Origin of the sequence: Borreliella garinii (genome assembly GCF_001922545.1) — a bacterium.
GTDB lineage: Bacteria > Spirochaetota > Spirochaetia > Borreliales > Borreliaceae > Borreliella > Borreliella garinii.
Genome location: NZ_CP018744.1, coordinates 749730 through 865072, shown reverse-complemented (window position 1 = coordinate 865072; position 115343 = coordinate 749730). Strand labels below are relative to the sequence as shown.

Below are 115343 nucleotides of genomic sequence, written 5' to 3'. Positions count from 1 at the left end.
TTGACCTAATATTTTGCAGAAATGTCATGATATATTTTGATGAAAAAACTAGAAACAACCTTGCCAATAAATTAAACTCCTATCTTAAAGATGATTCTTATCTTTTAATTGGACATTCAGAAACAATAAGAGGAAACAAAAATCTTGAATACATAATGCCTGCTACTTACAAAAAGAATTAATGATCATGATCATTAATTCTTTTTGTAAAAACTTTCCATTATATAAAATTTATTTGGCTTTAAAAATTTTAAAATAATGCCGCTAGGTTAAGTTTACTTTCTCACCTATTTTAATAAAATAGAGCAATTCACCAATTGTTGCTACATGATCGCCTACTCTTTCTAAAAAACTATTCAAAAATAATATATTTAAAAGATAATCTAAATTTTCAGGATTTTTTTTCATTGCATCAATAACAATGCTTTTTTGCTTTGAAAATAATTTATCTATTATATTATCATACTTAACTATCTTTAATATTTTAGTAAAATCTCCATCAAAATATGCGTCAAAAATATCAGACAACATCTCTTTAGCTGTATCAGCCATTTCTCTTAAAGGTTTAAAATAAAGATTAAGAAAATCAAAATCATCCAAATCTGATTCTAGAAGAAGAACAACTCTTACAATCTTGGTAGCATGGTCTGCAATCCTTTCAAGAGAACTTATTATTTTAATAATTGCTAAAATTTCTCTAAGTTCTGTAGCAACAGGATGCTCAGTCGCAATTATCCTTCCACACAAATCCTCAATATCATATTGATAATCATCTATTATTTTTTCATCTTCATTGATTATTTTTTTAGCTAAACTTTTATCCTTAGATTCTAAGGCTATTAAAGAGTCATCTATAATTTTAAGCACACATTCCTTCATATCCCAAAGATAATCTTTTATTATTTCAAGTTGTTTAGTAAGCCTTCTCCTTATCATATAATATCTCCTAAAAAAATCGCTTTAAAAACAAATATCTTACCTTGGCTCTCTCATAATAATCACTAAAGGGGTAATTATTAATAACTAATTTATAGTAATGCAAAGCCTTTAAAAAATCTTTATGTTTACTCTCAGACTCATAAAGTTTCCCCAACACATAGCTATATTTATCTAAAAAGCTCGAATTAACATACTTGGGAAAGTAAAGAGAACTAAAATTTAAAGCAAACTCATATTCTCCCTTTATTACTAAAAATTCAAAAATCTCAAGATAAATACTCTCAGAAAAATCAATATTATTTTCAACTAAATATCTAGCGTTCTCTAAGACCTCTTCTTTAATATCAAGCTCTATGCCAAGCTTAATTAGATCAAAAATAATGCTTTTAAAGCATCTACTCTTCAATTTCAAATAATTTTCATAAGATTTCAAATAATCCCTGTTTTTATGATAAATTTGCGCCTTCAATAAAATATATTTATCATCATTAAAATTATACCTATTAAGCAAATCTATTGCTCCTTTGTAATCATTTATGTAAGATAAATTCAAAGCCCCGGCAATAACTTCTTCAGGAGTTATATTAATACTACCCCTTCCAAGTTCAAGGCTATTATTACTTTTAATATCCTTATTTTCATCAGAAACGCCACCACTAGATGGAATTTTAATTTCAAACTTATTTGTAATTTTCAAGATAATCATTTTATTAAATTCAATTGAATTGTTAACATTTTGGTAGCTAAAAAGCAACTTAATCTTGCCTTCTTTTTTAAAAGTTTGAAAAGAAAAAACAGCACCATTCTCGTAAGATTCTCCAATCAACTTAATAAAAGCTCTATTTTCGTTGTTTTTGATATAAATCCAAGACTCATCTTTAAAAGAAAGATTAAACTTTGAATTGGTATTTACATTAATATCTACTTCTCTACTGCTAAAATCAAGCTCATATGAATCACTCTGACTTATAAAAGCTGGCTCAGGACAAACTTCAAAAACAACAAATAGCAAACTTATATAAATCAAATATTTTTTAATCATTTGGAAATTTCTAAAATCTTATCTATTAATTTTTCATTCTCCTTCTCAATATCAATGTTAAATAAATTTTCCTTTTTAATCCAAAGATCCTTAAAAAAATTCTCATCAAGAAATTTATTTTTAATTAATCCATCAATAACTAAATTTTTATTTAAATTTTCATTTAAAAAATCAGGCCTAGGAATAAAAAAATCATCCATATTTAGAGATTTATTTAAATCAAAATAAAAATCTTCCATGTCAACTAATTTAATCTTAGCATCTAAATTATCTTCAACAGACCTTTGAGATTTCTCTAACATTTGTGTTGAATAGAAATAAGTAATACCTGAAACAATAAAAATTAAAAATATTAAAATTAAAAAATATTTTCTAAAGCTAAACTTTCCATCTTGCATGTTAATTTCCTTAAATCTAATTTAATTATATATTAAACACCTTACTTTCACCATTATCAAGTGTAATGCCTATCAAATTTTCACCACCCTCAGAAACATATGCATTATGGGTTATTACCAAGAGTTGAATTTTTTTCCCCAATTCTTTTAATAGTAAAGAAAGTTTTTTGCTATTCTCAAAATCAAGAGCTGCATCTACTTCATCAAGCATGCAAAAACAAGCAGGAGAATAATAATAAAGTGCAAACAAAAAAGCCATGCTAACCAAAGTACTCTCGCCTCCTGAAAGCATATTATTGTTTTTGACAAATTTATTTGAAAAATTTATTCTAATCTCAACATTATCGGTATTTTCATTATAAAAAAGAATGGCGGTTCCTTTAAAAATTTTTTTAAAAAAGTAAGAAAAGTTTTTATTAATCTCATCAAATGATTCTCTAAATTTTTTATAAATTTCACTCTTTATTTTTTTTTGAAGCTTTTGTAATGAATATTTAGAAAGCTTTAAATCTTCTACTTGTAAACTTACTTTTTCAAAACGATCCTTGGTTTCATCAAACTCTTTATCAATATTGAAAAATACATAATCGCCTAGATTGATTGCATTGATCTCTTTTTGTAATAGATCTCTGGTTAGAATGTCCTCTTCCAATTTAAATTTATCAGACATTTTATTAGAAATATTAAAATTTTCTATTTCATTCTTAATGCTTAAATTAGAGTTCAAAAGAAATTCATACTCTGTCTGTTTTTTTATATATTCATAATAATTAGTTTTTTTAAAATTATTTAAAAAAACTGAAGAGCTTAAATCTTTCTCCTTAAAAGACTCATTATTGGATTTTGAAGCAACGAGATTGTTTAATTTAAGCTGAATATCACTCTTTTCTAAATTTAAATTGTCAAGCTTTAAATACAAATCTTTAATCTCTTCATCAAGACTATTCTTAGATTCAGATAAAAATTCTAAATTACCATCTATAAGTTTGATTTCGTCTAAATTTTTAAATTTAGAAAGCTCTATATACTCAAGCTCTCCCAACGCATCATTTAATTTAAGCGTCTTTTCTTCGATTAATCTCTCGATATTTGTTATCTCTTTAGCAAGATTTGATTTTAAAGAATTTTTTTCAAGCAAAAATTTTTTTAAATCAACATTTTGATCGAAAATAGGCTCAATTTTATCCTTCAATAAAGCCAAAAGATTCTCATCTTTGCTTATATATTTGATTAAATTTACTCTAATCTCTTTAATATATTTTATACTCAACGATTCTTCAAAAAGTTTAAGAGAGTCTAATATATTTTCTTTTAATAAAACAAGCTCTTCTGATTTAGCACTCTTTAATACAGATAAAATTAAATCAACAAGTTCAAAAAAACTTTTAGTATATCTATTAATTTCATCACTTAAAGAAAAAAATTCATTTTTCTTTTCTTTAAGCAAACTATTTAATTGATGTAAATCGTTATTTATAGATTTTCTTTTCTCCTCAAAATTAAATTTACTCTTAATAAGCTTATCTTCCAAATTCATCTTTACAGTCTTTTCTTGCTCTAATTTTTGAATCTTAATCTCTAGTCCAAGAATTTTAGATTTTGCAAGCTCAAGGTCCTTTTCTAATGCCTGAATATTACTAACAACATTTTTTTCTCTAAATGAATAAAATTCTAACTTTTCCTTAAAACTAGAAGACAAAAATTTACTCAAACCGTCTAAATTTAATTCGTTTTTTAAGACATTAATATCAAAATTAATATTGAAAAGCTTTTTTAATATTATTGTTTTTTCTAAAGCTTCTAATTTTTGACTTAAATCTTGATGTTTTTTTCTCAAAAGGTAAACATTTTTTATGTTATCGTACTTTTGCTTTAAATTTTCTTGTAAGGTTAATAAAGACGATAAATTTTGATTAGATTGCTTAAAATTTTTAAGGGCCTCTTCTTCTTCTATTTTTAAAACATCTATTCCGCTTGCCTGTTCAATTAAAGATTTAAGATTTACATTTCTTCCCAAAGAAATGTCTTCCACCCTGCCTTGGGTTATAAACATATAAGGCGATTTTTTAAACTGAAACCTATTCAAAAGTCTATTATAATCCTGAAAATTTAAAATCTTATTATTAAAATAATACTCACTTGAACCGTCCTTATAAAGACGCCTACGAATATAAAAATTCTCCCCAAATTCCCTTAAAGTCGATTTTTCACCATCAATGTTACTAAAAAAAAGAGTTATTTCTGAAAAATTTGATTTTCCTGATTTTGAAACAGAAATTAAATCAGAAATATCTTCAACCCTTAAAAATTTTAAATTATCTTCTCCCATACAAAAACGAACAGCATCAATAAGATTGCTCTTTCCGCATCCATTAGGACCCACAATAAAGCTCAAATTTCTACCTATTTCAAACTCTTGCCTATTTAAAAAAGATTTAAACCCCAAGAGTACTATTTTTTTTAAAACCAAACTAACTCCCAATTAAAATTAAAAAACAATTACTGATAAATCTACAATTTCATATTATAATAAATAAAAATATTTTTATAAAAAGGTTAATTATGATTTGCGGAATAGATGAAGTTGGAAGAGGCTGTATTTTTGGACCTGTTCTAAGTGCTGCTGTAGTTTTCAAAAAAAAGCCTAACTTTATAAAAGAATTGGATGATTCTAAAAAACTAAAAAAAGAAAAAAGAGAGTACCTATCTTCATTAATACTTGAAAACTCATATTATGCATTCGCTGAAATTTCAAATATAATAATAGAAAAAATAAATATTCATAACGCAACTCTTCTTGCAATGCAAACTGCATACGAAAACCTAAAATTAAATTGCAGTTTAGTATTTGTAGATGGTAAATTTGTCCCAAAAATAACAGCAAAAACTGTTAAAGCAATAATTAAAGGAGATTCAATAATAGATGAAATAAAAGCTGCTTCAATTATTGCTAAAGTTAAAAGAGATAAACTGATAGATGAATACGATAAAATTTATCCATTATATTTGCTCAGAAAAAATAAAGGATACCCCACAAAAGAACATAAAAATGCAATAAAGAAATATGGGGTTTTAAGCCTTCATAGAAAAAATTTTAAACTAATTTAAAAAAATAATAAAAATTAATAATCCTTCTTTTTAAATCGTCCGCCCGATAAATGAGATTTATTCTGAAATCTAGAATCATCTAATTTAGATTTCTCTCCATATTCATCATACCTCCCCCTATCATGCCTCATAGAAGAATCAACAGATCCTGTAGACACTTTTTTCTTAATAACAGCTATTGCCTTAAGCAAATTGGATTCAAACTCACTTATATTTTCTTCATATACAAAAATAGAATGTCTTTCAAAATCTCCACTTGGACTTCTTTTGCTCTCTACAATATTTAAAAAATAATCCCCTTTTCTATTTTCCTTGACATTAAAAAAATAAGTTCTCTCAGACTCTGTAAATAGCTTCTCAGAGTATACTTCCCCTCTCTCTCCCATCAATTTCCTCCACACAAGTTTTTATACTTGACTACATTTAAGTTAAATTAATTGTACTTATTTAAAAAAAAAATTGCTAGCCAAAAATAACATTACAATAAATCTTATTGACATAAATTGATTTTTTTTATATAAGTAAATTATTGTCTTGCGTCCTTCGTATAATGGCTATTACCTTAGCCTTCCAAGCTAATGATGTCGGTTCGATTCCGATAGGACGCTTTAAATAATAATTAAAAACCTTCTAAATTTAGCAATGCTTTTTAAGGCTTATGTTTAAAGGATAAATAAAAGAATGAAATAAATGGAGATGGCGGGAATTGAACCCGCGTCCTAAAAACAATATTATAAGCTTCTACAAGCTTATCTAGCATTTTACTTAAGCAATATGGTTTGGAAATACTAGCAAACCGCCAAATTGCTCTCAAGTACAAAAGTCCCTAAAAACTAACTTGAAAACATTTTTAAGCAAGCTTCGATATCGAAAAGAGTATAAGTGAACCTCAAAGCCAAATTCAACGAAACTCTCTGCTAACTTAAGCAGCCATTACAAGGTTTGAGCTTGTAAAGTTATTATTTTTTGCATTTATTTTAGAAGTTTTAAGAGATTCCCTCTGCCTGCAACTTACAATACTGGCATTTTCAGTCAAATCCAAAACATCCCCTTGTAAATGTCATTTTAGCATAGTCTAAAGAAAACAACAATACTACCTTATTTGCAAAAATTAAACTAAAATTTTATAATAATAAGTCCAATATACTAAAAGAGAATTTTATGTTTAATGAGTTTTTATGGTTTGCTATGCTAATTACTACTTATTCATTTTTAATTATTATAGCCGTTTTTTTTAAAAAAAATGGATTATTCGCTTGGGTTGCAGTAGCGATTATTATAGCAAACATTCAAGTTTTAAAACAAATTACAATATTTGGAATTAATGCTACACTAGGCAATATTATTTATGCATCGTCATACATTGCAACAGATATTATCTCAGAATTTTATGGAAAAAAAACTTCAAAAAAAGCCGTTTATATTGGGTTTATCAGCTTCATTGTCTTTGCAGTATTAACAAATACCCAAATTCACTTTATGTCAAATAGAACTCAAGAAAATTTTAAAAGCTTAGAAAACATTTTCTCCTCAATACCAGCTTTACTATTAGCCTCTCTTGTCGCATACCTAGTATCCCAGTTAAACGATGTATACCTATATCAATTTATTAAAAAAAAATTTCCTAGGTTTTTATTTTTCAGAACCAATGGATCAACATTGATAAGTGGCTTAATAGATACACTAATTTTTGTAAGTATAGCAACCTATTTTAAAGTATTCCCAAAGCAAGCTTTCCTGGATATAGTAATTTCCACATACCTAATTAAAGGTTTTGCGGGAATTTTGGGAACACCTTTTATATATTTTGCAAAATATATAAAACTTCAAAAATAAAAAAGTTAATTTTAATAAATAAAAAACTTTATCTAAGATAATTAATCTGGTAAAATTAAATCCTATGAGTAAAGATATGTTTGATTTAAGCTTGTGGATAGGAGTTCTTCTCTTTACATATACAACATTAGGTATTCTTTACCGATTTTTCGGAAAATCTGGCCTTTTTTGTTTCAATGCGATTATTTCAACAATATCAAATATTCTAATACTAAGAAATGTAAAAACATTTGGAATGTCCTTAAATTTATCAGGCATTACTTTTTTATCGGCATTATTCTCCCTAAACTTAATGGTAGAAAAATATAATAAAAAAGAAGCAACAAATTCCGTAATATTGGGTCTTTTGTTAAACATAACTTTTACAATTATGATTAATTTTATGATAGTATTCAATCATAACAAATTAGACACCTCAGATATTCATTTTAAAATTTTATTCAACAACTTTACATACATTTTAACAATATTAATTGGAACTTATGTGTTTTTTCTATCGCAATATATAAACATCTTGCTATATGATTACTTTAAACAAATAAAAATAAAATCTTTATGGATCATTCATCCTCTATCAAGGCTAATTTCTGGATATCTAGCTAATTTACTAGTTTCAATATCTATAACTACAATACTTAAATTCTACCCTGAAGTAAGGGGTATCGAACTTATAGAAGGTTCTCTAATTTTTACATTAATAATAATTGCAATCGATACAATTTTTTATCTATTTTTAAATTCTTGGAAAAAAATAAGAGAAGTTTAAGAATTAATAAGATTTTCAATAAATTGATAATTTTTAACAACTTGTCTATAGTATTTTAATCTCAAATTTGATTTCTCAACTTCATCTAACAAATAATTAATGCTACTTTTTCTTAAACGAATCGATAAAGAATACATAACTATTGCAACAGCTACAGAAATATTATAGCTTTGAGTAAATCCATGCATAGGTATTTTTAAATATAAATCGGCAGCTTCAAAAGCTTCTGCGCTAAGCCCTGTTAACTCTGTCCCAAAAAATACTGCCATTTTATTGCTAATTGGAAAATCTTCAAGATTTATTGATTGTTCATCCAAAGATGTGGCTACTATGCTATATCCATCAGACTTTAACCTATCAAGTGCAAACTTAGTATTGTTATACCTATTTAAATTTATCCACTGAGAAGATCCTAAAGTAACATCTGGATTTAAAGTACACTTATTCCTTTTACTAATAATATGAACATCACTAAGTCCTAAAATTTCACCTGTTCTAATAGTAGCACTTGCATTTTGGGGCTGAAAAATATCTTCAAGCACAAATGTTAAATAATTAGTGCGACAACTTAATACTTCCTCAATTCTAGCTTTTTTTTTATCTGTAATAAATTCAGACAAAACTTCTATTCTTTTTAATACATCATTATCCATAATAAAAATCAAATTTCAAAATAGTAAAGTCGTCCCTTCAATATATTTCAAATTACAAACTATTTCTTATATAATACAAAAATGAAAGTAAAAATTGAAGAATCTTGGAAAGAAGTTTTAAACAATGAATTCAATAAAGAATACTTTAAAAAGCTTGTGAAGTTCATAAAACATGAATATAAAACAAAAAAAGGTAAAATATTTCCTCCTCCAAAACTTATATTCAATGCTTTTGATTCTTTACCATTTAAAGACATAAAGGTGGTAATAATTGGACAAGATCCATATCATGGAAAAAACCAAGCAAATGGACTTGCTTTTTCTGTAGATTCAGAAATCAAAATTCCACCGTCTTTGCAAAACATATTTAAAGAAATAGAAAAAAGTTTAAAAATAAAAACCCTCCCAAACGGAGATTTAAAAAGATGGGCAATTCAAGGTGTATTTTTAATAAATACAATCTTAACGGTCGAAGAAGGCAAACCTTCTTCTCATAAAGCTATTGGGTGGGAAATTTTTACAGATGAAGTAATAAAAATAATCTCTAAAAATTTGAAAAATATTGTATTTATGCTTTGGGGCAATTTAGCAAGGAGCAAAAAAAAGATCATAGACCCAGCAAAGCATCTAATTCTTGAAACAAGCCACCCATCTCCATATTCAGCAAACAATGGATTTTTAGGATCAAATCATTTTATCGATGCTTTAAATTATTTAAAAAAACACAATAAAAATAAAATAAACTTTCAATAAAATTGATAATAGTTATGATTTAAAATTCTTTTACGTAATGAGTTGACTCTTTACGTAAAAGAGTGCTATAACATAGCACAGCAGTAATCAATTTAAATTATTTTTCTTTCAAATCTTCTTCTTTAATTTCATTAATATTAGTATCTGATTCATTATTCTCATTATCCCAGAAAGTTGAACTATTTTTATTTTCCGTCTTTATATCATCTAGAAAGCTATTGTCTGCTCTTTTAGTATTCATAAAAGATAACAAAATTACAAAGATAAAAAAGAATGCTATAAAAAATCCAGTAACTTTTACAGCAACGCTTGAAGACTTTGCCCCAAATATAGAAGAACTACCGCCCCCAAAAACACCGCCTATTCCATCACCCTGTTCATCTTGAATTAGAATTAAAAGGATAATAAAAATTGAAACAATAACAAAAATTACAAAAATACAAAATCTAATTAAATCCAAAACAAACCTCTTTAACTAAAGAACGTTATTAATTATAGATAAAAAAGATTCGGCCTTCAAAGATGCTCCGCCTATTAAAGCACCATCAATATTGGGCTCATTCATAAGCTCTTTTACATTGCTTGAATTAACAGAGCCTCCATACTGAATTATAACATTATCCGAAACCGACTTTGAATAAAGCTTCATAATCTCAAGCCTAATTGCCTTATGAACTTCTTCTGCTTCCTCTTTAGTTGCAGTTTTGCCCGTTCCAATTGCCCAAACAGGTTCATAAGCTAAAATTATTCTTTTAATATCTGATTCAGAAACACCATCTAACCCTTTTTTAACCTGATTTAAAACAACATCTAAAGTTTTTCCAGAATCTCTCTCATTAAGAGTTTCTCCAACGCAAAGAATTAAGTACTTAAAAGGATGCTTAAGCCCCGTAAGAATTTTTTTATTTATTATTTCATCTGTTTCTCCCAAATACAATCTACATTCAGAATGACCAAGTATAACATACTCTACTCCAAATTCTAAAAGCATTGAAGGTGAAATTTCACTAGTCCTTGCTCCACTTTCCATATAAGACATATTTTGAGCACCAAGAAGAACATTGCTACCCTTAATACATTCTGAAACCTTAGACAAAGCCGTAAATGGGGGAGTTATCATTATTACACAATCATCCTTTAAAGCTTTAACTTCAGTTGCGATTTTTTTTGCAACAATAGAAGCTTCTGTGCTTGTATAATGCATTTTCCAATTTCCCGCTAAAAACGTTTTTCTCACTTTACTTCTCCAAAGCCTTAATACCTGGTAAAATCTTTCCTTCAAGATATTCAAGTGATGCACCGCCACCTGTTGAAACATGAGTGATCTTATCAGATAAATTAAATTTATTAACAGCTGCAACAGAATCTCCACCACCAACAATGGTCAAACCTGAGCAAGATGCTACCATTTCGGCAACCATTGCAGTTCCTTTTGAAAATGAATCAAATTCAAATACACCAAGAGGGCCATTCCAAATTATAGTATTAGCAGTTTTTATAACCTTTTCGATTTCTTTTAAAGTATTGCCTCCAACATCCATGCCAATCTTATTCTCAGGAATATCAAAGGAATCAATATACTCAGGAGTAGAATTTTTATTAAAATCGTCTGCTACAATGTGATCAAGCGGTAAAATTACTTTAACATCCAACTCTTTTGCTTTCTTTAAAAAAGAAGAAGCTACATCAATATATTCGCTCTCTAAAAGAGATTTGCCTATAGAATATCCTTTGGAATGTAAAAAAGTATAGGCCATTCCACCACCAATCACAACTACATTTGACTTTGATAAAAGTGATTCCAGTACTGCAATCTTTGAAGAAACCTTAGACCCACCAATAATCGAAATAAATGGCCTTTCGGGATTTTTTAATACTTCTCCAAGAAATTTGTCTTCTTTCTCCATTAAAAATCCACCAACAGATGGTAAATAATCAGAAACCCCTACCGTTGAAGCATGAGCTCTATGAGCTGCGCCAAAGGCATCATTTACAAAAACATCTCCATTCTCAGAAAGTTTTTTTGCAAAATTTTTATCGTTTTTCTCTTCTTCTGCATAAAACCTTACATTTTCAAGCAATACAACATCGCCATCTTTCATTTGTAAAGTATTATTTACAATTTCGCTTCCAATGCAATCAGAAAGCATCTTGACATCCTGGCCTAAAAGCTCTGACAATTTATTGGCAACAGGTTTAAGAGAATATTTAAGATTTTTTTTGCCCTCTGGTCTACCCAAATGACTTATAAGTACAATTCTAGCCCCTTTTTCTTTCAGGTATTCTATTGTGGGCAACGCAGCCTTAATTCTAGTATCATCGCTAATGTTCCCCTCTTTTAGGGGAACATTAAAATCACATCTTACTAAAGCTCGCTTACCTGCAAAGCTATTAAAGTCTTTTACTGTTTTTATTGACATTTTATTACCTTACAAATATTTCTACTTATTTCACCAATTTTTGAGCAAGATCAACCACTCTTGTAGAATATCCAAATTCATTGTCATACCATGACAACACCTTTGCAAACCCATTTTCAAGAACCATTGTCTCAAGACCATCAACAATAGAAGAGTGAGAATTTCCCTTTATATCTGAAGATACAATTGGATCTTCTGTATACCCTAAAATACCTTTAAGCTCAGGCGTTTCTGATGCCTTCTTGAGAGCAAGATTAATCTCTTCTTTGGTAACATCTTTTTTCTTGAGCTGAACCGTAAGATCAACAATTGAACCTGTTGGCACAGGCACCCTCATTGAAGTCCCATTCAACTTTCCCTTAAGTTCAGGCAAAACAAGTCCAACTGCTTTTGCAGCACCAGTTGAAGTTGGAATAATAGAAAGTGCAGCAGCCCTTGCTCGTCTAAGATCAGAATGGGGAAGATCCAAAATTCTTTGATCATTAGTATAAGCATGAACAGTTGTCATAAGTCCATGTTCAATTCCAAATGATTCATGAAGTACTTTTGCAAGAGGAGCCAAACAATTAGTTGTGCATGAAGCATTTGATACAGCCTTTAAATCAGAATTAATATCCTGATCATTTACACCAAGAACTATTGTTTTAATCTCGTCCTTAGCAGGAACTGTTAAAATAACTTTCTTAGCCCCAGCATGATTAACATGATCAAGATATCCCCCCCTATCACCAGTTGCTGATGAAAAAACACCTGTTGATTCAATTACAACATCGATTCCAAGCTTTGCCCAAGGAAGATTTTTTGGATCTCTCTCTGCAATAATTTTTATTTCTCTTCCATCCACAACAATAGCGCCATCTCTTGACTCAACTTTTTTATTATATACTCCAAAAGTCGAATCATACTTTAAAAGATGTGCAAGGGTTTTAGGATCTGTTAAATCATTTATTGCCACAACATCAATTCCTCTTTCAAAAGCAATCTTAAAAACATTTCTACCAATACGACCAAAACCATTAATAGCCAATTTCATACAAAATCCTCCAATTTTTTTTGATTTTATTCTTACTAGATTTATTAAATCATAAATTAATAACGAGTGTCAAACTATCTTTTTACAAGCACAGTGGCTCCCTCTTGAATATAATCCTTTAAAAAGGTAGAAGATTTTATAGTACCTCTGGAAATATAATCACTTGTATCCTCAATTAAAATCTCCCCCAAAATATCTGACCTTTTATAAACAATAAAATTAGAATCTCTAGTTTCACCATTTAAAGCACCTTCTTTAAGAATCAAAAAAATATCACCTTTTAAAACACCGTTTACTTGACCAAGATTAACAAGAGCATCGTCATTTTTAATTTGAAGGATCTTTCCCTTTTTGGGCAAATAATCATGAAAATCTTTAGAAAAGGAATTTAAAGCATTGCTTAAATAATTAACACCTCCCACATCATAAGAAAAAGAACCAACCTTAATTCCTGTTTTCCCCGAAAAAACATTAACTAAAAAAGTAGCTGTATTTTTCAAAATATCTGCCTTAAAATCAAAAATTAAAAATAAATCCAAATTATTATTTCTTGAATAAGAAAATCCTTCGGAAAAATTATTAATCAAATAGTCTCTATTTTTATTGTAATCAAAATTATAGTTAACTATTTCTATATTCAAATTACGCTCAAGCACCCTTTCAGCGTATCTTAATATTAAATCGTTTGCCCCAAAAAATTTATTTTCACTTTGAGTAAAAATAGCCATTCTATAAACCATTCTGTCATCGTAAAGTTTATTAAAATCAGCAATGCTTTTATATCCATATTTATAAAATAAAGACTTTCTAACATCAAAAGACACAACATCATAAAAATCCAAAATTCTAGAATCAGTAGAATTTCTCTGTTTAACTAAATAAAAAAGCTGCTCATAAGCCATAATATCTAAATTCATAAGCTTGTAAATTTTTGAAAGCAAAAACCTGGCGCTGTCATTATCAGGCCAGATATCAATAGCATTTTTTGCATTAAACAATGCTTTGTTTAAATCCAAAGATTTAAAAGCTTTAAATCCTTCATTTTCATAATGCTTAGAAATTTTAGCATTGGAATTGTTTTTCAAAAAATTTCTAAAATTCGACGCAAAAAAACTCTCCTCAAGAGCAATATTATAAAATTCTAAATCTTTTTTAAGATTTTTAGCTCGTTCTAAATTTAAAATAGCCTTTTCAATATCCCCAAATTTTAAGTAAGAATATCCCAATAAATAATAAAGTTCATCAGAGTCTTTATTAACCAAAATAGCTTTCTGCAATGATTCTATTGCATCCTCATATTTAAATTCATGAAGATAAACAAGCGCAAGTAATCGATATGCACCAACAACTCCAAAATCTTTATAAGAACTTTCAATTAAAGCTAAATAATTTAAAGCATACTTTTCGGCAAGCCCTAAATTATTAATGCTAATATAAAATTCAGCTACTCTTTTATGAAAATCTGGAAAAGATAAAAAATTTACTCTGACTTTATTTATCAAATGTCTAATCTTGTCATGCATTCCTAGTCTTTGATAAATATCAATAAGATGTTCAAACGCACTATAATTATTTTGACTATAATCAAGAATAGATAAATAATAATTAGCGGCAGCTATGAATAAGCCATTTTGTTCAAAAATCGAAGCAAGGCCAACTAAAGCATCAATATTATTTCTCTGTTTAACTAAAACCTCAGAATAGATTTTTTTTGCTTGATCAATTTTATTATTTTTTAATAATATATTTGCATAAAGAATTTTATACTCAATGTCTTCGTTAGACATTTTATAAGCTTTTTCTATAAAAAATTGTGCTTGAGTATATATCTTAAGAGAATAATAAATTGATGCAATAAATTTATAAGCTTCATAATAATTGGGATTAATTTTTATAGCCTCAACAAGCTCATCAATAGCATCATAATACCTTTTAGACAAATAATATTCATGAGCCTTTTGATAATGTCCTAATGCTGTGGTGTCACTGCCCAATAGAACACTAAAGTTAAAAAGGAATAACATTAAAAATCGATTAAAATTCATAAGCCTTCCTTCTCGGAAATCTTTATCACCTTAATATTTCTTTGATGCATGTTTTTAATCGAAAAAACTAAATTATTGTATTCAACCTTTTCATTTTTCAAAGGAATCCTCCCAAAAAGATCATAAACGAAACCGCCAAGAGTATCAAAGTCTCCATTTGGTAAATTTAAATTAAGCTTCTCATTTAAATCCTCTATCAAAATTCTCGCATCACAAAGATAAGATCCATCATCAAGACGAACTATTTCATCAAGCTCATTGTCAAATTCATCCTGAATGTCGCCCACTATCTCTTCTAGAATATCTTCAAGAGTTACAAGCCCTGAAACACCACCATACTCATCAACTACAATTGCAATATGAACGTGATTTTCTTGAAATTCTTTTAAAAGAGAGTCTGTTTTTTTGCTTTCAGGGACAAACATAACCTTTCGCATAATATCTTTTAAATCTATTTCATAGAAATCTTTTTTACACATATGCAATAGTACATCTCTTGTATGAATTATCCCAACAATATTGTCAATAGTAGCATGATAAACAGGAAATCTCGAATGACTGCTAGATGTCACAACCTTTAAAAGCTCGTCCTTACTCTTAGCATAATCAACAAATATAACCCCTATCCTAGGAACCATAATCTCTTTTACAATAGTCTCTTTAAGAGCATTAAAATTTTTTATCAAAGAAGTTTCAATATTCGACTTATCTTCAAGATCATTTTTTGGGCTTCCTTTTTTCTTCTTTTTGTTTTTAAAATTAAAAAATCCCAACATCTAAAATATCCTTTTATTTTTTCTTAAGACATTTTCTTGAAGAATCAACATACCTTCCTTTTGAAAATCATTAGTTTCATGATTATGTCCCATTAAATGTAAAATCCCATGAATAGTGACACGTTGAAGTTCTTCATAAATTTCAACATTAAACTCTTGAGCACTAAATTTTAAATATTCAAAAGATATTATAATATCTCCTTGTATTTTATAATTTATACCATCAACCAAATCTTCGTTAGGTTCATTATAATTAAAAGAAAGAACATCGGTTGGCTCGTTCTTGTTTCTAAATTTATTGTTCAATTTTTGTATATAAACATTATCACAAAGAATCACCGAAAGTTCAAAATCAACAATAGAAAGAGTATTTAAAACAGATAAAATAAAATCATGAAAAACACTAAGATGTTCAAATTTAATATTTTCTACCAATAAATTCAAATCAGATTTCGACAAATTAACTATACCCTAGAATAATCCATATATAACTTACAAAAACAAATTAATAGTTATAGCAATTAATTAATTAATTAATTAATTTATTTTATTTTGCAAACTAAAAACCAAAAAAATCCTTAATTATATTTTCAAAAGCATCTTCTTGTAAAAAGCCAACAGAAACCTTTGGTTTGCCATCAACAGGAATAAAAAGAATAGTTGGAAGACTTTTAATTCCAAACACAGAAGCAACATCTTGCTCTTTATCTGTATCTACTTTGTAAAAATCAATTCTATTCTCATACTTTTTTGAAAGTTTTTCAAAAATCGGAGAAAGCATTTTACATGGACCACACCAATCAGCATAAAAATCAATTATTGCAGGCCTCTTGCCTCTAAAACTCCACTCTTTATTATTCTTATAATCAAAAACTTTAGCAACAAAATCTTCTTTGGTTAAAGAAATAGCCATATATTATACATGCCCCCCTATCGACTAAAATTATATCACAAATACAATATTAATAATAAGGAATTATAAGAAATGAATCTAATGTTAATAACTTTTAATGAATTTAAAACAGGAATTTCACTAAATGACACCAGAGCAGAACATCTTGTTAAAATCTTAAAATTAAAAGATAACGACAAATTCAAATTTGGCATTCTTGGAGAAAAAAACATTTACCATTGCATTTACAAAAAAGATAAAAAACTATTTTTCAAGAAAATCTTTAAAATAGGAGAATCTAATAAACTCAAAAAATTAAATGTACTAATTGGAATGATAAGACCAATTGTTGCCAGAAGAATCATAAAAGAACTTGCTAGTATTGGAATATACGAAATAATTTTTTTTAACACCGAGCTTACTGAAAAATCATATTTAAATTCTAAAATATTTAAAAATAATGATTACGAAAAACATTTAATAGCCGGAGCAATGCAAGGGGGAGTGACATATTTGCCAAAAATAAAAATTATGAAAAATTTAAAGGAAAGCCTTAAATATATTAAACAAGAAAATTTTGAAATAAAAATATTGCTTGAAAAAGATAGTAAAAAAAAATTAATTGACATAGAGCAAGTAAACAATGCAACCATTATTGTGGGACCCGAGAGAGGGTTTACAGAAAAAGAGAAACAATTAATAACGCAATATAATTTTTCCTCTTGCAACATATCATCAAACATCCTAAGAACAGAAACAGCCATAATTGCTGCATCTATTATTACTGCATCAAAACTAATTAATGTGTGATTTTATGTTAGAAGTTTTTTTATTACTTTAAGTCAATCCATTTAAACACAATCAATTTATAACTGTTTGATTTATAAGCTTATCATATATATAAAGTTCAATAATAGAGCCTTTGTAGACCTCATAAGGCAATTTAATCAGACCTCCTTTTGACTTAAAAGAATAAATCAAAGAATTTTCACCATCCAAGCCTTTTAATCTAACAGATATATCAACATAAGATGGATGCTGTCTTAATTTATAAGTTAAAATTCCAAAAACAATTTTATTGTCAACCTTGGGCTTTGCAATAGTAATTAAAATTTTATCTGATTCATTTATTTTGGTTCCAGATGGAATAGACTGAAAAACAACATTTCCAAAATCGCCCGTATTTGCCAAATCAAGGTCAAAGCTAATGCCATCATTCAGAAGAGACGCAATCGCATCTTTATAATAAATTCCAATATAATTTTTAATATGTTTGTCTAAATGATCTTTACCCTTACTAATTAAAAATTGAAGATCTGTTAAACTTGATATTTGACTCCCCGGTGATGGATTCTGACGAATTATTATTCCTTTTGGCAATTCACTCTCAACCTCAAGAGGTTTAACAATGTGGTAAAGTAATTTAGAATTATCAAAAGAATTGGCCTTTAAATTGATAATAACATCATCAATGTTTTTGCCAATAAAGCTATCAACTCTGTTTATTATAGCTCCTTTGCTAATGAAAATTATAACCTTATTATTATGTCTTAAAACAGTTCCTGGTTTTGGACCCTGCTCTATCACTTTTCCTTTGTCAAGAGCACTTGAAGAAAATTTAAATTCAATATGCGGAATTAACTCTTTTCTCTGCAATTCAATAATAGCATCTTCAAGAGTAAGAGAATAAAGATTTGGAACAACTGCAATCTCTTTATTTTCCAAAACCATAAAAAAAATTGCAAAAGAAACAATTAAAGATCCAAAAATAACTAAAAGCAATGCCCTGGTTGTAGCTTTAGGCAAAATTAATACTTCATTATTGCAATTTTCGCCACTCTGAGGGGAATATATTTTATCTTTAAACAATTCCTCTCCATTGGAAAATTTATTTTCTAAATTGTCATTATTATTAAAACTAATATATCCCTCCTACTGAAGAAAACACTTGTCCTATTAGTTGCCTACTTCCATTATAAAAAGACTTAAAATCTAAAACTCTTCTTCCAGGCCTTTGAACTTCTAAGAGCAAAAGAATTCCTTTACCAGTATTAACAAATAATCCTCTTTCGGGATCAAAATCAACAATTTCTCCTACTTTTCTCTCTTTATATAAATCTATTTCCCAAAAATCAGCACGATGAAAAATAATGTCACTACAATCAAGCTTAGCTCTTACAAGTGGCCAAGGATTACATGCATTAATTCTGTTTTTAATCTCAAATGCACTTAAATTAAAGTCTATAAAGCCCAATTCTTTTTTTAAAAAAAAACAAAAGGTAGCTTCGCTCGATTTTTGAGGAATTCCTAAAAACCCATTACTAATTTTTTCCAAAGCTTCTAAAACAAGGCTTGGACTAAGGCTTGATACAAGCTTTGAAATATCATAACTTGTATCATAAGATCTTATTTTAAAATTTTTTTGCACTAAAATATTGCCACTATCCATTTCTAAAGCCATACTCTGAATAGTAATACCGCTAACACAATCACCATTTAAAATTGCAGATTGAATAGGAGAAACACCTCTATATTTAGGCAAAAGAGAAGGATGAACATTAATACATCCCATTGGGAAGATATCTAAAAATTCTTTTTTAAATATCTTGCCATAAGAAAAAACCAACATTAAATCCGGATTCAAATCTCTAATTGAATTTAATGTATTGTTATCAAGAATCAAGGGATCAAAAACCTTGATATCTTTAGCAATAGCCTCCACCTTTATTACATTTTGACTTAACTTTTGTCCTCTGCCTTTAGGTTTATCGGGCAGGGTTAAAACCCCCACCACTTCATAATGCCTTAAAATCTCCTTAAAAACTTCTAAAGCAATAGAAGAAGAGCTTACAAAAAATATTTTCATTTTGTATTAAGACCCCTTTCTTTCATATAAGGCTTTAACAATTTATTTTTGATCCTTTCTTCGTAATAATCAATAAAAAGAATTCCATTCAAATGGTCCATTTCATGTTGAATAATTCTTGCCAAAAAATCAGAATCTTCTATAGTAAAAGATTTTCCATTCTCATCATAAAAATTTACCACAATACCCTTAGGTCTCATTAAATCATAATAAACCCCTGGTATACTTAAACATCCTTCTTTATAAGAATTAAGCTCATAAGAAGTTTCTATTATTGAAGGATTAATAAAAACCAAAGGCTTTGCCATTCGATTCTCTCTAACTACAAAAAGTGACAAATCAAGGCCTACCTGAGGAGCAGCAAGTCCCACTCCACCACTAATATCCATCAATTCTATCATCTTTTTTGCATAATCCCTAATCTTATTATCAATATTATCAATTTGTTTTGTCTTAACACGAAGCAAATCATTAGGATAAAATACCATTTCCATAAAAATTCATCCCCCCTCAAACAAAAAAGACACTTATTTGATTTTTCCAAAAAGCTTCCATTCCTCATTTCCCAATAATGAAAAATAAATATTACCAATCCTAGACTTAGGAATAGCATAAAGCTTGTTTTCATCAATATCTTTAAAAACTAAAAATTCTTTAAGATCTGTATCAAAAAGAACAAGCTTTCTGTCTTTACCCTCAAGCTTTAATCGCCAATCACCTTTTAATGTTTTGTAAAAAAAGATCTTCTCATTAATAGTATTGATTTCATAATTTTTTTGCTTTTTTATAACACTTGTTGATTTGATAGTCCCCATAACATAGTTTAGAAAATCCTTATCGAATTGAACACCACTTAAAACAGTTCCCACATAAGCGGCTTTTATTTGCTCATTTTTAGAATCTACAAAAAAAATAGTTGGGCTTTTTTGTAAATTAATTTTATTAAAAATTTCATTATCCTTATCGATAACTAAAAAAACATTTTTTCTAGATACCGTGTGAATAATTTTATCATTTCTAAAAGAATTTAAAAAATCTTTTATTAGATTTTCTTTAATATCTCTACCAACCAAAATTAAAACATTTTTATCCAATTTTTGAGCTTTTTTAATTGCAATCTCATAAGAACTCTCAAAAATAATATCTTCCGGAAAAGAAAACAAGCCTGAAAATCCTTGATTTAAAATCATTAAAAATGCAATTACAAATCTCATATTCTACTTGTAAGCTTTGCTAAAAATTCCAACTCCCCTTCATCATTAAAATGTTCTTTTAAAGTTAAAAACACATATTCATGATAATTATTGATATAATTTAACTCGTCCTCCGAGAGCATTTCTTTTACTATCAATTCCTTTTCAAAAGGAATAAGAGTTAAATTTTCAAATTCTAAAAAAGTTCCAAAGTCATTTGTAAAAGCTTGCTTTACAAAAACTAAATTTTCAATCCTTATCCCATGACTAAATGTTCGATAAAGACCGGGCTCAATTGAAACCACCTCGGATCCTTTAAAAGGATAGTTAGAATTAGGACTAATCGAAACTGGAAGTTCATGAACATTAAGAAAAAAACCAACGCCATGCCCAGTGCCATGAATAAAATTCAATTCATTTTTTAAAAGCGGCAATCTACAAATTCCATCAAGAAAAGCCCCTGAAGATCCATATGGGAACTTTAAAGAAGCAAGACTAATAAAAGCCTTAAGAACCAAAGTATAGTCATGCTTTTCTTCACTAGAAGCATTCCCTATTAGAAAAACTCTTGTAACGTCTGTAGTCCCAAGTCCAAAATAAGAACCACCAGAATCAATCAAAAGAAGACCATTGGCATTGATTTTTTTGCCTCTTTTAGGCTTATAATGCGGAAGAGCTCCATTTTCTTTAAAACCAACTATTGAGTCAAAGCTAGAGCTAAAAAAGTCTTTATTTAATTTCCTGAAATGCAAAAGCATATCAGCAATGTCTATTTCGTCTAACTCAGCTAATTCTGCCTTACTCAGGCTTTTAAACTTATGTAAAAATTTAATCAAGCCAATAGCATCAATAACATGCGCTTCTTTCATCTTGAGAAGTTCATAATCAGTTTTTACTGCCTTAAGATCGCCTATAATACTCTCTCCCAAAATGACATTGTTCTCGCCAAGAAGCTTTAAAACCCTAACATTAGTATAAAATGAAACAAAAAATTTACCTTTATGTTTTATTCGATCCAAATAACAATAAAAATTGCTATAAGCCTCTATTTCAAAATTTTCAATTTCAAGTGCTTCTTTAACACTTAAATCAAGTTTTTTTGTATCAATAAAAAGAACGTTTTTTTGATCTTTATTTCTAGATATTAAAAGAAACGAATAAAACAATGCAGATTCTTTAACATCTGAACCTCTTAAATTCAATATCCAAGCAATCTCATCAAGAGCAGTAATAACATAAAAATCTGCCAAATTATTTTCTAAGGTCAAATAAATAGATTTGATTTTTTCAACTCTTTTATTATTTTTCTCAGTATCAATCAATTCAACTACATGGCTAAACTCAAGCTGGGGTCTAGATTCCCAAATTAAATCAATTAGATCCTGATTTAAAACCTCAATATGTGTATTTTTACATTTTCTAGACAACTCTTTATAAAACTTTATACTAATCTCATCAGAGTAAATTCCAAGCTTTGATTCTTGTAAATTTAAATTTATATACGTAAAAATATCAGGAGATCCTTTTACTCCAAGCTTTATTAATGTAACTTCAGCTCCCTTAAGTTCTTGATCGGCCTGTAAAAAATATCTACCATCCGTGAAAAGAACAGCTTTGGATAATGTTATAATTACTGTGCCAAAGCTGCCAGAAAAACCTGTAATAAACTTGCGAGCACCATACCTTTCATGAGAATATTCGCTAAAATGAGGATCATAACCTGTTACCAAATAAGCATCAACTCCATTTCTCCTCATATGATCTCTAAGTAAAGCTAATCTTTTATTAATATCCAAAAAAATCCCCTTTATATAACTATTAATACTAGTATACCAAATAATTATCAATTTAAAAAAAAATTATTTGATATATGATATAATTTAGCTTGAAATTAACTCCTAAAGGATAAAGTATGAAAAATATTAAGGCGGTTGCCTCTGATCTTGATGGCACTCTTTTACTATCAAAAAGCTATATTGGAGCCTTTACAGAACTTGTAATTAAAAAATTAACAAAAGAAAAAAAGAAATTCATAATAGCAACAGGAAGAAGCAAGAATGAAATCATTCAAATTACAAAAAAAATAGATCAACTGCAAGTTTCATTTTTCATTACATTAAACGGAGCAAAAGTTTACAACCAAGAATGGGAATTAATAAAAAGTCATAATTTATCTCCTAAAGTGGTAAAGAAAATTTTAAATTTAAGAGACAAAAAGTTTAGTCACATACCTCATTTTTTACATAAAGCAGATCAATATGACGACCAATTAAATATTGATATCAAAACTAAAATTGCAATTGACCAATGCCAAAAATTTAGAAAAAAATCTAATCTCTTAAGACATGAAATAGTCAGTCCAGTCAATAAAATTAAAGAAATTAAAGACTTTAATGAGCTTGAAAATTTTGAAAATGTTGCAAAAATAATATTAGCCGGCAAAGAAGAAAGTTTAATAGAATATGAAGCGATGATTTTAGATAAATACAAAGGAGAAATAAATACATACCTTTCTACTCCAAATTCACTAGAAATTGTAGATCATAAAGTCTCAAAGGGAAATGCATTAAAAGAAGTTCTAAAAACCATCAATATTGATTTAAGCGAAACCATAGCTTTTGGAGATGGATTTAATGATACTGATATGCTAGAAAATGTAAAAAAGGGATTACTAATGAGAAATTCAAATTATAGATTAAAAGCAATGCTACCTTACTTAGAAGTAATAGGGACAAATGATGAAGAAGCTGTTGCAAATTACATTAATGATAACGTTTTAGAAGAACCTATTCGAGAGGAATAAATGGAGAAAGATTTAATAAAATATGCAGAACTTATAATTTTAAAGGGAATTAATTTACAAAAAAATCAATGTGTTTTAATTCAAGGTTCAATCGAAAATTACAATTTTTTGAAAATATTAGCAAAAAAAGCTTATGAACATGGGGCTAAGTATGTCAAACTAAATATTAAAGACATTGATATTTTAAAATCAAGGTTAAAATTCTCACAAGAGAAAAGCTTAGAATTTGTTCCAAATTTCGAAAAGAGTTTTTTAGAAGAAATGGTTCAAGATAAATGGGCAAGAATAAACGTCGATGATACAGAAAATTTTGAAGACTTAAAAGAAAACATTGGTCAAAAAATGTCAATTTATCAAAAAGCATTAAATCTGGCAAGCAAAACCTTATCACAAGCAATAATGAGCAACGAAATAGCTTGGTGTGTTGTTTGTTCGCCAGGTCCAAAATGGGCTTCCAAGGTTTTAAATAAAAAAGAAGGAAATGAAACCTTAGAAGAATTTTTCAAAATACAAAAGGAAATATTGTTACTTGATAGAGAAAATCCAATAAAAGAATGGGAATCCCATGGAGAAAGACTTCATAAAAGATGTAAAATATTAAATGAACTTAACCTAGAAAAGGTAATTTTTAAAAACGAAAAAACAAACCTGGAAGTATATCTGCTTGAAACTTCCCTATGGACAGGTGGAAGCGAAAAAATCAAAGGAACAGAAATAGAATTTAATGCCAATATGCCAACAGAAGAAGTTTTTACAACTCCAAACTATAAAAAAACAAAAGGAATTGTTTATGCCACCCGCCCTGTCATGGTGCTTGGGACATTAATATCCGGAATATGGTTAAAATTCGAAAATGGAAAAGTTGTTGACTTTGGCTGTAGTGATGAGAAGCAAAAAGAAATATTAAAATCACACATTGAAACCGACATTCAAGCAAAATATATAGGAGAAGTAGCACTAGTTGACAGCAGTTCCCCTATTTATAAAAGCAATCTTATTTTTTACAGCACATTGTATGATGAGAATGCAAGTTGCCACATAGCACTAGGAGCTGCATATCCATCTTGTTTAAGTAACCAAGAAGATTTAAAAACTGACACAGATAAACTAAATTACGGATGCAATGTTTCATTAATACATACAGATTTAATGATTGGAAGCGATGACTTGGATGTCATTGGTGTAGATAAAAATGGAAAAGAATACGCAATAATAAGGGCTGGCAAATTTGCAATATAAAAGGGGGTTTAATAATGATAAGGGCATTGCTTACCAATGATCTTTTTTTATCTTGTCTTGTATCAGGAATTTCTGCTCAAGTAATTAAATATGGCATCCAAACTGTAAAAACAAGAAAGTTAAAACTAACTCCAGTGCATCTTTTAAAAAAAATTTTTCTAGAAACAGGAGGCATGCCAAGCAGTCATTCATCAACAGTCACTGCCCTTTCAACCTCAATTGCAATAACTGAAGGGATAGGTACAAATTTTATAATAGCTCTTGCCTTTGCTCTTATTACAATAAGAGATTCTTTCGGAGTAAGATATATGTCTGGGGTTCAGGCAGAATATTTGAATGCATTGTCAGAAAAATTAAAAAAAGAAATAAAAATTGACACAACAGAAATAAAAGTAGTCAAGGGACACAAAAAGAAAGAGGTTCTAACGGGCATAATAATAGGAATAGTCTCTGCATATATTGTGTGCTATTTATAGCACAGGGAAAAAATAAATGGTGCGCTTTTTAAGTCTTTTGTGTTTAATTGCAACAATGCCACTTATCAATTCATGCAATGTAGCTCAATTTGGAGATTATAAACCCCTATACTTCACAAATGAAGCAGACCTAAAAACTGCTAATGAATACATAAATTCATTAGGATACAAAACAATCTCAGAATACACAACTAAAATTGACATTTTAGACTTTCCCGAAAATAAAAAAATCACAATAAATGAAACAAACAAACTTAACAATCTTGACTTGAGAAAAAATATATTTTTAAAAAAACTTCCCAATCTTTTTAACATAGAAAATAAAAAACTTCTTTATGTTGAAAACAGGTTTAAAACTATAAATTTTAAAAACCTAAAAAAAGAGCTCAATATTAATGTCGACATGCATTCTGCTGACTACAAAACAAAAATTAATTTTTTTTCAAGCATAATATTTTTAATCATAATAATTTTATTAATTTTTTTAGATCCAGCAAACTCTATATTTACTTTAATTTTTCTATTAATCTCATCACTTACTTTTATAATAAGTAAAGAAATAATGTATTTTTATCCATTTACAGTTCTCTCTTATTTGTTATTTTCAATAATCAATAGTTTTAACAAAAATTACAATAAAATATATTTAAAAGAAATAAATTTTTTAACACTAATAACAAAAATAAAACACTTACTATTTTTCTTTACATTCGCAACTCTATATTTCATTACAATCACGGCCTTTTTTACTACAAATATTGATCCCACTTTTATTGCATTTGTTGCAATACCAGCCCTTTGCATTTTTTTAATTTTCAGCTGGATCAAAACAGAAAGCAATTTTAAAGATACATTCTTATTTCCAATCGAAATTAAAGAGAGAAGAAAAGAAGAAAAAAAAACTTTAAAATTTAAAATAGCAATACATCTGCTGCTATTTACACTCTCATTGATGCCATTCGCTTATTCAAGTTATATACTAAATTCTTATAAAAACATCAACTACCTTTACAGTAAAAAATTAAATTATTTCGATTATTTAAATCCTAACAATATTTATATAATGCTAGGATATAATAAAGACATGCCCAATATTGTAGGGTATCTATCCCATATTCTTTATCAAAACGAACTAAAATACAATATTACTGCTAAATATGGAAAAATTCCTAAAAATATAAAAGAAAATTACTTTGAAGTCAAAAACGACAAGATAGAAATTAATCCTAAAACCGTTTACGAAGTAGACAAATCATTTATTGATGAGGCTCTTAAAAAAGATCTTGCAAGTCTGTTTTTAAACAATAAAAACCCAATCCTAATATATAAAGAAAATAAGAATAATATCAATATAGATAAAAAAAATTACAAAATGCTCTTCTTATTCTCTTTGCCTTTCTTTGTATTACTATTCCTATTTAAAGCAATAAGATTTACAATTCTTTTAAACATAAATGAAAAAACCTATAAAAAATATATTCAAGGATAGATAGCTAATGCTAGACTTAGAAAAAGTAAAAACAATTTTTAAAAAATATAATAAATACGAGATAAACATTGACGAGATTCAAATACCTGAGTATGCCCTAATACCCCTTGAAACAGAAAATTCAAAATCTATAATATACATAATTGAAAAACAAAAAATAGAAGAAAATCAAATTTTATCTAAAAATTCAAACATAGAATTATACACATACTCTCCAATATCTGGAATAGTGGAAAAAATATACACAGCAAACTTTCCAGATGGTAAAAAATTAAAATCAGCATTAATCAAATTTCAAGGAAAAATAAAAACCGAAAAAACCCCAATTGAGGATGAAATAACAAGAGAAAAGACTCTAGCAAAATTAATTCAACTAGGAATTCCTTGGTTTAATGAAAATTCTTTATTTCAGTTCATAAACAAATGTAAAAAAATAGACAAAATGATTTTATTAACAAACGGAAAAGATGTGTTTACAAATATTTCAGAAGCACTGATGGCAGAAAAATTAGAAGATATTCTTTCAGGATTCCAAATAATCGACAAAATATTTAAATTCAAAGAAATCACAATAATATCAAATAAAGACAAGCTAAAAAAAGAATTCGAAAAATTAAGTATTTTCAAAAACAGAAAAATAAAAATTAAATCTTTAGAAAATGCATATCCTTGTACAAATCACGAAATGATAATGCACTTTTTATACAATAATAAAAATGCAAAAGATGACATAAACCCTCTCAACAATATTTTATTAGTAAATATTGAAGATCTATATAATACAAATCTTGTTATAAACAATAACAATCCTTATAAAGAAAAATTTGTAGCTATAAATGGAAATAAAAAAATAAAAAGTAGAATACTGAAAGTAAAAATTGGAACTTCTTTCAGCCAACTAATAAACGAAAAAATTGATACAAAAAAATATGAAATTTTTTTAAACAATCCGGCCAACAAAATAAAAATTGAAACATTAAACATACCAATAACAAGGGATATTTATAGCATCACCATATTAAAGAAAAAGTCAATATATGACAAAATTAGAGCATTGTTTATATCTAGCTTTTCACCATTACAAATGGAAGATATTATTTTCTCATACTTAAAGAATGAAAAAATAAATGATAATAGCAAATTAAAAATATTTAAATATACAGACAAAGAAGTAGAAGAAGAAATACATAAAGTTCAAAAAGAAATTAAAGGTAAAATTCTAAATGAAAGTCTAATAAATGAGGTAATATACACTGAAAACAATTTAAAAGATATATACTTTGCTATCATACTATCATTATTGCCTAGCTTAATGTTTTCTTTCCTAAATAATACAAAATTCATGATAGACACTTTACTGCTAATATTTATTAGTGTAGCAATCTATGTACCAATAATGCTAAAAATTAATTACAAATGTTTGTCTTTTTTTGTTTATAATGCCTTAATGATAAGCATTATATTGCCTTTAAATTTAGCAATTACACTAAAAATAGCCTCCTTATTGTTTACTTTTTTAGTATTCTTTTACTTTTGCAGGCTATCAGCATTTTTAGCAAATCCTATATTAATTTCTTTTATGTTTTTTGTATTAAATTTTCCAGTAAGTTTTAAGCAAACCTATCAAGAAGAGCTTAAAAACTCAACATCAATAATTCCAACCTGGAATGAAATAATTACCACAAATCCAAACATAAAAAATTTTAAAAGTTTGAATACCTTGACAAGATATGAAAATAAAAACATCGATGCAATTGAAAACTTTGTAAATAAAAACATTTTTTCCGTTTTTAATATAATTGTCACAAGATTTCATATTGAAAGTCTTTTAGGAGTTAATAATGAAAAAAAAATATCTCCAATTTTGCTTTATTTTGGACTCTTGTTGATAGTTGGCAAATATATAATTAACAAATTAATACCATTGTTATTTTATATAAGTTTAATGACAATCTCATACATAACACATAATATAGGAATGCTAAGCCACATCAGCTCAGATATGTTAACATTGCTTATTTCCCCAATACCAATGCTCTTAATATTTACAATGGCAACAGAAGTGCAAATAACACCTCACTTCAAATTTGAGCAAATACTTTACGGGTCACTATTGGCATTTATATACTTTTTAATATTAAGCTATATTCCTTTTGAAACTTTATCGGTCATAATATCTATCTTTATCTTACAAGCAAGCTCAAACTTAATAAAAAAATATAGTTTAACCTTTAAAATTAAAAAAATAATGTATTTTTTGAAAACAAATAAAGGAAAAGCACTCAAATCACTTCAAGAGGATAAAAAGGATATAATAAAATTATGACTAACAATTTGATTACATGGTTAATTATTAACAACTTAACTTTAATACACTTTGTTGGATTTGAGGACATAAAAATAAAAAATAATGCAATCTTAATAAAGAAATACATCATAATAACAATTACCTCTTTATTAATATATTCAATATCATTCTATCTCTATAAACTACTTGAAAAGAACAATTTATTGTTTTTAATGCCAATTTTTTATGTAATTTTAATTTACATGCTGATATTATTATTTAAGGTATTAAATGATATGTTTATTATTTACAATAAAAAGTCAAATTATTCAAACGATTTCATGCTTTCAAATAGCAGTTTAATTGCAATAACATTTTTTGCGCTTGATAAGAACAACGGATTTCTTGAAGGATTAGAAATACTTATTCTGTCTGTACTTGGCATACTAATAGCTTTAATATCAATAATATCAATTAAAAAAAACTTTGATAAAAAGCCTAAAATCAATATCTTGGAAAACGAGCCAATATATTTTTTTATAATGTTTATTTTATCTTTAATTCCAAATATAATTATCTTAATATACAATAAATAATAGCGAGAAATAAAAATGAAAGAAAAAATAAATATATTGTTTGAACAAGCCGAAGGCATTTGGAGGAAGCTTTGACAAAAAAGAAATTCAAGCTAAAATCGAAAAATACGAAAAAGAAATAAACCAGAAAAATTTTTGGAATGATCCTAAAAGAGCCCAAGAAGTTATAAAAGCTCAAAGTATCTTAAAAAATAAAATTGATCCGTGGGAAGATCTAATAAACAAAATCAAAGATTTAAGCGATCTTTGTGAAATTGTTGAAAATGAAAAAGATATTAACAGCTTAGAAATCGAATTTAATGTACTTGAAAAACAGTACAAAGATTTACTCACAATTTCTTACTTTAAAGAAGAGCTTGACATAAACAGCGCTTTTTTAACTATTCATTCTGGTGCTGGAGGCACTGAAGCATGTGACTGGGTTGCAATGCTTTACAGAATGTACTCAAGATATGCTGAGAGAAAAAAATATAAAACAGAACTGATTGATTTGCTTGAAGCAGAAGGTGGAATTAAATCTGTTACAATAGAAATCAAAGGTGAATATGCTTATGGACTTTTAAAAAGTGAAGTTGGAATACATCGCCTTATAAGAATTTCTCCGTTTGATGCTGCTAAAAAAAGACATACCTCTTTTGCATCAGTATTTGTTGACCCTGTTATTGATGAGAAAATAGAAATAATAATCAAACCAGAAGATATAAGAATTGATACATACAGAGCATCGGGAGCTGGGGGGCAACACGTCAACAAAACATCCTCTGCTGTAAGAATAACTCACATTGAAACAGGAATAGTAACTCAATCTCAAAGCGACCGAAGTCAGCACAAAAACAAAGATATGGCAATGAAAGTTTTAAAATCAAGACTTTACGAATACTATAAGAATAAAGAAGATGAAAAAAACAAATCAAAGCAAGAATTAAAAAAAGAAATTTCTTGGGGCAACCAAATAAGATCTTACGTATTTCAACCTTACAATTTAGTAAAAGATCACAGAACAAAATTTGAAAATTCAAACACCACTTCGGTTATGGACGGCAATATAGACAATTTCATAGAAGAGTATTTAAAATGGAAAAGTTTAAACTAACCCTAATAATACCGTTGCTAATATTTACAATATATAAAATACATTCTCAAAGTAATATTGAATACAACTTTTCCTATATCATTAATACAAAAAAAGAAAATATTGACCTTAAAAAAGGAATTGAAAAACAATTAAACAAAATCTACGATAAAATAACAGAGCATGTTGTAAGCAATGATGACAAGAATATTATTGAAGATATTTATATAAATCAAGATATAATAAAAACAGAACTTGAAATTAGCAAATTAAAAAAAGAAATGGATAAAAAAAAACTGCAAAACATAATAAACGCAAAAGAAAAGCATAACACCGAAACTAAAATCGATGAGCTTAAAAAAAATATTCAAAATATTAAAAGCAAAAAAAAAAGATTTGCAGAATATTTTACCAATTTAAAAAAATTAAAAGTAAAATATAAAAAAATCGAAGAACAAACAAACATCTCAAATTTAAATAAAGAATTTTTCATAAGAGAAGAATTATTTTTTATTAGCTATATTGACCTTAAAAAAATAGAAAATTATTATTTACTAGAAATTAGCAACATTACTCCCGAGAAAATTGAGACTGAAAAAGCAGTATTTAAAACATCCTCTTCTGTTAATGAAATTGCAGATAAAATAACAAAACACAGTTTCAAAGAGATATTAGGTAGAGAATTTTTAAAAATCAACATTAATGTCAAAAACAACTCGGATGCAAAAATCTATATAAATGAAAAATTTGTTTCAAAAGGAGTCTATTACAATAATATTTTTGACATTTCTAAAATCCCAAACAAAGAAATTGAAATACAAATCACAAGCACAAATTTCGAAAACTACTCTATTAAAAGAAAAGTAAAAAATGCAGATTCAATAATATTAAATATTGACTTAAAAAGAACAATCTCTAAAAAAGTAGAAATTAAAAGCAATGTGAAATCTAAAGTTTTTAAAAAAGGCATATTTATGGGAGAAACCCCAATTGAAATAGAAAAACCAGAAAATCAAGACATCATTTTACTTAAATCTGAAGGATATAAAGATAAATTCAAGTTAATAAATAAAGAAGAAGATCAAGTAGAAATAGAAATGATAAAAACTATCAAAAATAGACTTAGCAATAAAAGAGATAAATTTTATATTAATCTAGCTGTTTTTACATTAAGCACAATAGGAACCATTTTTGCAGGAACGTTACTTAACAATGCAGAAGCACTTTATAAAATAACTGGCAATCACTTTATCAACAAAATGTTAACAGCTGAAGATGTTTATATGGCAAAAGCAGAGCAAATGACTGCAACATTTCTATTTGGAGCAGGTATTACCTTAACTATTGGCAGCTTTATTTCATTAATAACTCATTTAGTAGAATATATTAAAGAAGCAAATCTAGGAGAATAGATTTAACAATTAGCAATAAAATAGGAGAACAAACATTTGGGAATTTTAGAAAAAATAAAAAATTTATTTAAAAGCAATCAACAAGAAAATATTATTGAAAATTTAGAAGACATTCTATTAGAATCAGACATTAATAATGAAATTGTAATAGATATAATAAACAAATTAACAAAAGAAAAAAATAAAAACGAAAAAACTATTATTGAAAAACTAAAAGAACTTTTAAGTAATTATATTAATATAAAAAAATTTACTCTAGAAAATAACAAATTAAACATTTTGTTAATAGTTGGCATAAATGGAATTGGAAAAACATCAAGCATAGCAAAACTTGCAAATAAATTAAAAAATGAAGGCAAAAATATATTAATATCCGCTGCTGATACATTCAGAGCAGCCGCAATTGAACAAATGAAAGTTTATGGTGAACAAATTGGAATCAGAATAATATCTCAAAACCAAGGAAGCGATCCATCAGCTGTTATATTCGACAGCATATCAAGCGCTAAGATTAAAAATTATGATGCATTAATTATTGACACAGCCGGAAGATTGCAAAATAAAGAAAATTTAATAAAAGAGCTGCAAAAAATAAACAATGTAATATTAAAGCAAATAAAAAACACTAATATCAATTATCAAAAAATACTTGTAATCGATTCTACTATTGGAAAAAATACAAATAGCCAAGCAGAAATTTTTAATAAAGCAATAGGAATAGACGGAATAATAATCACGAAACTTGATTCATCCTCAAGAGCAGGTGCAATAATAAATATTTCAAAAATTCTTGAAAAGCCCATATACTTTACTACATTTGGAGAAAAACTAGAAGACATTAAAGAATTTGATATCAATGAATATCTTAATAAATTGCTATGAAAAAAAAACAATTAATACTTCTTCTATTTATAACACAAATTATTTATGCAAAAAGCTATTTTGCATCTGACGCATTTTTCAATAAATACCAAAAATTAAGCGAAAAACCAAAAAAAGGGTTTTACATTGAGTATCATTTGATTGATGATACCGAAAAACTCTACTTATATAAAGAAACAAATTTAATAAAATACAAGACAATTCAAATAATAGAAAACACAAGAAAAATCACATATTATGATACAAAAGATATAAAAAGAAAAGAAGAAGTTTACGATAATTTAAATAACAAAATACAAGAAATTGAATATGGCAGCAAAGGAAAAATTCTTGAAACAGCAAATTACTTTTATGAAAACGGCAACTTAATATCCAAGAATTTAGAAACAATAAACCAAAAACCAAAATTAATATTTTACTCTAAAGACGAAAATGGTAAATTACTAAAAATAACAGGATCAAATTTTCAAATTTGGAACTATGGAATTAATGGCAATATAAAATCTACATATTTTGACATCAAAAAATCAACAACAAAGGCTATAAAATATGATGACAAAAAAAGAAATTTAAACAGTACAATAATTGTTAATAATAAAATAAAATCCAAAGAAAAAAACCAATATCTAGATGAACAAAAAATAGTAAATACCTTTGAAGAAGGAAACACAAAAATCATATCTACTTATCAAAGAAACAATCTAATTAAAGAAGAAACATATAAAAATAATGAACTTATAAAAATAAATGATTTTCAATACAACTCATCTGATATGATAATTGTTCAAAACACTAAAGAAAAGGATAAAGACCAATACACCAATACTAAAATTGAATACGAATATAACAAAGACAACCAATTAAAAAGCAAAAAAATTTATGAAAACGATATAATTTATCTAAAAACCGAATACCACAATGATAATGAATATGAAGAAGAAATATACTACAATAAAAAACCCGCTCTTAGAGTAAAGCACAAGAATGGAAAAATCATCGAAGAAAAACCAATAGGAACAAATTAAATGGGTATAAGAAATTTTTTGCTTAAAAGATTAATACTAGAAGAAAAAAATAGCTTAGCCCTCACAATTGTAATAATATTAAGCATTGCCTTAGGTGAAATAATAATTATCCTAACAATATCAATTATGAATGGTTTTCAAAACGATTTTTTCCTTAGCACTACAAATGTAGAAAGTGGAAATTTAAAAATAGAAAATGAACTTACTCAAGAAGAAATCAAAAAAATTAAAAAGATTGAGGGAATAAAACATATAAATAAAATATACGAAACTCAAGGCATTGGAATTCAAGATTATTATTATCCGACTATTTTGAATATCATTGCAGTTGATATTAAAGATCTCAAAAAAGACCAAAATTTTATTACATTTACAGGACTTGAAAAAGATGAACTAGATCTTAAAGACGATGAGATCATTATTGGGAATGTACTCTCCTACAATTTCAACTTATTTAAAAATGACACTTTAAGATTAATAATCACCGATGAAATAAAAAACTTTATATCATTAGAAAATGATATAAAAAATTTTAAAATAAAATCAATTTTCAAAAGTAACTATGCAAAAATAAATGAAACTTTAATTTTTATGAATATAGACTATTTTATTAAAAATAATCTTTTACATAATTCTAGCATTAATTACCAAGTAAAAACAAAAAATTTAAATCCAAGTAATAAATTAATTGAAAAGATCAAAGCTATTAATCCAAAAATTAAAGTAAAAACTTGGAATGAATACAATAAAGAATTCTATAAAGCATTGAAAATAGAACGAAATACAATGTTAATTATTTTGACAAGCATTTTCATTGTTATTGCTGTTAATGCATATTATCTACAAAAAAGAATAATAATAAACAAAAATAAAGCTATTTTAATACTATTATCCATGGGGCTTAGAATAAAAAAAATAAAACAAATTTTTTTTATTCACTCAATAATAATCTGCACTATAGGGGGGCTTCTTGGGTTGATACTGGGAATTTCAATTTCCTTAAATATAAATGAAATTTTAAAAATAATTGATAATCTAATAAACAGTTCAATAAATTTTTTAAATCAAATATTGGCTTTAGAAATAGATGGAATTAAAATACAAATAGTAAAAGATACAATTACTCCTAAATTATTTTTAAGCGATTTAGTGTTTACTTTCTGCTTTGCATGCTTTTCTACAATATATTCAAGCATTAAAGCAACAAAAAAAATTGGAAGTCAGAAAAATATTGAAACTATAAATGGGTCGTAATATGGAAAATATATTGATTATAAAAAATCTTTGCAAAGCATATAAAAAAAATAAAACAAAAATTCAAGTAATAGAAAATCTAAACCTAACTGTAACAAAAGGCGAATTTATTTCAATTCAAGGAAAAAGTGGATGCGGGAAATCAACTCTTTTTAATATGATTTCAGGAATTGATAAAATAGATTCTGGGGAAATAATATCTTGTGGAATAGTTTTGAAAAATGCAAATGAAAAAACATTAAGCTTGTATAAAAACAGACAAATAGGTTTAGTATTCCAAAATTATAATTTAATAAATGAGTTCAATGTAATTGAAAATATAATTTTACCCAAAATCATCTTAGGCCAGGAAACAAAGGAAAAAATAAATAAAAAAGCTCTAGATCTAATGAAAATACTAAAAATAGAAAACAGAGCAAAACATTACCCTTCAGAGCTCTCCGGAGGCGAATCACAAAGAGTTGCTATTGCTAGAGCGTTAATCAATGAACCTGATATAATCTTATGTGATGAACCTACGGGAAATTTAGACTTAAGTACAGCTAAAACTGTAGAAAATCTACTTATCAATACAGCAAAAAATTTTAAAAAAACCTTAATACTAGTTAGTCATAACCCTCAATTTGCTAACAAAGCAGATTCAAAATATGAATTCAAAGATAGGACATTAAAAAAACTATGATGCTTCTAAAGCTAATAGAAATTACAAAAATTGCGTATATAATTTTTAAAAATTCAACAAATAAAATAGCTTTAATAGGTTCTGGAATATCATTAAGTTTAGTAATGATCCCACTAATTATTGTCTACTATATGTCTAGCAATATTATGACTTCTACTATTAATAAATATATTGAAAGTGAAGGTTTTTCTATCCAAATAGAATACAACAACACAAATAAAAACAATTACTTAAAAGACAGATTAAGCTCATTTAAAAAAAAATATAATTATAAAGATTTAAATTACTTTTTTGAGAAAAGAACTTACGGAATTATTGGAAATAATAAAAAACAAGGCGTATTAATAAGAGCAATAGAAAATGAATTCATATTGAAAAACAAATCAATAAAATTAATACAAGGTACTAAAAATTTAAAAAAGGATTCTATACTCATTTCAAATCAAATAAAAAATAAACTTAATTTAAATCTCAATGAAAAAATTGATATTTTGATTCCAAATACAAAAAACAATAAAATAATACCCAGAATAAAAAAGTTTAATATCTCAGGAATAATTGAAACCGGACTAAAAGATATTGACAATAACTTAGTTTTAATTTCTTTTGAAAACGAAAATTTAATGTCAAAAAAGTTTTCAAAAAGCATAATTGGAATTAAAACAAATTTCAATTCAATAAAAAACAATGAAATCTTGAAACAGAATTTAGAAACTGAATTTCAAGAATTCCAAATAAAAACATTTTATGAACTTTACTTAAATAAATACAATAATCTTGACATAAGTAAAAAACTTTTAATATTCATTATGGCTTTGATTATAATATTTGCAAGCATTAATATATCTTCGTCTCTTTCAATGCTTATTTTTGAAAATAAAAAGAAAATTGCAATACTAAAATCAATTGGAATGAATAATTTCAACATAAAAATAATATTTCTTTTGATATCACTCACATTAAGCACAACCTTTTGTGGGATTGGAATAATAATTGGGAACTATTTAACACTTAAAATGTCTTATTTAATAAACTTTGTTGATAATGTTTTAAACTTTTTTTTAAAAACATTTGGAGAAGAAAATTCTGAAATATTAAACTCAGAATATTACGTATCTGAATTTCAAATAAACTTAAGCCTGGGCTTTAGCTTAACACTTCTTGGCTTATATATGTTAATAAACATTTTAACTACACTGATTCCGCTCAACATTGTTTCAAATCTAAAAGAAAAAGAAATCTTAAGATAGCTTAAAGCTCTATTTAATCATTACATTATAAATTTTAATAGATGAAAAATCCTTTTCAATTGTAGGATAAATCTCATTTGGGAAAATTGTACTAATTGTGAAACTCTGTTTAGATTTAGATTTTAAAAAAGAATTGGCATAAGAGATTAATTTACGTTTCAAAGACCTAATAATTCTACCTTCCTTATCAATATAACCAATTTCAATCTCCAAATTTTTAATAACATCTTTTGAGGAATTGAAAACTTCTATAACAGTATTTGCCTTGCAAATCCCAAAAGACTTTTTAAAATAATTTCCAATATATTTAAATTTCAATATAAAAGAATCTGAGTCAAGATTTACACCAATTTTATCATCAACATTTTTAAAAAAATCAACTTCAATAATATCTAATACTACTTTTTTAGGATTAACATCAATAGCTCTTGGTATACTTGATATAACATCAATTGGAATATAAACATTTTTACCCCATTTTGGAGAAAAATCACTTTCTTTGTCAAAAACCTGATTAAACACAGATCTGCCAAGATCATCGTAAATTGTAACTCTGTAGGAAATCTTTTTAACAGGATGCTCTTTTGAGACAACCCCTGCTTTAAGCTGATACAAATGAGCATCTTCAAAAACTAAAACTTTAGCATCCTCTATTTCTATGTAATATGAGTCTTTAGAATCTGAAATAAGATTAGCAGCTTCAACTACTAAATCCGTAGCCATAGTAATAGGGGGAAGACCTTGCGATATTAAAGGAGAAGTAAATTGTTCTTTTAAAGACGCCTTACCGTTTACATTTACACCAATGAAACTCTGAAAAGATCTGTAAGTAATCAAAGAAATAAAAAATATTAAAATAGAGCTCAAGGCTAATATTAACATTCTGCTCTTTGACTTCTTAGATTCATAATAGTCAATTAAATCTAAATCATTTCTTATACCAAATTCTTTTGCTTGTAAACTTACATGAATCATTTTTTTTTTAGATTCTTTAGTATTTAACTTATCGGCAATCTCTTTAAAAAGAAAAAAAAATAAACTAAACATTGACTTATCATGAAGAGAATAAAAATAGATAGATTCAAGCTCTCTAAAAGCAACATCTATCTTTCCCACATCAACAAATCTTTTGACTCTCGCATAAGACCTTTTAAAATGAAATCCCATATTTTCAATATCATTATCAGAAATATCTGATATTTCAATAATATTTTTAATACTCTTTTTGCTTAAAATTTTACTTTTATACTTTTTAAGTTTTGATAAATAAATCTTAATTCTATCTTCAGATGTTTTACTATTATTCATTATCTTCTAATTCATCAACTTTTTTTAAAAGCCAATAAGCAATATTTCTGGCAGTAGTTTTTGTAATAGAAATTCCTATAAAAGAGTTGATTAATACTATTTTTTCCTCTTCTCCGCGCTTCAATTCTTTTGAGGCCTCTTCTAAAACACCCTCTTTGGTTTTTGTGTAAGCAATCTCCTCAGAAATCTCTGTAGACTCGAAAACAAGATCACAAAAAATCTCCCCTGTATTAGTTACATTCCCATAAATATTATTAACAGGAACCAATTTATAATCTTCAGCTTTTTCAAACCTATAAATTATTTCTTTCATATAAACGAGTATATCATAATCAAAAAGCATAGCCAATAAACAAAATTTATACAAAAAAATAAACTTCAATTTTTAAAAAAATGATTATTAATTAATAATCATTTTAAACTTTGTTTATGCAATAAAAAATAATGCTATAATGATTAAAAGCTAAAAATTAGAACAAAGGAACTTTTAAGGATTATGGATTTCAAAAAAATAAAAAGCAATGCAGAAAAGGTCAAGTTTTTAAGGAAAGATTTTCCTATTTTAAACAAACAGTTTGATAATAAGAATATAATTTATTTTGACAATGCAGCAACCTCTCAAAAGCCTAAAAAAGTAATTTATTCTAGCATTGAATATTATGAAAATTACAACGCAAATGTACATAGAAGCGGCCACAAATTTGCAATTCAATCTAGCATAAAAATTGAAAAAACAAGAGAACTTGTAAAAAATTTCATTAATGCAGAATCTTCAAAAAATATAATATTTACCTCTGGAACTACGGATGGAATTAACACCATCGCAAGCTCATTTTTTTACTCAAAATACTTTAAAAAAAAAGATGAAATTATTCTTACAACTCTTGAACATAATAGTAATTTGCTGCCATGGGCAAAGCTTGCAAAATTAGCTAATCTAACAATTAAGTTTGCTAAATTCAATGAAATGGGAATTATTACCCCCGAAGAAATTGAAAAACTTATTACAGAAAAAACAAAGCTTATAAGCATTTCAGGAATAAATAATACCTTGGGAACAATGAATGATTTAGAATCTATTGGGAAAATCGCAAAAAAATATAATATAAGTCTTTTTGTAGATGCTGCACAAATGGCGCCGCATATAAAAATAGATGTTAAAAAAATTGGCTGTGACTTTTTGGTATTTTCTGGACATAAAATGCTTGCTCCAACAGGAATAGGAATTTTATACATTTCAAATAATATGGCTGAAAAACTTGATAGCCCAAAATTAGGAGGAAATACTGTAGAAGAAATATTCATAGAAAATGAAAAAATTAAATTTAAATCACTTAATACTCCCAATAAATTCGAATCAGGAACTCCAAATATTGCAGGAATTATTGGGCTTAAAGAGGCAATAAAATATATTAATAATATTTCTATGGATTTCATTTTAGAACATGATCAGCAATTAATAGAATATGGAGTAAAAAAATTACAAGAACTTGATGAGGTCGAATTTTTACTAAATACAAATCTTAAAAGAAATTCAATAATATCATTTACAGTAAAAAATATTCACTCACATGATATTGAAACATATTTAGATACAATTGGAATAGCAACTAGAGCCGGAAAAACTTGTTCTTATGTAGCATTTTTCCCAGAAAATTTAAATAAAGACCATCTTTTAAGAATTAGCTTTTATTTTTATAATACACAAGAAGAAATTGATACTTTTATATTGGGATTAAAAAAAGTAATAAAAGAGCTTTCATAAAAATATGAAAAATAAAAATCATAACAAAGTTGATCAAAAATCTTTCTTTTTGATTAACTTTAATTTTAGGATTAATAATCATTATTTCAATCTTTAAAAATCTAAAAACAATTTAAGCTATGTTTTAAAAAATTTTTATTTAAAAATCTTCATATTATTTTTTATTATTGATTTAATAAATTAAAGAAAATAAAATAAAATTATGCTCACTGAAGAAATTAAAAAAAAATTAATAAAGCTTAGCAAAATAAATAATTACATAATACATAAAGTAGAAACAAACCAAAATTTTAAACATCAATCTAAATGTGGAGATCAAATTTTGTTCCAAATCATAGAAGCAAATAGCGGAAAATTTAATTTAAAACATCATGCATCTGGATGCATGATCTTACTTGCAAGCGCCAACGCTTTAAACAAGTTGTGCAATAATAAACCAAAATCCGAAATAATAAGCTTAGTACAAAAAGTGATAAACGGTGATTTTGAAAATCTAGAAGAAATTGACACAAGTTTAAAAATTTTTAACATATTTACAAATACAAATAGAAAAGACTGTTTCTTACTGCCATACAAATCATTAAAAGATAGTTTGGCAAACTACAAGCCTTTAAGGAGAGTTATTAGATGAAAATCTATTCACACTCATCAATTGGATATGAAGGAGAACTAATTGAAATTGAAATAGACCTTAAAAAAGGAACTTCCGGAATCGATATTGTGGGGCTTGCTGGAAACGAAATTAAAGAATCAAGAGAAAGGGTAAAGTCGGCTATTAAGAATTCAAATTTTCATTTTCCTAAAGATAGAATATTAATAAATCTTGCACCAGCTGGAATTAAAAAACTTGGAACAGCTTTTGATCTTTCGATTGCTATTAGCATCATTAAAATCCAGGAAAACACAAACAATAAAAATTTAGAAGTCTTAATATTGGGAGAATTGCAATTAGATGGCAAAATAAGATCAATAAAAGCGGTTTTACCAGCCATTGCTCTTGCCAAAGAGAAGGAAATAAAATTTGCAATAGTTCCCTTTGAAAATTTAGAAGAAGCTTGTCTAATAGATGGCTTGAATATTTGGGGGGTTAAAGATTTAAAAGAAACTATAAAAATAGTAGAACAATTAAACGACAATATTCTTCCCCCAAGAACAAATATTAAAGCACAAAAAACAATTAAACAAGATTGTATTTTAGACTATGACTTTAAAAATATAAAAGGACAACAAAGAGCAAAAAGAGCAATTGAAATAGCAATTGCTGGTGGACATAACATCATGTTATTTGGTCCACCTGGAAGCGGAAAAACACTTAGTATTAAGTGCGCTCAATCTATTCTTCCTCCACTTACAAACAAAGAACTTATAGAAACAAATAGAATATGGTCAATATCGGGAAAATTAATAGACAGAAAGATAATAAAACAAAGACCTTTTAGAAATCCTCACCATACTGCTAGTAAAGAAGGAATAATTGGGGGGGGGCCCAATCCTTTACCTGGGGAAGTATCTCTTGCCCACAACGGAATATTATTTCTTGATGAGGCTTTAGAATTTAAAAAATCTATCTTACAATCTTTACGTGAACCTATTGAAGATAAATCAATTTCAATCTCAAGAGCAAGTTCTAAATTATTCAAATACCCGGCCAATTTCCAACTAATGCTTGCAATGAATCTTTGCCCTTGCGGGAATCTTGGCAAAAAAAATATAGATTGTTTTTGCTCACAACAAGAAATTTCAAATTATTGGAAAAAACTTGGAGCTGCAATGCTTGATAGAATTGATATTAGGGTCCCAACAAGGGCAATTAATAATGAAAAATTACTCGGAGAAACAAGCGAAAGTTCAAGCGAAATAAAACAAAGAATAATAAAAGCAAGAAACATTCAAAATATAAGATACGAAAATTTTGCAAATATAAATAAAAATTCTGATCTTAATTCCGATCACATTGAAAAATTTTGCGAATTGAGTGCAATCTTAAAAAATGATTTGATTTACATCCTAAACAAACTAAACATATCTTCAAGAGCAACGCATTCAATACTAAAAATTGCAAGAACAATCTCCGATTTAAAGGAAGAAAAAAATATTTCAAGAGAAGCTTTACTCGAGGCAATTGAACATAGAAAAAACGGAGAAAATATGCTTGAAAAATAAAGACCCCTAAAATATTTGGGGTCTTTAAACTAAAATTCTATTTTATCAATATAGCTTTTAAGCTGATTAGCAGAACTGTTAAACTTCTCAAGCTCTTTAGGGCTTATCTTGAAGTTTAAAACTTCTTTGACTCCTTCTTTACAAACTATGGCAGGCGCTCCGATGTAAATGTCTTTAACTAATCCCCCATACTGACCATTAATATAAGAAGATATTGGAAGAATAATATTCTGATCTCCAATTATTGCATTTACAATATTCTTAATACCAAGTCCAATAGCATAATAGGTTGCTCCCTTGAGCTTAATAACCTCATAAGCAGCATTCACAACCTTTTTATGAATTTCATCGAGCTCTATCTCAGTTATTTTGCCTTCAGCAAGGTATTCTGATAAAGGCTTCATTGCTATTTTTGTTTCATCCCAAGTAGCAAAAGAACTATCACCATGTTCACCCATAATATATGAATGTATATTTTGAGTGTTCACATTCAAACGATCACTTAAAAAATATCTAAGCCTTGAAGTATCAAGAATAGTACCGGTGCCAATAACCTTGTGAATAGGGAATTTAGAATATTTCATTGTAACATAAGTCATAATATCTACAGGATTACTTGCAATGACAAAAATACCATCAAAACCACTAGATACAACATTAGTTATAATATCCTTAAAAATTTTAGAATTTTTATCAACCAAATCAAGTCTTGTTTCACCAGGCTTTTGATTAAGTCCTGCTGTAATTACAACAATATCTGCGTTAACACAATCTTTGTAAGTCCCAAACAATACATTAATATTCTTTTTTAAAAACATTTGGCCATGATTAAGGTCCATGACCTCACCTTTTGCTTTATTTTCATTAACATCAATAATTACTAGTTCATGTACAAGCGAATTGTCTATTGTCAAAGCATAAGCAAAGCTTGAACCCACCCCACCAGCTCCAATAAGAACAACTTTATTAGACTTAAGCATAAATTACTCCCATATAAATTTAAACTACAATGCACTTAATTTTAAATAAGCAATGATATAAAAATATTTTATCGCATTTCTAAGGGCTTTGCCAATCACATACCCTTAAAAATTAAAAACATATTTAATTATCATTAGATTTCAGAACCGCAAGAAAAGCGCGCTGTGGAATCTCAACATTTCCCACCATTTTCATTCGTTTTTTACCTTCTTTCTGCTTTTCCAAAAGTTTTCGCTTACGAGTAATATCACCGCCATAACACTTGGCAGTAACATCTTTTCTAACAGGAGAGATTGTCTCTCGAGCAATAACATTAGAGCCAATAGCACCTTGAATAGCTATTTTAAATTGCTGCCTTGCTATTTCATCTTTCAACTTTTTACAAATCCCAATAGCCTTAGTTCTTGCACTATCTTTAAAAACCAATTGAGACAGTGCGTCAACCCTATCCCCATTAACTAATATATCTAATCTTACTAAATCCGTATATTCATAATCTAAAAGTTCATAATCAAAAGAAGCATATCCTCGACTAACAGATTTAATCTTGTCATAAAAATCAAAAAGGATTTCAGAAAGAGGCATTTTATAAATAAGTTCAACACGCTTAGTATCAAGATAAATTAAGCTTGTCTGTACTCCTCTTTTCAATAAACACACACTCATAATATTTCCTAAAAATTCTGTAGGAACAATTATATTAGCTCTAATATAAGGCTCAAGAACACCTTCAATAGCTTCATTTCCAGGAAATTGCTCAGGACTTTCAATAAAATAAGATTCTCCCTTTTTAGGAATTATTTTGTATCTAACAGAAGGAGAAGTCAATATTACATTTAAATCAAATTCACGCTCAATACGTTCTTGAATAACCTCTAAATGCAAAAGGCCAAGAAATCCGCACTTAAAACCATGCCCAAGAGCTGATGATGAATCTTTTTCAAATGTTAACGACGCATCATTAAGCTTTAATCTATCCATTGCCTTTAAAAGATCATCATATTGATTAGCATCAACAGGATATACTGAAGAAAACACTACAGGCTTAACCTCTTTAAATCCCTCAAGAGGAGATAATGCAGGATAATCACAAAGAGTTACTGTATCTCCGATCTTCACATCTGATATATTTTTTATTCCTGCAATAAAATATCCAACATCTCCTGCTTCTAATCTATCCTTTCTTTCAAGAGATATTTTAAAAACTCCAATCTCTTCAATAAAATGCTCACTATTAGTATGCATTAATCTAATCTTATCGCCTGTCTTGATTTGTCCTTCAAAAATTCTAAAGTGAACAACAACCCCTCTATAAGAATCATAATGTGAATCAAAAATTAATGCTCTTAATGGATCCTTAACGCTTCCTCTAGGAGATGGCACATACTTACAAATAGCTTCAAGCAAATCATCAATTCCTATTCCATTCTTAGCAGAAATCGAAATAGCAATTTCTTCATTTAATCCTAAATCATTTTTTATTTGCTTTTTTACAAAATCAATATTAGCATTTGGAAGATCTATCTTATTAATAACAGGAATAATTTCTAAATCATGCTCAAAAGCCATATAAAAATTAGAAACTGTCTGAGCTTGTATTCCCTGACTTGCATCAATTAATAAAAGAGCACCCTCACAAGATGAAATTGCTCTTGAGACTTCATAAGAAAAATCAACATGGCCTGGGGTATCTACAAAATTTAACTCATAAAAATCACCATCATTGCTTTTATAGGTGATTGTTACTACTTGACTTTTTATTGTAATTCCTCTTTCTCGCTCAATCTCCATGCTGTCAAGCATTTGACTTTTAAAATCACGATCAGATATTATTTTAGCCTTTTGAATAAATCGATCAGCTAATGTCGATTTACCATGATCAATGTGTGCAATAATGCAAAAATTTTTCTTACGAATACTAATACTCACTCCCCCCTTGAACTATAAATCAAGATTTAAAAATTAACCCTTTTTTTTAAATACAGAATTTTTAATTTGACTTCTTGATTTCGCAATATAAGGAGAAAATCTTGGCGCAAGATCCACTATTAATTTCCAAGTATCTATTGATCTAAATCTATACTTACCATTAGAATATGCATAAGTAGCAACAGCAACATTATAAACTATTTCCCAAAAATCTGTAGATTCAAAAGCATTTTTTATTGCCTTATACTCATTAATTTTTTGAACAAAAGACCTTAAATTTCTAAATTGATAAACAGGTTCATAATAACAAACATAATCATACATTCTTGTTAAAATCCCTACTGCAGCTATAAGTCCGTGAGTAATTGAAAGTTCATAAGCACTTAAACGCAAATAAACTTTTGACAATAATTGATGAGTATCAATAACATTGTAATTCTTAAATCTGTAAAGATTAAAAGTAAAATCAATGCCAAAAGCCCCTCTTACTTGTTTTAAATAAGAAGTTAGATAAAATGAAATATTAAACTTATTGTTTGATGTACTATTTTCACCTTGAGAATAATCATGATAACTATAATAATCTTTTTTAGTTGAAAACTTATTTAATATGTCATTTAAATAATCAATCGTATCAACATAATTATTCTCAAGTTCAGCCATTTTGGCTAAAGAAAAAAGTATTTTTTTTTCAAAAGATTCATCTATTAAATAATCTTTGTCTTCAAAAGACTTGTAAAGGTTTAATTTTTCAAGAACAGCATTGCCAGACATACCATAAGCTACTGACAAATAATAGCTGGCTTCAGGATAAACACCTTTTCTAAGCAAAGCTTCCTGCAAATAATTAATAGCATGTGTAAGATTGGACTTACTAAATTCAGATTTTGAATAAAGGAGTTGTCTACCTTTTTCAAGTAAAATCCAATACGGAAAATTTTTATTACTTGAAGAAATCAAAGAAATAGAAAAAGGCAAAGCAAAAAAAAATAAAACCAAATTTCTCATATTCACAAACATATTAAACTAACTCATAAATTACGAGAAAATTTAACATTAAAAGAAATAATAAATAAAAATTAAACAAACTTAAATATCATTAAAAATACCATTACAAAAAGAGCAACGGATTCTATTAATCCTAAAACTAATAGGTATGTAGCAAATCCTTTCCCGGTCTCAGAAAAAGCATCACAAGCGCCTGCCGCCGCTTTACCTTGAGCAAATCCAGAAACAGCAATCGCAAAACCACCACCAATACCAGCTCCAAGTAACAACCATGGATTTGTCTGCATCATCACCTCATATAAAGTGTTCATTAAAATATATCCATATATTATTTGAGTCAATGGTGCTGAAACAAAAACAATCAATAAAAATGGTGCTGGCTTTCCTTGCATATAGCACCTCTTCCATGCTCCAATAGCGGCACTACCTGCTGCTCCCATACCCAACGCAGAACCTATTGCTGAAATTGTCAAAGCTGAATTAACTCCTATTAAACCTATATCCATAAATACTCCTTTTTATTTATTTTTTTATTTTTCTAAAAGGCTTATAAGCATATCCGTTCCATTCTTGCCCTAAATGGTTTGAAAATTCAAGCATATTAAGCCTTACCCCATGAACAATTACTGAAAGCAAAGATAACATTATATTTAAAACATGCCCAAAAAGTATAACAATAATCCCAGCTGCTATAAAACCAATATTAGAAGATTTTAATAAAGGCATTGACATAGCATTAAAACTTGCTGAGATTGAAAGTCCTGCAAGTCCAACTGCAAAAAGTCTAATATAAGATATTATATCTGCAAACGCCGACACAGTAGTTAAAAACTGTTCTATAATACCTCCAAAGCTTTTCAATATACACTTAAAAAAATTTGAACCATCTTGCTTACCAAAAACAAATACAAGCGCAACGCCCATGTATATTGCATGATAAACAGCATTATACATAGGAAATCGAGATTGACTGAGTATTAAATTCAAAACAAGGTAATAAAGGCCAGCGATACCTATAAGCCAACCAATTTGTGCAATTGAATGGATATGGGGCTTTTCTTTTACTTGTCTTAAAAAATTCCAAGCATGAGCCAATGAAATTTGCAAAACTCCTATTGAAAAGCAAATAAAGATAATATTTTGTACACTATTTTTATCTGTCAAATAACTAACTTTAAAAGAATTCAAAATAGGAAACATTTCAAGGATTAAAGGACTGCCAAACCAGGTACCAGTCATAGAGCCATAAAGTATCGATGATACACTAAGATAAAATATTAACCCATGAACTGAGGTTAAAGGCTTCCCTTTAAGGATAAAACTCAAGCTAAGCAAAATTCCTATCAAAAAAAATATCACTCCATAAGCTGCATCACCTATTATCATACCAAAAAATACAAAGAAAAATAACATAAAAATAAAACTTATATCTCTTTCTTTGTATCCAGGAATTGTCTCTAAAATATTAAAAATAGGTGCAGCTAAATTGGCAATTCCTTTTCTTTTTATATAGGTTGGAATAATATCATTTTCTTCAGGATCTGCGAATTGAACTGCAAAACCTGCTTTTAAAACTGAACTTTTAAGAGATTCTTGACTTTCAGCTGGAACAAATCCCGTAATATATGAAAAATCTTCAAAATCGGTTTGCATATCAGCTAAAACTTGCTCAAACTCTACAATTTGATCGTAATTTTTTATCTCATCTCTTAAAATGTCAATGTATTTATTAAAAAGAGAAATTTGGGTCAATTTTTGATCTAAAATCTCATCAACAACCTTTAATTTATTATTAATATAATCAAGATCAAAATTAAACTTAAATTCATCAGCAATTTCAATTTTTTGCTCAAACTCACCAACACTCACAAAATAAGAAGTGTTTTTTACATTTTTAATTAAAAGCACATCAACATTGGGATCTCTTAATAAATTTTTATATTCACTTTTTTGGATTTTAAAAAATTGAATATAAATGTTGGATTCTTTCAATTTGTTAATATACTCTAAAGAAAAATTTCCCCAAGCGGAAATCAAATTCCTTTCATGCAATAAAGATCGTTTAATATCTTGAAATTCTTTAATCTCATTACCTAAATTGACTATGCTTTTTGCAATATCTAAAAAATTTCCATTAGAAGATTTCAAAGCCTTAACGCCTCCATCTTCTCTAAGTAGCGAAAAAGCTTGCATTAAAATTCGCCGATTATCAATGCTTTTTTTTAAAGAATCTGAATTTTTATTGCAAGAGTTAATATGAACTGCTCCAAAATCTCTTAAAATCTCTAATGATTTTTTTTTATATTTTGATAAAGTCAAAAGTAAAACTTTTTTCATTTTTACAATCATAAGCTTGTTCCTATTTTTTTTTAATCAAATTAGACTTAGCAATTTTACCTCTTACAACAGCCGCTGTTTGCTGATCTCCAAGATATATATTAATTTTTTTTATATTAGCCTTAGCTGTTGGTATCATAACTTTCTCAAATAAATTAACTCTCTGAGATGTTACTCGAAACTCTTTTAAAAGCAAATCAATCTGTTTTTTTAAAATTTTAAGTTCTACATTAATTTGAATCACAATTTTAAGAGTTTCAATCCCCTTATCTACCCAATAAGGAGTAAAAAGTAAATCATGCCTTATGTCTTCATATTCAATAGAGTCGAATATAGGAATTGCAACCCCCGCGATGTTTACAGACTTTTTGATCACTGTTTTTACTTGAATCCAACTCTCAAAAGGAAATTTTTCACTAAAAAGAGAAATCCAACTAGAAATACTATCTTTAAGTTTTTGTTGCTCAAGATTTTTAGTTCTATAAGAATTCTCAATTTTAACAATTTCCACATAAAGCTGCTGTTTTTTAAGCTGCAAAGTAGGCAGATATCTCTTAAACATCTTAAGTTCATCTTTTTGCTTCTTAAGATCATTTTTGGTTAATTTAATTTTAGGCATAATTAACTAGTCTCTTTTTTAGGCCAATATTTTTCGATAAGGTCCGTTTTTATTCCCGTTTCTTTTGGACTAAAACAACTAGCAAGAATGTCCCAACCTAAATCTAAAGCCTCTTCCAATGGAATATTAACAGATAAATCCATCATCTTACTTTCAAACATGTTGCTATACTTGAGCAATTTTTCATCCCACTTGGTCATATTAAATCCCATAGCCTTCTTTTCTACAGAATCTTTTGAAGATGCATAAAGCTTAATCATTGAGTCCATTATAGTTCTGTGATCGTCTCTTGTCCTACCATTTACCATTTGCTTAAGTCTTGAAAGCGATCCAAAAGGTTCTATTCTGCCGCCCTTTAAATAGTACTGACCTTCTGTAATATATCCAGTATTATCAGGAACAGGATGAGTAACATCGTCGCCCGGCATAGTTGTAACCGCAAGTATTGTAATCGATCCTGCACCTTCAAAATCAATAGCTTTCTCATAACGATATGCAAGCTGAGAATATAAATCTCCAGGATAACCTCTGTTAGAAGGCACTTGTTCCATAGTAATAGATATTTCTTTCATTGCATCAGCAAAATTTGTCATGTCTGTAAGAAGCACTAAAACTTTTTTACCCTTGAGAGCAAACTTTTCAGCAACAGAAAGCGAAATATCAGGAACAGTTAAAGATTCAACAACAGAATCATTAGCGGTATGAACAAAAAAAATTGTTCTACTTAAAGCACCTCCTTTTTCTAAAGAATCTTTAAAAGTTAAATAATCATCATGTTTAAGTCCCATTCCACCGAGAATTATCAAATCAACCTCTGCTTGAAGTGCAATTCTAAGAAGAAGCTCATTATAAGGCTCACCAGAAACAGAAAAGATTGGTAATTTTTGAGATTCAACAAGAGTATTAAAAACATCTATCATTGGAAGCCCCGTCCTTATCATATTTCTAGGAACAATACGTTTTGCAGGATTTGCAGAAGGCCCCCCAATTTCAATCAAATTATCATCAAGAGAAGGGCCTCCATCCCTAGGATTTCCAGAACCATCAAAAATTCTGCCCAACAAATTGTCAGAAAATGAAACTTGCATTGAATGCCCTAAAAACTTTATCTCGTCTGATGTGGAAATACCTCTTGTCCCACCATAAACTTGAAGAGAAACTTTTTCTCGATCAAGCTTAATTACTTCGGCTAGAGAACTTGTATCTTTTGCTTTCACAATAGCAAGATCACCATACTTAATACCTTGAGCTGTAACAGTTATTACATTGCCTGCTATAGACTCTATTTTACTATAGACTCTTTTCATATATATATTTCTCCAAACCCCTTAAATTACCTTTTTTAAATTTACTAATTCACTCAAAGCCTGCTCCAATTTATTAAATTTATAATCTTTAAAAGAAGAAAGATTCATGTCTAAAAGATTTTGCCTTAATTCATTCATAAAATCTCTTGCTTGAAGCTTATCAGAAAACTCAAAGTTGGTTTTAAGAATGTTATAAACTATATCAAACATATAATTTTGACGCTCTGAACTAACAGCAGCATCAACAGAATCAAATGAATTTTGTTGTAAATAGCACGAATCAAGCAGTTCAGATTTTAAATAAATTAAAAAATCCTCACTACTTATACCCTCTTCCCCAACAACTTTCATCATTTGATTAATTTCGTTACCTTTTACTAAAAAAGATCTTGCATATTCTGTCTTGTTAGAATCAATAACACCTTTATATTTGCTCCAAGATTCAAGAGGGCTAATAGCTGGAAATTTCCTAGCATCAGATCTTTCTCTTGTAAGTCCATGAAATGCTCCTACAACCTTCAAGGTTGCTTGAGTAACTGGCTCTTCAAAATTACCACCAGCAGGACTTACAGAACCACCAACTGTTACAGATCCAATATCGCCATTATTAAGAACTACAATGCCTGCCCTTTCATAAAAGGAAGCAATAACGGACTCAAGATAAGCTGGAAAAGCCTCCTCACCAGGAATTTCTTCAAGGCGACCAGACATTTCTCTCATAGCTTGAGCCCATCTTGAAGTTGAATCTGCTAAAAGAAGAATATCAAGACCCATCTGCCTATAATATTCACCAATAGTAATAGCAGTATAAACAGAAGCTTCTCTAGCTGCAACTGGCATTGAAGATGTATTACAAATAATACAAGTTCTATCCATCAAAGATTTTCCAGTTTTTGGATCTATTAACTCAGGGAACTCTTTAAGAGTTTCTACCACCTCTCCTGCTCGTTCACCACAAGCTGCAATAATCACTATATCAACATCAGCATTTCGACTTGTAACTTGCTGAAGAACTGTTTTTCCAGCTCCAAAAGGACCTGGAATGCAAAAAGTTCCTCCCTTGGCAACTGGAAAAAATGTATCTATAATTCTGGTTTGAGTCAACATGGGCTCGCTAGGAATAAGTCGTTCCTTATAATTAGTAATAGGAATTTTAATAGGCCAATGAAAAGACATTGTAATGCTATGCTTCATGCCAGAATCATCTTCAATTACAGCAATTTGATCATCAATCGAATAGTTTCCATCATTTACAATCTCTACAATTTTATAAGAATCTCTTTTATAAAATGGAATCATTATTTGATGGTGGACAGTTCCTTCAATTACAAAGCCCAAAAAATCTCCTGCAATAACACTGTCTCCAACTTTGGCAGTTTTTTTAAAATTCCATTTCTTATCTTTATTCAAGGGTCTTAAATAAACCCCCCTTTCTAAAAAAAATCCACATTGAATAGCCAGTTCAGGCAAAGGATTTTGAAGCCCATCATACACTTGAGTTAAAAGACCTGGTCCCAATTCAACTGTTAAAAGCTTGTCTGTAAATTCAACTACATCTCCAACAGATATCCCTTTTGTCAATTCAAAAACTTGTGCATCAACTTCATTGCCCCTAACACGAATTATTTCTGCTTTTAAATTTCTACCAGCAGTTTTTATAAATAAAACTTCATTCATAGAAACTGAACCTTCTACCTCAATAGTAACTAAGTTACCATTCACTCCAACGACTTTTCCTTTTGTCTTCATTAAAATTCCTTTTCTAAACTTTTTCACTAGTTTGATCAATTAAATTTTGACAAATATTGTCAAAATTTTGAATACCCAATTTTTCTTTAAATAAATTATGCCTTAAAAATAACCTTAACTTTAAAAAGTAAATTATTACTTTCTCAAAATCAAAGTCATGCCCAATCTCAAGATCAGTCAAAAATTGCCACTTAAGAAGGTCAAAACTTAATTCTATTTCAAAAGAATTTTCTTTCAAACAAATATTTCTTAAAATACTTAGATAATAACTAGAAAAATAAACAGATTCTAAATAAAAATCCTTAGGCAAGCCCAATTTTTCTGCCCTTAAAACTGCAAGCGTATATCTTATTGTATCTTCAAAATCAAGAAAAAGATCAACAACTTTTGATTCACCTTTATCTACCTTAAATTCTAGCAAGCCTTTTAAAAAATTAAAGTCCTTTTTGCTTAAAGAAATTTCAACATTATTCAAAAAATCTGAAACACTATAATTTTTTAAAGATTTTAAAGATTTTAAATCAATATAAGGCAAAGAAGATAAAACATAATAATATGAATCCAACACAAAAGTCTCCTAGACTACCTTTATAACTTCCTTAAATCTTGGATTAAGATAATCAAAAAGAATGTCAGCAATAGTTTCTGCTGAAAAATCATACTGCAAACCAGTATTCTTTTTTTGAATCTTAAATCCTTTGCTTATACCTTTGAAAGGTTTAATCTCTATCCCTTCCTTAAGCTTATTTCCAAGCTTTAGTCTTAATATCTGTTCTAAGTCAGAAAAATCAGATTCATTTAACTGAATAACCAATTTTTCTTCTTTAATCCAAGAATCCGTTATTTTAATAATAAGCTCTGATAAGAAATTATCATTACTAAAAACTTCCGTCACATTATCTTTTAAAGTATTTTCAAAAAGAGATTTAAGATTCTTCTCAACTCCAATAATTAAATCTCTGATTGCCTGACGAGAAGCTTCAAGGGCGTGGCGTTTATAATCATTAATTTCTTTTTCTGATTTTGCCTTTAATGCTCCGGCAGCTTCTTCTGCTCTAGCAACTATTTCTTCTGCCTCTTTTTTAGCCTTAGAAATAATATCATTAGATATTCTCTCAGCTTCTTCAAGCCCATCTTTTTTAATTTTATTTATCAGATCCTTTACTTCAAATTGCATTAAAACTCCTTGTTATACAAAATAAAATAATAACTTAGCACTTGTTAGCAAACAAAACTTTAAAAAAGTATACAATAATTCTTAGCATTAAAAAATTTATATTATTAATAAGACATATCAAATTAGCACAATAATACTTCTTCAAAGAATATATTCATTCTCAATTATTAGAAATAATAAAACCATTAAAAAAATTGCCCAATAATTTTATAAACATTACCATCAAGCACTATATCGAGATTTTTGCTTGGAAGTTTATTTTTAAGGCCTTCTCTAAAGATTTCAATACCTCTTCTATTTATCTTATTCCAAAATTCATCATCAACAAAATTTAAAGTCAATATCTCAATAATAATCAAATAACCTCTTCCAAACTTGGATCCATAACCTGATGTAAAAGTTGTTGTAACACTAAAAAGGCCATCTAAAAGACCGTTTGCAGCCTTCCCTCTAAAAGGTCTATTGGGATGAATATCATAAGAATTTCCAAATTCATCTTCAAGCACAAAATCAACATCAAGACAAATGTGAAATAATATATTTTCAAATTCATTAAATTTTGCTATATTCACTTAAATTAAATCTCAACTATAGTTTTTCCAGCTCCTCCATCACTAGGATGAGCAAAATAATATTTTTTAATAAATTTTAACTCTTTTAATAAGTTGTGAACTTCTCTCATAAGATGACCCTCCCCTTTTCCATGAATAATCTCAAATTTATTAATGCCATTTAATATAATATTATCTATTTTCTTATTCAAAAAGTCTAGAGCATCAGCAGACCTCATGCCTCTAATATCAATAGTAAAGCTTAACAAGTTTTCCTTATTATAATCAATTGAAAAGCTGAAATTTTTACCACCCTCTTTTTTATGTTCTGTAAAATTTTCTAAAGATATCTCCGAGCTAGAAACACTAACATTAAAAGCACCTACATTAACGATAATCTTCTTTTTAGAAATTCCAACTATTTTCCCTTTTGCATTAGAATTAACTATTCTAACCCTGTCTCCTATTTTAAAATTTGCCGCTATATTTCTCTTACTATTAAGAGAATTTACTTTATTTAACTTGAGGTCTATATTTTTTTCTAAATCTGATATAAAAGCTTTATTTTTTGCAACATTAACATTACCCTCTTTTATTTCTCTAACTAAATTTTCCAAAACTTTTCTTGAATTTTTTAAAAATTCATTCTGCTCATTTAAAAGCTCTGTTTCAATATTTTTTTCCTTTAATAAAAGATCTTGATAAATATTTTCTACTTCTTTTTCTTGTAATTCTATTTGGATTAATTTCTTATTCATGCTTTCTTTAATTGACAGCAAATCTTTCTCTTTCTCTACTAATCTTTCTAAAATTTTATTAACTTCTGTTTTTTGAGATGAATAAATTTCATTAGCACGAATTACTATACTACTGTCAATCAAAAACCTACTGGCAACATTAAACGCATAACTTTCACCGGGAATGGAAAAAATTAAATTATAATTAGGCTGCATCGTTTCTAAATCCATCCGCATAGAAGCATTAATAACGCCTTCATGAGTATATGCAAAATATTTAAGAGCATTATAATGAGTTGATATTAAAACATAAGAATTAATATTAATTAAATATTCAAGAATTGAAATGGCAAGCGCCTGCCCTTGATCAATGTCTGTACCTGAACAAAATTCATCAAATATTACAAGACTATTTTTTGTAGTATGTTTTAGGATATAAGAAATATTGCTCATATGGCTTGAAAAAGTTGAAAGAGAATTAGAAATTGACTGATCATCTCCAATGTCAATAAAAATGTTATCAAAAATTTTAAAAGTACTAGCTTCGCTAACAAGAATAGGAATCCCAAATTGAAACATTGCACTAAGCAGTCCAATTGTCTTTAAAGTTACCGTTTTTCCACCAGCATTAGGACCAGTAATGATTACAATACGATTTTCAGCAGGAGTAAAAGTTATTGCCTTTGAATCCTTTAGCAAAGGATGATGAGCATCAAAAATATTTAATACATTTGAAATTTCAGGAAATATTCCCTTAGTTTTGATTCCATAAAGCGCTCGTGCTTTTAAAGAATCATAATACAAAAAATTATTATAAAGATTATCTAAAAGAACAACGTTCTTATGAACTTTATTAGACAGATTCTGTAAAATTTTTAAAATTATTCTTTTTTTTTCTAAATCTAGATAATTTAACCTATTGTTATAATTTACAATATCATTTGGTTCAATATAAAATGTTTCACCTGACGATGAAACAGAAATAATATTTCCCTTAATTTTACCTTTAAAATTAGATTTAATAGCAAGAGTATATTTATTCGATTTATAATAAACAATATTAGAAGTCAAATATTCTAAATTTAAGCTAATTATTCTTTTTATCTGCTTTTCAACTTGTCTATTTAAATTTTTAATTTCAAATTCAATCGAATCATACTCTTTTACAACACCACTTTTCAATTCAAGGGCATCAACATCTATATATTCTTTCAATTCAATAAGCAAATTTTTTAGCTCTGGACTTAAAAATAATAAATCGGATAAAATCTGAACATTAAGATTTTTGATATCGCTATTTTTATGTAAAAATACATTTATTCTCAAAACCTCATCTAAAAACCCTATAATATCTCTCAAATTTTCAATAGAAGCCCTTGAATTTTCTTTTGATAATAATGAAATGGAATATTCTAAGCTATTTATAAAAGAATTCGGATATCCTTTACAGCTCTCAAAAAGCATTCTAATGATATTTACAAAGGAAAACATTTTCTCCAAACTTTCTCTTGTTTTTAATATTTTTTGATTATTTAGTAAATTAACGGTGTCTGGATTGGAAACATACTTAGATACTAAAGATAAAATTTCATAAAAGTCAATATTTTTTAAATATTTATTTTGCATAATTTTTATAATTTTTAAGCTCTGACAAAATCTTTAAATAGCTTTCGTATCTAGGTTTAGAAATACCATTGCCTAAAGAACTCGTAACAGAACAATGAGGCTCGCTAACATGTAAGCAAGATTTATATTTACAAAAACTAGCAAAATTTTCAAATTCTTTAAAATAATACTTAAGATTTTCAAAAGGCAATGTTTCAACTCCAAACTCCTTTATTCCGGGCGTATCAACTATTATCCAGTTCTCAGAATGAAATGATATTGAATAAACAGTAGTATGTTTTCCCCTAGAATACTTCTGTGAAATTTCATTTACTGATTGAGAGGCTCTTGAATCAATCAAATTTATTAAAGAAGATTTACCAACACCAGATTGGCCAATAAAGGAAGTTCTTGAATTTCTTAAAACCTCTTTTACTTCTTTAATGCCCTCAAAAGTTTTAACAGAAGTTTTTAAAACCTTGTATCCTAGATTTTTATAAATTTCAGAAAATTCTTCAACCTTCTGGCTTATTCCTTTATCAATTTTATTAATCACAATAACAGGAACAATATTTTGCTCTTCTGCAACAACAAGGACTCTGTCGATAAAAAAATTTTTCATCTCAGGAAAGTTAGCAGAATTTACAATCAAAACATTATCAACATTAGAAACAATTGTTTGCCTAAGATCTACTTTTCTATTATAACGCCAAAGAATATTTTTCCTACTTACTCGCTTATCAATATATACTTTACGAGAACCATAAACATACCCCAAAACTATATCTCCTGGCACTAAAGGACTATACTCCTTACAGCCTGTTTCTAATACCTTGCCCTTAAAAATTCCTTCATAAATTAATTTACTCTTAAGTTCTAAAATAGAATATATATTATTAACTCCCCAAATAACCTCAAATTCAAGATAATTCAAACTATCGTTCCTTTAAAGTAGAGATTATATTTCTTGCAAAAATTTTGATAAAAAGTCAAATTTTCATTTTTAGTCAAATAAAACTCATCTACAAGGTCAACATCATTTTTATAATAGCTGTCTTTACATTGAGGAAAATTAATTGATCTAATAAGACTTTGTACCACTAATTCACGATTCTCATAAACAGGAATTTTTAAGAAATCTTCTATCATTGACTTAAGATGCAAATAATGAGTGCATCCAAGAAAAACAATTTCTCTATCGGTGTTTACAACTTCAAATTTCAAAGCTTCCAAACATCTAAGAGCATCTTTTCTATATTTTTCCCCATATTCAACAAAATTAACAAGCTCTCCAGCAGCCTTTACAATTAAATCATTATGCATATTCACTTGATCTTTAACAAATTTGCTTTCAAGGGTAGTATTTGTTGCAATCAAAAGAACTCTTTTTAAAGCAAGATCTGAAATTAAACTTACCTCTGGCAAAGTATAGACTACTGGAAAAACAAAATTTAATTTATTGTATACACTAACAGAAATTGTATTGCAAGCCAAAATTAATGCACTAATATTATAAATTTTGTTAAGTTTCTCAATTAAATACAAAATTGCTTCTAAAAGATATTCTGAACTCTTCTCTCCATAAGGAAAATTTTTATTGTCGGCAACATAAACATATTGGTATCCGTCTATTTTATTTTTAATATATTTAAAATAAGAAAGTCCCCCTATTCCTGAATCAAAAACAATTATTACTTCTTTGAAATTTTTCATTACAAAATAATAATCACCCCTAAAAAGTAAAGTATAAATATTAACAAAGTTAATATCAAGAATTAAAATAATAAAAATTGTTGAATGTTTTTTAAAAAAAGGTTTTAAGCTATAATAAAATTGATTTAGCAATATTAATAAGTATTTAAGGTGATAAATAAAATGTTTTCAAGCATTAAAGATATTTTAGAAAATCCAATTTTAAACAGCAATGTTACAATAAACGGCTGGATTAGAACTAAGAGAAGTAATGGTAAGATTGGATTTATAGAAATTAATGATGGCTCAACGCTTAAAGGAATTCAAGCTGTAATAAACGAAGAAGAAAATCAATTTACTGAAAAAGATCTGAAAAAACTAACAACAGGGGCAAGTATATCGTTAACGGGCCTATTAGTGGAAAGTCCTGCAAAAGGACAAAATTATGAAATAAAAACATATAGTTTTAACATAATCGGAGAAACAGATTCACAAACTTACCCATTGCAAAAAAAGAGACATACTTTTGAATTCTTAAGAGAAATACCTCATTTAAGAATAAGAACCAATACATTTGGAGCCATTGCTAGGGTAAGAAATAAAATTTCATACAAGATTCATGAATATTTCCAAAAAAATGGTTTTTTTTATATTAATACACCAATAATTACATCAAATGATGGGGAAGGTGCTGGGGAAATGTTTAGAGTTTCCACACTAAAATTTAATAAGCCAAACAATTCGCTTAGCAATATTGATTTCAAAGACGATTTTTTTGGAAAAGAAGCTTTTCTCTCTGTCACCGGTCAATTGCACGGAGAAGCGTATGCAATGGCTTTATCTAAAATATATACATTCGGACCAACATTTCGAGCAGAAAATTCTAACACCACGCGCCACGCTTCAGAATTTTGGATGATAGAACCGGAAATGGCTTTTTGCAAGCTTAACGACAATATTAGTCTAGCAGAAGATCTCTTAAAATACCTTTTAAGTTCAATTTTAAATGAATGCTCACAAGATATGGATTTTTTAGAAAATTACATTGAAAAAGGTTTAATTAAAAAACTAGAAAACGTAATAAATTCAAATTTTGAAGTTATTACCTATACTAAAGCAATTGCAATTCTTGAAAACTCAAAAAAAAATTTTGACACAAAACCTTGCTGGGGAATAGATTTGCAAACAGATCACGAAAGATACTTAACAGAGGAAATTTTTAAAAAACCAATAGTGGTCATTGATTATCCAAAAAATTTCAAAGCATTTTACATGAAAATAAACAAAGACAATAAAACCGTAAAAGGAATGGACATACTTGTTCCAAGAATTGGAGAGATTATAGGGGGAAGCGAAAGAGAAGATGACTTGCAAAAATTAGAAAATAGAATAAAAGAATTAAATCTAAACATTGAGCATCTAAACTGGTATCTTGATCTAAGAAGATTTGGTTCTACTCCCCATTCTGGTTTTGGACTTGGACTTGAAAGATTGGTGCAATACACAACAGGAATATCCAATATAAGAGATTCAATACCATTCCCAAGAACTCCTAAAAATCTTTATTTTTAATAAAATAAAAGGCAACAAGAAAATGAAATTAATAAAACTCTACAGATTAATGTTACTCTTTCTTTTTTTAACAAGATCATTTCCAGTAAAAGATGAAAAATCAAACAATAAATTAGAATTATTTTCAAACGTAGAAATAAAAATCAAAAAAAAATCTAAAACTTACGATTTAAACCCAAGCTTCAAAAAGGCCAGAAAAAAATCGGTTTTAAAAAAAGATACAAACGATGCAAAAAACATAAATTCTAATATATACATACAAAGATCAAAAAAAATTAATTATCCTGATAGGAATTCAAGCAATAACATAAATCAAAAAACCGTAAATAATAGAAATTTTAAAACAAATCATTATGTTAAAGTTTATCCTAGCTATAAAAATGATAACTTTGAAGCAATTAAAAATACTACTAAGTATCCAGTTAAAACCGAAAAAACTCATCTACTAATCGGCCCAATATTAAAAGATAATCTAGGAATAATAATTAAAATGCTAAAAACAAAGGGATACACTTTAATAGAACATATAGAAGACAATAATTAAGATTTGTTTTTTGCCAAAAATTTTAAAACCTCATTAAGTTCGTCATCTATATATCCAAAACTATTCTTATATTCACTTTCATTTAATCCTGTAAGCTCATGATTTCCATAATGAATCCAAGTATTTAATTCTTCTTGGTTAGTATACTTATTAACATAATAATCAGGAATATAATCTACAAATCCATGATCCTTATAATCGTAAACTGCTATTTTAACATTTTTATTTTCTATACCCTTTTTTAAAACCTCACCTCTCAAATAAACAATAGTACGACCCGTATCAAAAATATCATCAACAAACAAAACTTTATCGCCTGCCCTTAAATATTTTGGATCATAGGTCCAACCATCTATCATTATCTTTTTTTGCTGCTCATTAAAAATATCATAAGATCTGGCAACAACAGCTGCATATAAAAGGGGTTTATCTGCTTTTACAAATTTAAAAAATTCGCTAATAATATTTCCAAGATAAGCCCCCCCTCTCAAAGAAACATACATAATGTCTGGAATAAATCCATCTTTATAAATTTTATAAGCGAGCTTAAACCCATTAATTCTTATCTCTTCATAAGAAATGTATTTTTTCATAATTTAAACTTATTCCTTCCCAATAATAATAATAAATTATATTCAATCAAAATATTTTAGTTGTAAATTAACACATAAATTTTTACACAAAATAAAAAAATACAACCTAAAACAAAGCTTAACAAATTATACATAAAACAAAAAAAAGGGCTAAGACTAACTCTTAACCCAAAACTAAAATTTACTAAAACGAAATTTTAAAAGAATCGTTTCCTCTTAAAATTTTATAAGTATTTTTTCCAATCTTAAGAGCATCATAAAATTCTCTTAAATTAGAAACACTTTGTGAATTTACAGAAAGAATCACATCTCCTGATTTCATCTTAATACTTGATGCTAAATTTTTATCAATATAATCAACAACAACGCCTTTAATCCAATTCCTTAAATTAAGCTGAGCTTTAATATCCTCAACTAATGGATACACAATAAAACCTGGAAGCATTTTGGAAGAAGAAAGTTCTTTATCCTTAGGTCTAACAGCAAGAATAATCTCAATATTTTTTTTGACATTACCTCTTAAAATTTCTACATTTACTTTCTCACCAGCATAAAAATCGCTAATATATGATGTAACATCTTGAAAAACACTCATAGAAACCCCATTAACCTTCACAATAATGTCACCTGCTCTAAGCCCTGACTTAACGGCAGGTGAACCTGGATAAAGAGAGGCAATAATTGCAGCTGAAACATCCTTACCTTCAACCCCTAAGCTTTTTAGTACTTCAGAATCTCTTGTCTTTAAAGGATAAAAAGAAATTCCAAGCCATGCTGATTCAATTTTTTTACCTTTAAGAAAAAAATCTACAGTACTTTTAATATTATTAACAGGAATTGCAAAACCTAACCCAATATTTCCACCAGAATTTGAAGCTATCCAAGCATTAATCCCAATAACTTCACCCTTTATATTTACAAGAGGACCACCTGAATTACCTCTGTTGATTGCAGCATCAGTTTGAATAAATAAATTCCTTGATTGCAAATTAGGATTTGCAGAGCGTTGCAATCCACTTACAATACCTGCTGTAACTGTAAAACTAAATTGAAAAGGACTACCTACTGCCATAACCCAATCACCTATTTCAAGCTTATCACTATCTCCAAGATCAGCTACTTTAATAGTTGCATCATCACTTTCAAAGCTAATAAGAGCAATATCTTTTTTTTCATCCTTACCAATTAACTTAGCCTTGTGCTTTTTTTTATCATAAGAGACAACTTCAAGTTCAGTTGCCTTGTCTACTACATGACTATTTGTAACCACATAAAATAATGATTTTTTTTGAGAATCTCTACCAATTATTACTCCAGACCCTGCCCAATTGCTTTTTCTCTCAGAATCAAATTCTGGCATATCAAAAAAGAAAAATGGAATAGGAAAACTCTGTTTAATTACTCCAGTTGCATGAACTTCTACGGACGATGGTAAAATTTTCTTGGAAACTTCCCTAAAAGAATCTTGTAAAGCTTGTACTGTATTGTCTTTTTCTTCTGCAAAAACAATATTACTTCTATTAGAATCTAAGTAATGCATTCCAATAAAAAAACCAATACCTAAAGCCAAAAAACTGAGAATGAATCCAGAAAAAAACTTTTTTTCCACTTTTATAACCTCCACATAATTACTTAATTTATAAATAATATTTTAATATTTGATTAATTTAAAATTTAAACTTCACTTAAAATTAAAGGCAATCCATCAACAACAGCAACAGTGTGTTCAAAATGCGCAGAATAACTAAGATCAGATGCAAAAACAGTCCAGCCATCACTTTTTATTGAAACCTTATGCCCCTTTAAGTTTACCATAGGCTCAATAGCCAAAACCATACCTTCCTGAATTCTAATATTTTTAAAAAAAGGAGCATAATAATTTGGAACACTTGGTTCTTCGTGAAGTTGAAATCCAACACCATGACCCGTATATTCTCTAACTATTCCAAAACCAAATGGTTTTATATACTCTTCTATTGCTTTTGATATATTTAAAATTCTATTTCCCACCTTCATCTCAGCAATACCTTTGTAAAGAGAAGCATTTGTAACTTCTAAAAGTTTATCAATACTAGGGTCCACACTTCCCACTTTAAAAGTTTTTGCCATATCGCTATAAAACCCATCAAGAATGACCCCACAATCAATGCTAACAATATCCCCAGAGGCTAGTTTTCTTTTCCCAGGAATACCGTGAATAACCTCTTCATTAACAGATGCACAAATAGTGCCCTTAAACCCATGATATCCTTTAAAAGCTGGCTTAGCTCTATTTTTAATAATAAAATCATAGGCTATCAAATCAAGTTCCTTAGTGCTAATACCAGGAACAATATTTCTTTCGACTTCTAACAAAGTAAGCGCCAACAAGCGTGCTGAAGCTTTTATTTTTTTAATCTCTTCTTTAGATTTCAATCTTAATCTAGTCAAAATTCAACTTCCTTTCTCTAAGTGTATCTATCATATTTTTATAAAGCCTTGCTTGATCAGTTTTGCAGAAAGAATAAGAAGTTAAAATAGACTCTTTGCCTTTTTCCATTTTCCCCAAATAAAGATAATTAATTCCTTGTTTTAAGTAGATTTTTGATATAAGCTCACGCTCATAATGGGTGCTAGCATCTTTATCATAAAAACTACTAGGCAATAAAGATACTCCTTCATTAAAATATCTTTCTGCTTCTTTATAATCTTTCTCAGAAAAGCTCAAAACTCCAAGATTATAATAAACTCCAAACATATATTTTGGGGATTTATTGTCAAAAATTACCCTTTTTGAACTAGTAAAATTTCTTTTAAGAAAATAATAATAAAATTTATAAAAATCATACCAATCTTGTTTATTTTCAGAAAAATTATAAATTTTAAAAAATAAATCCAAATCCTTTAAATCCGAATAAAGCAACAAATTCCAAGCCAAAAATTGAGCAATCCCAGAATTGTACTCTGTTTTGTAAAATAGTCGCCACAAATAAGATTTTTTTGCCTCATACTCAGAATTTGCATAATTTAACGCAAAATAAATTTTAAAAAATAAAGGATCTTCCTTGTAATTCTCTACAATTGCATTAACTTTAAGATAATTTTTAGTTCTAAAGTATATGTTTGCTAAATAATAATTTATTATCTTATTATCTTTAAACAGCTCATTAGCCTTATTTAAATAAGAAATTGCTTTTTTAAAATCATTCTCATTATTAGCTATAAGTGCAAGATTTAAATAAACAAGAACATTATAATCAGGAAATTTTGTATAAAGCTTTAAATATTCATTCTTAGCATTATTAATATCTCCTTTTTTAAAATAAGCATCAGCAAGCAAAAAAAGCAAAGTGGGATCATCTTCATTTTTAAAGAACTTAAGATTGGAAATTGTAAAATCTAAATCATTAAGATTGTATGAAATATATGCAAGCTCTTTGAAAAAGTTTTTGTCTTCTTTAATTTTAAAAAGTATACGCTTAGCAGCATCCATGTTTTTTTTCTCTATATATAAAAGCATTGCATTTACTAAAAATGCATTATTTTTAAGATTTAAACCTATCTCTTCAAAAACACGGGCATCCTTTTCCCTATATATTTTATCAATAAATTTGTTAAAATCTAAAACCTTATTATCCGCACTTAAATTTTTAATAAAAACTTCATCATAAAGACCTCGATACTCTTCACTATTTAAAAGATATTGATTTGCAATCCTATAAGCGTCTTTTAAAAGCCCAATTTTAAGCTTAGAATAAACTTCTAAAGCTCTTAGTTTTAAATTACCCGGCAAAACTTTAACGCTAAGATTTACTAAATCCCCCATCAGATGATAGTCACCCGTATTTAAAGCCCAAACCTTGGCTCTTTTAATAAGAGATAGCCATTTAAATTCAGTATTAGCATAATATGATGAAAATCGTATTGCTTTTTTAGCATCATCAAATTTTTTTTTATCGATATAAAAATCAATTTCTATAATAAGTTTGCTAAAATCTTTCTCGCCTCTCAAAAAATATAAAATATTGGGATTGAAATAGAAATAAAAACCACCTAAAAAAACCGATAATAAAAATAATAAAATGAACACTAAAGTTTTATTTTTTTTCAATACAATTCTCCATATTTTTCAATAAAGCATCAAGTATACCATTTATAAATTTGTCAGAGTTTTTACTGCCATATTTCTTGGCAATCAAAATTGCCTCATCAATTAAAGCACGCTTTGAATTTTCAAAATTTTGGAACTTCAAAGAATAGACGCCCATTCTAAGTATTGCAAGATCAACCTTATCCATTCGATCTAAAGACCAATTCCAAGAAATATCCCTAATCAAGTTATCAATATACTCTAAATTATTAAAAGTGCCATTTACCAAAGAAGAATAAAACGACTTAATAGATTCATTTTCTATATCTAATCCTTTATCTTCAATAGTAAAAATATCAAAAATATCGTCCATTGCGCTTTGATTAATATCAATACTATAAATCTTTTGAAAAGCTAAAACTCTAACTTCATGCATTAAATCCATAACACAATTATACAAATAAAAATATATTTTATTTTAGACTAGAATCCAAGATTTGTATATTTGCAGACTTGTTAAGCTTACTATACACATCTTGCTGCACTTCAACAACAATTTGCTGTTGCTGAATATTAACCATGTTATTTCTTATTGCATCTTTGACAATCAAATCTGTAGTAGGCGATACTTTGTCATTCAAGCCTAAAAATCTCTGAGCATATTTTTCTGTAACCTTGATAATATGAAATCCCTCCTTTGAAGCAATAGGCGAAGATATATCACCCTTATTGAAATTAAAAACCTCTTTTATAAAATCAGCTCCAAGAAGATTTTGAGCATTTTGATCACCCCTTGACAAAAAACCAAGATCGCCATTTTTAGCTTTAGAAGACTCATCATTTGAATATTTTCTTACAGCCTCTTCAAAAGTAATTTTTTTTGATCTTATTTGGCTTAAAATATTTTTAGCTTGATCTAAAACCTCTGATCTTTTTTTATCCTTAGTAGAAAAAAATACATGACTAACTCTTGAAATATCAGGATTTACAAATTTAGTTTTATTAGCCTCATAATACTCAACAATTTCTTTCTCGCTAGGAGTTTTAACTTCAGAAAATCTGGGCTGAGCTTGCTTTAAAACAAGTTTTTGGGAAGATAAAGATCTTTTCATTGAAGCTAAAAGCTCACCCCAATTTGTCCCTTGTTTTTCTATCATTTGCTTAATTTGCTCATCAGTAAGATTTACAAGTCCAAATTGAGTTCTAATTGTTTGCATAACCTCATCATCTGAAATTTTAATTCCCTGTTTTGAAGCCTCTTGGCTAAAAAGAACATCTGCTATTAAAACTTGCAAAACTTGCTTTTTCTCAGCAGCAGTTAAGTCTCGGCCTTGAGTCTTTTTAAATATATCAACCTTAGAATCAAAACCAGTTTTAGTAATAATTTCATTTTTATATAGATTAATAATAGCAACAGGAGTATTTTGAGCAAAAGAGTTAATCCCTATAATTCCCAATATTACCAAAAATAAAAAACTCTTCATAACATAACCTCTTATTAAAGAATCACTTACCCACTAATTTAGCAAAATTTTACATTTAAATCTAGTTGATAAAACATTTTCATCTATACAAAAAACTAGAAATTCCTTGTCCACCGCCAACACAAACAGATGCTATTCCTTTTGTTTTATTCTTCATTTTCATAGAACGAGCAAGTGTTAATAAAATTCTTGAACCACTAACCGCAAATGGATGCCCCAAAGCAATAGCACCACCATTTACATTAATAATATCGCTAGCTATATTGTATTTTTTAAACAAGGCCTTTTCAATGCTTAATGATTGAGCTGCAAATGCTTCATTCACCTCAATCAAGTCTATTTCACTAGGGTTTAAACTTAATTTACTAATAATGCCTTCAATGGCTATATAAGCTCCAAAACCCATATAAAGCGGATCAAGCCCTACGCTTTCAAACCCCCCAATATAAGCTAATGGCATTATCCCTAAGCTTTTTACTCTTTCCTCACTTGCTAAAATTAAAAAACAAGCCCCATCATTTAAACTAGAAGAATTTCCGGCAGTTACTGTGCCTGATTCTTTAAAAACAGGATTAAGAGATGCTAGCTTATTTAGAGTTAAATTATCTCTTATTTCCTCATCACTTAAAACAACCCTACTAGAATTAGTTTTCTTATCAAAAATAGTCAAAGGATGAATTTCATCTTCAAAATATCCAAGTTCTCTTGCCTTTAATGCCTTTACATGAGAATTATATGCAAATTCATCTTGCATCTCTCTTGTTATTTTATATTTTTCTGAAAGATTTTCCGCCGTAAGTCCCATGGAAATAAAATTTAGAGAATCTATTAAGGCATCTTTTTGAATTGAATCTTCAATTTCAAAATTACCAAATTTAAGACCGTCAAATCTAACCTTTCTGGGCAATAAATAAGGAGAATTAGTTAGATCTTCTACCCCTCCAGCTAAAACAATATCATTGTTTCCAAGAACAATAGAATTAAATGCAAGCTCCAAAGCCTTAAGACCAGAGCCACAAACTTTATTAACGCTAAATGCAGGCACAGTATCGCCCAAACTAGACTTTAAAGCAATTTGCCTTGCAATATTTTGGCCAAGTCCTGAAGATATTACATTCCCAACAATGACCTCATCCACTTCCCATAAATTATTTCTTTCAAGTAAAGCTTTAACAACTTTTGAAGATTCATCAATAATATCAAAACCCCTAAAAGAACCTCCAAACCTAGTATTAGGCATTCTAAGTCCATCAATAATAGCTACCTTTTTCATCAAAACTACTCCTAAAGTCTTATTGAACTCCATTGAATTATACAATACAATAGCTAACTATAAAAACTAAGTTTATTAAATAAAAAATAAACTATTTAATCTGAATTATTTAATAAATAAGCTAAAATGTTATAATTTTGAAATGCGCTTTAAAAAAATATTTTTAATAATATTAATAATTTCTGCTTTAAAAGCTTATTCTTATAATCATGCAATCCAATTCAAAAATGAAGGTATTGACAAATATTATTTTGAAATATTAAATGATGGATTTGGATTTTCATTAAGCGATTTTTTTGATGATTTAAGAAGTGGTTCTCTAATTTTCACCTATGCTTCAAAATACAATTTTATAATAAATTTAGAAGCACACATGTTAACTTTTAGGGGCTATAAAAATTCTCCAAAATCTTTAATTAGTAGAACAGACTTAATTGAAATAGGTTTCATGTATTACTTTCCAATCTTATTGTTAATTAATGGTAAAAATTTTGGAGAAATAGACTTAGGAATTGGAATTAAAAACTTATTATTTGGAGACTGGGGAGGGCACTTAATGCAAAGCATAATTCACATCATTTTAAATCAACATCGTCCAATTCCAAGTATAAAAAACTACGATGGCTACAATTACAGAGGATTTTTAAGCTTTGCCCTAAATTACTCTTACATGAATTTTTTCAATTTAGAAAATTATATAGATTTGTCTTATTTCGCAGATTATTTTATCAAAAACAGTATTGGGATTACCTTAAAAAATGAAAATATTAGATTTGATATAAAACTTTACACCCAAATTCAAAATCAAATTAAAAGCCTTAAAACATACTCAAAAATACAAGAAGCAGAAACGGGAATTGGAATAAATTATCAATTTTACTCTAAAAATTTTTTCATAAGAAATGATTTAAACATTAAAAATTTTTCAACCAAAGAAAATTTCTTAAGCGTTGGAGGATTTGGAATAATTATTGCACCTGAAGAACATACAAAAATATCAGAATCGAAAAATGAATTTAATATTATGAGTAATAATTTTTACTTTGGATTTGATATTATGATCCCATTTAAAATAAGAAATTCAATATTTTATAAAATAAATGAAAACATTAACCATTACTTTTCAATATCAACAAATTATTACACTAATTATAATGAAAGTAATAGCTTTACAAATCAATTATCATCGGGCATTATGTATGAATTTTTACCACAAAAAACATTTAATCCTTACATCATTTCAGGATTATTTTTTGCCTATAATCAAAATAATCAAGATATTAAAAGTATCTTTAGACCAATAAGAATAAAAAACGTTATTCAAGCTGGAATTGAAAATGAATTGGGATTTTTGTTCAAAATGTTTAAATACCACAACACTGACTATATTTTCAAAATATATTCAAAAGTAAGTTATGTTCCTTTAGCTTATAACCTAGATGAAAAAAAATTAGAAAAACATTCTATTAACTTTAATTATTTAGGAATTGGAGTAGTAGTTAAATAACAACATTAAACTAATACTGATGGTCTTTGTTAACAAACTTAGTAATGTGCGGTAAAAATAATATATCTGCCCTACCTGTAGGGCCATTTCTATGTTTTGCTACAATAACCTTGGTTTCTATTGGCTCTATCTCATCAGAAGACTCAAATTTAAAATCCTTATCTCTATGAAGTAAAATTACAATATCAGCATCTTGCTCTAATGCTCCAGATTCCCTTAGACTAGCAAGATTGGGTTCACGCCCTTCTGTATCTCTTGTAAGCTGAGATAATGCAATAATAGGAATTTCAAGCTCTCTAGCAAGCTCTTTAAGAGATTTGCTAATCGACGCAACTTGTTCATGCCTTGGAAGATTTTTTGTTTCAAAAGAAATTAAACTGATATAATCAACAAATATTATATCTATACCATAAAATCGCTTAAGCTTTCTAGCTTGAGTTGCTAAAGTTAGTAAACTAATATTAGGAGTATCTTCAATATAAAGCTCAGAATCACTAATCTCATTTACAATATCATTTAATGATTTTATCTCCTGTCCAGATAAAATACTATTTTGAACTTTAAAGCTATCAATACAAGATTGAGACGATATTATTCTTTTTATTAAAGCATCCGCTGTCATTTCAAGAGAAAAAAATCCTACTTTTTTCTTTCCTTCCTTTCTTAATGCTATAGCAGACGCAATATTTAAAGCAAATGCCGTTTTACCAATACTAGGACGAGCACCAACTATAATAAAATCGCTATTTCTAAATCCTCCAATAAGAGAGTCGACCTTTCTAAAACCGCTTGGAATGCCAAAATTTGCCTCCTTTTTCTTCATGCTGCGTTCATATATCTCATTATGAACACGTTCTGCAATAACTTTAGCATGATAGAGGTTTTTGCTAGAATAATCCAACTCAATTGAAAGAATTTTTTGTTGAGATTCTTCAACAATCTCATTAATAGTTTTTGTAGAGTCATTTATATAGTCGTTAAGTTCTTTAGAAACATTTAAAATGCTTCTACGAACACTCTGTTCTTTTACAATTTTTGCATAAACATTTATAGTTCTATCTGTTGGTAAATAAACTGAAAGTGAATCTAAATAATCTGGCAAATTGATTAAATCTTTTTTAATCAAAAGCTGTGTTTTTGAAATATGCTTAGATACTTCTTCAAAAACGGTAATAGGATCAATATTTTCCCTTTTTTCATAAAGCGAAACCATTGCTTTAAAAATCAACTTATGAGTTTCATTATAAAAATCATCAGCTCTTACATGAAAAGCAATTTGCTCTAACTTATCTGAATTATAAAATATACTAGAAATTACCGCTTTTTCTGCACCATCATTAAAAAGAAGAGCAGAATTTGAAAAAGCTGTTAAAGCCACAAACTACACTCCGTATCTTTCAGCTTACTCATCTACTTTATTTAACTTGTTATTTAAAGGCTTTTTATCCTCTTGTTTTTCTTCTTTTTTGATATCTACTTTAATAATAGAGCTAATGCCTTCATAAAGCTTAACTGTAACATCATAAGTTCCAAAAGCCTTTAAAGTTCCATGATGTATATCTATCTTTTTTCTCTCTATATCAAAACCAAGTTTTAAAAGTTCATCGGCAACATTCAAGCTGTTAATGCTATGAAACAATTTGCCAGAATCATTGGATTTCATAAAAAATTCCAATCTAACAAGATCAAGCTTAGATTTAAGATCGTTGGCAATTTGCTTTTTTGTTTCTTGCTTTTTTAATATTGATCTTCTTTTTTGATTAAAAATCTCAACATTATGTTTATTTGAAAAAACTGCAAAACCTTTAGGTAGCAAATAATTTCTTGCAAATCCGTCCTTTACCTCTACGGTATCTCCTTCTCTTCCGAGATTAATAAAATCTTCCTTTAAAATCACTTTCATAATTACCCCTAAATAACTATTTTTTTACAAAAGGCAACAAAGCCATATATCTTGCCCGTTTGATTTCTAATGCCAAACGCCTTTGATGCTTAGCAGAAGTGCCAGTAATTCTTTTAGGTAAAATCTTACCTTGCTCGGTAATAAACTTTTTAAGAAAATCAAAATCTTTATAATCAGGATGTTTACCAGAATCACAAAACTTACATGACTTTCTCTTAAAAAATCTGAAATTTGAATTTTTTTTAAAACCATCCTGCTGATTTTCAAATCTTGAATCTCTTTGATTTACATCTCTATCTTTATACATAAACTTAAACTCCATTAAAAAGGTATATCTTCATTAAATTTATCATCAACAATATCAATATTCTTAATTGCCTCTTCTCTTTTATGGCTTGCTAAATTATTAACATCTGAATCTTGCATTTGAAAAACATTAGAGCCTGAACTAAACATTTGTAAATTATCTACAAATATATTAATCTTACTCCTCTTATCACCAGTATTCTTATCTTGCCAGCTTTCATATTTAAGAGACCCACTTACCACAACTTGTTTACCCTTTTTCAAATATTCATTAAGACTTTCAGCTCTTTTTGAAAAGATAACACAATCAAAATATTGTGGATAATCAATCCATTCGTCATTTTTCTTCATTCTTCTATTATTAGCTAAAGAAAACCTAAGAACAGCCATGCCACTTTCTGTATAAGAAAGCTCAGAATCTCTTGTAAGCCTGCCAGACAATACTAATGAATTAATATCAGCCATTAAAAACCCTCTTATTTTTCCTGAATATCTGTGCTTTCAGAACCTGTTAGCGTTTCGATTTTAGAGCTACCTTTAAAACTTTCTTTGTCAACATTATCTCTAAATTCCCTAAAATTTCTTCTTTTAATTTTTTTAGTATTGATCTTTCTAACTATTTTGACCAAAATCATATACCTAAGCAAGTTTTTAATTAGCTTAAGCCTTAATTCAAGTTCTTTTAAATTATTACTTTCCATATTAAATTCTATTATTTCATAACGACCCCTAGCTTGCTTTTTGATAGGATATTCTAAGGCTCTCTCTCCAATAAAATTGCTAACAATATCAGTTGCGCCAAAAAATTCTAAAGATTTTCTAACCTCTTCTAAAGAACCTTTATACTCAATTTCTTCACTTTTAAACAAAAAACATGCCTCATATCTTTTAATCATTACTAAAACTCCTTATGGTCTATCGCATTGCAAAATATGCAACAAAGGCTACTTAGTTAGTATATAAAAGAGATTAATTTTTTTCAACAATAAAAACTTTATTTATAGAAGAAGGCAACTAAAACATAATCTAAACTCTTAATCTTCTTCTAATTCATTAAGCTTATAAGCTTTCCCCGATTTGCCTTGCTTTTCAAGTTTTTTATCTTCTTTCATTTCAATATAAGTCTTAAGGCCTTGTTTTACATTATCAACTGCAACCATAACACTAGCTTCAAAAAGACTTTTTGGAGAATAGGTATCAATAGCCTTTTTAATATAATATGAATTAGATCCATAAAAAAGCTGCACTTTGCCATTAACAAGTCCTATCTTAAGGGCTCCAGCCTCTTTGAGTAAATCATTATCAATAAGCTCGACATTAACAACATCTACATGCAACCTTGTAGAACAAACATCAATCTTTTTAATATTATCAAATCCACCAAGACCTTGAATTAAAAGATGAGCAATACCAAGACTCTCTAGCTTGCCTTCTTGACCTTCAAAAAATGGATCGTCTGCAACAAATATTTGAAAATCAAAATATCTATAAAGCCAACTAAAAGTAAAATAATAAAGAGCAAAAAAGATTATTCCTAAAGGTACTATACTAATCCAATTTGTTCTAGAATTTCCTTGAAGTATTCCAAACATAAAAAAATCCAAAAATCCAGTAGAAAAGGTATTGCCAATCCTAACATCAAAAAAATTAGCAAACAATAATGCAAATCCCGAATAAATGGCATGAACAAAATAAAGCAAAGGCGCTGTGAAAATAAATAAAAATTCTAAAGGTTCGGTTATTCCTGTCAAAAAAGCAGTCAAAGCACCGGAAAAAAGAAGCGCCGCAACCTTACTTTTATCTTCATGAACAATTCCTTTGTAAACCCCTAATGCTGCTCCAGGCAGTCCGAACATGATAGAGAGATAAAATCCACTACTAATCTTAGCAAGGCCTGGTGAAAATTTAGCAAGCGATGGCTCTAATAACTGGGCATGAAATATGCTCTTAATACCTCTAAAGATATTGTCATTAATTGTCTCCACTCCACCTAAAGAAGTAAACTCAAAAGGAAAAGATAAAATAGAATGCAATCCCAAAGGCAATAAAAGTCTATTTAAAAATCCATAAAGAAAACTGCCAAAATATTCAAATCTAAAAACAAATAAACCTAAAGATGCAATTAACGTGTCAACACTTGACCAAATCAAACAAAAACATATAGCCAGAATAACACAAAAAGGCAAAACTATTACTATAGGCACAAAATGACACTCTGAAAAAAAAACAAAAGCCTTTGGCAGCTTCATATTATAAAATTTATTATGCAAATAACCAACTAAAAGCCCAACCGCCAAAGAACCTGCAATTCCCGTATTTAAAGTTTGAACACCAAGAAAATTTATACGCCCCACAGAAGACATCGCTTCTGCTTCAACAAGTCCTGAGAAAGTCTCAATAAAATAATTTCCAGTAATATTAAATGTCAAATAACCAATAAGACCTCCTAAAGCAGCTGTTCCTTGCCCAATTCTTGCAACTCCAATAGAAATCCCAACAGAAAAAATTAAAGGCATATTGAGAAGAATAGCATTACCTATAGCCTTCATTAAACCTAAAACATCTTGAAAAAAGAATTTATCAACATAAACAATATTAGAAGGATTTGAAAACACAGATCCAATGCCAATCAATAAACATGAAACTGGTAGAATAGAAATAGTCACCCGTAGTGCTTTAGAAAATTTCTGTAAACTTGAAAAGTTAATTATTTTAATAAAATTAATCATGCTAAGCCTCTCCAATGCTAATTTCAGTAAACACTATTTATTATAAAGCTTTTTTTACAAAAAAAAAACTTTACTTATGAAACAATCTAAATAATAAGACTAGATAAATCAAGTAAGATTAATTTAATCTTGAGAAAAACTAACAATTAAAGTAATGTATTATATATTTTTTATAAATAAATGATCAAACGGAGGCAGATTTGTGCTTACAGAAAACAAACTTAAAAAGTACTTATTAAGTAATATTAATACAAGCAAAATACCAAAGAATGAACTTTTTAGTTCTATATCGCATCTTTTTGGAATTATTTTGTCTATAATTGGAACAACAATTCTTATTACAATATCCGCTCTTAAAAAAAAAGATTTACATATACTTGTATTTTTTATTTACGGATTTTCAATGACTCTATTATATTCAATGAGCACTCTTTACCACATATTTCCAAAAGGAAGTAAGATAAAAAAAATATTTAGAAAATTTGATCATATTTCAATATTTATTTTAATAGCAGGAACATATACTCCTGCATGCGCAATCCTTGTACCAAACAAATCAGGACTAATAATCTTATGTATAGTGTGGAGTCTAGCTATAATCGGAGTTATTTTCAAAGCAATATTTACAAATAGCCCTGGATGGTTTAATGGATTTATATTTATAATCATGGGATGGCTCATCCTTTTTAAAATCCAGCCCATTTACAAGGCCCTTAGCGTAAAAGGATTTTTTTGGCTAATTTTTGGTGGAATCGTATATACAATAGGCGGAATAGTATACATATTAAGTAAAAAATTTAATCCAATAATTAACATGAAAATGCACGATGTATTTCATATATTAATAATAATCGCATCAGCATCTCACTTTTGGCTTATGTTAAAATACATTTCTAATTTTTAATTTAATATATGTAAAAACCCCTTCAAATCGTTAAAAAGGCCTAAGCCAAAAAGAAAAAGCGCTAAAAAAATACCAAAGCTATAAAAAGAATAAATGGTTTTGGCCTTAAATCTTTTTCCACGTAAAAGTTCAATAAAGCTTATAAAAATTTGTCCCCCATCAAAAACAGGTATTACAATAAAAAACAGATTCATACCAGCAAGAATTAAGCTCAAAACAGAAATACTATTAATCCAATACAATAATCCCAAAGAATAGGATGAAGAGAGAATGCCTACAATTCCAACAGGGCCTGATACACTCTTAGAAGTATTTAAAAAATTTGTTACCAATAAAAAAATTGAATATAAAATGTCTTGCAAAGCATTTACAACTTTAAAAAAAGAATTTTTAACGGCGTTTAAAACATTGTCTTCTTTAATTATCCTTTTTGAAGGCGGTGCAAAATATATGCCAATCATTTTATTTTTATCCTGAAATACCAATTTTGAAGAAAAAATTTCTCCATTCCTAGAAAACTCAATCTCTACAACATCTGAATTTAAATTCTTAAGCAAATCATCTAAATCTCTTTTATTTTTCAAAAGAATATTATCAACGCTAATTATTTTATCGCCCGATTTCATTCCTGCAATCTTAGCAGGCGAATTTAAAACTACATCTGCTATCACAAGATCAACCCAAGGACCAATTTCTTTTAAAAAATCTTTCGAACTAACAGTCTCTTCAAAAGTAATATTTTCTTTTCCTCTTAAAACATCAAATGTAACTGTAGATTTTCCCTCTGGAATACTATTTCTCAAATCAGAGAAATATTCAATTTTTTTATTATTAACTTTTAATATAATATCGCCATCTCTAAATTTATCTTTTAAAAAAGAATTTTTATTTAAAATACTAACCTTTGAAGAATAGTCAAAATATATAACACCCATCATGCTTATAAAAATGAAAACAATAAATGAAAAAATCAAATTAAATAAAGGACCTGCAAAATATATTAAAATTTTTTTAAAATGAGAAATTCCAAACAAAGAATCTTTATCTGCTTCTAATTCTTTATTTGCCTTAAGCTCCTTTTCCAAGTGATCAAATCCTTTAAGCTTGCAATATCCTCCTAGAAGGATTGGAGAAAGTCTATACTCAGTATTATTAATTTTAAACTTTAATATGCTAGGACCTATACCTATAGAAAAAACTTCAACCTTAACTTTAAAAAGTTTAGCAAATAAAAAGTGCCCTAACTCATGAATAAATATTATAAAACTAAGAGCCAGTACACTAAAAAGAATATACATAAAAATTCCCTCCAAAAATCACTAAGATAAGTATAAATAAAATATCGGGCCTGTCAAAAGAAAAGAATCAATCGAATCAAGAGCTCCACCTCTACCAGGAATGATTTTCCCAGAATCTTTTACTCCAGCACTTCGCTTTAATCCAGATTCAAACAAATCTCCAATAATAGTAAAAACTCCAATCAAAATGCCAAAAATAATAGATTCCCCATAACTTAAATTTATTAATTTAAAAACTACCGCGAATATAGCAGTAAACACAGAAAATAAAATACCCCCAAAAAAACCCATTAATGTCTTATTTGGACTAATAATAGTAGGACGATAGCTATTTTTTCCAAAAAAATAGCCAAAAAGATATGCAAAAGTATCGTTTCCACTTACCATAGCAAAAAGTATTAACATTAAAAATGGAGCCTTGGGCAAAGTTGTAATAGAAACTATAAAAGACATTAATACCCCAGGATATATAAGTATAAAAAGTATTGACGTTGCTTGAGATAAAAAGTTTCCAATCTCATGTTCTTTAATAAACACTAAATTAACAATCCAATTGCTAAACACTAACGCTATAACCAAGTAATATACCACATTCATGCCTAAATAAAAAACATTGAAGTGAATATATGTTAAAATTGGAGGAACAAATCCTAAAAAAAAAGATAATATACCCGAAAGTCCTGACGATTTAAATTTTAATAAATCATTAACTTCTTTTGCCGCAAAACCACTAAATATAAAAATTAAAATATTAAGAAATAAATAATTTTTAAAATCTAAAAATATTAAAAATAAAATCAGAGGAACGAAAAATAGAAATGTTCCCAATCTTGCAAAAAAAGCGAATCTCTTACCCTTGCTCAACAAATCATCTCCCAAAATTTCTCCCTCTAAGTTGAAAACATTCCAAATCCTTACTGTACCTATTGCCATAATATTCGGGCCACAAAACATTTGAAAAAATTAATTCAGAATAAGCAATCCTCCATAAGAAAAAATTGCTTATTCTAATATTCCCGCCCGTACGTATTAAAAGATCAATATCAGGCAGCTCTGGATTATCCAAAAAATTGGAAAAAGCATTCTCATTTAAAGACTCTAAATCAAAATCACTTGAAACAAATTTTCTAACAGCTCTAAGTATTTCATTGCGGCCCCCATAATTGATTGCTAAATTTAAAATAAGATTGTTAAAATTTTTAGAAAAGCTAACAGAATCTTTTATTGAACTTCTTACTTCTTCACCTAAAGACTCAACATCTCCTGAAACTATTATTTTTATTCCATTTTTTTTGTAAAAATTAAATTCGGCCCTCAAATAGTGAGTAATTAAAAACATTAACTTTTCTATCTCGCAATCATCTCTTTTCCAATTCTCAGTAGAGAATACATAAAAAGATAAATATTTGATACCTACCTTTAAAGAATGCTTAACTATTTCTTTTGCTCTTTTAAGCCCCTCTTCATAACCTTCCAAAGAGGATAATCCTTTGCCTAAAGCCCACCTTCTATTGCCATCCATGATGATTCCAACATGACTTGGAAGAGAATTTTTATTCATGGCTTTAAACTTCCATTATTTCTTGGATTTTAGATTCTAAAATCGTATCTATCCTTTTAATATAAATATCTATAGATTTCTGAATATCATCTAAAATTCTTTTTAAATTGTCCTCTGTGATTTCCGATTCTTTTTCTTGCTTTTTAACCTTATTGTTTAAATCCTGTCGTATATTTCTAGTTGAAACTTTATGTTCCTCTGCTATTTTTTTGGCATGCTTTACAATATCTTGCCGCCTTTCATTGGTTAAGGCTGGAACCTTGATTCTAATAACAGAACCATCACTTGAAGGGTTCATAGAAAGATCAGAATTAAGTATGGCTTGTTCTATCTTATTCAAAATGGTTTTATCCCAAGGTTGAATAACAACAAGCCTTGCTTCAGGAATTCTGATGCTTGAGACTTGAGTTATGGGCGTTTTTTGACCATGGTATTGAATAAAAATTTTATCAAAAACATTACTACTAATTCTACCTGTTCTTAATGTTTTATATTCATTATCAAGCGATAAAAGAACCTTGCTCATCTTTTCATCTAGAAAAGCCTTATAATCTTCCATATAAACTCCTCCTTGCTGATAAAAGGCAGTAGATTATCTACCCTATTCTTAAATACTTAAACTCAACTATTTCTATCTTGCTTGAAATTGCTTTGGAAATCTCTTCCAACATTTCCCTAACAGTGACTTTATCATTTTTTACAAAACTTTGTTCAAGAAGAGAAATTTCAGCAAGATGTTTTTTTATTTTTCCTGCAACTATACCTTTTAGTATGCTTTCTGACTTACCACTAAATTCTAATTGTTTGGCAAATATCTCTTCTTGCTCTTTAATATAATTTGGACAAATATCGTCATTTCCTAAATAAATAGGAGCAAACGCAGCCACATGTAAAGCTAAATCCATAGCAAAATTTTGAAACATTTTATCTTCAGTTTTAGAAAAGTCATCTACCTTTAATTTAACCAAAACACCTATCTTAGATTGTTCACCATGCAAATAAATTTTTACAAATTCATTAGATTGAATTTCAGTAATAAAAATTTTTTTAACCTGAATATTTTCTTTTATCGTAGCTGCTAAATTTTTAAGCTCTAACTCTTGAGAAGCGGTCAGAGAACTCCTTCCACTCTCTACTAATTCCTTAATTAAAGAATTTCCCAAATTAACAAAATTATGATTTAAGGCAACAAAGTCTGTTTCACAAGAAACAAGCAAAAGTCCAGCATGAATATTGTTTGAATATGAGAATACTCTACCTTCTTTTGCATCTCGGTCAAGTCTTTTCTCAGCAGATGCAATTCCCATTTCTCTAAGCTTTTTTTTAGCTAATTCAAAGTCTCCACCAGCAGCAGACAAAGCTTTCTTACAATCTCCAAAACCAGCATTGGTTTCTTCTCTAAGCCTTTTTACATCTTGAGGACTAATAATGTTCATGAATTACTCCTCCTTTCTTCAATAGAATCACTTTTATCATTTTTAATTTCAATTTCTTTCATCAAATCTTCTTCATTCAAATTTTCAATTATTTGAATACCAACCTCTTTATCGCTTTCTAAAATAGCATCAGATATTATTTTGGTAAACAAAGCAACAGAACGAATTGCATCATCATTCCCAGGAATTGGACAATCAATAACATCTGGATTACAATTTGTATCAACCACAGAAATAATGGGAATTTTTAATTTTCTAGCTTCATTAATAGCTATTTGCTCTCGCTTAGGATCAATGATAAAAATAGCGCCAGGAAGCGTTTCCATGTCTTTGATGCCTGTTAAATTTTTAGCTAACTTAAATTTTTCACGATTAAGTTGCGAAATCTCTTTCTTGCTTATCATGTCAAAAGTTCCATCAACTTCCATCTTTTCTAGTTTTTTTAATTTTTGAACAGATTTTCTAATTGTATTGAAATTAGAAAGCATCCCCCCAAGCCATCTATTGTTAACATATGGCATATCACTTCTTCTTGCTTCTTGTTCGATTATCTCACTAGCTTGCTTTTTGGTTCCAACAAAAAGAACCTTTTTGCCATCTTTTATCACCCTTTGAACAAGCTCATAAGAATCTTTAATTCCCTGTAAAGTCTTTTGAAGATCTAAAATATGTATTTCATTTCTCTCAGAAAAAATAAATCTTTTCATCCTAGGATCAAGCCTTTTTACCTGATGCCCAAAATGAACTCCAGCCTCTAACAAGCTCTTCATCGTAATAATTGCCAAATCAACCTCCTATTATCCTTCTCTCTTACTCACTATGACAATACATAGCGGAAATTATCCCCTCTTTTATAAGAATATAATAAAACAATCTAATTAATAAGTCCACTACATTAAAAACAAACATCATTCTCTTTAACAAGATTATCAACAAATTATATTAAATATTAATAAAAAATATTAAAAGCTAAGTTAATGCCTAGCCCTTTTGAAAATAATTCTTTTACAAGTCATTCTTATTTCTTTCAGAGAATTTAATCAAACCTATTAAAATAACTGAACCCAAAATAGGAAATAAATAAAAAATAAAATCTATTCGCCTTTCATAATAATCAGAATAGAAAAAAGGAATAAAAAACAAAAATAAAATGCCACCTAAAAAACTTATTAAATAAACTACTAAAAACTTAAAATTCAATAAGTTTAAAAACATAACAAAAAAGCTTACCAAAAAAGAAATAATAATGTTTGTTAAAATCAAATGAGAAAAAAATACTATCATACTTACCCCTTAAATCCAACTAGCTAGATAAACTAAATCCCGATAAATCCCCAAGATCAATAAGAACGCTATAAGCATCGTCAACAATACTGCCTACACCCATAACAAAAATTGCTAAATTATATTTAGGAGCAATATCTTTTGTAAAAAAATTGTCATTTATATGCTTTAGATCAATTGGTCTTTTCTCTTTATCTAAAAGATTAGACTTTTTAATAGACTTTGAAAAACCTATATATTCCCCTTTCTCAATGTAGGATCTATATATGTTTTGCTTCTCAAGAATAACAGGGGACGAAGAAGTATTTCCATTTCTTACAATAATAAAAGCCTCACCAGGAACATCTTTTCTTAATTCTCCAAAATTTATTTCAAAATATAAAGGCAATTTACTGTCAACCCATTCTTTATTTAATTTAAAAACAGGTTTACCTGAATAAGTAGTAGGATTTAAATTTATTTTATAAAACCCCCTATTATTAAATTCACTAACATTGTCAAAAACACCTTTTAAGGCTTCAAAATCTTTTTCAACGCTTTTTCGAAAACTGCTTACATGATAATTGGCACCTTCCGGATAAAACTTGTAATATATATCAAAGCCCCTTAATTTTTCAGCTGCTTGATCAGAAAAATAACCTGCTGGCAAAAAAAAAGCCACAGAATCTCTTGAAATTCTATTATCAATCTTTTCTGGAGATGGAAGTATTAAAATATTGTCAAGACCACATCCAAAAAACCCTAGACAAAATACAAAACATAAGATGGAAAAAATTATAAAACCTCCCCCAAAAAATATAAATTAATTTTGCTTAAGTTCTAAAATTTTATTATTTGCTATATTTATATATAAATTATTTTCATACGGAAATTTAACAATCTCTTCATATACTTTTACAGCAAGATCTTTATCTTTTTCCTCAATCAATATTGCCTTACTCAAAAGAGCTCTCACCTTTAAAAAGCCTAAACTAGTACTATTAATAAGCTCCTCATAAACCAATAAAGCATCTTCTTTTAATCCCATTTTTTCATAAACTGCGGCTTTATTAATAAAAGCAATTTCGCTCTCAATGCCTTTCGCCTTAATAACAATATCTAAATCCTTAATAGCCTCATCGTACTGTGCTTGACTTTGCAAATAGAAAGCTCTAGCCAAATAAAACCTTGAAATAAAGTAAGATGAAATTTCTTTTTCCTTTGAAATAAGTTCCTTTATCCTAAGAGATATTTTTTCTCTTTCTTTGGTATCATTTTCTTTTAAATAGTCATTTAAATCTTTTTCAAGATTTTCTACTATTTCTCCGCCACTCTTTACATAATCTTTGCCTAAAGAATTATAAAAAACAACAATAACAGATACAAACACAAAAATAACAGCAATAAAGAAAACCAAAAGATTGTTCTTGGTCATTATTCATCCCTCTTTAACAAACTTTCAAATGGCTTATAAGATTCCTCATCGTTACCCTTAAATAAATAAGAAGAAATCTCTTCTCTTGATTTTTGATTTTCATACTCCCTATAAGAAAGCAGCACTGATCTGTCTTTAGAATCAATACTTGTTATTACCACTTTGAGCTTATCTCCAATGCTTAATTTTTCAAAAGTTTCTAAACTGGATTCTTTTGTATCTCCTAGCTGAATTTTACTAATAAATCCCATTATTTTATTATAAACTCTTACTTGAAAGCCTTTTGACTTTTTCTCTACAATCTCAACCTCAATAGCATCGCCTTTTTTATAACTTTTAGAAAAATCTTCCCAAGGACTCTCTTCTAACTGCTTAATTCCTAATCTAACATTTCTCTTTCGTCTGTCAACCTCAAGCACTTTACCATTCACTAAATCGCCTATCTTGAAATATTCTTCAGGATCAATCTCTTCAAGCCAAGAAATATCAAACTTACTCACATAAGCATCTATGCCTTCTTCAATATTTACAAAAGCACCTGTTTTTGTAATATTAGTAACAACCCCTTGAATAACCTTTCCAATAGGGTATTTCTCAGCTAATCTCTCCCAAGGATTCTCATTGATCTGCTTGATACCCAACGATATTTTTTGATTTTCTTTATCTACCTCTAAAATCTTAACTTCTACCATCTGGCCAAGTTTTATTAATTCTTGAGGACTCTTTATTACTCTTATCCAAGAAAAATTACTTATATGTAAAAATCCTGACAATTCGCTATCAAGCTCAATAACAGCTCCAAAAGGCAAAATTTTTACAACCTTTCCTTTTACAATGCTATCAATTTTATATTTAATATCTACAGAATCCCAGGGATTTGCTTTTAGGGCCTTAAGAGATAACTCCATTTTACCTGTTTGCGGATTTATCTTAATAATTTTCAACTTTAATTTATCGCCAACTCTAACAAAATCTTCAATATTTTCAACTTGATTAAAGGCAATATTTCTTTTATGTAAAATTCCTGTAACAAAATTTTTAATTTTTACAATTGCACCATATTCTGTAATGCGATCAACCACACCATCAACCACATCTTCTTCGTTATAAGAACTTACTAGCTCTATTCTCTTAGCAAGATCTCTTTCTCTTTCTAAAGTGCGTCTATCAAGAATAAGTCTCAAGCCGTCCGATTCGCTTGCTTCAAGAATATAAAATTCAACAATAAGACCTCTTTTTAATTTTTCATCCTTAGATTTGGAGCTTAAATAAAAAGGCATAAAGCCAGAAACATTTTCATTAATTTGAATCTTATAGCCATTTGCAAGTTCAGCCAAAACTTTACCTTTTATTACTTTTTTATTTTTAATATATTCATCTACTTTATCTTGAAAATTTAAAGAATCAAGCTTTTCAACACTTAAAATCAGGCCCAATTCTCCGCCTATTCTTACAACGATTGCTTCAAGTTTATCGCCAATCTTGGGAACATTTTCAAATTCTTCAATTTTAATAAAGCCTTCCGATTTATAACCAATATCTACTAGAACATAATCCTTCATAATGTTAACAACCGTCCCAGAAACACGACTTCCAAGTTCTACTCTTTCAAGTACTTTCAAATAATTTTCTTGTAAATCTTTTTGATTTTCCATTCTCACCTCTCTCTTACTTTTTTCAAATTAAACTTTTCTATTATAATATTACATACATCGTCTAATCCTTTGTAGCTTGTATCAAGGTAAAAAACCCCTTTTGATAACTTTAACTTACCATATTGTTTTCTCTTATCAACATCATCTCTTATTTTAAGAGTACGCTCTAATTCTTCTAGAGTCTCTTTCCCATTTCTTTGCTTATATCGTCTCAAGGCTCGAACTTTAAAAGAAGCATCAAGATATATTTTGAATTCAGATTCTGGAAAAACAATAGTAGTAATATCTCTACCTTCTATTATATAATTATCATTGCTAAATTTAACAACCTCTCTTAATTTTTTATTCACAATGTTTCTTATTCCAACATAAGAAGAATAAAAAGAAACTTGAAAATCAATCTTATCGTTTAAAATTTGACTTTCAACATTCTCTCCATTAAGAAAAAAGCTGGAATCATTAAAACTTATATCATTCTCAAGAATCAAATTTAAAAGCCTATCCTCACTAATAAAATCACAGCTACTCATAAGGGATTTTTGGGCAATTAAAGTTATTATCCTATAAAGATAACCAGAGCTAATAAATTTATACCCCAGTTTTACACCAAGCTCTCTTGCAATTGAACTTTTTCCTGATGCCGAAGGTCCATCAATTGCTATTATCATTTGACTTCTCCAGCCTGAATTTTAACTTATTTATCTTAACTAAAGGAATGATTTTTACTTGACCTTCCTTTAAATTATCCAAATTAATATTGCCAATTCTAATTCTATGAATTTTTTTTAAAAAAATATTTTTGCTTAAAAACACTTTTCTTATTTCCCTATTTTTCCCCTCGTCTAAAATCAATCTAGCAGAATTTTTATTTAAAATTTCATAAGATTTTAATTTAAAAAACTCTTTTTTTACCTTTATACCTGATTTAAAAGAAATAAGCAAATTTTCATCAATATCTTTTTTCGATTCAATAATATATTCTCTTTCGACTTTTCGCCTTGGATGAATAATATCATTTGCAAATTCACCATCATTTGTGAATAATAAAAGTCCAGAGCTTTTAAAATCAAGCCTGCCAATTGAAAATATACGCTCTTTAAATAAAGGCTGAACCAAAGATATTGCTAATTTTCTTCCATTAACATCAAAATTAGAACATAAATAATTTCTAGGCTTGTTAAGGGCTAGATAAATCTTATTCTTACTTTGAAAGTCTTTAAACACATAAATCTGTTTTTTATAAATTACTCTGTCCCCCGGCGATACCCTATCCCCAAGCTTAGCAATAGAACCATTAACTCTTATAAGCTTCTTTCTTATAAGTTCTTCGCAAAATCTTCTTGACCCCACTCCCTTTTCGGCTAAAAACACATGAACTCTGGGAGACTTAATTGCAATCATTAATTTTACAACCTCGATACAATACTAATTTATTATCCAGATATCCTAAATTTATAATATTAAGCATTTTGCACTCAAGAGATACCAAAAAATAAGAAAATCTCTCAAAAGAATAATTATCGGCATTAAAATCTAAAAGAGAATCAAAAATTACACTGCTCTCTTTATTTAAGATAGAAATAATTTTCATCTTTTTCTCAAAGATTTTTAATTCATATTTATTAAAAATAACTTTAAATTTTTTATTACATAAAAAATTTTTATTAATAACTTTTTCTTTTAATACACTGGACTTTTTCTTTAAATTTTTCTTTTTATTATTATCATTAGAAATAGCATTAATATTTTTAACAAAATTACCACTATTGCCAAAAATAAAATCTTCAATCATTTTTAAGTCATAGAATTTAAAATTCTTTATTTGATTTAATTGTAATTTTTCATTTTCTCTATTCTTGCTATGATCTATTAACCTTTCCACAACCTTGCGTTCCGCTTTATCTTTGTATTCAAGCTTTACTGGAAATAAAATTTGAGTTTTCCAATAAAACAAATTATTAGCAAGATAAAAAAAATCGATCAATCCCCTAATGCTTATATTAAGGTCACTTGAAACAACTATAAATTCTTCAATTATTTGATTTAAACTCAAAGTTCTTAAAACATGCCTATTCATACTAACATATTCAAAAAAAAGTTCTATTCCGCCTGTAAAATTATCAAGGCTGATAGAATAACTACTTAATTCTGACATTTAAAATTTGCCTACTATCCACATTAATCTTCCTTAAGTTTAATAAAATTAACATCCTCTTGATCAAAATTATTGAAAATTATTTTTCTAAGCCTTTTGTCCAAATCATTTACAAGTTCTACTTCTTTATTAAAATATTCAATAACACTCTCTCTCCCTTGTCCCAACTTATTATCTCCTAATGAATACCAAGAGCCTGTTTTTTGTATTAAATTATGCTTAAGAGCAGCATCTAAAATGCCAACTTCTCTAGAAATACCTTTCCCAAAATAAATTACCAATTCTACTTTACGAAAAGGTGGAGCAACCTTATTCTTCACAATCTTAACTCTAATCTTATTGCCAATAACATCATCACTTGAACCTGATCTAGTTATTTGTTCTATTTTTCGAACCTCAAGCCTAAGAGATGCATAAAACTTTAAAGCATTCCCACCAGTAGTAGTCTCTGGATTGCCAAACATAATGCCAATCCTCATTCTTATTTGATTAATAAACATAATACAAGTATTAGATTTAGAAAGTATGCCCGTAATCTTTCTAAGGGCCTTGCTCATTAGCCTTGCTTGAAGACCAATCTGAGAATCTCCCATTTCTCCATCTATCTCTAATTTAGGGGTTAAAGCTGCTACAGAATCAACTACAATCAAATCAATCCCACCACTTCTGATTAAATGTTCGGCAATCTCAAGAGCTTGTTCTCCAGTATCAGGCTGACTAAGCCAAAGTTCTGAAACATTGACTCCCAAAGCTTTTGCATAAACAGGATCAAGAGCATGTTCAGCATCAATAAAAGCAGCTATGCCTCCTTCTTTTTGTACTTCAGCAATAGCTTGAAGAGTCAAAGTAGTCTTACCAGACGACTCGGGACCAAAGATTTCTATTATTCGCCCCCTAGGATATCCACCAATACCAAGAGCTTCATCTAATACAATAGATCCACTTGATATACTCTTTATGCCTTTTCCAACAGGAGATTCCCCCATCTTAATAAGACTTCCCTTTCCAAAAGTTTTTTCTATTTGAACTCTTGCAAGCTCAATAGCTTCCTCTTTGTTCACTCTCTCCATGCTAACAACAATTTTTTCTCTTTTTTCCTTTAACTTTGACATTCTTAAATTTTCCTAACTAAATTTTATGGGTTCTATTTTCTTCACAAAATATCTAAAATTAGTATTATTTATAATAAAATCGAGACTATCTCCTTCCTTAGAATCAAGTAAATTTTCTCCAAAAGGTGATTTATATGAAATAATACCTTCATCGGGATTTGATTCCCAAGGTCCAAGTATTAAATAAGATTCATCTTTACCTGTAACTTCATTTAAAATGACAACCTTAGTCCCAAAACCAACTACAGAACTTTGAAGATCTTTAGTATCTATAACTTTTGCATTCTCTATTTCCAACATCAAGGAGTTTAATCTTTTTGTCAAAAACTGTTGTTTTTCCTTGGCAGAATGATATTCGGCATTTTCTTTTAAATCGCCAAGTTCACGAGCCTTCCCGATTTCTTTAGAATTTTCTGGAATTTCAACTTCCTTTAAATGCTTAAGCTCTTTTTGCTTTTTATTTAAAGAACTTAATATGGTTAAAAATCCAATTTCCATTCTATCACCTGTAAGCTGCATCTTTTCATCTTCAAACTCAACTGAATCAAATAATTGCCTTATTATAGATTTAATCTCTAAAAGATCCTTTGGAGGAAAATCTTTTACATAAAAACAAGTCATATAAACCCTCTTTGCAAGCTCTTCGTCTCTCACGCACTCTAAGACTGATTTAAGGTATCCATCTTTAACTAAAAGATTAATTACCATTTTATAAATTCTTTTACTTGCAACAGAATTATTTTTATTATTAATTTTGATAACACTGTCTGTTAAAATTTTAATCAAATTAGCTAAAAGCTCTGAATCTGAATAACTTAGTTTAATAGAATAAGTTTTACAGTGCTTTAAAATCCAAATATAAGCATCTTTATAAATCTTATAATTTTTTATAACATAATTAAATAATTTTTCCACTTCTCTGGGGTCTTCTTTGTAAAGGGATTCAACTAATTTCTTATTAACAGAGTGGGGGAAGAGTTCCTTATAGTACAAAATCCAATTGCTAAGTTCTTTTTTGATTAAAACAACCAATTCTTTTTTAATTTCTGCATTCAAAATTGAATCAAAAAGATCTACTATTCCTTTTGAATACTCCTTTAAAAGAGATTCTAAATTAACATTTTTTTCTATATTAACTTTTAATGATAATTCTTCAGAAAAATTACTTAAAGATTTAAGAATAACGTAAGAACTTATAACATGATGATCAACCTTTGTAAAATTGTTAACATAAATTAAAAAATAATTGAGCATCTCTTCTTCAATATGCAAATCCTTAACAATTCCCTTAACATTGCAATAATTTATAAATATCTCGTATCTTTTATAAAAATCTTTCTCAATCTTAAATTTATCATACATTTTTTCATTCAAATTGGAAGATCTCTCATTATATATATAACAATCAAGTTTACCAGAATCCATAACAAAATGGGGATTGTCCTTTAAGATTTGCTTTGCTTTCAAGCTCCACGAATTCCATGAACTTTGAGTCATTAAGCTTGGCACCAACTCTTTTTTTATTCCCTTTAAATCGATAGCTTTATAACTTTTTATAATAACTTTTATAGCCCACTCAATATCTTTTTTTACTCTATCTGCAAGTTCTTCTTTGGGTGTTACAGCCTTTAATACCCTAATGTCCTCTCTGCTAAGAGGAGAAAGAGCTGACATTGCCATATCAAAACCAATAAAATGGCCTCTTTTAGAAACAAAATCAACTGTAATGCCATGATCATTCACATCCCTTACTATTCCAACAGACCAAGTCTGGTGATAAACAAAGTTACCCTTTGCAAAAAACAAATATTTTTCAAAATCTGAATATACATCAACAAAATTTTTATCTAAGTTTTCAATATCAGACTTTGCAAGGTAATCCTCAATATTATTTACATCTTTATATCTTTCTCTTAAAAATTTAACTAAATTTTCTCTTGCCTTATGATTTTTATTGTCAAGCTTTAAAATGCCTTTTAGAATTTCTATTGTCTCATCAACATTATCAGTCAAAGAATAATGATCAAACAAATCTTCATAAAGAACTATAGCCTTTTTAAATCCAAGATCTTTTTCAATTTTTTGTAAAATAAGCAAAAAAGAATCAAAATCATCTGAAACATAATGAATAAGCTTTGCCCATACTTCTCTGATTCCTGACATTTGTTTTTTATCAATAAAACGATAAATAGCCTTTCTAAAATAAAAAATTGATTTTTGCAAATCAATAGTTTCATAATAAGTAGCAAGTTGCCTTACAAACACAGTATCATCAATATCTGCTTCAACAATTCTGGTCCAAATACTTGGAAGCTTATCATTTTCATTGTTTTGGGAATATATTTTTGCAAGAGTATAAAGCGCATGCTTATTTTCAGAAATAGAAAGCATTTCATTGCATATATGCTCAACAAGGGCCCATTTTAAGTTTTGAGAAAACAAATCAATAACAGCAAGTAAATTCATATCATTTAAAGGTCGCCTACTATATATAAGCATTCCAGAAATATAAAGACCCGCTATGCTTTTTTTAACATCCTTTAAATGCCTGCCGCAAATATCAAGCACATCCTCTGTTAACCCCTCATCAATTATATTATCTATCAAATCATCCAATTCTTTTATTTTAGCAAGAGAATAATTATTAACAACTGTTCTTGTCCACTTATCTTCTTGTAAAATACTATCTAATTTTTCTATGGTAACATTAGACATTAAAATCTCCTAATATTGATTTTTAGCATCAAGCAACTAATTTACATACTGTTGATAAATCCCTAAGTCTATTTCTTTTATGTATAACAAAATCTCATCAATACGTGCCCTATCCTCTTTTATACTTACATAATGATCAATAAGCCAAAAATACTTATTAATAAGCCTTGGAAGTAATATGCTCTCATTTATTGATCTATAAGACTTTTCTTTAAGTTCATTGCGCAAACTATAAACAGACTGCTTTAGCTGCCCAAGCTCTATTGGTCTTAATTCTCTTTTAACATTAAAAACACCATTAAGAGAGCCATAAACAGGAATCCATTCTTTTATGAGATCATCTGAAATGTTTCTGTCAGACTTAATAAGATCTATTAATCTTAAAATCATATCGGACTCAAGAGAATATATGTCTATTTTTTGAGGATTGATAAAAAAAGCCTCTCTAAATAAGACTTTAGCCTCTTTAATTTCATCAACCAGCGCATAAGAATCAGCAAGCTCTGCAACAACATCTGAATTTTCCTTAGCATCTCCCAATATTTGTAAAAAGACATTAATTGCTCTCTCGTAATTTCCCATGCCTTTATAAGACTTAGCAATTTTTATTAAAAGGTCCAAATTTTCTGGATGCAATTTGTATATATTTTTATATATGTAAAGACAAGTCTGAAACACAAAATATTTTATAGAATTACGACCTTGTAAAAAACTACAACCCATCTTTTTCAAATATCGCCCTGCAAAATTATTCCACTCTCTTATTAAAAATTCTGCCTTTTCATAATCTTGCCCTATTCTATCAAGGCTTTCAACTTGACCATTCCAATAAACAGAGCTTTTCAAAGCTGTTAAAATTTCAACATTGTCAAAATCAAGAGAATGGGCTTCTTCAGACTTTAATAAAGCTTCTTTGAAATTACCTTTTCTAAAATCTAAATAAATCTCTTTAATCAATTCAACAATTCTTTCTGATGACACATCCCCACCATTTTAAAAATATATACAATCCCCTGTTAAACTCTATATAATTATATCATTTATCAATTTTTAGTCAAACAAGAAATTAGGGCAAAATAACAATATTCTATTTATTATTCTTTTAAAATAAAATCTTATATTATAATATTAAAAAGAAAATTGTGGGGTCAAATTCTAGCTATATGAAACCTAATAAAATTATTAACAAGGCTATTTATTACTATAATTCAAAAAAATATTCACAAGCAATAAAGCTCCTAGAAAAAGAAATTTTTTTCTACAAAAACTACTATTTGTATCACTATGTCTTAGGAATGTCTTATCTTCGTATTGGAAACCTTGGCAATGCTCAAACATATCTTAAAAAAGCTTACACTTTAAACCCTGGCGAATCAAATATAAAACAAGCTATTGCTATACTTTTAGTAAGCCAAGGCAAAGAAGAAAAAGCTATTCAAATATGGCTTAAAATGATAGAAGAAAATCAAGAAGTAGATCGATCAGAGCTGTCTCTTGAAATTATTAGAAAAAACCCTGTAGAAGGATCTGTTTTTTTAAAAAACAACAACCTATATGAGAAATTATTCCCAATAATTAAAGCAATACCGGATAAAAATTTAACAAAGCTAATCATAACAATTGCCATTGGGGGAATTGTATCTATTCCAATATTAGCAATCTATTTTATTTTTTATGAACAAAAAATAACAACATCCATAAATCGAAAAGCAGAAATAAAAAAAAATTTAAACAATATTGCTGCTTACATTGATGACATTAAAATAAATAACAAGGAAAAAATAAAAAATGAAGAGGGTCAATTTATATTAATATTAACCAGCGATGAAATTAAAAATTCTTTCGAAAAAATCAAAATTTATTTAAAAACAGGAAAAGATAATTTCGCAAGAGTAGAAATAAATAAAATATTAAATTCAAATGCATCGGAATCCATAAAACTAAAAGCCAAAAATCTTGCAAGTTTTATCTCAAGGCCAGATTTTATTAGCTTTAATGAATATCTAAACTTACAAGATATTAAAAAAGATCCATCAATCTATGCAAACGTATATGTAAAATGGGAAGGAGTAGTAAATAACGTCGAAAAAAAAGATAATATAATTCAGTTTGACTTTTATGTAGGATACAATAAAAACGTACTCTCAGGAATTATTCCAACAAAAACAACCTTTGATATTGATATTGATTTTAAAGACAATGTTGAAATACTTGGACAAATAGAATACAAAAAGAACAAACTTGCCTTAAATGCAATCACAATTAGGAAAATAGATAAAAATGTAAATTAATCTTAATATCTTTGCCAAAATTTCTCAAGGCAATCAACGCGTTTAAGATTAAAAAGGAGTGCACAATAGCTTTTCATTGCATTTGATAACATTGATTGCCTCTTCAAAAGAAAGCAACAACTCCTCTTTTTTTGTTAAATCTCTTACTTTAATTTTATTTTCTTTATATTCTTCTTGACCAACAAAAACTAAAAATCTTATCTCTTTGTTTAAAGCATATTCTATTTGTTCTTTAATATTTTTACCATTTTTATTTTTAAAATAGACTTCACAAGAAATATTTTTAACCTTAGAATAATCATGATTTCTAAACCTAGTAGCAAGTTCATAATAATAATTTTGCAAAGTACTATCTAGGTTTACAATTAAAACTTTAGATCTAGCCTTAGTGACAAATATTTTAATATAACTAAATTTTTCAAGATCAATTATATCCTTTATTCTGTCAACACCAAAAGATCCACCAACTCCTGATACCTTTTGAATAGAGCTTGAATATGAAGAAACTAAATTATCATATCTTCCCCCACTACAAACACTGCCCATATTACTACCAAAAATCTCAGATTCAAAAACAATCCCTGTATAATAATCAAGCCCACGCGATATTTTAAGATTTAGGTTGAAAGAATCCTGAATTTTTAATAAACTAAGATGCCTATAAACATCTTCTACTCTTTTAACAGACTCGTTATCGCCTAAAATGCTTTTTAAGGCTTGTATTTTGTCTTTAAAAGTACCTTGCAAGCTCACTAAACTTAAGATTGAATCCACTGCTTCTTTTTCGATCTTAAGAAGCAAAGCCTCTTTAACCTTATCAATTCCTATTTTATCTATTTTGTCAATATTTCTTAAAATAAAAATAGATTCTTCTTTGATTCCTAACTTTTCAAAAAAAGAATTTAATATGCCAAGATGAGAATAATGGATAATAAATTTTTTATTAATGCCTTCTATAAAATTCAAAAAAATCTCTTCAAGTCCATAATAAACAACAGAAAGAATCTCGGCATCAGCTCTAAAGCTATCCTCTCCAACTATATCAAAATCGAATTGCATAAATTCCCTGTATCTGCCTTTTTGAGAATTTTCTCCTCTAAAAACTTTTCCAAATTGAGAACGTCTGAAAGGAAATTTTAAATCAGAAATATTTGTAGCAACAAATCTGGCAAAAGGAACAGTTAAATCAAATCGCATGGAAACATCTCTGCCTCCATGATCTTTAAACCTATAAATTTGCTTTTCAGATTCGTCCCCACTCTTTTTTAAAAGCAACTCTGAATATTCAAGAACTGGAGTATCTATTAAATCAAAATTATAAGAATTAAGAACGCTAAATATCTGCCTAACAATATGAATTCGAATCAAAGAATCCTTTGGTAAATAATCTTTAAAGCCCTTCAAAGTTTTAACATCCATTATATTATACCCTCTGCTATATAGTAATTTACTTTTTCAGAATATAATAACATATAATAATATAGATGCAAAAAAAAATGAATAATTTTTTATTTCATATAGTTATAAAATAATTTAAGAGGTCCAAAATTAATGACCAAAAAAATACTTAACAATAAATATCGAATAAAGACAGTATTAATAATATCTTTGGGTATAACTTTGCTAACTATTTACAAATATTTTACATTAATGGTCTTAAATAACAGCCAAGACAACATCATATCTTTAAAGTCAAATGATATTGTAAGAAGAGGAACAATTTATGATAGAAATGGAAAACCAATAGCATTCTCTTCAAAGTCCTATTCAATTGGAACAAACCCTCAAAAAATAGAAAATATTGTAAGTACATCTGAAACTCTTGCCGCAATACTCCAAATTGATTCAAGAATTTTAAAAGAAAAGCTTTCTTCTAAAAAAGGGTTTTTATATATAAAAAGGAAAATAAAAAGAGAAGAGTCAGATTTAATTAAAAGAATTCAAGCTGAAGGCAGGCTCTCAAACATTACTTTATATCCTGATTACACAAGAATTTATCCCTTTAGACATGTCACAAGCAATATTACTGGCTTTGTGGGAACAGATAATCTTGGCCTTGAGGGCATTGAATTTTCTCTAAATAGTATCTTAGGAAAAGATAAAACCAAACAACAATTTTTAAATGAAGAATTAGAAACAAACAACATCTACTTAACAATAGACATGAATATACAACAAGGTGTTAGCAAAATAGCTAAAAAATACTTTAAAGAAAATAATCCTGAAAGTTTAATTACTTTAGTAATGGACTCCCAAAATGGAGAAATATTGTCTATGGTTCAATTCCCTCAATATGATGCAAACTTTTATTCTGAATATCCTGAAGAAATACGAAAAAACCTTTCTTCATCGTTAACCTATGAGCCTGGAAGCATTAATAAAATTTTTACAGTTGCAATAATATTAGAAAGTGGAAAATTAAATTTAGAAGAAAAATTTTTAGACAATGGAATATATCAAAAACAATTTCCATCAGGAGAGAAAATTACAATCAAAACCTTAAATCCTCCCTATAAATACATAGACTCTACAGAGATTTTAATTTATTCATCAAATGTAGGAATAGCTTACATTACTGAGAAAGTTAGCAATGAATACTTTTACAAAAAACTTTTAGATTTTGGATTTGGGAAAAAAGTTGGATTTCCATTTCCCGGAGAAACAAAAGGACTCTTAAATCATTATTCAAAATGGTCAGGAAGAAGCAAGGCTACAATTGGATTTGGACAAGAAATAGGAGTATCAGCGGTTCAAATATTACAAGCTGCAAGCATACTGGGCAACAATGGAATAATGTTAAAACCCAGAATAATCAAAAAAATAAGTAACGATAAAGAAGAAATTATTAAAGAATTTGATAAAGAAGAAATAAAAAGAGCAATATCCAAGAGTTCAGCACAAAAAGTTTTAAAAATGATGAGAGAAGTTGTAAATAAAGGTGGAATTCCAAATCTTAAAATTAAAAATCTTGACATTTCTGCAAAAAGCGGGACATCTCAGGCTATTGATAGAAAAACCGGAAAATACTCAGAAGAAGACTACACATCCTCAATCTTAGCAATATACCCCACAGAACAACCAAAATACATTATTTATATTGTATACAGATACCCCAAAAAAATAATATATGGAACAAGAATAGCAGCTCCAATGGCAAAAGAAATAATAGAATTTATTGAATATCGACAAAACACAAGCGCATATAAAAAAATCAAAATGCCATCAAAAATCAAGATTCCTAAAACTGCCACCAATTATAAAAATAAGGCATACTTGCCAAATTTTATAAATCTTTCCAAAAGAGAAGCAATAGACATACTAAAATACTATAAAAGCACCATAAAAATCAAAATAAATGGCGCTGGATTTGTTTATAAGCAAAGCATACCTCCCAATACAAAATTAGAAGACATAGTAGAGCTTGAACTGTATTTAAAATAATCAAGTAAATAAATTTTTAATTTCATTTTTATAAAAATTTAAAATATAGCTTCGCTTAATATCCATTTTAATCGATATTTCTTTGCCAACTTCAAATGGTTTCTCTAAAAGGGTAAACTTCAATATTTGCTCAAAAGGTTTAAATCCATTAGTTCTATTGATTAATTTTTTTATTTCATCATTTATAGCCTTAAGAACAATATTATTTGCAATAATTTGACGTCTATTATTAGCATCAAAAATTTTTTGCCCAACACTTTCTAGATATTTATTTATTTCTTCAAAATTTGGAAGAATAAGAGCGCCTAAAAATTTTTGATCCTGCCCTACAACAACTGCTTTTTCTATTAATATTGATTCTTCAAGCTTAATCTCAATTGGAGCAGGCTCAACATTCTCTCCATTGTTCAAAACAATTGTATCTTTTTCTCGACCAATAATTTGAACAACATTATCCTTGGATAATTTTGCAATATCGCCTGTGTTTAAAAAACCATCAGGACCAATAATCCTGCAAGTTGCTTCTCTATCCTTGTAATATCCAAGCATTACTTGGGGCCCTTTTACAAATAAAATTCCTTTTCCAGGCTTTTTAAGCTTGTTGCCATCAGCATCTCTAATCTCAGCAACAGTTCCAGGTAAAATTTTACCACAAGTTCCAATGATCAATTTTTTATGCTTATTGGAAGCCACTCCGGGTGAAGTTTCTGTCAATCCATAAGCATTAGCAAGTTCAATGCCAATTGAATTAAAAAATCTAGCAACAGATAAAGGCATACTCCCACCACCAGTAATCCCAACAACAAAATTATTGCCTAAGATCTTATTTATTTTATTAAAAATCAAAATATTCCCCAAAGCTTTAAAAGGAAATAAGCAGATTAACCCGAATATTCCCAAAATTTTCTTTATAGGACAAAATAAATTAAAACCATTGTCTGGATAAAGTCCCATTACTGTCCTATAGCAAATATCATTAAGAAATGCCAATTTTATAAAAAAATGAAAAATTATTCTAGAAATAAACGACTTTTTAGAAACTTCTTTATAAATATTTTGCCTTATTGCAATCCAAAGCCTAGGAACAGCTGCAATATAATGGGGATTAATATTTTTAATATCATCAAGCATTGCCCTTGGAACAATGGTAGAAAATAAACAAACCATGCCCTTGAGAAAAATATTGTAAGAAAAAGATCTTTGAAAGGAATGCCAAATTGGCAAAATACACATAAATATTTGTCCCACTTGCGTATCAACCATTAAACTGAAACTAGAAACCTGATAAAGAAGGTTAGCATGGCTAAGCATTACCCCCTTTGGATTGCCTGTTGTTCCAGAAGTATATATTATTGTTGCCATATCATTAGAATCAACTTTACTTGCAATTTCAATAATTTCTGAATCTTTTCTTAAATTGTCACCAAATGAAATACAATCGCCATAGGTATAAATTTCAAAATCACTATACTTTAGCCTATCTTCTTTGTTCAAATTTTCAATAATAATAAATATCGGTTTTACTGTAAATTTAATTTGAACAAACATATTAAGAAGATTTAAATTTTCTAAAACAACTACACTTGGAAGAGCAGAGTTAAAAATAATTTCGGCTTCAAAAAGAGTAACATCAGAACCTTTTGGAATATCAACAGCACCCAAAGATAAAATTGCAAAATCTATAACGGCCCACTCGGCCCTATTCTCAGAGCAAATAAATATTTTATCTTGATGCTTAACATTGATTGACTTTAAAAAGGAAGCAAGCTTTAAAACATTGTTTTTTAAGTCGCCATAAGTAACATGAGCATATCCATTGCAAGTTTTATATATTTGAGCAATTTTATCCTTTTGCTGATCAGCCACTTCAAAGAATGCCTTTGCTATTGACATATAATCCTCCTTTTAACAAAATTAATATGATTTATTATATCATTAATAACCATAAATTCATAAAAAATTATTTATAAAGACCCCTACTATAAAAACATACAAAAGGCCAATAAGAATAAAAACCTAAAAAATTAAAACAAAGTTTAAAAAAATATTTAATAAAAAAATAATTAAATACTCCTGAATAAATAGAATATTCTATTGAGTAAGAATTTTGCGAACTTAGCAGAAAATTTTGACCCTTTTTAAAATTATATTTTTACACTCAAATCTTAAAACATAATTTTTATTATTCAAAAATTTACTACCCAAAAAAGCGGGTGAAATTATAATCTTAAAGGTTAATTTTTCAAAATAAAAAAATTAATCCCCTCTGTAGGGTAAGAACAATTCAAATCATCTACAATATCCTTCAATCTATTAACAATAGATTCATTGGAGGTATAAATAATCAGAATAAAATTTTCTTCAGGCCAAACACCATTACCATGTTTTTCTCCCTTCTTGCCTTTCCCATAAACATTTTCTATCTTAGAATAATATATAGGCTCTCCTAGCTCTTGCTCTATTTTTTCCATACATTCTAAAATATCAAGCTCTAAAGATAAGTTGGAAATTATTTCAATCCTATACCTATGAAATTTAGTCATATCAATCCCCATCTTCTTCAAATAGATTATAATAACTACTTTTAGTTGAATTATTAATTTTGAATGATTTTTCAACATCTAAATTAGGCACCACCCTTTTTAACCTAGATTTAAAACTTGAAACAATATTAGAAAAAACTTCAAAAAGCATGGGAATAAAAAACAAAGTAAGAAATGTACTAGCTGTCATTCCGCCAATAAAAGTGAATGCAATTGGCTTTAAAAGTTCATTCCCACTCCCACTAGAAAATGCCATCGGAATAAGCCCTATTATTGAAGTCAAAGAAGACATTAAAATTGGCCTAAGCCTTGAACGACAAGATTCAATAATTGATTCTCTTAATCTAAATCCTCTCTTGATCAATAAACCAGTATAGTCTATAAGAACAATTCCCGTATTTACCACAACACCAACAAGCATAAGCATTCCAATTGCAGCAAAAATAGAAAGTTTTTCTCCTGCAAGAAAATGTATTAGTACAACCCCTATTGCCGTTAAAGGAATTGTAAAAATAATAATAAAGGGTTTTAAAAAAGATTCAAATTGAGAAGCCATAATGCCAAAAACAACAATAATAGCCATTGTAATTATTATTTTAAACTGATTCATAATATTTGAAAATTCATCATATTCTCCTTCAACCTTAAGCACTGTGCCTTCTTTATGAGGCACCTTATTATTAATAAAATCTATAACTTTTGCAGTTACTTGAGTTAAATTGTCATTTGGAGAAATGCCTGCATTAAGATATATAGTTAAAGCTTGATTTTCTCTGTAAATAGATTCAGCTTTATTGGTTTTTTCAAAGGTAGCTATTGATGAAAAAGGAATTTTAACTCCAGATGGACTTGTAATAAATATTTTTCCCAAATCTTTTAAATTTTTAACATCCATTCTATCAAGCTTAAGAACAATATCATAATTAAGTCCATTTTCTACATATTGCCCAGCAACAACACCATTAACGTTAGCCTTTAACTCATTTAAAATAGTATTCATGTCAATGCCATAATTATAAGCTAGCGCTCTATCTATCTCAACGCCAATTTGAAGCTGAAAATCATTTACACTAAGTCTTGGATTTACAAGTTCAGGAATTTCTTTTTTCAGCATAGAAACTAAATTTTTTCCATAATCTTTTATATATTCAAAATCATTCCCTGAAATTTTAATTTTAATAGCATCTCCACCACCTAAAGCATTGCTACTGGAAGGCTCAATATTAAATTCAGGATAAAGATTTCCAATGCGATTCATAATTTTATACTTAATAGCATCATAATCTATACTTTGAATCAACTTATCTCTTGACTCTTCCTTAAGGGGAAACAATATATTGAAAGTTATTCTGTCAGCATTTAAAGTAGAAATAATACTTTTGTATCCCTTAGCCTCACTTTTTACAATTTCTAAAAATTTATTCGAATAAAATTTTGCATATTCCAAATTAGTTTTATTAGGAAAATTTAAATTAATAATAATTGAATTCTCTTTGCCTCTAGCAAAAGTTGTCACATCTAGCAATAATCCTAAAAACAAACTACCAATAAAACTAAAAAAAACAATCAAACCAAAAATCAATTTATGATTTAAAACTATATTTAATAAATTGATATACAAAAATTCTAAAAAATAATAAATACTAGCAAAAAAAGTATCAATTCTCCTAATAAAAGCATTATTAATATTTTTTTGAAAACTTGTATATAAACCGACATAATGGCTTGATAAAACAGGAACTAAAAAAATCGCAACCAAAAGAGAAACTCCTAAAGAAATAACAATCGTAAATGAAAAGTCTTTAAAAAAATCTCCATATACCCCAAGTTCTGATTTGAAAATAAGAAATGGACCAAAAACACAAATAGAGGTCAAAGTTGAAGATGTAATAGGCAGCATCATCTCTTGAGCTCCAAGAATAGAAGATGAAATAAGCTTTGCTCCTTTTTGCCTATATTTATATATATTGTCTATTACAACAATTGAGCAGTCAACAACCATTCCAATTCCAAGCGCAAGCCCTGCAAGACTCATAATATTAATAGAAATATTTAAAAAATACATTAAACAAAAGGTTAGAATAATTGCTATTGGAATAGAAATTCCAATAATTATTGTAGCCCTAAAGCTTCTTAAAAAGAAAAAAATAACAAATATTGCAAGTATGGCTCCAAAGTAAGCTGAATTTACAACCGTTGAAATAGACGCTTTAATAAAATTAGTACTATCAGAAGCAATCTCTAATTTCATATCTTTAGGCATAGATAATTTCAATTTTTCTATTTCTCTCATAACAACATTAGAAACTGCAATAGAATTGGCATCACTACGTTTTTGAACCGATAAAGAAATTGAAGGCAATCCATTATATTCAACATATTCTGACAAATCTTCAAAATCAGTCTTAATATTAGCAATATCTTTAAGTTTTATCTCAATAGCAGATGAATTTATGCCAGAAGAAATGTCGGGAATCTTATAAGCTATTACTACATTACCTATCTCTTCAATCGATTTAAATTTTCCAGACACTTGAACCAAATATTCCAAGCTATTCTCTATTATATTACCAGCTGAAAGTTCTAAATTTTGAGATGCTATAATTGAAGATATTCTTGACAAAGAAAGCCCATAAGACTCTAATCTGTTTTGAGAAACCTCAATTAAAACACGTTTTCTACTTCCACCATTAACAGTAACAATTGCAACTCCATCAAGCCTTTCAAGCCCAGGTTTAATGACCTCATCAGCATATCTTTTAAGCTCAGAAACAGGCCTTACAGAATTAATAGTAATTTCCATTACAGGAATATTTTTAAGATTATATCTAAAAATTCTGGGAGCCTGTGATTTACTGGGCAATAAAGATTTTACCAATTCAAGAGCATCTCGAATTTCATTTAAAACTAAGTCCAAATCAGTTCCATGATAAAATTCAAGTGAAACAGTGCTACTTTCTTTAGAAGAAGTACTATATATATTCTTCAAATTCTTTACAGAACTTAAACCGCTCTCAAGGACTCTAGAAACACTCTCTTCAACTTCTCTAGGAGAAGCGCCAGGATAAGAAGTGTGAACACTTATTTGAGGAATATCAATCCCAGGTAAAAGGTCTACTTTTAATCTTGAAAAGGTATATAAACTTATCATCATTAACAATGAAAATAAAATCAACATTGTTATTGGTTTGCCAACTATTCTCTTAACCAACATAACACATCTCCCAATAAATTAAATATTGCTTTCAGCTGAAAGACTTTCTTTTGTATCTACTAAATTTATTAGGGTTCCATTAGAAAGAGTAGACATGCCTTCTACTACAATTAAATCATTCTCTTCAACCTCACCCGAAAGAGCTACAATGCCATCTATTTCAAAAAGTACTGTAACGGGTAACATTTGAACGCTTTTGCCCTCTAAATCAAGCTTAAATACAAATTGCTTACCCTCTCGCTCAACAACAGCTTCTCTTGGAATCTTAATTACATCTCTAAAGCGTTTAGTAATAAGTTTAATTTTAGAAAACATACCAATAATCAGTTTATCTAAATTACTACCAATAGGCGTAAGATATACCTCAATAGTGCGGCTTTTAGAATCTAAAACAGGAGATATCTCTGAAACTTTAGCTTTAAACTTTTCATTAGGATAAGCTCCAACCTCAATAATAGCATCATTTCCAACTTTAATATTTGAAATATATTTCTCAGACACATAAGTTAAAATTTGCTTTGCATCCGTCCTTCCTACTACCGCTATACTGGATTGAGGATTAACTGTTTCGCCAATTTTTTTTCTAATATTTAAAATATATCCCGAGATTGGCGCTCTTACTGGACTATTTAAATATACAGAACCAGGTCTTGAAGGATCAAGAGTTGCAATTACTTGCCCCTTTTTAACATAAGTTCCAAGCTTTACTCTCAAAGAGGTTATTTTACCAGCAGCATCTGGAAAAATATCTGCCTTGACTTTTGTATCTATATCTCCATTTAAAGACAAATAATCGCTCAAAGTTCCCTTTTTGATTTTTATGGCAATTACTGGAAATCTATAAGAACTTTCTTTCTCCTCATTAATATTTTTATCATTTAGCTTGTTCTTGCTTACACAAGAAACTAAGACTAAAAATAAGACTAAAAAATATTTTTTAAAAAATAGGTTAATATTAAAAATCAAATTCATAAAAATACCTCTTAATCTAATGAATTTACTAAATCCTTATATTCAAGTATAGAATTGGAATAATTCAATTTATCTTCAATGAGCTTCAAATCACTCTGCTTATAAGCAATCTCAATATCATTCAATTTAGAAAGATCTATGATTCCAGAATTAAAAGCATTAAATGCCATTTGATAATTTTTACTAGCTAATTCTACATTAATTTTAGAAGCATCAAGAATCGTTTTATATTTTCTAATATCCTTTCTTTTTTGAACAATACTAGATTTTAAATTTCTAATTTTACCTTCAATATTGTTTTGCAATATTTTTAGTTGATAGTTATTATCTTGTATTTTTGTAAAACTCTTTGAAAATGGAAATATTTCAGTTAAACCATAATTTAAGCTAAAGGATGCCGAAAATCCACTTGAAAAACCTTTAGAATTTTCATTAAATGATCTATAAGGAGAGTAAGAAAATGACAACGAAAGACTTGGTAAAAAAGTATCTAGCCAAAGAGAGTCAATAAGCTGTTCTGTCATTTTTAAACGCATATTCAACTCCTTGATTTCTAGCGATTCATTAAAATTTAAAGCTTCATTAAATAAGGAGAAATCTATTGTATCGTCTGGCAATTCCCCAATAATTTCAAAATCTTGATCCGGATCTAATCCTATTAATAATTTAAAAATTTCTTTTGATTTTTCAAAATTAATAATCTGACCATCTAAATCTGGCTGAGATTTTTTATACTTAAGCTGTGCATCAAGGAAATCTATTTCTGATATTAGTCCATTATTATAAGCAATTTTAGCTTGTTCAAATTTAAGCTTACTGTTTTGTATCTGACTCTCAAAAACTTTCAAAATACTCTTTAGAGCTATTAACTGATTGTAAGCCTTAAGAACATTTAGCTTAATATTACGAACAGCGCTTTCCCTTTCTATTTTTGCATTTTCATACTCCAACATAACAAGTTCCATTTTCTTTAAAACAGAAGGCGACAAAGAAAGATTAATAGCAACTCCAAACCCCAAGCCCCAATAATCTCTCTCAAGTTCACTCAAAACAGAAGAATTTCTACTAAGTGAAGAGCTAAGGTTAACATTTGGAATAAAAACATTCCATGCATTATTTTTATAAAGTTTTTTTATATTTTCCTTGTATTGAGCATTTTCTGAATCCAAACTACTTTCTAAAGCCATATTTACAGCTTGTTTAGGTGATATTTGAATAATTTCAGCAAAAGAAAAAGAGACAGTCGCAAAAATTAAAAAAAATTTTTTAATTTAAAGCCCCCTTTATAATAAAAATAAAAACTTTAAAGTTATAAAACTTAATTAATATTTTTAATTCACTTGATTAATCATTATATTATAATACAATTCTAAATATGAATATTTTAAAAATTTTCTTTATCTTTAATTATATTCTTATTTTTTTAATAAGAATATACCAAAACACTTTTTCTAAAGTATTTGGACTACAATGTATATACAAACCTACTTGCTCAAAATATTCAATTGAATGCCTTAAAACATACAATTTTCTAACAGCGCTAATATTAATGACACTAAGAATAATAAGATGTAATGCATTATTCAAAGGGGGAAATGATTTTATTCCTAAATACAATCCTATTTCAACATCTTTAAAAGAATTTCAAAAAAGATTAATCAAATAAAGTCTTATATTTTTCTGGAACCCACATCTTTACAATTTCTTTATTCTTTTCAACAAATTCAACTGCATTTCGATACTCTTTACCTGGCTCTTTATCATTTCTATCCATCAAAGGTAATATTAAATCATCATTCCAATAAAAATGATCAAAAACATAATATGCATCAAGATCGTCATTTTCAAGACCAAGTCTAACAAGAGTGTGCACACTCTCAATTCCTCCCATAATTAAATCAGGATCATCAAGTAACTTAATATCATACCTAGAAAAAGCCCAATGGGGTTTCCATAAAGGAACTAAAACCCACTCATTTCTCCTTATTGCAGAATCCAAACTTGCAAGCATAACGCTCTCACTTGAAGGTATTAGCTCATACTCTTTGCTTAATCCATAATAATCAAGCGCTTGTTCTGTAACAATCTGAGTTCCCGCACCAGCATCTATGCCAATCATTTTGTTCTTAAACTTATCCCCTTTTCCCTTAAGCTCACTAATGCTAGAAATTGGAACATAGCTTGGCACCACAAACCCTTGAATAGTTCCCTCATAGTTTGCACCAAGATCAACAAATTTTGTTTTCAGTTTTTCGTAATAAAATTTATCAGCTGTAGGAACCCAAGAAGATACCGTGCCATCTACTTTTCTGGTTGCTAAGTATTGATACATTACGGATGTAGTAACTGAAAATATTTCTGCATTGTAACCCATTTTCTCAAAAACAACCTTTAATACATTTGTAGCTGCTGTTTCTCCACCCCAATTCACATATCCAATTTTTACAGATTTCAAATTCTTTGAACTATTTTTTTCATCACAAGACAAAAATATAAGAAAAATACAAAATCCAATAAATAATTTATATATCAAATTCATCAAATATCCTCCATTTATTTATTATATATTTCTAAAAATCTTTTAAATCTATTTTCTTTCTTTCCACCATAATGATCTGTATTTAAATAGCTAAATTTAATAAAAATAGATTGCATAACCCTGTCTAAAATAATAGCTATAATAACAACTGCTAATCCAGATATTAAGCCCTCACCAAAATTTAATCTTTCTATGGAATAAATTACAGTCCTGCCCAAACCAGACGATCCAACCATTGCAGCAATTACTATCATAGATATCGCCATCATTATTGACTGATTAATGCCCTCGATTATACTCTGAAGAGAAAGAGGAAGCTGAACCTGCAAAAGAATGCGCAAATTGCTACTGCCAAAAGACTTGGCAGCTTCTATTACTTCATCTGAAACTTGAACAATCCCTAGCCTTGTATATCTAATAACAGGAGGCATGGCAAAAATTATTGTAGCAAAAATAGCAGAAGCTGTACCCATTCCAAAAAAAGGTATGGCGGGAATCAAGTAAATAAACGGAGGCATAGCTTGCATTAAATCTAGAATAGGTTTTAAAAAAACATAAAATCTTGGAAAATATCCCCCCAAAATACCTATAGGAATTCCCAAAATAACAGAAACAAATACAGAAACAAATATAATAGCTATTGTATCCATTGAAGCTTTCCAAAGATCAAAATACAAAATAAAAAAGAATCCGGGCAAAATTAAAAATACTAATCTCTTCTTCAAGAAAACAAAACTTAGTAAACATGCAATCAAAATAAAAACAATAGGATTAACAAAAAGAAATAAATTTTTTAAACTTTCATATAAAAGAATTATACTTTTAGAAAAGCCTACCCCATCAGAAGTTGAAAAATTATTAACCAAAAAATCAAAAAAATTATCTATTTTTAATATAAAAAAATCTTTACTCATAAATTCCTATCTTGACAATAAATCGGAAATTTCATTTAAATTAATATATCCGACAATAGCTCCCTTTACTTTTATTATTAAATAGTCTTGTTTATTCAAGTATTCAACAATTTTTTTTATCTCGTCATTTAGCTCTAAATCTAATGACACAAGATTTTCATATTTTTTATTAAAAACTTTATCATATAAACTAAAATTTTCACCTTGATATTTAATAACAACATTTAAACCATTATCACTACTAGAGTTTAAATCAAAATCATCTTTTAAAATATCTTTTATTTTTAAAATATTTAAAACAGGTAAATTTTTAATAAAATGAGATATAAAATCTGTACTAGGATTGGCTAAAATTTCCAAAGGTTTGCCAACTTGAATAATTTTTCCATCTCTCATGAAAGCAATTCTGTGTCCCAATTTAAAAGCTTCAATTAAATCGTGGGTAATAAACACAACTGTTTTTTTAAGTTTAGCTACTAACCTTAAAAGTTCTTCCTGCATTTCTCCTTTAATTAAAGGATCAAGCGCCGAAAAAGCTTCATCCATTAAGAGAATATCCGGATTAACTACTAATGCCCTTGCTATTCCGACTCTTTGTTTCATCCCTCCAGAAAGTTCATTAATATATTTATACTTTGAATCTTCAAGTCCCACAAGATTCAATACCTCAATAGCACGTTCTTCTCTAATCTTCCTAGGGATATGCTTGACCTCAAGGCCATAAGTAACGTTTCTCAATACATTCATATGAGGAAAAAGTCCAAAGTTTTGAAAAACCATTGCAAATTTATCTTTTCTTAAATTAGAAAGATCTTTGCGATTTATAGCATTCATTTCCATGTTATTTACCAAAATAGATCCTGAATCTATTTTGTAAATACCATTTAAGCACCTAACTAAAGTAGACTTGCCACAACCTGACATTCCCATAATAACTAAAATTTCATTTTCATAAACATCAAGATTAATATTGGCATTTGCAATAAAAATAGAAGATTCTTTGTAAATTTGCATTCTATCTTTACCATCTTCATAATCTTTTATAGCTTGAATTATCTGCTTTTTGCCAGCATAATAAGAAAATACTTTATAACAATCTTTAATTTTAACAGTAACCCTACTCAAAGCAAACTCCTCAATAAGCCTGCATTATACTTAATAACACATTATTATAAATTATACTAAAATTATTAAATTTTTGCCGATCCGAAATAAAAAACAAAAGATCCTTGTAAAGGATCTTTTGTTAATAATTTTTACTAATTAAATCAAAATTTTATCTAAGCAATGACAAAACATATTGGGGAACTTGATTAGCTTGCGCAATCATTGCCATTGCAGATTGTGTCAAAATACTATTAGTTGTAGCTGCTACAACCTCATCTGTCATTGTAGCATCTTTTATTTGAGCATAAGATGCTTTTAGGTTTTCAATAGCATACTCAGTACTATCCTTTATAGACTCAAGTCTATTTTGGAAAGCACCTAAATTTGCTCTTTGATCACTTATCATTCTAATAGCATTTTCTATTTTAGCAAGAGATGTATTAGCGTCAACTGTGGTTGTAACATTAACAGGAGAATTAACTCCACCCTGAGAAGGCGCTGTAGCAGGTGCTGGTTGTTGAGCTCCTTCTTGTTGAGCTCCTTCTTGAACAGGTGCAGTCTGAGCAGCCTGAGCTCCTTCACCAGAGAATAGATTTGCAACATTAGCAGCATAAATATTTACAGCAATCGCTTCATCTTGATTTGCTCCCACATGAACTCTTAAGGTCCAAGAAGCTTGAGATCCTGAAAGTGACGCTGGTGTGTTGATTTTTGCAGGTTGCATTCCAAGTTCTTCAGCTGTTCTTACATTTTGGGAAGCAGATTTGTTTGATAACATGTGCATTTGGTTATATTGAGCTTGATCAGCAATTCTATTAATTTCGTCTGTAAGTTGCTCTATTTCAATTTGTATAGAACCTCTGTCTGCGTCTGAATATGTACCATTACCTGATTGAACTGCTAATTCTTTCATTCTTACTAAAACTTTTTCTACTTCATTCAAATTTCCTTCTGTTGTCTGAATAAAATTGATAGCTTTTGAAGTGTTTCTAGAAGCTTGTGATAAACCTCTTATTTGAGCATTAATTTTCCCAGAAACCCCCATACCAGCAGCATCATCAGAAGCTCTATTAATTCTGTAACCACTAGAAAGCTTCTCTTGAGTTTTACTAAGATTAGCAGCATTAATACCATTATTTCTTGAAGCATTAATAGCTGATGTATTATGATTTATAATCATATATCATTCCTCCATGATAAAGTTTAATTATTTATTTTTGGCAAATCCTTTTACCTGTTAAAAAGAATAGCACAAAAAATTAAAAAAAAGAAACGCAGATAGCAATAGCATTAAAAATAATTGTTATTATCTATTTCTTTGATTAAAATCAAAAGCCTTTAATGTATTTTCCTGATCTTTCATTCGCTTAATGGTAAAATCTAAGGTATTAAGCTCGCCTTCTACTTTTCTCTCTCTATCATCATACTTTTTTTTATAATCTTCAACTTTATTTTTTTGATTAACAATTTTAAGATCGTAATTTTTTATTTTATTATAAATAACTCCTCCAGAAGTCACAAGAGGCGATAAACAATCTCCTAGCATTTTGGCAATCCCATCATCATAGACTCTATCGCCATTAAGGTCAAATAAAAAAAGTTCTCTAACATTATCAATGTTGTTGCGAATTGATTCATCAAACTTTTTCTCATCAAGTCTCAAATATCTGGAAAGTCCCCCAGAAGAAGAAATAGAGTTAGTAAACACTCCCATCTGATTAATTATTGAAAAATTAGGATCGCTAGTAACATAGGGCTTAAAAATTATTGATTCTAGCCTGGATTTAAGATTTTTCAATAAAAATTCAGACCTTAGAATACCTAAATTTTTATAAGCCTCTTCTTTTTGAGACTCACTAAGGTAAGTCAGCTCTTCAACTATATTGGACTTTTGATTACCAAGTTGATCTTCATTGGAACTTACAATATTAATCTCAGCAAGAACCTCGTTATAAGCACCAATAAAATCTAAAAGGACTCTCTTAATTCCCTCGTAATCAGGTTCAACTTTAGCCTCAACCATATCACTTGAAGCTTTTTTTAAACTTAATGTCACATTTGGAATTAAATCATTAATGACATTTAAATCTCTCTCAACATCTACTCCATCAAATTTAATTTTTGCATTCTCGGCAAAACTTTTAGCATTTATTGGCAAATGGCCATCTCTATTTTTGGGATCAAAAACTTCGACATCGCTAATCACAATTACTTTATTATTTGCTTTATTTTCAATATTTATTTCTTCTAAATTAGAAAGAGCTCCAACATCAACTTCAACTTCTTCAAAATTATTTGAAATATTTATTGAAGGAAGCTCTAGAGAACCCTCTTTATTGCATATTTTAACCATATTCATTTGAATATATTTTTTTTCCAAAGGAGTTTTTAAATCAGATCCAAGATCAACTACACTATCTTCACTGTCAACTTTTGCATCCTTAAATGTAGCTTCTCCGGGATTAAAAATAATCTTACTGTCAGGCTCTTCTAAACCTGTATCAAAATACTTGACTTTAAATTTAATTTTACTCCTAGATGTAATTTCAATATCTTCAGGAATTTCAATCGACACCTCTGAAAGCGGATTGAAAACAAGGTTATTGTTTTCAAAAACAAGTTTATTATTGCTACTAGATTGATTTACAACAATATCTGAAAGAATAGGATTAAAATTGGTTTTAAGTTCACTTAAAATGCCAATTTGCTTGGCAAAAGACAATCCTTCCCCTTTAATAACAAGTTTATTCTCTTTGCCTTCCTTTAAGGACTGCAAAATAAAACGACTATTCCCATTTTTATCACTTTTGACTATTTTTGCAGATAAAAAGCCCTTTCCCTTGTTATTAATATCCTTCACAAGCAAATCAATGTTGCCATTACTTTTTACATTAATTTCCTTCTTCCCAACTAAAAATATATAATCTCCCTCTGGAATTGTAACTTTTTTAGGATCAAAGTTTGAAGATAAAAACACATCAGCTGACGCTATTTGATCAACAATTAATTTATGAGTCTCATTTTTGGATCCATACCGAGTAGACAAGGTTAAAACTTCGCTATTACTAGAATTTCCTGACATTAGATTAAAAGGACTGTTAAGTGACGTAATTTCTTTTGCAAGAGAATTTAAAGTAGAGATTTTTCTATTAATTAACTGCCAAGCGCTTTTTTCTTGTTCTAAAGATTCAAGCTTTTTAAAAGAAGAATCGATTTTGGCTTTATCGGGCTTAAGCATAGATTCACGAATTTCTTTAGTATTATATTTACTCTCAAGTCCAGGAACAAAAAATCCTGATGCCATAATGACATCCTCCAGAGCACATTATATCATTAATAAAATTGAAAATAAAATAAATTTAAAAACATAAACTTTAAGCATTAAAGGGCTTTAAAATAAAAAAATATAAAAAAGCAAAAACTTTAAAAAAGGTTAATGTTTATAGTAAAATAAACTAAAAGGAACATGAAAATGTCAAATTTTTGCTTATTCAACTCAAAATCCGTTTTAACTGGAAACGACAAACTAGATAATTCAGCAGTCCTTATTAAGGATAATAAAATTTTTGATATTGTAACATCTGACAGACTTAAAAAAATGGATCTCAGAGAATATCAAATGATTGATACGAAATGCAATTATATAACTCCTGGACTTTACGACAGCCATATTCATGGATTTCACGGTTATGGAACAGACCAGTGCTCAACAGAATCAATACTTAAAATGTCAGAGCATTTGGCACAATACGGTGTCGTAGGATTTTTACCAACTCTTTATCCAAGACCAATAGATGAAATGATTCAAACAATAAAAGCTTGTACAGCAGCAATTGGCAAGGAAAAGGGTGCTAAAATTTTAGGACTTCACCTTGAAGGGCCATTTTTCTCCCCTGAAAAAAGAGGCGCGCACCCTGTTTCTTATCTTCACGAACCGAGCATTAAAGTTATGCAAAAACTAATAGATGCAGCTGGTGGAATATTTACAGGATCAAACGGCCAAAAAAAAACACATATAAGCACAATGACTGTTGCTCCTGAGCTTAAAGGAATGAGAGAGCTTGCAATATTTTGCCTTGAAAACAATATAAACCTTCAAGCAGGACACACAAACGCAACATATGAAAATATGATCGAAGGATTTCAAGTTGGAATACTTCACACAACCCATTTTTTCAACGCAATGTCAAAACTTGACCACAGAAATCCAAATGCAATAGGAGCAGTATTAATACATGGTGATGTTTCTTGTGAAATTATTGCAGATGGTCATCATATACACCCAAAATTAGTTTTAATGATGAGAAAGCTTAAAGATATAAGTAAAATAGTCCTTGTAACGGACGGACTTACTCCAAATTTTCAAACTTCTGGAAAATTAATTGCAAACGGAGATGAGGTTTATATTGCAGAGGATGGCTTATTCCACAGTGTAAAAAGCAATACAATATCTGGATCAACACTTACAATGATACAAGGTCTTAAAAATTTAGTAGAATTCGGCTACAGTTTAAGTGATGCTATTCAAGCAAGCTCTTACAATCCAACAAGAATTCTCAATATTGATAAAAAGGGATTAATATGCCATGGATATGATGCAAACATTAATGTCTTAGATAAGGATTTCAATTTAAAATTAACAATGATAGAATCTAAAATAATTTTTAACAATCTCTAACTTTAACCCATTTTAAGGAGATCGCAATGAGATTAATAATCAGACCTACTTATGAAGACATATCAAAGTGGGCAGCCAATCACGTAGCACAAAAAATTAAAGAATTTTCTCCAACAAGAGAAAAGCCATTTATCCTTGGACTTCCAACAGGCAGTTCTCCAATCGGCATGTACAAGAATTTAATTAAATTAAATAAAGATGAAAAAATTTCATTTCAAAATGTCATAACCTTTAACATGGATGAATACATAGGAATTGAAAAAAATCATCCTGAAAGCTACCATTCGTTTATGTGGAAAAATTTTTTTTCTCACATTGATATTAAAAAAGAAAACATAAACATACTAAATGGAAATGCTTTAAATCTTAAAAAAGAATGTGAAGAGTATGAAAAAAAAATCAAATCTTTTGGAGGAATCATGCTTTTTGTGGGTGGGATAGGGCCTGATGGACACATCGCTTTTAACGAACCAGGCTCCTCCTTGACATCAAGAACAAGAATTAAAACTTTAACTCAAGATACAATCATTGCTAATTCAAGATTTTTTGAAGGCAATGTGAACAAAGTTCCTAAAAGTGCTCTAACTGTTGGGGTTGGAACAATTATGGATTCACAAGAAATTTTAATAATAGTAAATGGACACAATAAAGCAAGAGCATTAAAGCATGCTATTGAAAAAGGTATTAATCATATGTGGACAATTAGCGCGCTTCAATTACATAAAAATGCAATCATAGTGTCTGACAAAAAGGCAACTTATGAATTAAAAGTAGGAACGGTAGAATACTTTAACGACCTAGAAAGAGAAAACTTTAATAATGATTTAAAATAAATCACTTAACATTTTCGAATAAAATACTGACTCTAAAATTAAAAATTTTATCTTTATAAAAGAAAAGCTAATTGTTGGCTTCATTGTAAATTTTTGAAACTTCTTCCCAATTTAAAGCCTTTAAAAATGCATCAACATATTCAATTCTTCTATTTTGATATTTAAGATAATAGGCATGTTCCCAAACATCGATACCTAAAATCGGCTTATAAGACTTCATTAAAGGACTGTCCTGATTGGGCATTGAAATCACTTTAAGCCCACTATCAGGACACAATACTAACCATGCCCAACCACTTCCAAAAATTTTCATTGCGGTATCTTTCAAGCTAGCCTTAAGAACATCCAGGCTTCCAAAAGCTGTATTAACATCATTTTCAAACTTTTCTAAAAGATTGCTCTTGTTTCCTGGTTTCAAACTTCTAAAATATAAAGTATGGTTCGAATAGCCCCCAGCATTATTTCTTATTGGAGTTTGAAATTCATCTGGAAAATCATGAATATTTTTTAATATGCTTGACACGTCTTTTAAATGACTTTTTCCCATTTTTTCAAAAATAGAATTCAAATTCATTACAAAACCATTATGATGTTTGCTATGATGAATTTCCATGGTTTTAGCATCAATATAAGGCTCAACAGCATCGTAATTATAACCAAGTTCTGGCAGTTTAAACATAAAAACCTCCTATTCTAACTTTTGCCATGACAATTTTTATATTTCTTCCCACTTCCACAATAACAAGGCTCATTTCTGCCTATTTTAGGAGAACTTCTAACCACTTGAACATTAGAAACACTTTTATTTTCGTTAATAAGAATTTCTGAAAGTTCTTTATGAATTGAATTAACATTTTTAAACTTCTTTGCTGACTTAAAATCGGAAGAATTGCTATCCAATTTCAACTGAAGAACACGCCTTATGGTAGAAACTTTAATGTCTTTAATAAGCTCGCTAAATATTAAAAACCCCTCTTCTTTATACTCTGTAATTGGATTTTTATTAGCATAAGACCTTAGATAAACAGCCTCTCTTAAAGAGTCTAAATTTGCAAGATGCTCTTGAAATTTAAAATCAATATTTTTCAAATATTCATATCTTAAAAATCCATTAAAAAGATCTCTTCCGATCAAATTTTCCTTTTCATCTAAATTTGCCCTTGCTATTTGCATTAGCTTATCCTTTAAATCAAGAGAATTAATATTTTCAATAGAGCCAAGACTCTCAAGCATATAGGCAAAAATTAAATTTATTTCATTTAAAAAAACACTTGAAACTGAGCCGCCTTTTGTCCCCTCAAGCAAAAAACTAAGATATTCTTCTAAAGCAATAAGAATACGATCCTTAATAGCTGTATCTTCAAGGATAGAATTTCTCTGAGCATAGATAAAATCTCTCTGCTTTGTAATAACATCGTCGTATTCTAATAAATGCTTTCTAATTTCAAAATTTCTGTCTTCTACTCTTTTTTGGGCATTAATCAAAGATTTGGTTAAAAGAGAATGTGTAATAGGTTCTCCAGTTGCCATTCCAAGCTTACCCATTAATGACCTTAGGTTGTCTCCAGCAAAAAGACGCATTAAATCGTCTTCAAGCGATACATAAAATCTTGAGCGCCCAGGATCACCTTGTCTACCGCTACGCCCACGAAGCTGATTGTCTATTCGCCTTGATTCGTGACGTTCACTACCAATAACATAAAGCCCACCAAGACTTTTAACCTCATTATAGTCTTTTAAGTAATTTTCTCTTTCATTTTTAACAGCTTCTTGAAATTCTTCAAGACTTACATTAGTTCCAATTTTTTTCCTAACCCTGTGTTCAATATTGCCTCCAAGTTTAATATCCGTACCACGACCAGCCATATTTGTTGCTATTGTAACCGCATGTTTCGCTCCAGCCTCAGCAATAATAAATGCTTCTCGAGAATGATTTTTTGCATTAAGAACTTCATGCTTAATACCTCTATTTTTAAACATAGCTGATAAAATCTCAGATTTTTCAATAGAAACAGTTCCTACTAAAACTGGCTGCCCCTTCTTGTAGGTTTTATAAACCTCATCTGTAATAGCATTAAACTTAAATTCTTCCGTATAATAAATAGTATCATCTTCATCTATTCGCGCTAACAATCTATTTGTTGGAACCACAACTACATCAAGATTATATATCTTATGAAATTCCTTGGCTTCTGTATCAGCTGTACCCGTCATACCAGAAATTTTATTAAACATTCTAAAAAGATTTTGAAAAGTAATGGTTGCCATAGTCTTATTTTCATTAGCAACCCTAACCCCTTCTTTAGCCTCAATGGCTTGATGAAGCCCATCGGAATATCTTCGTCCTGTTAAAACTCGACCAGTAAATTCATCTACAATCTCAACTCCAGAATCACCGACAATATATTCTCTATTTTTTAAAAAAAGCAAATGTGCTTTCAAAGCTTGAGTCATATAATGAACATAATTAAAATTTGAATCAGTATACAGAGAACCGCTAATAATGCCCTTAGAAATTAAAAGCTGCTCAAGATTATTAAGTCCTTTAGCAGTAAAAGAAATTCTTTTGGCTTTTTCATCAATAGTATAATCACCATCAAGATCGTCTATTTCTAAAGGATAATCGCCTGATTTGGGATCTTTAGAGCACTCTTTTAAAAACGACACAAGAGAATTAACCTCAAGATAAGCATTAGTATTGCCCTCAGTAGGCCCCGAAATAATAAGAGGGGTTCTTGCCTCATCGATCAAAATAGAATCGATCTCATCAATAATGCAATAATTAAACTTTCTTAAAGATTTTTCATTTAAGTCATAACGCATATTATCTCTTAAGTAATCAAATCCAAGTTCATTATTTGTAACATAAGTAATATCTTTGGCATATTGATCTTTTCTTAGCTCATAATCCATATTAGATAGAACAACTCCCACAGTAACACCTAAAAGATCAAAAACTGGCTTCATCCAATTAGAATCACGTTCCGCAAGATAGTCATTAACAGTAACAATAATAACCCCATCTCCTGTCAAACTATTTAAATAAGCTGCTTGAACTGACGAAAGAGTTTTCCCTTCCCCTGTTTTCATCTCTATTATTTTACCTTCGTGAAGAGCAAGCCCAGCAATGATTTGCACATCATAAGGCCTTTCTTTAAGACGCCTTCTAGCAGCTTCTCTAG

At 28.4% G+C, this 115343-nt stretch carries 108 protein-coding genes, 1 tRNA gene and 1 other RNA gene (2 of these 110 cut by a window edge); 32 read left to right on the top strand and 78 right to left on the bottom strand.

All coding sequences use genetic code 11. The annotated features are described in order from the left end of the window. Window positions 1–182: the end of a protein-glutamate O-methyltransferase gene (locus BLA33_RS04075; protein WP_004792220.1), read on the top strand. It extends 670 nt beyond the left edge of the window; only the last 182 of its 852 coding nucleotides appear in the window; its start codon lies off the left edge, out of view; it ends in the stop codon at window positions 180–182. 82 nt (window positions 183–264) lie between these two features. On the opposite strand, the gene phoU is transcribed toward BLA33_RS04075, so the two are convergent. From phoU to BLA33_RS04055, 4 genes are read right to left on the bottom strand one after another with little or no spacing between them, the layout of a single operon-like run. Continuing rightward, complete coding sequence (gene phoU, locus BLA33_RS04070; RefSeq protein ID WP_004792068.1) at window positions 265–936, bottom strand: phosphate signaling complex protein PhoU; 672 nt, start codon at window positions 934–936, stop codon at window positions 265–267. Between the two features lie 10 nt (window positions 937–946). Further along, entirely contained in the window at window positions 947–1981 is a 1035-nt protein-coding gene (locus BLA33_RS04065) for a hypothetical protein (protein WP_029346938.1), read from the bottom strand. Further along, window positions 1978–2379, bottom strand: coding sequence for a hypothetical protein (locus BLA33_RS04060; protein WP_075226549.1), 402 nt, complete (start codon window positions 2377–2379; stop codon window positions 1978–1980). Before BLA33_RS04060 ends, BLA33_RS04065 begins: the two co-directional genes overlap by 4 nt. A 25-nt stretch (window positions 2380–2404) precedes the next feature. After that, window positions 2405–4849 (bottom strand): AAA family ATPase, encoded by a 2445-nt coding sequence (locus BLA33_RS04055; RefSeq protein WP_075226547.1) that lies wholly within the window; start codon window positions 4847–4849, stop codon window positions 2405–2407. Window positions 4850–4941: 92 nt separating this feature from the next. Here BLA33_RS04055 and BLA33_RS04050 point away from each other — a divergent pair, with 92 nt between their 5' ends. Then, window positions 4942–5487 (top strand): ribonuclease HII, encoded by a 546-nt coding sequence (locus BLA33_RS04050; protein WP_004792255.1) that lies wholly within the window; start codon window positions 4942–4944, stop codon window positions 5485–5487. Window positions 5488–5501: 14 nt separating this feature from the next. Here the strand turns inward: BLA33_RS04050 and BLA33_RS04045 are convergent, their stop codons facing one another. Then, window positions 5502–5873: a DUF3276 family protein gene (locus BLA33_RS04045; RefSeq protein WP_004793002.1), complete on the bottom strand. Its 372-nt coding sequence runs from the start codon at window positions 5871–5873 to the stop codon at window positions 5502–5504. A 150-nt stretch (window positions 5874–6023) separates the two neighbouring features. Here BLA33_RS04045 and BLA33_RS04040 point away from each other — a divergent pair. Continuing rightward, window positions 6024–6095 (top strand) — tRNA-Gly (locus BLA33_RS04040). A gap of 80 nt (window positions 6096–6175) precedes the next feature. Here BLA33_RS04040 and ssrA read toward each other — a convergent pair. After that, window positions 6176–6538, bottom strand: a transfer-messenger RNA (tmRNA) gene (ssrA, locus tag BLA33_RS04035). Between the two features lie 110 nt (window positions 6539–6648). On the opposite strand from ssrA, the gene BLA33_RS04030 reads away from it, so the two are divergent. Next, window positions 6649–7323 (top strand): queuosine precursor transporter, encoded by a 675-nt coding sequence (locus tag BLA33_RS04030; RefSeq protein ID WP_075226545.1) that lies wholly within the window; start codon window positions 6649–6651, stop codon window positions 7321–7323. 76 nt (window positions 7324–7399) lie between these two features. Beyond that, on the top strand, window positions 7400–8089 hold the full coding sequence (locus BLA33_RS04025) for a queuosine precursor transporter (protein ID WP_029346936.1): 690 nt from the start codon (window positions 7400–7402) through the stop codon (window positions 8087–8089). Here BLA33_RS04025 and BLA33_RS04020 read toward each other — a convergent pair. Continuing rightward, a complete protein-coding gene (locus BLA33_RS04020) occupies window positions 8086–8742 on the bottom strand; it encodes a TrmH family RNA methyltransferase (protein WP_029346935.1) in 657 nt (218 codons plus the stop codon). The two genes, BLA33_RS04025 and BLA33_RS04020, sit on opposite strands and share 4 nt — an antisense overlap. An 81-nt stretch (window positions 8743–8823) precedes the next feature. Here BLA33_RS04020 and ung point away from each other — a divergent pair, with 81 nt between their 5' ends. Further along, a complete protein-coding gene (gene ung, locus BLA33_RS04015) occupies window positions 8824–9495 on the top strand; it encodes a uracil-DNA glycosylase (protein WP_075226543.1) in 672 nt (223 codons plus the stop codon). 97 nt (window positions 9496–9592) lie between these two features. Here ung and secG read toward each other — a convergent pair whose 3' ends face one another. From secG to trxA, 8 genes are all read right to left on the bottom strand, one after another. After that, a complete protein-coding gene (secG, locus tag BLA33_RS04010) occupies window positions 9593–9955 on the bottom strand; it encodes a preprotein translocase subunit SecG (RefSeq protein WP_029346735.1) in 363 nt (120 codons plus the stop codon). A gap of 15 nt (window positions 9956–9970) precedes the next feature. Continuing rightward, window positions 9971–10732: a triose-phosphate isomerase gene (tpiA, locus tag BLA33_RS04005; protein ID WP_075226542.1), complete on the bottom strand. Its 762-nt coding sequence runs from the start codon at window positions 10730–10732 to the stop codon at window positions 9971–9973. A gap of 1 nt (window position 10733) precedes the next feature. Beyond that, on the bottom strand, window positions 10734–11915 hold the full coding sequence (locus BLA33_RS04000; protein WP_075226540.1) for a phosphoglycerate kinase: 1182 nt from the start codon (window positions 11913–11915) through the stop codon (window positions 10734–10736). 25 nt (window positions 11916–11940) lie between these two features. After that, the gene (gene gap / locus BLA33_RS03995; protein ID WP_029346734.1) at window positions 11941–12948 is read right to left on the bottom strand and encodes a type I glyceraldehyde-3-phosphate dehydrogenase; all 1008 of its coding nucleotides are present in this window, start codon (window positions 12946–12948) and stop codon (window positions 11941–11943) included. A gap of 74 nt (window positions 12949–13022) precedes the next feature. Continuing rightward, window positions 13023–14993 (bottom strand): tetratricopeptide repeat protein, encoded by a 1971-nt coding sequence (locus tag BLA33_RS03990; RefSeq protein ID WP_029346733.1) that lies wholly within the window; start codon window positions 14991–14993, stop codon window positions 13023–13025. Beyond that, window positions 14990–15769: a hemolysin family protein gene (locus BLA33_RS03985; protein WP_075226538.1), complete on the bottom strand. Its 780-nt coding sequence runs from the start codon at window positions 15767–15769 to the stop codon at window positions 14990–14992. The genes BLA33_RS03990 and BLA33_RS03985 overlap by 4 nt, the downstream gene beginning before the upstream one ends. Then, entirely contained in the window at window positions 15770–16228 is a 459-nt protein-coding gene (gene ybeY / locus BLA33_RS03980; protein WP_029346732.1) for an rRNA maturation RNase YbeY, read from the bottom strand. A 100-nt stretch (window positions 16229–16328) separates the two neighbouring features. Then, window positions 16329–16682 (bottom strand): thioredoxin, encoded by a 354-nt coding sequence (gene trxA / locus BLA33_RS03975; RefSeq protein WP_029346731.1) that lies wholly within the window; start codon window positions 16680–16682, stop codon window positions 16329–16331. A gap of 72 nt (window positions 16683–16754) precedes the next feature. Between trxA and BLA33_RS03970 the strand changes: the two genes are divergently transcribed. Further along, complete coding sequence (locus tag BLA33_RS03970; RefSeq protein ID WP_032985450.1) at window positions 16755–17471, top strand: 16S rRNA (uracil(1498)-N(3))-methyltransferase; 717 nt, start codon at window positions 16755–16757, stop codon at window positions 17469–17471. A 51-nt stretch (window positions 17472–17522) separates the two neighbouring features. Here BLA33_RS03970 and BLA33_RS03965 read toward each other — a convergent pair whose 3' ends face one another. The 5 genes from BLA33_RS03965 to BLA33_RS03945 all read right to left on the bottom strand — a co-directional run bounded on the left by BLA33_RS03965 (window position 17523) and on the right by BLA33_RS03945 (window position 22516). Continuing rightward, window positions 17523–18515, bottom strand: coding sequence for a PASTA domain-containing protein (locus BLA33_RS03965; protein ID WP_373369948.1), 993 nt, complete (start codon window positions 18513–18515; stop codon window positions 17523–17525). Window positions 18516–18579: 64 nt separating this feature from the next. Next, window positions 18580–19527 (bottom strand): methionyl-tRNA formyltransferase, encoded by a 948-nt coding sequence (fmt, locus tag BLA33_RS03960; RefSeq protein WP_029346730.1) that lies wholly within the window; start codon window positions 19525–19527, stop codon window positions 18580–18582. Beyond that, the gene (gene def / locus BLA33_RS03955; protein ID WP_029346729.1) at window positions 19524–20021 is read right to left on the bottom strand and encodes a peptide deformylase; all 498 of its coding nucleotides are present in this window, start codon (window positions 20019–20021) and stop codon (window positions 19524–19526) included. Before def ends, fmt begins: the two co-directional genes overlap by 4 nt. Before the next feature lie 33 nt (window positions 20022–20054). Continuing rightward, window positions 20055–20741, bottom strand: coding sequence for a hypothetical protein (locus BLA33_RS03950; RefSeq protein ID WP_029346728.1), 687 nt, complete (start codon window positions 20739–20741; stop codon window positions 20055–20057). After that, window positions 20738–22516, bottom strand: a complete 1779-nt coding sequence (locus BLA33_RS03945; protein ID WP_029346727.1) for an aminopeptidase P family protein — start codon at window positions 22514–22516, stop codon at window positions 20738–20740. The genes BLA33_RS03950 and BLA33_RS03945 overlap by 4 nt, the downstream gene beginning before the upstream one ends. A 116-nt stretch (window positions 22517–22632) precedes the next feature. Here BLA33_RS03945 and BLA33_RS03940 point away from each other — a divergent pair, with 116 nt between their 5' ends. The 13 genes from BLA33_RS03940 (at window position 22633) to BLA33_RS03880 (ending at window position 37187) form a co-directional block, all read left to right on the top strand. Continuing rightward, the gene (locus BLA33_RS03940) at window positions 22633–23523 is read left to right on the top strand and encodes an HAD family hydrolase (protein ID WP_032985458.1); all 891 of its coding nucleotides are present in this window, start codon (window positions 22633–22635) and stop codon (window positions 23521–23523) included. Beyond that, window positions 23524–24762 carry an aminopeptidase gene (locus BLA33_RS03935; protein ID WP_029346726.1) on the top strand — a complete coding sequence of 413 codons (1239 nt, stop codon included), beginning with the start codon at window positions 23524–23526 and terminating at the stop codon, window positions 24760–24762. Window positions 24763–24776: 14 nt separating this feature from the next. Continuing rightward, window positions 24777–25238 carry a divergent PAP2 family protein gene (locus tag BLA33_RS03930; RefSeq protein WP_004792100.1) on the top strand — a complete coding sequence of 154 codons (462 nt, stop codon included), beginning with the start codon at window positions 24777–24779 and terminating at the stop codon, window positions 25236–25238. A gap of 16 nt (window positions 25239–25254) precedes the next feature. Then, the gene (locus BLA33_RS03925) at window positions 25255–26727 is read left to right on the top strand and encodes a hypothetical protein (RefSeq protein ID WP_075226536.1); all 1473 of its coding nucleotides are present in this window, start codon (window positions 25255–25257) and stop codon (window positions 26725–26727) included. 7 nt (window positions 26728–26734) lie between these two features. Beyond that, entirely contained in the window at window positions 26735–29053 is a 2319-nt protein-coding gene (locus BLA33_RS03920) for an RnfABCDGE type electron transport complex subunit D (RefSeq protein ID WP_075226534.1), read from the top strand. After that, window positions 29050–29610, top strand: a complete 561-nt coding sequence (locus BLA33_RS03915; protein WP_075226532.1) for a hypothetical protein — start codon at window positions 29050–29052, stop codon at window positions 29608–29610. Before BLA33_RS03920 ends, BLA33_RS03915 begins: the two co-directional genes overlap by 4 nt. A gap of 15 nt (window positions 29611–29625) precedes the next feature. Continuing rightward, window positions 29626–30703, top strand: a protein-coding gene (gene prfB / locus BLA33_RS03910) for a peptide chain release factor 2 (protein ID WP_123771671.1) whose coding sequence is annotated in 2 segments (ribosomal slippage) — window positions 29626–29682 and window positions 29684–30703 — 1077 coding nt in all. Because the reading frame shifts where the segments join, the coding sequence is not laid out codon by codon here. Further along, entirely contained in the window at window positions 30685–32094 is a 1410-nt protein-coding gene (locus tag BLA33_RS03905) for a hypothetical protein (RefSeq protein ID WP_075226528.1), read from the top strand. The genes prfB and BLA33_RS03905 overlap by 19 nt, the downstream gene beginning before the upstream one ends. A 36-nt stretch (window positions 32095–32130) precedes the next feature. Further along, window positions 32131–32976, top strand: a complete 846-nt coding sequence (gene ftsY, locus BLA33_RS03900; protein WP_029346724.1) for a signal recognition particle-docking protein FtsY — start codon at window positions 32131–32133, stop codon at window positions 32974–32976. Beyond that, a complete protein-coding gene (locus tag BLA33_RS03895) occupies window positions 32973–34001 on the top strand; it encodes a hypothetical protein (protein ID WP_029346723.1) in 1029 nt (342 codons plus the stop codon). Before ftsY ends, BLA33_RS03895 begins: the two co-directional genes overlap by 4 nt. Beyond that, the gene (locus tag BLA33_RS03890; protein WP_075226526.1) at window positions 34002–35255 is read left to right on the top strand and encodes an ABC transporter permease; all 1254 of its coding nucleotides are present in this window, start codon (window positions 34002–34004) and stop codon (window positions 35253–35255) included. A 1-nt stretch (window position 35256) separates the two neighbouring features. Continuing rightward, complete coding sequence (locus tag BLA33_RS03885; protein ID WP_029346722.1) at window positions 35257–35937, top strand: ABC transporter ATP-binding protein; 681 nt, start codon at window positions 35257–35259, stop codon at window positions 35935–35937. Next, window positions 35934–37187 carry an ABC transporter permease gene (locus BLA33_RS03880; RefSeq protein ID WP_029346721.1) on the top strand — a complete coding sequence of 418 codons (1254 nt, stop codon included), beginning with the start codon at window positions 35934–35936 and terminating at the stop codon, window positions 37185–37187. Before BLA33_RS03885 ends, BLA33_RS03880 begins: the two co-directional genes overlap by 4 nt. Window positions 37188–37196: 9 nt before the next feature. Here BLA33_RS03880 and BLA33_RS03875 read toward each other — a convergent pair whose 3' ends face one another. Together BLA33_RS03875 and BLA33_RS03870 are read right to left on the bottom strand one after the other, a co-directional pair. After that, window positions 37197–38495, bottom strand: coding sequence for a hypothetical protein (locus BLA33_RS03875; RefSeq protein WP_029346720.1), 1299 nt, complete (start codon window positions 38493–38495; stop codon window positions 37197–37199). Continuing rightward, window positions 38488–38808 carry a hypothetical protein gene (locus BLA33_RS03870; RefSeq protein ID WP_029346719.1) on the bottom strand — a complete coding sequence of 107 codons (321 nt, stop codon included), beginning with the start codon at window positions 38806–38808 and terminating at the stop codon, window positions 38488–38490. The genes BLA33_RS03875 and BLA33_RS03870 overlap by 8 nt, the downstream gene beginning before the upstream one ends. Window positions 38809–38991: 183 nt before the next feature. Here BLA33_RS03870 and BLA33_RS03865 point away from each other — a divergent pair, with 183 nt between their 5' ends. The 3 genes from BLA33_RS03865 to BLA33_RS03855 all read left to right on the top strand — a co-directional run bounded on the left by BLA33_RS03865 (window position 38992) and on the right by BLA33_RS03855 (window position 42423). Further along, window positions 38992–40260: a cysteine desulfurase gene (locus BLA33_RS03865; RefSeq protein WP_029346718.1), complete on the top strand. Its 1269-nt coding sequence runs from the start codon at window positions 38992–38994 to the stop codon at window positions 40258–40260. 202 nt (window positions 40261–40462) lie between these two features. Further along, complete coding sequence (locus tag BLA33_RS03860) at window positions 40463–40891, top strand: iron-sulfur cluster assembly scaffold protein (protein ID WP_029346717.1); 429 nt, start codon at window positions 40463–40465, stop codon at window positions 40889–40891. Next, on the top strand, window positions 40888–42423 hold the full coding sequence (locus BLA33_RS03855) for a YifB family Mg chelatase-like AAA ATPase (protein WP_075226524.1): 1536 nt from the start codon (window positions 40888–40890) through the stop codon (window positions 42421–42423). The genes BLA33_RS03860 and BLA33_RS03855 overlap by 4 nt, the downstream gene beginning before the upstream one ends. A gap of 29 nt (window positions 42424–42452) precedes the next feature. On the opposite strand, the gene BLA33_RS03850 is transcribed toward BLA33_RS03855, so the two are convergent. The 14 genes from BLA33_RS03850 to murI form a co-directional block, all read right to left on the bottom strand. Then, window positions 42453–43403: an L-lactate dehydrogenase gene (locus BLA33_RS03850; RefSeq protein WP_014653342.1), complete on the bottom strand. Its 951-nt coding sequence runs from the start codon at window positions 43401–43403 to the stop codon at window positions 42453–42455. Between the two features lie 124 nt (window positions 43404–43527). Beyond that, complete coding sequence (lepA, locus tag BLA33_RS03845) at window positions 43528–45333, bottom strand: translation elongation factor 4 (RefSeq protein WP_029346716.1); 1806 nt, start codon at window positions 45331–45333, stop codon at window positions 43528–43530. Window positions 45334–45366: 33 nt separating this feature from the next. Beyond that, complete coding sequence (locus tag BLA33_RS03840) at window positions 45367–46341, bottom strand: hypothetical protein (protein WP_029361910.1); 975 nt, start codon at window positions 46339–46341, stop codon at window positions 45367–45369. A 71-nt stretch (window positions 46342–46412) separates the two neighbouring features. Then, a complete protein-coding gene (locus BLA33_RS03835) occupies window positions 46413–46847 on the bottom strand; it encodes an ATP synthase subunit K (protein WP_002556692.1) in 435 nt (144 codons plus the stop codon). A 16-nt stretch (window positions 46848–46863) separates the two neighbouring features. Continuing rightward, on the bottom strand, window positions 46864–48690 hold the full coding sequence (locus tag BLA33_RS03830) for a V-type ATP synthase subunit I (RefSeq protein ID WP_075226522.1): 1827 nt from the start codon (window positions 48688–48690) through the stop codon (window positions 46864–46866). A gap of 10 nt (window positions 48691–48700) precedes the next feature. Further along, on the bottom strand, window positions 48701–49297 hold the full coding sequence (locus BLA33_RS03825) for a V-type ATP synthase subunit D (RefSeq protein WP_075226520.1): 597 nt from the start codon (window positions 49295–49297) through the stop codon (window positions 48701–48703). 2 nt (window positions 49298–49299) lie between these two features. Next, on the bottom strand, window positions 49300–50604 hold the full coding sequence (locus BLA33_RS03820) for a V-type ATP synthase subunit B (RefSeq protein WP_029346714.1): 1305 nt from the start codon (window positions 50602–50604) through the stop codon (window positions 49300–49302). 21 nt (window positions 50605–50625) lie between these two features. Further along, window positions 50626–52353, bottom strand: a complete 1728-nt coding sequence (locus tag BLA33_RS03815) for a V-type ATP synthase subunit A (RefSeq protein ID WP_029346713.1) — start codon at window positions 52351–52353, stop codon at window positions 50626–50628. A 13-nt stretch (window positions 52354–52366) separates the two neighbouring features. Then, window positions 52367–52921, bottom strand: coding sequence for a hypothetical protein (locus tag BLA33_RS03810; RefSeq protein ID WP_029346712.1), 555 nt, complete (start codon window positions 52919–52921; stop codon window positions 52367–52369). Between the two features lie 9 nt (window positions 52922–52930). Further along, window positions 52931–53530, bottom strand: coding sequence for a V-type ATP synthase subunit E (locus tag BLA33_RS03805; RefSeq protein ID WP_075226518.1), 600 nt, complete (start codon window positions 53528–53530; stop codon window positions 52931–52933). Between the two features lie 185 nt (window positions 53531–53715). Then, window positions 53716–54102, bottom strand: a complete 387-nt coding sequence (locus BLA33_RS03800) for a hypothetical protein (protein WP_004793000.1) — start codon at window positions 54100–54102, stop codon at window positions 53716–53718. 5 nt (window positions 54103–54107) lie between these two features. Next, the gene (locus BLA33_RS03795) at window positions 54108–56444 is read right to left on the bottom strand and encodes an endonuclease MutS2 (RefSeq protein WP_075226516.1); all 2337 of its coding nucleotides are present in this window, start codon (window positions 56442–56444) and stop codon (window positions 54108–54110) included. Then, window positions 56434–57357, bottom strand: a complete 924-nt coding sequence (gene rsgA / locus BLA33_RS03790; RefSeq protein WP_029347094.1) for a ribosome small subunit-dependent GTPase A — start codon at window positions 57355–57357, stop codon at window positions 56434–56436. Before rsgA ends, BLA33_RS03795 begins: the two co-directional genes overlap by 11 nt. Further along, window positions 57354–58136 carry a glutamate racemase gene (gene murI / locus BLA33_RS03785; RefSeq protein ID WP_029346591.1) on the bottom strand — a complete coding sequence of 261 codons (783 nt, stop codon included), beginning with the start codon at window positions 58134–58136 and terminating at the stop codon, window positions 57354–57356. Before murI ends, rsgA begins: the two co-directional genes overlap by 4 nt. A 162-nt stretch (window positions 58137–58298) precedes the next feature. Between murI and asnS the strand changes: the two genes are divergently transcribed. Both asnS and BLA33_RS03775 read left to right on the top strand, forming a co-directional pair. Further along, window positions 58299–59687, top strand: coding sequence for an asparagine--tRNA ligase (gene asnS / locus BLA33_RS03780; RefSeq protein WP_075226514.1), 1389 nt, complete (start codon window positions 58299–58301; stop codon window positions 59685–59687). 22 nt (window positions 59688–59709) lie between these two features. Then, entirely contained in the window at window positions 59710–60231 is a 522-nt protein-coding gene (locus BLA33_RS03775; RefSeq protein WP_029346592.1) for a hypothetical protein, read from the top strand. On the opposite strand, the gene BLA33_RS03770 is transcribed toward BLA33_RS03775, so the two are convergent. From BLA33_RS03770 to BLA33_RS03740, 7 genes are all read right to left on the bottom strand, one after another. Next, complete coding sequence (locus tag BLA33_RS03770) at window positions 60228–60824, bottom strand: phosphoribosyltransferase (RefSeq protein ID WP_029346593.1); 597 nt, start codon at window positions 60822–60824, stop codon at window positions 60228–60230. The genes BLA33_RS03775 and BLA33_RS03770 overlap by 4 nt on opposite strands. A gap of 184 nt (window positions 60825–61008) precedes the next feature. Next, window positions 61009–62433 (bottom strand): DegQ family serine endoprotease HtrA, encoded by a 1425-nt coding sequence (gene htrA, locus BLA33_RS03765; protein WP_004792133.1) that lies wholly within the window; start codon window positions 62431–62433, stop codon window positions 61009–61011. A 65-nt stretch (window positions 62434–62498) separates the two neighbouring features. Then, window positions 62499–63254, bottom strand: coding sequence for a type I methionyl aminopeptidase (gene map, locus BLA33_RS03760; RefSeq protein WP_004792293.1), 756 nt, complete (start codon window positions 63252–63254; stop codon window positions 62499–62501). Next, on the bottom strand, window positions 63247–64914 hold the full coding sequence (locus BLA33_RS03755) for a tetratricopeptide repeat protein (protein ID WP_029346594.1): 1668 nt from the start codon (window positions 64912–64914) through the stop codon (window positions 63247–63249). Before BLA33_RS03755 ends, map begins: the two co-directional genes overlap by 8 nt. Continuing rightward, window positions 64901–65329: a transcription antitermination factor NusB gene (gene nusB, locus BLA33_RS03750; protein WP_004792875.1), complete on the bottom strand. Its 429-nt coding sequence runs from the start codon at window positions 65327–65329 to the stop codon at window positions 64901–64903. The genes BLA33_RS03755 and nusB overlap by 14 nt, the downstream gene beginning before the upstream one ends. A 37-nt stretch (window positions 65330–65366) precedes the next feature. Next, window positions 65367–66377 (bottom strand): peptidylprolyl isomerase, encoded by a 1011-nt coding sequence (locus tag BLA33_RS03745; RefSeq protein ID WP_029346595.1) that lies wholly within the window; start codon window positions 66375–66377, stop codon window positions 65367–65369. Between the two features lie 79 nt (window positions 66378–66456). Further along, a complete protein-coding gene (locus BLA33_RS03740; RefSeq protein ID WP_032989157.1) occupies window positions 66457–67650 on the bottom strand; it encodes an acetyl-CoA C-acyltransferase in 1194 nt (397 codons plus the stop codon). A gap of 142 nt (window positions 67651–67792) precedes the next feature. Here BLA33_RS03740 and BLA33_RS03735 point away from each other — a divergent pair, with 142 nt between their 5' ends. Beyond that, window positions 67793–69157 (top strand): hypothetical protein, encoded by a 1365-nt coding sequence (locus BLA33_RS03735; protein ID WP_075226512.1) that lies wholly within the window; start codon window positions 67793–67795, stop codon window positions 69155–69157. Window positions 69158–69167: 10 nt separating this feature from the next. On the opposite strand, the gene dnaB is transcribed toward BLA33_RS03735, so the two are convergent. From dnaB to BLA33_RS03705, 6 genes are all read right to left on the bottom strand, one after another. Next, window positions 69168–70535: a replicative DNA helicase gene (gene dnaB / locus BLA33_RS03730; protein WP_004792991.1), complete on the bottom strand. Its 1368-nt coding sequence runs from the start codon at window positions 70533–70535 to the stop codon at window positions 69168–69170. Window positions 70536–70559: 24 nt separating this feature from the next. Next, window positions 70560–71060, bottom strand: a complete 501-nt coding sequence (rplI, locus tag BLA33_RS03725; RefSeq protein WP_029346598.1) for a 50S ribosomal protein L9 — start codon at window positions 71058–71060, stop codon at window positions 70560–70562. A 16-nt stretch (window positions 71061–71076) separates the two neighbouring features. Then, window positions 71077–71367 carry a 30S ribosomal protein S18 gene (rpsR, locus tag BLA33_RS03720; RefSeq protein ID WP_004792283.1) on the bottom strand — a complete coding sequence of 97 codons (291 nt, stop codon included), beginning with the start codon at window positions 71365–71367 and terminating at the stop codon, window positions 71077–71079. Window positions 71368–71381: 14 nt separating this feature from the next. Next, complete coding sequence (locus BLA33_RS03715) at window positions 71382–71831, bottom strand: single-stranded DNA-binding protein (RefSeq protein ID WP_029346599.1); 450 nt, start codon at window positions 71829–71831, stop codon at window positions 71382–71384. 11 nt (window positions 71832–71842) lie between these two features. Next, window positions 71843–72262, bottom strand: a complete 420-nt coding sequence (gene rpsF, locus BLA33_RS03710; protein ID WP_029346600.1) for a 30S ribosomal protein S6 — start codon at window positions 72260–72262, stop codon at window positions 71843–71845. A gap of 138 nt (window positions 72263–72400) precedes the next feature. Further along, window positions 72401–74095, bottom strand: a complete 1695-nt coding sequence (locus BLA33_RS03705) for a PTS transporter subunit EIIC (RefSeq protein WP_029346601.1) — start codon at window positions 74093–74095, stop codon at window positions 72401–72403. Between the two features lie 202 nt (window positions 74096–74297). Here BLA33_RS03705 and trhA point away from each other — a divergent pair, with 202 nt between their 5' ends. Beyond that, complete coding sequence (trhA, locus tag BLA33_RS03700) at window positions 74298–74999, top strand: PAQR family membrane homeostasis protein TrhA (RefSeq protein ID WP_029346602.1); 702 nt, start codon at window positions 74298–74300, stop codon at window positions 74997–74999. Here the strand turns inward: trhA and rseP are convergent. The 16 genes from rseP to BLA33_RS03620 form a co-directional block, all read right to left on the bottom strand. Further along, window positions 74996–76297 carry an RIP metalloprotease RseP gene (gene rseP, locus BLA33_RS03695; RefSeq protein ID WP_029346603.1) on the bottom strand — a complete coding sequence of 434 codons (1302 nt, stop codon included), beginning with the start codon at window positions 76295–76297 and terminating at the stop codon, window positions 74996–74998. The genes trhA and rseP overlap by 4 nt on opposite strands. A gap of 21 nt (window positions 76298–76318) precedes the next feature. Next, on the bottom strand, window positions 76319–77176 hold the full coding sequence (locus BLA33_RS03690) for a phosphatidate cytidylyltransferase (RefSeq protein ID WP_004793033.1): 858 nt from the start codon (window positions 77174–77176) through the stop codon (window positions 76319–76321). Then, window positions 77166–77858, bottom strand: coding sequence for a polyprenyl diphosphate synthase (gene uppS / locus BLA33_RS03685; protein WP_029346604.1), 693 nt, complete (start codon window positions 77856–77858; stop codon window positions 77166–77168). Before uppS ends, BLA33_RS03690 begins: the two co-directional genes overlap by 11 nt. Before the next feature lie 4 nt (window positions 77859–77862). Further along, window positions 77863–78417 carry a ribosome recycling factor gene (gene frr, locus BLA33_RS03680; protein WP_004792194.1) on the bottom strand — a complete coding sequence of 185 codons (555 nt, stop codon included), beginning with the start codon at window positions 78415–78417 and terminating at the stop codon, window positions 77863–77865. Window positions 78418–78454: 37 nt separating this feature from the next. Next, entirely contained in the window at window positions 78455–79294 is an 840-nt protein-coding gene (gene tsf / locus BLA33_RS03675) for a translation elongation factor Ts (protein ID WP_029346605.1), read from the bottom strand. Next, window positions 79291–80079: a 30S ribosomal protein S2 gene (gene rpsB / locus BLA33_RS03670; protein WP_004792234.1), complete on the bottom strand. Its 789-nt coding sequence runs from the start codon at window positions 80077–80079 to the stop codon at window positions 79291–79293. The genes tsf and rpsB overlap by 4 nt, the downstream gene beginning before the upstream one ends. 220 nt (window positions 80080–80299) lie before the next feature. Next, on the bottom strand, window positions 80300–80578 hold the full coding sequence (locus tag BLA33_RS03665) for a hypothetical protein (protein ID WP_029346606.1): 279 nt from the start codon (window positions 80576–80578) through the stop codon (window positions 80300–80302). A 19-nt stretch (window positions 80579–80597) separates the two neighbouring features. Further along, entirely contained in the window at window positions 80598–81293 is a 696-nt protein-coding gene (locus tag BLA33_RS03660; RefSeq protein WP_088123891.1) for a hypothetical protein, read from the bottom strand. Between the two features lie 87 nt (window positions 81294–81380). Further along, the gene (locus tag BLA33_RS03655) at window positions 81381–81992 is read right to left on the bottom strand and encodes a tetratricopeptide repeat protein (protein ID WP_029346608.1); all 612 of its coding nucleotides are present in this window, start codon (window positions 81990–81992) and stop codon (window positions 81381–81383) included. Then, window positions 81992–83647: a 30S ribosomal protein S1 gene (locus BLA33_RS03650; RefSeq protein ID WP_075226510.1), complete on the bottom strand. Its 1656-nt coding sequence runs from the start codon at window positions 83645–83647 to the stop codon at window positions 81992–81994. Before BLA33_RS03650 ends, BLA33_RS03655 begins: the two co-directional genes overlap by 1 nt. A gap of 2 nt (window positions 83648–83649) precedes the next feature. Next, complete coding sequence (gene cmk / locus BLA33_RS03645; RefSeq protein WP_029346609.1) at window positions 83650–84315, bottom strand: (d)CMP kinase; 666 nt, start codon at window positions 84313–84315, stop codon at window positions 83650–83652. Beyond that, complete coding sequence (locus BLA33_RS03640; RefSeq protein WP_075226508.1) at window positions 84299–85048, bottom strand: pseudouridine synthase; 750 nt, start codon at window positions 85046–85048, stop codon at window positions 84299–84301. The genes cmk and BLA33_RS03640 overlap by 17 nt, the downstream gene beginning before the upstream one ends. Beyond that, window positions 85035–85802: a hypothetical protein gene (locus tag BLA33_RS03635; protein ID WP_075226506.1), complete on the bottom strand. Its 768-nt coding sequence runs from the start codon at window positions 85800–85802 to the stop codon at window positions 85035–85037. Before BLA33_RS03635 ends, BLA33_RS03640 begins: the two co-directional genes overlap by 14 nt. A 23-nt stretch (window positions 85803–85825) precedes the next feature. Beyond that, on the bottom strand, window positions 85826–86914 hold the full coding sequence (gene recA, locus BLA33_RS03630) for a recombinase RecA (protein ID WP_029346610.1): 1089 nt from the start codon (window positions 86912–86914) through the stop codon (window positions 85826–85828). Window positions 86915–86926: 12 nt separating this feature from the next. Then, the gene (greA, locus tag BLA33_RS03625; protein ID WP_029346611.1) at window positions 86927–89629 is read right to left on the bottom strand and encodes a transcription elongation factor GreA; all 2703 of its coding nucleotides are present in this window, start codon (window positions 89627–89629) and stop codon (window positions 86927–86929) included. Between the two features lie 36 nt (window positions 89630–89665). After that, on the bottom strand, window positions 89666–90610 hold the full coding sequence (locus BLA33_RS03620; RefSeq protein ID WP_029346612.1) for a tetratricopeptide repeat protein: 945 nt from the start codon (window positions 90608–90610) through the stop codon (window positions 89666–89668). A 182-nt stretch (window positions 90611–90792) separates the two neighbouring features. Here BLA33_RS03620 and BLA33_RS03615 point away from each other — a divergent pair, with 182 nt between their 5' ends. Then, entirely contained in the window at window positions 90793–91920 is a 1128-nt protein-coding gene (locus BLA33_RS03615) for a tetratricopeptide repeat protein (RefSeq protein ID WP_029346613.1), read from the top strand. A gap of 48 nt (window positions 91921–91968) precedes the next feature. Here BLA33_RS03615 and hisS read toward each other — a convergent pair whose 3' ends face one another. Then, window positions 91969–93339 carry a histidine--tRNA ligase gene (gene hisS / locus BLA33_RS03610; protein WP_004792077.1) on the bottom strand — a complete coding sequence of 457 codons (1371 nt, stop codon included), beginning with the start codon at window positions 93337–93339 and terminating at the stop codon, window positions 91969–91971. 132 nt (window positions 93340–93471) lie between these two features. Between hisS and BLA33_RS03605 the strand changes: the two genes are divergently transcribed. Then, window positions 93472–95361: a penicillin-binding protein gene (locus BLA33_RS03605; RefSeq protein WP_075226504.1), complete on the top strand. Its 1890-nt coding sequence runs from the start codon at window positions 93472–93474 to the stop codon at window positions 95359–95361. Here the strand turns inward: BLA33_RS03605 and BLA33_RS03600 are convergent, their stop codons facing one another. From BLA33_RS03600 to BLA33_RS03580, 5 genes are all read right to left on the bottom strand, one after another. Continuing rightward, window positions 95362–97254, bottom strand: a complete 1893-nt coding sequence (locus tag BLA33_RS03600) for an AMP-binding protein (RefSeq protein ID WP_029346614.1) — start codon at window positions 97252–97254, stop codon at window positions 95362–95364. Between the two features lie 341 nt (window positions 97255–97595). Beyond that, window positions 97596–97904 carry a PG0541 family transporter-associated protein gene (locus tag BLA33_RS03595; RefSeq protein WP_075226502.1) on the bottom strand — a complete coding sequence of 103 codons (309 nt, stop codon included), beginning with the start codon at window positions 97902–97904 and terminating at the stop codon, window positions 97596–97598. A gap of 1 nt (window position 97905) precedes the next feature. Beyond that, window positions 97906–101118 carry an efflux RND transporter permease subunit gene (locus tag BLA33_RS03590; protein ID WP_029346617.1) on the bottom strand — a complete coding sequence of 1071 codons (3213 nt, stop codon included), beginning with the start codon at window positions 101116–101118 and terminating at the stop codon, window positions 97906–97908. A gap of 18 nt (window positions 101119–101136) precedes the next feature. Beyond that, window positions 101137–102090, bottom strand: a complete 954-nt coding sequence (locus BLA33_RS03585; RefSeq protein ID WP_075226501.1) for an efflux RND transporter periplasmic adaptor subunit — start codon at window positions 102088–102090, stop codon at window positions 101137–101139. 11 nt (window positions 102091–102101) lie between these two features. Then, the gene (locus BLA33_RS03580) at window positions 102102–103277 is read right to left on the bottom strand and encodes a TolC family protein (RefSeq protein WP_029346618.1); all 1176 of its coding nucleotides are present in this window, start codon (window positions 103275–103277) and stop codon (window positions 102102–102104) included. Window positions 103278–103465: 188 nt separating this feature from the next. Here BLA33_RS03580 and yidD point away from each other — a divergent pair, with 188 nt between their 5' ends. Next, a complete protein-coding gene (gene yidD, locus BLA33_RS03575) occupies window positions 103466–103756 on the top strand; it encodes a membrane protein insertion efficiency factor YidD (RefSeq protein WP_029346620.1) in 291 nt (96 codons plus the stop codon). Here yidD and BLA33_RS03570 read toward each other — a convergent pair. From BLA33_RS03570 to fliD, 5 genes are all read right to left on the bottom strand, one after another. Then, a complete protein-coding gene (locus BLA33_RS03570) occupies window positions 103745–104629 on the bottom strand; it encodes a glycine betaine ABC transporter substrate-binding protein (protein WP_032989166.1) in 885 nt (294 codons plus the stop codon). The genes yidD and BLA33_RS03570 overlap by 12 nt on opposite strands. Window positions 104630–104643: 14 nt before the next feature. Then, on the bottom strand, window positions 104644–105543 hold the full coding sequence (locus BLA33_RS03565; protein WP_029346622.1) for an ABC transporter permease: 900 nt from the start codon (window positions 105541–105543) through the stop codon (window positions 104644–104646). 6 nt (window positions 105544–105549) lie between these two features. After that, window positions 105550–106668: a glycine betaine/L-proline ABC transporter ATP-binding protein gene (locus tag BLA33_RS03560; RefSeq protein ID WP_029346623.1), complete on the bottom strand. Its 1119-nt coding sequence runs from the start codon at window positions 106666–106668 to the stop codon at window positions 105550–105552. A 151-nt stretch (window positions 106669–106819) separates the two neighbouring features. Beyond that, a complete protein-coding gene (gene flaB, locus BLA33_RS03555; protein ID WP_014653396.1) occupies window positions 106820–107830 on the bottom strand; it encodes a flagellin FlaB in 1011 nt (336 codons plus the stop codon). Window positions 107831–107956: 126 nt separating this feature from the next. Next, a complete protein-coding gene (fliD, locus tag BLA33_RS03550) occupies window positions 107957–109954 on the bottom strand; it encodes a flagellar filament capping protein FliD (RefSeq protein WP_075226499.1) in 1998 nt (665 codons plus the stop codon). Window positions 109955–110122: 168 nt separating this feature from the next. On the opposite strand from fliD, the gene nagA reads away from it, so the two are divergent. Further along, window positions 110123–111328: an N-acetylglucosamine-6-phosphate deacetylase gene (nagA, locus tag BLA33_RS03545; protein WP_075226497.1), complete on the top strand. Its 1206-nt coding sequence runs from the start codon at window positions 110123–110125 to the stop codon at window positions 111326–111328. Between the two features lie 26 nt (window positions 111329–111354). Then, window positions 111355–112161 carry a glucosamine-6-phosphate deaminase gene (gene nagB, locus BLA33_RS03540; protein ID WP_029346624.1) on the top strand — a complete coding sequence of 269 codons (807 nt, stop codon included), beginning with the start codon at window positions 111355–111357 and terminating at the stop codon, window positions 112159–112161. A 67-nt stretch (window positions 112162–112228) separates the two neighbouring features. Here nagB and BLA33_RS03535 read toward each other — a convergent pair whose 3' ends face one another. Then, window positions 112229–112840, bottom strand: a complete 612-nt coding sequence (locus BLA33_RS03535; protein ID WP_004793865.1) for a superoxide dismutase — start codon at window positions 112838–112840, stop codon at window positions 112229–112231. A 14-nt stretch (window positions 112841–112854) separates the two neighbouring features. Continuing rightward, on the bottom strand, window positions 112855–115343 hold the 3' portion of the coding sequence (gene secA / locus BLA33_RS03530; protein ID WP_029346625.1) for a preprotein translocase subunit SecA. Its footprint extends 211 nt past the window's final position; the window shows 2489 of its 2700 coding nt (coding positions 212–2700); its start codon lies off the right edge, out of view; the stop codon is at window positions 112855–112857.

Bases quoted from the DNA above. Each gene is read 5' to 3' on its own strand.
- BLA33_RS03805 (WP_075226518.1), bottom strand. From the start codon at position 53,530: ATGCAATTTGAAGTAAAGGATCTGATAAATAAAATTAAAAAAGATGGG.
- BLA33_RS03775 (WP_029346592.1), top strand. From the start codon at position 59,710: ATGAAATTAATAAAACTCTACAGATTAATGTTACTCTTTCTTTTTTTA.
- BLA33_RS03815 (WP_029346713.1), bottom strand. From the start codon at position 52,353: ATGAAGACAAAAGGAAAAGTCGTTGGAGTGAATGGTAACTTAGTTACT.
- rpsR (WP_004792283.1), bottom strand. From the start codon at position 71,367: ATGTATAAAGATAGAGATGTAAATCAAAGAGATTCAAGATTTGAAAAT.
- BLA33_RS03585 (WP_075226501.1), bottom strand. From the start codon at position 102,090: ATGAATTTGATTTTTAATATTAACCTATTTTTTAAAAAATATTTTTTA.
- BLA33_RS04020 (WP_029346935.1), bottom strand. From the start codon at position 8,742: ATGGATAATGATGTATTAAAAAGAATAGAAGTTTTGTCTGAATTTATT.
- hisS (WP_004792077.1), bottom strand. From the start codon at position 93,339: ATGGATGTTAAAACTTTGAAGGGCTTTAAAGATTATTTACCAAAGGAT.
- BLA33_RS03920 (WP_075226534.1), top strand. From the start codon at position 26,735: ATGCTAGACTTAGAAAAAGTAAAAACAATTTTTAAAAAATATAATAAA.
- BLA33_RS03600 (WP_029346614.1), bottom strand. From the start codon at position 97,254: ATGTCAATAGCAAAGGCATTCTTTGAAGTGGCTGATCAGCAAAAGGAT.
- BLA33_RS03795 (WP_075226516.1), bottom strand. From the start codon at position 56,444: ATGCAAAATAAATATTTAAAAAATATTGACTTTTATGAAATTTTATCT.
- BLA33_RS03570 (WP_032989166.1), bottom strand. From the start codon at position 104,629: ATGAATTTGATATATAAATTATTTATTGGATTTTGTATTTTTCTTATA.
- cmk (WP_029346609.1), bottom strand. From the start codon at position 84,315: ATGATAATAGCAATTGATGGACCTTCGGCATCAGGAAAAAGTTCAATT.
- BLA33_RS03595 (WP_075226502.1), bottom strand. From the start codon at position 97,904: ATGACTAAATTTCATAGGTATAGGATTGAAATAATTTCCAACTTATCT.
- ung (WP_075226543.1), top strand. From the start codon at position 8,824: ATGAAAGTAAAAATTGAAGAATCTTGGAAAGAAGTTTTAAACAATGAA.
- BLA33_RS03925 (WP_075226536.1), top strand. From the start codon at position 25,255: ATGGTGCGCTTTTTAAGTCTTTTGTGTTTAATTGCAACAATGCCACTT.
- yidD (WP_029346620.1), top strand. From the start codon at position 103,466: ATGAATATTTTAAAAATTTTCTTTATCTTTAATTATATTCTTATTTTT.
- BLA33_RS03850 (WP_014653342.1), bottom strand. From the start codon at position 43,403: ATGCTTAAGTCTAATAAAGTTGTTCTTATTGGAGCTGGTGGGGTGGGT.
- BLA33_RS03740 (WP_032989157.1), bottom strand. From the start codon at position 67,650: ATGAAAAAGGTAGCTATTATTGATGGACTTAGAATGCCTAATACTAGG.
- nusB (WP_004792875.1), bottom strand. From the start codon at position 65,329: ATGCATGAAGTTAGAGTTTTAGCTTTTCAAAAGATTTATAGTATTGAT.
- BLA33_RS03665 (WP_029346606.1), bottom strand. From the start codon at position 80,578: ATGATAGTATTTTTTTCTCATTTGATTTTAACAAACATTATTATTTCT.
- BLA33_RS03650 (WP_075226510.1), bottom strand. From the start codon at position 83,647: ATGGAAAATCAAAAAGATTTACAAGAAAATTATTTGAAAGTACTTGAA.
- BLA33_RS03915 (WP_075226532.1), top strand. From the start codon at position 29,050: ATGACTAACAATTTGATTACATGGTTAATTATTAACAACTTAACTTTA.
- BLA33_RS04045 (WP_004793002.1), bottom strand. From the start codon at position 5,873: ATGGGAGAGAGAGGGGAAGTATACTCTGAGAAGCTATTTACAGAGTCT.
- BLA33_RS03985 (WP_075226538.1), bottom strand. From the start codon at position 15,769: ATGTTGGGATTTTTTAATTTTAAAAACAAAAAGAAGAAAAAAGGAAGC.
- BLA33_RS03745 (WP_029346595.1), bottom strand. From the start codon at position 66,377: ATGAAGAGTTTTTTATTTTTGGTAATATTGGGAATTATAGGGATTAAC.
- frr (WP_004792194.1), bottom strand. From the start codon at position 78,417: ATGGAAGATTATAAGGCTTTTCTAGATGAAAAGATGAGCAAGGTTCTT.
- fliD (WP_075226499.1), bottom strand. From the start codon at position 109,954: ATGGCATCAGGATTTTTTGTTCCTGGACTTGAGAGTAAATATAATACT.
- recA (WP_029346610.1), bottom strand. From the start codon at position 86,914: ATGTCAAAGTTAAAGGAAAAAAGAGAAAAAATTGTTGTTAGCATGGAG.
- BLA33_RS04050 (WP_004792255.1), top strand. From the start codon at position 4,942: ATGATTTGCGGAATAGATGAAGTTGGAAGAGGCTGTATTTTTGGACCT.
- tsf (WP_029346605.1), bottom strand. From the start codon at position 79,294: ATGAACATTATTAGTCCTCAAGATGTAAAAAGGCTTAGAGAAGAAACC.
- BLA33_RS03990 (WP_029346733.1), bottom strand. From the start codon at position 14,993: ATGAATTTTAATCGATTTTTAATGTTATTCCTTTTTAACTTTAGTGTT.
- BLA33_RS03890 (WP_075226526.1), top strand. From the start codon at position 34,002: ATGGGTATAAGAAATTTTTTGCTTAAAAGATTAATACTAGAAGAAAAA.
- BLA33_RS03825 (WP_075226520.1), bottom strand. From the start codon at position 49,297: ATGCCTAAAATTAAATTAACCAAAAATGATCTTAAGAAGCAAAAAGAT.
- BLA33_RS03905 (WP_075226528.1), top strand. From the start codon at position 30,685: ATGGAAAAGTTTAAACTAACCCTAATAATACCGTTGCTAATATTTACA.
- BLA33_RS04065 (WP_029346938.1), bottom strand. From the start codon at position 1,981: ATGATTAAAAAATATTTGATTTATATAAGTTTGCTATTTGTTGTTTTT.
- asnS (WP_075226514.1), top strand. From the start codon at position 58,299: ATGTTTTCAAGCATTAAAGATATTTTAGAAAATCCAATTTTAAACAGC.
- flaB (WP_014653396.1), bottom strand. From the start codon at position 107,830: ATGATTATAAATCATAATACATCAGCTATTAATGCTTCAAGAAATAAT.
- BLA33_RS04025 (WP_029346936.1), top strand. From the start codon at position 7,400: ATGTTTGATTTAAGCTTGTGGATAGGAGTTCTTCTCTTTACATATACA.
- greA (WP_029346611.1), bottom strand. From the start codon at position 89,629: ATGTCTAATGTTACCATAGAAAAATTAGATAGTATTTTACAAGAAGAT.
- BLA33_RS03950 (WP_029346728.1), bottom strand. From the start codon at position 20,741: ATGAGATTTGTAATTGCATTTTTAATGATTTTAAATCAAGGATTTTCA.
- BLA33_RS03930 (WP_004792100.1), top strand. From the start codon at position 24,777: ATGATAAGGGCATTGCTTACCAATGATCTTTTTTTATCTTGTCTTGTA.
- BLA33_RS03865 (WP_029346718.1), top strand. From the start codon at position 38,992: ATGGATTTCAAAAAAATAAAAAGCAATGCAGAAAAGGTCAAGTTTTTA.
- BLA33_RS03870 (WP_029346719.1), bottom strand. From the start codon at position 38,808: ATGAAAGAAATAATTTATAGGTTTGAAAAAGCTGAAGATTATAAATTG.
- def (WP_029346729.1), bottom strand. From the start codon at position 20,021: ATGGAAATGGTATTTTATCCTAATGATTTGCTTCGTGTTAAGACAAAA.
- BLA33_RS03565 (WP_029346622.1), bottom strand. From the start codon at position 105,543: ATGAGTAAAGATTTTTTTATATTAAAAATAGATAATTTTTTTGATTTT.
- BLA33_RS03735 (WP_075226512.1), top strand. From the start codon at position 67,793: ATGCGCTTTAAAAAAATATTTTTAATAATATTAATAATTTCTGCTTTA.
- BLA33_RS03615 (WP_029346613.1), top strand. From the start codon at position 90,793: ATGAAACCTAATAAAATTATTAACAAGGCTATTTATTACTATAATTCA.
- BLA33_RS03590 (WP_029346617.1), bottom strand. From the start codon at position 101,118: ATGTTGGTTAAGAGAATAGTTGGCAAACCAATAACAATGTTGATTTTA.
- BLA33_RS03640 (WP_075226508.1), bottom strand. From the start codon at position 85,048: ATGATTGCAATTAAGTCTCCCAGAGTTCATGTGTTTTTAGCCGAAAAG.
- BLA33_RS03875 (WP_029346720.1), bottom strand. From the start codon at position 38,495: ATGAATAATAGTAAAACATCTGAAGATAGAATTAAGATTTATTTATCA.
- fmt (WP_029346730.1), bottom strand. From the start codon at position 19,527: ATGAAAATATTTTTTGTAAGCTCTTCTTCTATTGCTTTAGAAGTTTTT.
- rpsF (WP_029346600.1), bottom strand. From the start codon at position 72,262: ATGATTAAAAGATATGAGGCATGTTTTTTGTTTAAAAGTGAAGAAATT.
- BLA33_RS03835 (WP_002556692.1), bottom strand. From the start codon at position 46,847: ATGGATATAGGTTTAATAGGAGTTAATTCAGCTTTGACAATTTCAGCA.
- gap (WP_029346734.1), bottom strand. From the start codon at position 12,948: ATGAAATTGGCTATTAATGGTTTTGGTCGTATTGGTAGAAATGTTTTT.
- rseP (WP_029346603.1), bottom strand. From the start codon at position 76,297: ATGTATATTCTTTTTAGTGTACTGGCTCTTAGTTTTATAATATTTATT.
- BLA33_RS03860 (WP_029346717.1), top strand. From the start codon at position 40,463: ATGCTCACTGAAGAAATTAAAAAAAAATTAATAAAGCTTAGCAAAATA.
- rplI (WP_029346598.1), bottom strand. From the start codon at position 71,060: ATGAAAGTGATTTTAAAGGAAGATTTTATTAATCTCGGAAGAGAAGGA.
- murI (WP_029346591.1), bottom strand. From the start codon at position 58,136: ATGAAAAATTTCAAAGAAGTAATAATTGTTTTTGATTCAGGAATAGGG.
- nagA (WP_075226497.1), top strand. From the start codon at position 110,123: ATGTCAAATTTTTGCTTATTCAACTCAAAATCCGTTTTAACTGGAAAC.
- BLA33_RS03635 (WP_075226506.1), bottom strand. From the start codon at position 85,802: ATGTCAGAATTAAGTAGTTATTCTATCAGCCTTGATAATTTTACAGGC.
- BLA33_RS03940 (WP_032985458.1), top strand. From the start codon at position 22,633: ATGAAAAATATTAAGGCGGTTGCCTCTGATCTTGATGGCACTCTTTTA.
- BLA33_RS03770 (WP_029346593.1), bottom strand. From the start codon at position 60,824: ATGAAAAAATACATTTCTTATGAAGAGATAAGAATTAATGGGTTTAAG.
- BLA33_RS03895 (WP_029346723.1), top strand. From the start codon at position 32,973: ATGAAAAAAAAACAATTAATACTTCTTCTATTTATAACACAAATTATT.
- BLA33_RS03840 (WP_029361910.1), bottom strand. From the start codon at position 46,341: ATGAGAAATTTGGTTTTATTTTTTTTTGCTTTGCCTTTTTCTATTTCT.
- BLA33_RS04000 (WP_075226540.1), bottom strand. From the start codon at position 11,915: ATGTCAATAAAAACAGTAAAAGACTTTAATAGCTTTGCAGGTAAGCGA.
- BLA33_RS03885 (WP_029346722.1), top strand. From the start codon at position 35,257: ATGGAAAATATATTGATTATAAAAAATCTTTGCAAAGCATATAAAAAA.
- BLA33_RS03935 (WP_029346726.1), top strand. From the start codon at position 23,524: ATGGAGAAAGATTTAATAAAATATGCAGAACTTATAATTTTAAAGGGA.
- BLA33_RS03715 (WP_029346599.1), bottom strand. From the start codon at position 71,831: ATGGCTGATATTAATTCATTAGTATTGTCTGGCAGGCTTACAAGAGAT.
- BLA33_RS03855 (WP_075226524.1), top strand. From the start codon at position 40,888: ATGAAAATCTATTCACACTCATCAATTGGATATGAAGGAGAACTAATT.
- nagB (WP_029346624.1), top strand. From the start codon at position 111,355: ATGAGATTAATAATCAGACCTACTTATGAAGACATATCAAAGTGGGCA.
- BLA33_RS03655 (WP_029346608.1), bottom strand. From the start codon at position 81,992: ATGACCAAGAACAATCTTTTGGTTTTCTTTATTGCTGTTATTTTTGTG.
- phoU (WP_004792068.1), bottom strand. From the start codon at position 936: ATGATAAGGAGAAGGCTTACTAAACAACTTGAAATAATAAAAGATTAT.
- BLA33_RS04030 (WP_075226545.1), top strand. From the start codon at position 6,649: ATGTTTAATGAGTTTTTATGGTTTGCTATGCTAATTACTACTTATTCA.
- BLA33_RS03880 (WP_029346721.1), top strand. From the start codon at position 35,934: ATGATGCTTCTAAAGCTAATAGAAATTACAAAAATTGCGTATATAATT.
- BLA33_RS03970 (WP_032985450.1), top strand. From the start codon at position 16,755: ATGAATCTAATGTTAATAACTTTTAATGAATTTAAAACAGGAATTTCA.
- trxA (WP_029346731.1), bottom strand. From the start codon at position 16,682: ATGGCTATTTCTTTAACCAAAGAAGATTTTGTTGCTAAAGTTTTTGAT.
- BLA33_RS03605 (WP_075226504.1), top strand. From the start codon at position 93,472: ATGACCAAAAAAATACTTAACAATAAATATCGAATAAAGACAGTATTA.
- BLA33_RS03830 (WP_075226522.1), bottom strand. From the start codon at position 48,690: ATGATTGTAAAAATGAAAAAAGTTTTACTTTTGACTTTATCAAAATAT.
- BLA33_RS03580 (WP_029346618.1), bottom strand. From the start codon at position 103,277: ATGGCTTTAGAAAGTAGTTTGGATTCAGAAAATGCTCAATACAAGGAA.
- BLA33_RS03820 (WP_029346714.1), bottom strand. From the start codon at position 50,604: ATGAAAAGAGTCTATAGTAAAATAGAGTCTATAGCAGGCAATGTAATA.
- BLA33_RS03535 (WP_004793865.1), bottom strand. From the start codon at position 112,840: ATGTTTAAACTGCCAGAACTTGGTTATAATTACGATGCTGTTGAGCCT.
- BLA33_RS04060 (WP_075226549.1), bottom strand. From the start codon at position 2,379: ATGCAAGATGGAAAGTTTAGCTTTAGAAAATATTTTTTAATTTTAATA.
- uppS (WP_029346604.1), bottom strand. From the start codon at position 77,858: ATGAATAAAAATTCTCTTCCAAGTCATGTTGGAATCATCATGGATGGC.
- BLA33_RS03705 (WP_029346601.1), bottom strand. From the start codon at position 74,095: ATGATTAATTTTATTAAAATAATTAACTTTTCAAGTTTACAGAAATTT.